This is a genomic window from Liquorilactobacillus oeni DSM 19972 (assembly GCF_001436275.1).
In the GTDB taxonomy this organism is placed as follows: Bacteria; Bacillota; Bacilli; order Lactobacillales; family Lactobacillaceae; genus Liquorilactobacillus; species Liquorilactobacillus oeni.
In genome coordinates this window covers 230,685-346,027 of sequence record NZ_AZEH01000020.1, presented here as the reverse complement: position 1 = coordinate 346,027, position 115,343 = coordinate 230,685, and the positions used below count along the sequence as shown (strand labels likewise).

General features: G+C 36.5%; 106 protein-coding genes, 2 tRNA genes and 2 pseudogenes (2 of these 110 cut by a window edge). 73 read left to right on the top strand and 37 right to left on the bottom strand.

The genetic code is table 11. The features are described 5' to 3' along the window. Positions 1-225: the end of a metal ABC transporter solute-binding protein gene (locus tag FD46_RS02575; protein WP_057895621.1), read on the top strand. The gene continues 687 nt to the left of window position 1, outside the view; the window shows 225 of its 912 coding nt (coding positions 688-912); its start codon lies beyond the left edge, outside the window; the stop codon is at positions 223-225. A 557-nt stretch (positions 226-782) separates the two neighbouring features. Here FD46_RS02575 and FD46_RS02570 read toward each other — a convergent pair. The 6 genes from FD46_RS02570 to larA all read right to left on the bottom strand — a co-directional run bounded on the left by FD46_RS02570 (position 783) and on the right by larA (position 6,754). Next, positions 783-1,784, bottom strand: coding sequence for a HoxN/HupN/NixA family nickel/cobalt transporter (locus tag FD46_RS02570; RefSeq protein ID WP_057895620.1), 1,002 nt, complete (start codon positions 1,782-1,784; stop codon positions 783-785). Between the two features lie 123 nt (positions 1,785-1,907). Next, entirely contained in the window at positions 1,908-2,627 is a 720-nt protein-coding gene (locus FD46_RS02565; RefSeq protein ID WP_057895619.1) for an MIP/aquaporin family protein, read from the bottom strand. A 6-nt stretch (positions 2,628-2,633) separates the two neighbouring features. Then, positions 2,634-3,470, bottom strand: coding sequence for an ATP-dependent sacrificial sulfur transferase LarE (larE, locus tag FD46_RS02560; protein WP_057895618.1), 837 nt, complete (start codon positions 3,468-3,470; stop codon positions 2,634-2,636). A gap of 14 nt (positions 3,471-3,484) precedes the next feature. After that, complete coding sequence (larC, locus tag FD46_RS02555) at positions 3,485-4,714, bottom strand: nickel pincer cofactor biosynthesis protein LarC (protein WP_057895617.1); 1,230 nt, start codon at positions 4,712-4,714, stop codon at positions 3,485-3,487. Continuing rightward, entirely contained in the window at positions 4,711-5,472 is a 762-nt protein-coding gene (larB, locus tag FD46_RS02550) for a nickel pincer cofactor biosynthesis protein LarB (RefSeq protein ID WP_057895616.1), read from the bottom strand. The genes larC and larB overlap by 4 nt, the downstream gene beginning before the upstream one ends. Positions 5,473-5,476: 4 nt before the next feature. Then, the gene (larA, locus tag FD46_RS02545) at positions 5,477-6,754 is read right to left on the bottom strand and encodes a nickel-dependent lactate racemase (RefSeq protein ID WP_057895615.1); all 1,278 of its coding nucleotides are present in this window, start codon (positions 6,752-6,754) and stop codon (positions 5,477-5,479) included. Positions 6,755-6,953: 199 nt separating this feature from the next. On the opposite strand from larA, the gene FD46_RS02540 reads away from it, so the two are divergent. Together FD46_RS02540 and FD46_RS02535 are read left to right on the top strand one after the other, a co-directional pair. Next, positions 6,954-7,640, top strand: a complete 687-nt coding sequence (locus FD46_RS02540) for a Crp/Fnr family transcriptional regulator (RefSeq protein WP_057895614.1) — start codon at positions 6,954-6,956, stop codon at positions 7,638-7,640. Positions 7,641-8,183: 543 nt separating this feature from the next. Continuing rightward, a complete protein-coding gene (locus tag FD46_RS02535; protein ID WP_057895613.1) occupies positions 8,184-9,575 on the top strand; it encodes an amino acid permease in 1,392 nt (463 codons plus the stop codon). 136 nt (positions 9,576-9,711) lie between these two features. On the opposite strand, the pseudogene FD46_RS02530 reads toward FD46_RS02535, so the two are convergent. After that, a pseudogene (locus FD46_RS02530) lies at positions 9,712-10,959 on the bottom strand (MFS transporter). A gap of 353 nt (positions 10,960-11,312) precedes the next feature. On the opposite strand from FD46_RS02530, the gene FD46_RS02525 reads away from it, so the two are divergent. Next, positions 11,313-12,242 carry an alpha/beta hydrolase gene (locus tag FD46_RS02525; protein ID WP_057895612.1) on the top strand — a complete coding sequence of 310 codons (930 nt, stop codon included), beginning with the start codon at positions 11,313-11,315 and terminating at the stop codon, positions 12,240-12,242. A 19-nt stretch (positions 12,243-12,261) separates the two neighbouring features. Here FD46_RS02525 and FD46_RS02520 read toward each other — a convergent pair whose 3' ends face one another. The 7 genes from FD46_RS02520 to FD46_RS02495 form a co-directional block, all read right to left on the bottom strand. Further along, positions 12,262-13,356, bottom strand: a complete 1,095-nt coding sequence (locus tag FD46_RS02520; protein WP_057895611.1) for an acyltransferase family protein — start codon at positions 13,354-13,356, stop codon at positions 12,262-12,264. A 209-nt stretch (positions 13,357-13,565) separates the two neighbouring features. After that, the gene (locus FD46_RS02515; protein WP_057895610.1) at positions 13,566-14,816 is read right to left on the bottom strand and encodes a dicarboxylate/amino acid:cation symporter; all 1,251 of its coding nucleotides are present in this window, start codon (positions 14,814-14,816) and stop codon (positions 13,566-13,568) included. Positions 14,817-15,153: 337 nt separating this feature from the next. Next, complete coding sequence (locus FD46_RS10530) at positions 15,154-15,372, bottom strand: hypothetical protein (RefSeq protein ID WP_235805532.1); 219 nt, start codon at positions 15,370-15,372, stop codon at positions 15,154-15,156. 72 nt (positions 15,373-15,444) lie between these two features. Then, positions 15,445-15,975: an LD-carboxypeptidase gene (locus FD46_RS10525; protein WP_235805531.1), complete on the bottom strand. Its 531-nt coding sequence runs from the start codon at positions 15,973-15,975 to the stop codon at positions 15,445-15,447. A gap of 77 nt (positions 15,976-16,052) precedes the next feature. Beyond that, positions 16,053-17,228: a serine hydrolase domain-containing protein gene (locus tag FD46_RS02505; protein ID WP_057895609.1), complete on the bottom strand. Its 1,176-nt coding sequence runs from the start codon at positions 17,226-17,228 to the stop codon at positions 16,053-16,055. A gap of 282 nt (positions 17,229-17,510) precedes the next feature. Beyond that, a complete protein-coding gene (locus FD46_RS02500) occupies positions 17,511-18,797 on the bottom strand; it encodes an MATE family efflux transporter (RefSeq protein WP_268872838.1) in 1,287 nt (428 codons plus the stop codon). 168 nt (positions 18,798-18,965) lie between these two features. Then, complete coding sequence (locus FD46_RS02495; RefSeq protein WP_057895607.1) at positions 18,966-20,336, bottom strand: sugar porter family MFS transporter; 1,371 nt, start codon at positions 20,334-20,336, stop codon at positions 18,966-18,968. 473 nt (positions 20,337-20,809) lie between these two features. Between FD46_RS02495 and FD46_RS02490 the strand changes: the two genes are divergently transcribed. The 3 genes from FD46_RS02490 to lrgB all read left to right on the top strand — a co-directional run bounded on the left by FD46_RS02490 (position 20,810) and on the right by lrgB (position 22,882). After that, entirely contained in the window at positions 20,810-21,547 is a 738-nt protein-coding gene (locus tag FD46_RS02490; protein WP_057895606.1) for a LytR/AlgR family response regulator transcription factor, read from the top strand. A 140-nt stretch (positions 21,548-21,687) separates the two neighbouring features. Continuing rightward, the gene (locus tag FD46_RS02485; protein WP_057895605.1) at positions 21,688-22,158 is read left to right on the top strand and encodes a CidA/LrgA family protein; all 471 of its coding nucleotides are present in this window, start codon (positions 21,688-21,690) and stop codon (positions 22,156-22,158) included. Between the two features lies 1 nt (position 22,159). Further along, the gene (gene lrgB, locus FD46_RS02480) at positions 22,160-22,882 is read left to right on the top strand and encodes an antiholin-like protein LrgB (RefSeq protein WP_057895604.1); all 723 of its coding nucleotides are present in this window, start codon (positions 22,160-22,162) and stop codon (positions 22,880-22,882) included. 213 nt (positions 22,883-23,095) lie between these two features. On the opposite strand, the gene FD46_RS02475 is transcribed toward lrgB, so the two are convergent. Continuing rightward, entirely contained in the window at positions 23,096-23,545 is a 450-nt protein-coding gene (locus FD46_RS02475) for a MarR family winged helix-turn-helix transcriptional regulator (protein WP_057895603.1), read from the bottom strand. A 410-nt stretch (positions 23,546-23,955) separates the two neighbouring features. On the opposite strand from FD46_RS02475, the gene FD46_RS02470 reads away from it, so the two are divergent. Both FD46_RS02470 and FD46_RS02465 read left to right on the top strand, forming a co-directional pair. Next, entirely contained in the window at positions 23,956-24,810 is an 855-nt protein-coding gene (locus tag FD46_RS02470; RefSeq protein WP_057895602.1) for an aldo/keto reductase, read from the top strand. Between the two features lie 191 nt (positions 24,811-25,001). Then, positions 25,002-26,903 carry a M13 family metallopeptidase gene (locus FD46_RS02465; RefSeq protein WP_057895601.1) on the top strand — a complete coding sequence of 634 codons (1,902 nt, stop codon included), beginning with the start codon at positions 25,002-25,004 and terminating at the stop codon, positions 26,901-26,903. Between the two features lie 127 nt (positions 26,904-27,030). Here the strand turns inward: FD46_RS02465 and yidC are convergent, their stop codons facing one another. The 3 genes from yidC to rpmH form a co-directional block, all read right to left on the bottom strand. Then, positions 27,031-27,864 carry a membrane protein insertase YidC gene (gene yidC / locus FD46_RS02460; protein WP_057895600.1) on the bottom strand — a complete coding sequence of 278 codons (834 nt, stop codon included), beginning with the start codon at positions 27,862-27,864 and terminating at the stop codon, positions 27,031-27,033. Positions 27,865-27,892: 28 nt separating this feature from the next. Beyond that, the gene (gene rnpA / locus FD46_RS02455) at positions 27,893-28,228 is read right to left on the bottom strand and encodes a ribonuclease P protein component (RefSeq protein WP_057895599.1); all 336 of its coding nucleotides are present in this window, start codon (positions 28,226-28,228) and stop codon (positions 27,893-27,895) included. A gap of 63 nt (positions 28,229-28,291) precedes the next feature. Continuing rightward, positions 28,292-28,426 carry a 50S ribosomal protein L34 gene (gene rpmH, locus FD46_RS02450; protein ID WP_057895598.1) on the bottom strand — a complete coding sequence of 45 codons (135 nt, stop codon included), beginning with the start codon at positions 28,424-28,426 and terminating at the stop codon, positions 28,292-28,294. A gap of 528 nt (positions 28,427-28,954) precedes the next feature. Between rpmH and dnaA the strand changes: the two genes are divergently transcribed. The 15 genes from dnaA (at position 28,955) to FD46_RS10645 (ending at position 46,767) form a co-directional block, all read left to right on the top strand. Continuing rightward, on the top strand, positions 28,955-30,310 hold the full coding sequence (gene dnaA, locus FD46_RS02445; protein ID WP_057895597.1) for a chromosomal replication initiator protein DnaA: 1,356 nt from the start codon (positions 28,955-28,957) through the stop codon (positions 30,308-30,310). 166 nt (positions 30,311-30,476) lie between these two features. Then, positions 30,477-31,616 (top strand): DNA polymerase III subunit beta, encoded by a 1,140-nt coding sequence (gene dnaN / locus FD46_RS02440; protein WP_057895596.1) that lies wholly within the window; start codon positions 30,477-30,479, stop codon positions 31,614-31,616. Positions 31,617-31,955: 339 nt separating this feature from the next. Beyond that, a complete protein-coding gene (gene yaaA, locus FD46_RS02435; protein WP_057895595.1) occupies positions 31,956-32,180 on the top strand; it encodes a S4 domain-containing protein YaaA in 225 nt (74 codons plus the stop codon). A 4-nt stretch (positions 32,181-32,184) separates the two neighbouring features. After that, complete coding sequence (gene recF / locus FD46_RS02430) at positions 32,185-33,306, top strand: DNA replication/repair protein RecF (protein WP_057895594.1); 1,122 nt, start codon at positions 32,185-32,187, stop codon at positions 33,304-33,306. 37 nt (positions 33,307-33,343) lie between these two features. Then, complete coding sequence (gene gyrB, locus FD46_RS02425) at positions 33,344-35,293, top strand: DNA topoisomerase (ATP-hydrolyzing) subunit B (RefSeq protein WP_057895593.1); 1,950 nt, start codon at positions 33,344-33,346, stop codon at positions 35,291-35,293. Between the two features lie 57 nt (positions 35,294-35,350). Then, positions 35,351-37,825, top strand: coding sequence for a DNA gyrase subunit A (gene gyrA / locus FD46_RS02420; protein WP_057895592.1), 2,475 nt, complete (start codon positions 35,351-35,353; stop codon positions 37,823-37,825). A gap of 188 nt (positions 37,826-38,013) precedes the next feature. Further along, positions 38,014-38,301, top strand: a complete 288-nt coding sequence (rpsF, locus tag FD46_RS02415; RefSeq protein WP_057895591.1) for a 30S ribosomal protein S6 — start codon at positions 38,014-38,016, stop codon at positions 38,299-38,301. 23 nt (positions 38,302-38,324) lie between these two features. Continuing rightward, complete coding sequence (gene ssb / locus FD46_RS02410; protein WP_057895590.1) at positions 38,325-38,861, top strand: single-stranded DNA-binding protein; 537 nt, start codon at positions 38,325-38,327, stop codon at positions 38,859-38,861. A 39-nt stretch (positions 38,862-38,900) separates the two neighbouring features. Then, positions 38,901-39,137, top strand: coding sequence for a 30S ribosomal protein S18 (gene rpsR, locus FD46_RS02405; RefSeq protein WP_057895589.1), 237 nt, complete (start codon positions 38,901-38,903; stop codon positions 39,135-39,137). Positions 39,138-39,372: 235 nt separating this feature from the next. Further along, positions 39,373-40,137 carry a nicotinamide riboside transporter PnuC gene (gene pnuC / locus FD46_RS02400; protein WP_057895588.1) on the top strand — a complete coding sequence of 255 codons (765 nt, stop codon included), beginning with the start codon at positions 39,373-39,375 and terminating at the stop codon, positions 40,135-40,137. 430 nt (positions 40,138-40,567) lie between these two features. Further along, positions 40,568-42,577, top strand: a complete 2,010-nt coding sequence (locus FD46_RS02395; protein WP_057895587.1) for a DHH family phosphoesterase — start codon at positions 40,568-40,570, stop codon at positions 42,575-42,577. 21 nt (positions 42,578-42,598) lie between these two features. Then, the gene (gene rplI / locus FD46_RS02390) at positions 42,599-43,048 is read left to right on the top strand and encodes a 50S ribosomal protein L9 (protein ID WP_057895586.1); all 450 of its coding nucleotides are present in this window, start codon (positions 42,599-42,601) and stop codon (positions 43,046-43,048) included. Positions 43,049-43,101: 53 nt separating this feature from the next. After that, on the top strand, positions 43,102-44,496 hold the full coding sequence (gene dnaB / locus FD46_RS02385) for a replicative DNA helicase (protein ID WP_057895585.1): 1,395 nt from the start codon (positions 43,102-43,104) through the stop codon (positions 44,494-44,496). Between the two features lie 318 nt (positions 44,497-44,814). Then, entirely contained in the window at positions 44,815-46,107 is a 1,293-nt protein-coding gene (locus FD46_RS02380; RefSeq protein ID WP_057895584.1) for an adenylosuccinate synthase, read from the top strand. 537 nt (positions 46,108-46,644) lie between these two features. Beyond that, positions 46,645-46,767, top strand: a complete 123-nt coding sequence (locus FD46_RS10645) for a hypothetical protein (RefSeq protein WP_268872837.1) — start codon at positions 46,645-46,647, stop codon at positions 46,765-46,767. 28 nt (positions 46,768-46,795) lie between these two features. On the opposite strand, the gene FD46_RS02375 is transcribed toward FD46_RS10645, so the two are convergent. Beyond that, the gene (locus FD46_RS02375; RefSeq protein ID WP_057895583.1) at positions 46,796-47,293 is read right to left on the bottom strand and encodes an acyl-CoA thioesterase; all 498 of its coding nucleotides are present in this window, start codon (positions 47,291-47,293) and stop codon (positions 46,796-46,798) included. A 196-nt stretch (positions 47,294-47,489) separates the two neighbouring features. Between FD46_RS02375 and FD46_RS02370 the strand changes: the two genes are divergently transcribed. Further along, positions 47,490-49,046 carry a bifunctional metallophosphatase/5'-nucleotidase gene (locus tag FD46_RS02370; protein WP_057895582.1) on the top strand — a complete coding sequence of 519 codons (1,557 nt, stop codon included), beginning with the start codon at positions 47,490-47,492 and terminating at the stop codon, positions 49,044-49,046. Between the two features lie 173 nt (positions 49,047-49,219). Here the strand turns inward: FD46_RS02370 and FD46_RS02365 are convergent. After that, a tRNA-Asn gene (locus FD46_RS02365) sits at positions 49,220-49,291 on the bottom strand. 152 nt (positions 49,292-49,443) lie between these two features. Beyond that, positions 49,444-50,283 (bottom strand): aldo/keto reductase, encoded by an 840-nt coding sequence (locus FD46_RS02360; RefSeq protein ID WP_057895581.1) that lies wholly within the window; start codon positions 50,281-50,283, stop codon positions 49,444-49,446. 264 nt (positions 50,284-50,547) lie between these two features. On the opposite strand from FD46_RS02360, the gene FD46_RS02355 reads away from it, so the two are divergent. Both FD46_RS02355 and FD46_RS02350 read left to right on the top strand, forming a co-directional pair. Next, positions 50,548-50,994, top strand: coding sequence for a hypothetical protein (locus tag FD46_RS02355; RefSeq protein ID WP_057895580.1), 447 nt, complete (start codon positions 50,548-50,550; stop codon positions 50,992-50,994). 68 nt (positions 50,995-51,062) lie between these two features. Beyond that, positions 51,063-51,359 carry a MazG-like family protein gene (locus tag FD46_RS02350; protein ID WP_157047072.1) on the top strand — a complete coding sequence of 99 codons (297 nt, stop codon included), beginning with the start codon at positions 51,063-51,065 and terminating at the stop codon, positions 51,357-51,359. Between the two features lie 498 nt (positions 51,360-51,857). On the opposite strand, the gene FD46_RS02345 is transcribed toward FD46_RS02350, so the two are convergent. Together FD46_RS02345 and FD46_RS02340 are read right to left on the bottom strand one after the other, a co-directional pair. Beyond that, on the bottom strand, positions 51,858-53,006 hold the full coding sequence (locus FD46_RS02345; RefSeq protein WP_057895578.1) for a site-specific integrase: 1,149 nt from the start codon (positions 53,004-53,006) through the stop codon (positions 51,858-51,860). 53 nt (positions 53,007-53,059) lie between these two features. Further along, complete coding sequence (locus FD46_RS02340; protein WP_057895577.1) at positions 53,060-53,788, bottom strand: helix-turn-helix domain-containing protein; 729 nt, start codon at positions 53,786-53,788, stop codon at positions 53,060-53,062. 183 nt (positions 53,789-53,971) lie between these two features. Here FD46_RS02340 and FD46_RS02335 point away from each other — a divergent pair, with 183 nt between their 5' ends. The 17 genes from FD46_RS02335 to FD46_RS10320 all read left to right on the top strand — a co-directional run bounded on the left by FD46_RS02335 (position 53,972) and on the right by FD46_RS10320 (position 65,383). Beyond that, positions 53,972-54,244: an excisionase family DNA-binding protein gene (locus tag FD46_RS02335; protein WP_057895576.1), complete on the top strand. Its 273-nt coding sequence runs from the start codon at positions 53,972-53,974 to the stop codon at positions 54,242-54,244. Between the two features lie 317 nt (positions 54,245-54,561). Next, on the top strand, positions 54,562-55,254 hold the full coding sequence (locus FD46_RS02330; RefSeq protein ID WP_057895575.1) for a Rha family transcriptional regulator: 693 nt from the start codon (positions 54,562-54,564) through the stop codon (positions 55,252-55,254). 2 nt (positions 55,255-55,256) lie between these two features. Then, positions 55,257-55,625 carry a hypothetical protein gene (locus FD46_RS02325; protein ID WP_057895574.1) on the top strand — a complete coding sequence of 123 codons (369 nt, stop codon included), beginning with the start codon at positions 55,257-55,259 and terminating at the stop codon, positions 55,623-55,625. 2 nt (positions 55,626-55,627) lie between these two features. Beyond that, a complete protein-coding gene (locus FD46_RS02320; RefSeq protein WP_057895573.1) occupies positions 55,628-56,323 on the top strand; it encodes a hypothetical protein in 696 nt (231 codons plus the stop codon). Positions 56,324-56,438: 115 nt separating this feature from the next. Further along, positions 56,439-56,606: a sporulation protein Cse60 gene (locus tag FD46_RS10325; RefSeq protein ID WP_157047071.1), complete on the top strand. Its 168-nt coding sequence runs from the start codon at positions 56,439-56,441 to the stop codon at positions 56,604-56,606. Between the two features lie 10 nt (positions 56,607-56,616). Continuing rightward, positions 56,617-57,006 (top strand): hypothetical protein, encoded by a 390-nt coding sequence (locus tag FD46_RS02315; protein ID WP_057895572.1) that lies wholly within the window; start codon positions 56,617-56,619, stop codon positions 57,004-57,006. After that, positions 57,007-57,342: a phage head closure protein gene (locus FD46_RS02310; protein ID WP_057895571.1), complete on the top strand. Its 336-nt coding sequence runs from the start codon at positions 57,007-57,009 to the stop codon at positions 57,340-57,342. A gap of 157 nt (positions 57,343-57,499) precedes the next feature. After that, positions 57,500-57,928, top strand: a complete 429-nt coding sequence (locus FD46_RS02305) for an HNH endonuclease signature motif containing protein (RefSeq protein ID WP_057895570.1) — start codon at positions 57,500-57,502, stop codon at positions 57,926-57,928. Positions 57,929-58,368: 440 nt separating this feature from the next. Continuing rightward, the gene (locus tag FD46_RS02300) at positions 58,369-58,839 is read left to right on the top strand and encodes a phage terminase small subunit P27 family (RefSeq protein WP_057895569.1); all 471 of its coding nucleotides are present in this window, start codon (positions 58,369-58,371) and stop codon (positions 58,837-58,839) included. After that, positions 58,836-60,530, top strand: a complete 1,695-nt coding sequence (locus FD46_RS02295) for a terminase large subunit (protein WP_057895568.1) — start codon at positions 58,836-58,838, stop codon at positions 60,528-60,530. Before FD46_RS02300 ends, FD46_RS02295 begins: the two co-directional genes overlap by 4 nt. Then, positions 60,511-60,681 carry a hypothetical protein gene (locus FD46_RS10520; protein ID WP_235805539.1) on the top strand — a complete coding sequence of 57 codons (171 nt, stop codon included), beginning with the start codon at positions 60,511-60,513 and terminating at the stop codon, positions 60,679-60,681. The genes FD46_RS02295 and FD46_RS10520 overlap by 20 nt, the downstream gene beginning before the upstream one ends. Positions 60,682-60,686: 5 nt before the next feature. Continuing rightward, positions 60,687-61,808, top strand: coding sequence for a phage portal protein (locus FD46_RS02290; protein WP_057895567.1), 1,122 nt, complete (start codon positions 60,687-60,689; stop codon positions 61,806-61,808). Beyond that, positions 61,780-63,330: a phage major capsid protein gene (locus tag FD46_RS02285; RefSeq protein ID WP_057895566.1), complete on the top strand. Its 1,551-nt coding sequence runs from the start codon at positions 61,780-61,782 to the stop codon at positions 63,328-63,330. Before FD46_RS02290 ends, FD46_RS02285 begins: the two co-directional genes overlap by 29 nt. Positions 63,331-63,461: 131 nt before the next feature. Continuing rightward, positions 63,462-63,728 (top strand): head-tail connector protein, encoded by a 267-nt coding sequence (locus FD46_RS02280; RefSeq protein WP_057895565.1) that lies wholly within the window; start codon positions 63,462-63,464, stop codon positions 63,726-63,728. A gap of 353 nt (positions 63,729-64,081) precedes the next feature. Then, positions 64,082-64,444, top strand: coding sequence for a hypothetical protein (locus tag FD46_RS02275; protein ID WP_057895564.1), 363 nt, complete (start codon positions 64,082-64,084; stop codon positions 64,442-64,444). Between the two features lie 21 nt (positions 64,445-64,465). Beyond that, positions 64,466-65,188 carry a type II toxin-antitoxin system death-on-curing family toxin gene (locus FD46_RS02270; RefSeq protein ID WP_057895563.1) on the top strand — a complete coding sequence of 241 codons (723 nt, stop codon included), beginning with the start codon at positions 64,466-64,468 and terminating at the stop codon, positions 65,186-65,188. Between the two features lie 42 nt (positions 65,189-65,230). Then, positions 65,231-65,383, top strand: coding sequence for a hypothetical protein (locus tag FD46_RS10320; protein WP_157047069.1), 153 nt, complete (start codon positions 65,231-65,233; stop codon positions 65,381-65,383). A gap of 237 nt (positions 65,384-65,620) precedes the next feature. Here FD46_RS10320 and FD46_RS02265 read toward each other — a convergent pair. The 3 genes from FD46_RS02265 to FD46_RS02255 form a co-directional block, all read right to left on the bottom strand. Further along, positions 65,621-65,693 (bottom strand) — tRNA-Lys (locus FD46_RS02265). Positions 65,694-65,803: 110 nt separating this feature from the next. Further along, positions 65,804-66,361, bottom strand: a complete 558-nt coding sequence (locus FD46_RS02260) for an ECF transporter S component (protein ID WP_057895562.1) — start codon at positions 66,359-66,361, stop codon at positions 65,804-65,806. 23 nt (positions 66,362-66,384) lie between these two features. Further along, positions 66,385-67,224, bottom strand: a complete 840-nt coding sequence (locus FD46_RS02255) for a pyridoxamine kinase (protein ID WP_057895561.1) — start codon at positions 67,222-67,224, stop codon at positions 66,385-66,387. A gap of 233 nt (positions 67,225-67,457) precedes the next feature. On the opposite strand from FD46_RS02255, the gene yycF reads away from it, so the two are divergent. From yycF to FD46_RS02205, 12 genes and pseudogenes are all read left to right on the top strand, one after another. After that, positions 67,458-68,168 carry a response regulator YycF gene (gene yycF, locus FD46_RS02250; protein WP_057895560.1) on the top strand — a complete coding sequence of 237 codons (711 nt, stop codon included), beginning with the start codon at positions 67,458-67,460 and terminating at the stop codon, positions 68,166-68,168. A gap of 35 nt (positions 68,169-68,203) precedes the next feature. Then, the gene (gene walK / locus FD46_RS02245; RefSeq protein ID WP_057895682.1) at positions 68,204-70,060 is read left to right on the top strand and encodes a cell wall metabolism sensor histidine kinase WalK; all 1,857 of its coding nucleotides are present in this window, start codon (positions 68,204-68,206) and stop codon (positions 70,058-70,060) included. Continuing rightward, positions 70,050-71,405, top strand: coding sequence for a YycH family regulatory protein (locus FD46_RS02240; RefSeq protein ID WP_057895559.1), 1,356 nt, complete (start codon positions 70,050-70,052; stop codon positions 71,403-71,405). The genes walK and FD46_RS02240 overlap by 11 nt, the downstream gene beginning before the upstream one ends. A 17-nt stretch (positions 71,406-71,422) precedes the next feature. After that, positions 71,423-72,220, top strand: coding sequence for a two-component system regulatory protein YycI (locus FD46_RS02235; RefSeq protein WP_057895558.1), 798 nt, complete (start codon positions 71,423-71,425; stop codon positions 72,218-72,220). 45 nt (positions 72,221-72,265) lie between these two features. Then, entirely contained in the window at positions 72,266-73,084 is an 819-nt protein-coding gene (locus FD46_RS02230; RefSeq protein ID WP_057895557.1) for an MBL fold metallo-hydrolase, read from the top strand. 170 nt (positions 73,085-73,254) lie between these two features. Then, a complete protein-coding gene (locus FD46_RS02225) occupies positions 73,255-74,589 on the top strand; it encodes a S1C family serine protease (protein WP_057895556.1) in 1,335 nt (444 codons plus the stop codon). A gap of 459 nt (positions 74,590-75,048) precedes the next feature. Next, positions 75,049-75,528 carry a 23S rRNA (pseudouridine(1915)-N(3))-methyltransferase RlmH gene (gene rlmH, locus FD46_RS02220; protein WP_057895555.1) on the top strand — a complete coding sequence of 160 codons (480 nt, stop codon included), beginning with the start codon at positions 75,049-75,051 and terminating at the stop codon, positions 75,526-75,528. Positions 75,529-75,575: 47 nt separating this feature from the next. After that, on the top strand, positions 75,576-75,722 hold the full coding sequence (locus FD46_RS10515) for a hypothetical protein (protein ID WP_235805530.1): 147 nt from the start codon (positions 75,576-75,578) through the stop codon (positions 75,720-75,722). Positions 75,723-75,825: 103 nt separating this feature from the next. Next, the gene (locus tag FD46_RS02215) at positions 75,826-76,677 is read left to right on the top strand and encodes a PhzF family phenazine biosynthesis protein (protein WP_057895554.1); all 852 of its coding nucleotides are present in this window, start codon (positions 75,826-75,828) and stop codon (positions 76,675-76,677) included. Positions 76,678-76,753: 76 nt separating this feature from the next. Continuing rightward, positions 76,754-76,949, top strand: a pseudogene (locus FD46_RS10510) (hypothetical protein); the annotation flags it as partial. A 1,968-nt stretch (positions 76,950-78,917) separates the two neighbouring features. Beyond that, complete coding sequence (locus FD46_RS02210; protein WP_057895553.1) at positions 78,918-79,937, top strand: ornithine cyclodeaminase family protein; 1,020 nt, start codon at positions 78,918-78,920, stop codon at positions 79,935-79,937. A 168-nt stretch (positions 79,938-80,105) separates the two neighbouring features. Continuing rightward, positions 80,106-80,927 (top strand): transporter substrate-binding domain-containing protein, encoded by an 822-nt coding sequence (locus FD46_RS02205; RefSeq protein WP_057895552.1) that lies wholly within the window; start codon positions 80,106-80,108, stop codon positions 80,925-80,927. Between the two features lie 287 nt (positions 80,928-81,214). Here the strand turns inward: FD46_RS02205 and FD46_RS02200 are convergent, their stop codons facing one another. Continuing rightward, a complete protein-coding gene (locus FD46_RS02200) occupies positions 81,215-82,546 on the bottom strand; it encodes a hypothetical protein (protein WP_057895551.1) in 1,332 nt (443 codons plus the stop codon). Between the two features lie 318 nt (positions 82,547-82,864). Between FD46_RS02200 and FD46_RS02195 the strand changes: the two genes are divergently transcribed. Both FD46_RS02195 and FD46_RS02190 read left to right on the top strand, forming a co-directional pair. Next, the gene (locus FD46_RS02195) at positions 82,865-83,581 is read left to right on the top strand and encodes an alpha/beta hydrolase (RefSeq protein ID WP_057895550.1); all 717 of its coding nucleotides are present in this window, start codon (positions 82,865-82,867) and stop codon (positions 83,579-83,581) included. Between the two features lie 298 nt (positions 83,582-83,879). Further along, the gene (locus tag FD46_RS02190; protein WP_057895549.1) at positions 83,880-84,815 is read left to right on the top strand and encodes a hypothetical protein; all 936 of its coding nucleotides are present in this window, start codon (positions 83,880-83,882) and stop codon (positions 84,813-84,815) included. Positions 84,816-84,892: 77 nt separating this feature from the next. Here the strand turns inward: FD46_RS02190 and FD46_RS02185 are convergent, their stop codons facing one another. Then, complete coding sequence (locus FD46_RS02185) at positions 84,893-86,131, bottom strand: L-lactate MFS transporter (protein ID WP_057895548.1); 1,239 nt, start codon at positions 86,129-86,131, stop codon at positions 84,893-84,895. A 426-nt stretch (positions 86,132-86,557) separates the two neighbouring features. Further along, positions 86,558-87,565 (bottom strand): NAD(P)-dependent oxidoreductase, encoded by a 1,008-nt coding sequence (locus tag FD46_RS02180; protein WP_057895547.1) that lies wholly within the window; start codon positions 87,563-87,565, stop codon positions 86,558-86,560. Between the two features lie 401 nt (positions 87,566-87,966). Here FD46_RS02180 and FD46_RS02175 point away from each other — a divergent pair, with 401 nt between their 5' ends. The 10 genes from FD46_RS02175 to FD46_RS02130 all read left to right on the top strand — a co-directional run bounded on the left by FD46_RS02175 (position 87,967) and on the right by FD46_RS02130 (position 99,180). Continuing rightward, positions 87,967-89,601, top strand: coding sequence for a M20/M25/M40 family metallo-hydrolase (locus FD46_RS02175; RefSeq protein WP_057895546.1), 1,635 nt, complete (start codon positions 87,967-87,969; stop codon positions 89,599-89,601). 11 nt (positions 89,602-89,612) lie between these two features. Then, positions 89,613-90,452, top strand: coding sequence for a dimethylarginine dimethylaminohydrolase family protein (locus FD46_RS02170; RefSeq protein ID WP_057895545.1), 840 nt, complete (start codon positions 89,613-89,615; stop codon positions 90,450-90,452). A gap of 21 nt (positions 90,453-90,473) precedes the next feature. Then, positions 90,474-91,301 (top strand): transporter substrate-binding domain-containing protein, encoded by an 828-nt coding sequence (locus FD46_RS02165; protein WP_057895544.1) that lies wholly within the window; start codon positions 90,474-90,476, stop codon positions 91,299-91,301. Between the two features lie 25 nt (positions 91,302-91,326). Next, positions 91,327-92,013, top strand: coding sequence for an amino acid ABC transporter permease (locus FD46_RS02160; protein ID WP_057895543.1), 687 nt, complete (start codon positions 91,327-91,329; stop codon positions 92,011-92,013). 15 nt (positions 92,014-92,028) lie between these two features. After that, positions 92,029-92,772 carry an amino acid ABC transporter ATP-binding protein gene (locus FD46_RS02155; protein WP_057895542.1) on the top strand — a complete coding sequence of 248 codons (744 nt, stop codon included), beginning with the start codon at positions 92,029-92,031 and terminating at the stop codon, positions 92,770-92,772. A gap of 23 nt (positions 92,773-92,795) precedes the next feature. After that, a complete protein-coding gene (locus FD46_RS02150) occupies positions 92,796-94,082 on the top strand; it encodes an aspartate aminotransferase family protein (protein ID WP_057895541.1) in 1,287 nt (428 codons plus the stop codon). Further along, positions 94,082-95,446 carry an aldehyde dehydrogenase family protein gene (locus tag FD46_RS02145; protein ID WP_057895540.1) on the top strand — a complete coding sequence of 455 codons (1,365 nt, stop codon included), beginning with the start codon at positions 94,082-94,084 and terminating at the stop codon, positions 95,444-95,446. Before FD46_RS02150 ends, FD46_RS02145 begins: the two co-directional genes overlap by 1 nt. Before the next feature lie 255 nt (positions 95,447-95,701). Beyond that, positions 95,702-96,820, top strand: a complete 1,119-nt coding sequence (hisC, locus tag FD46_RS02140) for a histidinol-phosphate transaminase (protein WP_057895539.1) — start codon at positions 95,702-95,704, stop codon at positions 96,818-96,820. Positions 96,821-96,869: 49 nt separating this feature from the next. After that, a complete protein-coding gene (locus FD46_RS02135) occupies positions 96,870-97,994 on the top strand; it encodes an aminotransferase (protein ID WP_057895681.1) in 1,125 nt (374 codons plus the stop codon). Positions 97,995-98,139: 145 nt separating this feature from the next. After that, complete coding sequence (locus FD46_RS02130) at positions 98,140-99,180, top strand: baeRF6 domain-containing protein (protein WP_057895538.1); 1,041 nt, start codon at positions 98,140-98,142, stop codon at positions 99,178-99,180. A 264-nt stretch (positions 99,181-99,444) separates the two neighbouring features. Here the strand turns inward: FD46_RS02130 and FD46_RS02125 are convergent, their stop codons facing one another. After that, on the bottom strand, positions 99,445-100,419 hold the full coding sequence (locus FD46_RS02125) for an asparaginase (RefSeq protein ID WP_057895537.1): 975 nt from the start codon (positions 100,417-100,419) through the stop codon (positions 99,445-99,447). A 309-nt stretch (positions 100,420-100,728) separates the two neighbouring features. Between FD46_RS02125 and FD46_RS02120 the strand changes: the two genes are divergently transcribed. After that, on the top strand, positions 100,729-101,127 hold the full coding sequence (locus FD46_RS02120; protein ID WP_057895536.1) for an iron-sulfur cluster biosynthesis family protein: 399 nt from the start codon (positions 100,729-100,731) through the stop codon (positions 101,125-101,127). 124 nt (positions 101,128-101,251) lie between these two features. Then, on the top strand, positions 101,252-101,392 hold the full coding sequence (locus FD46_RS10315) for a hypothetical protein (RefSeq protein WP_157047068.1): 141 nt from the start codon (positions 101,252-101,254) through the stop codon (positions 101,390-101,392). Positions 101,393-101,607: 215 nt separating this feature from the next. Here the strand turns inward: FD46_RS10315 and glpO are convergent, their stop codons facing one another. The 5 genes from glpO to FD46_RS02095 form a co-directional block, all read right to left on the bottom strand. Further along, positions 101,608-103,443: a type 1 glycerol-3-phosphate oxidase gene (gene glpO / locus FD46_RS02115; RefSeq protein ID WP_057895535.1), complete on the bottom strand. Its 1,836-nt coding sequence runs from the start codon at positions 103,441-103,443 to the stop codon at positions 101,608-101,610. 34 nt (positions 103,444-103,477) lie between these two features. After that, positions 103,478-104,974 (bottom strand): glycerol kinase GlpK, encoded by a 1,497-nt coding sequence (glpK, locus tag FD46_RS02110; RefSeq protein ID WP_057895680.1) that lies wholly within the window; start codon positions 104,972-104,974, stop codon positions 103,478-103,480. 208 nt (positions 104,975-105,182) lie between these two features. After that, on the bottom strand, positions 105,183-106,037 hold the full coding sequence (locus FD46_RS02105) for a S66 peptidase family protein (protein WP_057895534.1): 855 nt from the start codon (positions 106,035-106,037) through the stop codon (positions 105,183-105,185). Between the two features lie 59 nt (positions 106,038-106,096). Further along, positions 106,097-107,035: a glycosyltransferase gene (locus FD46_RS02100; RefSeq protein ID WP_057895533.1), complete on the bottom strand. Its 939-nt coding sequence runs from the start codon at positions 107,033-107,035 to the stop codon at positions 106,097-106,099. Between the two features lie 47 nt (positions 107,036-107,082). Then, positions 107,083-108,132: a glycosyltransferase family 2 protein gene (locus tag FD46_RS02095; protein ID WP_057895532.1), complete on the bottom strand. Its 1,050-nt coding sequence runs from the start codon at positions 108,130-108,132 to the stop codon at positions 107,083-107,085. 242 nt (positions 108,133-108,374) lie between these two features. Here FD46_RS02095 and FD46_RS02090 point away from each other — a divergent pair, with 242 nt between their 5' ends. Next, positions 108,375-109,625, top strand: coding sequence for a nucleotide sugar dehydrogenase (locus tag FD46_RS02090; protein ID WP_057895531.1), 1,251 nt, complete (start codon positions 108,375-108,377; stop codon positions 109,623-109,625). A 175-nt stretch (positions 109,626-109,800) separates the two neighbouring features. Continuing rightward, positions 109,801-110,676, top strand: coding sequence for a beta-1,6-N-acetylglucosaminyltransferase (locus FD46_RS02085; RefSeq protein ID WP_057895530.1), 876 nt, complete (start codon positions 109,801-109,803; stop codon positions 110,674-110,676). Positions 110,677-110,959: 283 nt separating this feature from the next. Here the strand turns inward: FD46_RS02085 and FD46_RS02080 are convergent, their stop codons facing one another. Both FD46_RS02080 and FD46_RS02075 read right to left on the bottom strand, forming a co-directional pair. Next, positions 110,960-112,603: a 6-pyruvoyl-tetrahydropterin synthase-related protein gene (locus FD46_RS02080; protein WP_057895529.1), complete on the bottom strand. Its 1,644-nt coding sequence runs from the start codon at positions 112,601-112,603 to the stop codon at positions 110,960-110,962. A 940-nt stretch (positions 112,604-113,543) separates the two neighbouring features. Further along, positions 113,544-114,539 carry a glycosyltransferase gene (locus FD46_RS02075; protein ID WP_057895528.1) on the bottom strand — a complete coding sequence of 332 codons (996 nt, stop codon included), beginning with the start codon at positions 114,537-114,539 and terminating at the stop codon, positions 113,544-113,546. 236 nt (positions 114,540-114,775) lie between these two features. Between FD46_RS02075 and FD46_RS02070 the strand changes: the two genes are divergently transcribed. Then, positions 114,776-115,343: the start of a YfhO family protein gene (locus FD46_RS02070; RefSeq protein WP_057895527.1), read on the top strand. Its footprint extends 2,078 nt past the window's final position; 568 of the gene's 2,646 nt are visible here — the first part of the coding sequence; its start codon is at positions 114,776-114,778; its stop codon lies off the right edge, out of view.

Genomic DNA, 115,343 nt, shown 5'->3' with positions numbered 1-115,343 from the left:
AAAACAATGCAAAATGACATTAAACACAAAAGGATCGCCTTCTTTGTCCAAAACACGCAGGCAACAGATAAAACTGTCAGCAATTTGGTCAAGATAGCTAAAAAGTACAAAGTTCCTGTTTTAAAAGTTACAGAAACTCTTCCAGAAAACAAAACTTACAAACAATGGATGCTTTCTCAATATAAGCAATTAGAAAAAATCCAGGAAAAAGAGGCAAAGAATTAATTTAACCTTGTGTTTTAACCAACCAGCAATTAATTAGATTTCTAAAAACTGGGTTAAAATTTAAATACTAAGGAGCTGACTCAAAATTTACTTTTTGAGCCAGCTCTTCTTATCCTGCCCTATCTTTATCTGTATTAACGTGCTTCAATTAACCAACTTTTTGTTTTTTCCGTATACTCTCATCAAAATTAAAATCTCCTTGATAAGAACACATAATAACTCCTTTAAAGCGAATTTTTTAGAAAAGTTAGCGGCGGCACATTGAATAAAAATTCTCTTCAACTAAAATTTATTGATACTAATCATAGGAAGAGGAGTGTGCCAATAGTCGTTAGGCTTTGGGCATTAACTGCGAATTACGAACTTGATCTGCTTAACTATGAGTAATTTCGTGATTAAGCGGAAAAAGCTGACTATTGAAACACGTCGATTCACATCTTTCAGTTTAAACAAACAGGAAGGACTAGGTCAAAAGTTAACTTTTGATCCAGTCCTTCTCTTTGTTGCCTGCAATTTTTACTTGTCAACCTAACAACCATTAGCGTTTAATAAATTTTTTAGGAAACCGAACTTTGTGTCTTATATCTATAGTGGACACTTGCCAATATCCATAGCAGCAAGAAGATGCCTACTAAAAAGTAGCCTGTTTGGCTGAAATCTAATTCTGCCAACCAGCTCCAAGTTCTACCAGCTTTTTTAGCTGCTGCTATTGCGACTTGCAATAACTCAAGACTGCCGATTGCAAAAGCAGCAATTACTGAAATTGAAGTAATAGTCAGATTATAATAAATTTTTCGTACAGGTGTTGCAAAAGCCCAGCGGTAAGCACTAGTCATCATAACAGAATCTGTCGTATCCATTAAGTTCATCCCAGCTGCAAACAGTAATGGAAAGGCTATTATCCTCCAACCAGCCGCTGTTTGTGAGTTACCAGCTGAAAGAGCAATTAAAGCAATCTCAGTAGCGGTATCAAAACCTAATCCAAACAAAAAGCCGATTGGATACATTTGCCAACTTTTATTGATCAGTTTAAGCAATGGTGCCAAAATTCGGGTTAAGAATCCACGGGCCCCCAACATTTGATCCAATTCATTCTCTTTTAGATTTGCAAAATCGACTTTTTTAGCGGTTTTATATAGGTTAATTAGAATAACAAGGTTAGCTAATGCCAGCAAAAGCAAAAAGCTGCCTGAGATAATACCGCCGACCTTGCCGCCTAGCTTCTCTAAAAAGGGAAGTTGTTTCTTTACTACGTTAACGGAGAAGCTTACCAGTAAAACCAAAAAAATAACAATAGTTGAGTGTCCCAATGAAAAATAAAAACCGACTCCTGCAGCATTTCGTTTTTGGTTGACCAGCTTACGTACTGTATTATCAATTGCCGCAATATGGTCTGCATCAAATGCGTGTCTTAATCCCAAAGTGTAGCTGAGCAGCCCCAGACCCCAAAAAGCTGAATTCTGCCGTGCCGCCATAAACAAGACTAAAAGTGCCGTGATATGCAGTAGAGCTGACAATAAGTAATACGGCATTATTGTTGAAGACCTAATCTCTTTCATTAATTATATGTCCTCCCATCAAAAAATTATTCATTTATAATGCTAAAAAGCAGCTCGTCAGTCAAAAGTAACAAACGAACTGCTTTAACGTTTTTGAAAAACTTTGAACAGTGACTGGGACTTTTAGAAAATACTTTGATAAATCACTGCAGCTACAATTGCACCAGCAGTCGGTGCCACGATCGGCACCCAGCTATAACCAAATTGCGAACTGCCCTTAAAAGGAAAGGGCCATACAGCATGCAGCAGACGCGGGCCGATATCACGAGCAGGATTTAATGCCGGTCCAGTTGGTCCTCCAAATGAAACCACTAAACACATTACCAAAAATCCGAGTCCAATAAAGTCAGCGCGAGCGTCAATTTTATCTGCAGTAATGCTAAGAGCACCTATAGCTAACAAGAACGTCCCAATAAATTCATTAATGAAACCATTCAACCAACTATCTGCAGCATCAATTGTCGAAAAGGTTCCCAAGATAGCCTCAGGATTTACCGTTTCATTATAATAAGGCCTGTACGCCAGAACAATCAACAACTGGCCAAAAATTGCTCCAAGTAATTGGGCTATAATATAGGGAACTACCTCTTTCCAAGGAAAACTGCCAGTTACTGCCAACGCAATTGTCATTGCCGGATTAATCTGTGCTCCTGATACAGTTGCAAACATCAGCGCAGGAATCATTACCCCGATTCCATAACCAAACCCAATCAAAACCCAGCCGCCATGGAAACCTTTTGTACCTTTTAATTCAACATTAGCGACTGATCCGTTTCCTAAGGCAACCATCACAGCAGTTCCGATAAATTCCGCAATACAACGAACTAATAAAGAATAATGCATCTTTTCCTACCCCACTAACACTTTCTTCTTTTCTGTAGCTGAGAGTGTTTTATTCATCCGGCCACTCTCAAAGTTTTGCAAATCAACCGTTACATATTCGTAACCTAATTTCTGTAATTCCTGTGCTATTGCGTCCTTTTGTGAAATAAGTGTAGCCAGGTCTGCTGCAGGGACTTCGATCCGCGCAATCTGATCGTGTACACGAACCCTCACAGTTGCAAAGCCGCGGCCTCTTAAGCTAGCTTCTGCTGCTAATACACGTTGTACTTTTTCACTTGTCAATTCCGTGTAGTAGGGAAAGCGTGAAGAAACTGAACATGAAGCTACTTTATTCCAATTCTTAAGGCCGAGTTTTTGTGCTAATTCCCGCACCTCTGACTTGTACATCTCAGCCAGTTGCAATACAGATACAGCACCTTCTTCATCACGAGCCCTTAGCCCTGGACGAAAATCTGCATTATCGTCCATAATCATTCCATCTAAGGCAGCAGAAGCTTTAAATTGAACAGCAACTTTGTTTAGCTCTTGGTAAAAAATCTTTTTCATGTAGTACCATGATTCCGGAGTGTTGTTTTTTACATGTTCTTCTGCTAAATAGTCAAGTTGGATTCCTTGTACCTGGGCTCCGAGCTCGTTAGCCAGCTTAATCGCTTTTTTATACTCTTCGTCTGCAAAAAGCTCCGAATTAGCAACCACTGCCAAAACATTTTGTTTGCCTAAAGCATTGAGTGCTTCTTTCAGTACAACAGTTGAATCAATTCCACCGGAAAAACCTACTACAATCCGGTCGTAATCTGCTAATGCATTTTGTAACTTATTTTCTTTTTCTGCTAATGTTTTCATTTCTGTTTCCTTCCTCAATTAACTTTTCCTTGTAATTCTGCTAAAATTTTCTTTTCTATCTTAGAAACCGGTCTTTGCCAGTGTGCTGCCAATCGTAAGAGTTCATCATGTTCTAGAGAGACCTTGGTAATTCCTTTATAAGACAGTTGTTTTAGTTGAACTTTTCCAAAAGAAGTTGCAACTGTTTTTATCTGCCGCTGCATTATTTCACGTTGTATTAGCTGGTACCTGACACCGATTGCGGGCGTTTGACTGAATAAGTATTCAAGCACTTGTTCCTTTTGCTGAGAAGCGAGCAACACACACAATTTATATGCAGGACGACCTTTTTTCATCATGATAGGTTCACTCCATGCATCTTTAGCTCCCAGCTCAATTACTGCGCTGATAGCATCACCAAGCTGTTCACCGGTAATATCATCCAAATTAGTTTCCAGCAGCTGTACATGATCCTGTGTCTGTACAACATTTTGGCTGCTCAGTTTAGAGTTGAACAAACTGGCCCGTAAAGCGTTTAGGCTGCCAGTATCACGCTTGCCGAATCCATAACCGGTCTTTTCCAGAATCCCTAGAGTATCGGTTACGTTATAACCATCCGCCAAACATTTAACAATAGCCATTCCAGTAGGCGTAACCAATTCTGTATGAACGTCAAAACGCTGCTGTACTGGGATATTCGTTCCTAGGCGCATCTGCATCACGGCTGGTACGGGCACAGGAACAATTCCATGGGCAATCTTAATTGTTCCCGTCCCTTCTGCCAAGTTGTTAACCACGATCTGATCGACTTCTAAAAGGTCAACTGCAATTGCAGCACCCACTAAATCTACAATAGAATCCAATGCACCAACTTCATGAAAATGAATTTCATTCAGCTGCTTATGATGGACATGGCTTTCAGCCACTGCAATCTCCTTGAACATCTTTAATGCCCGCTGCTTTACTGTGTCCTTCAAGACGCTTTTTTGGAGCAGATTCTGAATCATTTGAAAGTTTCTGCCATGATGATGACCATGTTCAGTGACTCCATTGTCTTTATGCTGATGATCTGCTAAAACAACATCAAAATCAACGCCTGAAATACTTGAATGCTCTGTCCGTTCAACCGTCAGCTGAAATCCCGAAACGTGCAATTTGGCTAATTCAGCTTCAAAGTCAGTCCGCGATAAACCTAAAGAAAACATTGCACCCAAAAACATGTCCCCGCTAATTCCTGAAAAAGCATCTAAGACTAATGTTTTCATTTCTGCTTTCCTCCCGCTAAATGATTAATCATACTGGCATTATACGCAGCTCCAAAACCATTATCGATATTAACCACACTGATTCCTGCTGCACAGCTATTCAGCATTGACAGCAGGGGAGTCAGTCCATTCAAGTGGCTGCCGTACCCTACACTGGTTGGAACAGCAATCACTGGTACATCAACCAGACCACCAACAACACTGGTTAATGCGCCTTCCATTCCGGCAATCACAATTACAACATTTGCTCTTCGAATTAGGTCCAGCTTTGAAAAAAGCCGTTGAATCCCTGCAACTCCGACATCATAGATTCGTGTGACTTCATTACCAAAGAGTTCAGCAGTAACTGCAGCTTCTTCAGCCACGTTGATGTCCGATGTTCCCGCTGTCACAATTGCAATTTCACCAATTCTTTCAGGCGGGGCCACTGACAATACTAAAGTATGTGCAACCTCGTCATACTTAAGCTGCGGTTCTTGTGTTAATACTGCAGCTGCCTTATCAGCTGCTACTCTGGTAGCAAGAATAGGCTGTTCATGCTGCTTCATTGCCTGCACAATACCGGTAATTTGTGCAGCAGACTTCCCAGCACCATAGATCACTTCCGGATAGCCGGTCCGTGCTGTACGTTCAGTATCAATTTTTGCGTACTCCAATTCAGTAAAACCATTATCCTGCATCTTTAACAATGCATTTTCAGGAGAAATCTTCTGTTTGGCAACTTGTTGCAAAAATTGCAAAATTTCACTTTGTTTCATTAGATTAATTCCTTACAATAACGCCCAGACCATCTGGAATTACAGTTACTTTTGCATCCTGTCCCTCGCGTTTGTATGCTTTTTGCAATGCTTCGTCGATCGTTTTGGCCAATTCCATGTGCATACTGGTAATCAGGTCAGGCTCAACTAAATCTGAAACAAAGATAACATGATGGTTAACCAGGATACGTGCAAGAATTTGCGAAGTCCACTGATCAGGAACTGTTTCTAAACGGGGAGTATTTATAGCTGCATCAAGAAATTCTTGCGGGTCTGCTACATCCGCAATGTTATGATAAAACCCTTCTCCACCGTGACCATCGCGGCAGCCGGCAACCATAATAATCGTTCCGTTTTGCTTATTGGTTGCCTCTGCAGCAGTCATTCCTTTAACTGCTTGATAAATATTCTGATCCAGGGGATAACCACCATTAGTCGAAATAGTAATTTCACTCTTAATCGCTTTAACTCCTGCTAAATCAGCAACAAAATCTGTCCCTTGTTTATGAGCTGCTTCCAAATCACCTGCAAAAGAACCGATAATTTTCTTATCCTCGTCCAACACAACATTTAAAATAAATCGTAAACCGGCCTTCTTAGCCGCATACACCATATCGTGATGAATGAGATTATGATGCAAGTTTCCTGTACGTGAATGTTTATCATCAATAAACTCGCCTGAATGATTCGCCATGATTGTCTTATAAGAAGCAACCCCTGGCAAAACAGACTTACGGCCGCCAGAAAAGCCAGCAAAAAAATGAGATTCAATAAAACCCTCTGAAATTAAAAGATCAGCTTCTGCAGCTACCTTATTGATAATCAGGTCACCGCCTGAAGGCAGTTTGCCAATTTTCACCATATCTTCATCATTTTGCGACTTGTGCATAACAATTTCTTCATTAGCCACAATTTCTTCACCATACTTGGAAACAAGTTCTTCATGAGTTGATGGACGATGGAACCCAGTTGCTACCAAAATTCTAATCCGCGCTTCAGGCGCTGCTGCACGCAAGCGGCGTAGAAGAATCGGTGTAATAATATGTGATGGTACTGGACGCGTGTGATCAGAACTGATAATCACAATATTTTTCTTTCCTTTTGCCAGGCTTTCTAATGATGGACTTCCAATCGGATTGTCCAAAGAACGCTCAACTAATTCACTTTCTGAAAATGCGGCTTTATATGTTGCCGCCTTTGAGATCAAAGTCCCAGCCAACTTTTCTTTTGGAATCTTAACAGTGACTGTTCCATGATCATATGGAAGCTTTAGTTCTACCATGTTGCATATTCATCCTCTTTCATTTTGCTAACATTGAGAAATGATATACTTTTGAAAAATCCTTTCATTGACAATCATGACTACTAAAGTTAATAATCAGATAATGATGCCAAAAAATATTATCAAATGTTAATACAAATCAATACTATCTATGGATAAAATAAAGATAGCAATAAAATAGCAGAATAGAGGAAAATCGTTGCCTAACAAAGATATTGATTATTTGGTCCATTTTTTAAAAAGTAAACAAATATTAACCATCACCAAAAAGTATCATACTTATCTGACTTTCCACGGTTTAAAGGCAGCCAGTGTTTTTATCCTCAAGGAAGGAATTATTAAAACTTCAGTCATCCTGCAGGACGGCCGCGAGTTCAATATCTCGTATATTAATCAACCAGATGTAATTTCTCTATTGCATGATGAGGCTCTGCAATATGATGAACAACCGTTTAATGTCCGAATAGAATCTGAAACAGCAGCGTTTTATCAAATCAATCGCGTTAAATTCTGGCAGTATGTCAATGCAAACCCGCAACTGCAAAACTATGTTAAACAGTATTATCGTCACCGCCTGTCAGAAAATTTTTCTCGTCTGCAACGTCTGACAATGAACGGAAAATTGGGAGCTCTTGCAAATTTTCTGCGTGATATAGCTTTAAAATTCGGTCGCAAATTGCCAAACAGTTCTAAGATTTTAATTGACTTTTATGTTACTAATGAAGATATTGCTGGCTTTTGCGGAATCGCTAACCATACAAGTGTCAGCCGCATGATGCGTAAATTAAAAGACGAAGGTATTATCGAATTTGGCAATGGTCCTAGCAATAAGCGCTGTATTATCATTACAGATGCACAAAAGCTTGATGATTATATTGCTTATTAAAGAAACTACCGTCAAAATTCAGAGCTTGCTGATCATTCATTGAAAAACAGCTAAAGAGCGGTACTGAGCCAAAACTTATGTTTTGGCTCAGTTTTTGGTACTCTTGTGCAATTTCCATATTAACGTGTTTTAATAATCAGTCTTTTCCACTTAACCATCTTTTTGGCAGTTTTGAAAAACCGCCATTAAAGTGTGCTCCGAATTAGTTAGTTATTCATCGTTATAATTTATATTTCAGTTTACTAACACCGTCTTTGAATTTTCAAAAGGTCTTTTATATGCATATAAACTCACTTCAAGTTAATTTATACGATTCAAACTTAAAGTTTAACAATAAGTTTGTTTTCATAAGTAAAGTACGCTATTTCCAAAAGTTTCAGTCAATAAAGCGCTTGCAAAAATGCAGCTTTTAAGGGTTGAAGTATAATTTTTGTGTCATTAAAAATAACTCCTGATAAAAAAAGTGGTACACTCAATGAAATTTAAATTATAAATTGATTATTATTTGCCTCGTTTCACACGTAATCCTAAGGGGGATTCTTTATGAAAACAAAAACTACGACTAACCAGGATGGTACAATGCGTGCTTTAAGCAACCGCCACGTTCAAATGATTGCTATTGGCGGCACAATTGGAACTGGGCTATTTTTAGGATCAGGGAGCACTATTTCAAAAACTGGTCCTTCTGTAATGCTGGTTTATTTAGTACTTGGCTTATTTTTCTTCTTTATGATGAGGGCAATTGGCGAGATGTTCTACTCTGATCCTTCTCAACATACTTTTGTTTCATTTATTTCCCGTTACTTAGGTCCGACTATTGGACATTTTACCGGCTGGACTTACTGGATAGGTCTGTTATTCGTTTGCATGGCCGAACTTACTGCCACTGCTACCTACGTAAAATTCTGGTTTCCTAATATTCCTTCATGGATAGTTGAATTGATCTTTCTTGGGGTACTGGCTTGTGTTAACCTAATAGCTGCACGCTTATTCGGTGAGGCTGAATTTTGGTTTGCGATGATTAAGATTGTTGCCATTGTAGCGTTGATTATTACAGGGATTTTCATGATGTTCAGTCACTCAGCAACCCCTCTAGGGCATGCTTCAATTACAAATATTTTCCATAACTATACTTTATTCCCGCATGGCACTTTCAACTTTATTTCAGCTTTCCCCATGGTATTTTTTGCTTTTCAAGGAATCGAATTTGTCAGTATCACAATTGGCGAAGCCAAAAGTCCCCACAGTGTTATCAAAAAAGCTGTTAATGAAACGTTACTTCGAATCCTCTTGTTTTATATTGGTGCATTAATCGTCATTATGGGTATCATCCCATGGACTTCAATCTCCCCAAGCAGCAGTCCTTTTGTTCAGGTATTCAAGTTAGCCGGGTTCCCAGCAGCAGCAGCACTTATTAACTTTGTAGTTTTGACCTCTGCTGCATCCTCGCTTAACAGCTGTATCTTTTCAGCTGGACGACATTTTTATCAGCTTGCTACTGAAGTTCCAGAAGACAACTGGATGTATAAGACTTTTGCTAAAATTTCTAAAAGCGGTGTTCCAGCACCTGCAATCATTCTTTCTGCAGCACTGGTTTTAATCACACCTATTATGAGTCTAACTAACGAAATTACATCGGTGTTTACCATTGTTACCGGTATTTCAAGCGATATGTATATTATTGTTTATACACTAGCAATGCTTGCCCATCGCAAGTACAGAATGTCTAACGACTTCTTGGATGATGGTTTCAAAATGCCGGCTTATAAAATTACAAGTCCCTTGACAATTGCATTTTTTGTGGTTATTTTTATAAGCCTATTCTTCATTCCAGAAGATATTATCGGTGCTGTTGGAGCAATTGCTTGGACTTTGATATTCGGTGCAGTAACGTATCTCCATCAGCGGAAAGTATTGTCAAATGAACAATTATAGTTAGCATCATTACTGCGCTGACTAATAACCATTCAGATAAAGAACCGTTTTATAAACAGAAACGGATCGAATTTAAGCCTATGCTTTTATTTCGATCCGTTTTTTCGTTTATAAAATTATTCTTGCTTTAACAAACCTACATTTGCTCTTTTGGCAGCAGCCACAGCATTAATGTTTTTCGATGAACAGTGAAGACTGCAAGCACTAAAACCAAAGCTAAGAGACCACATGATGGGAACCCCCATAACCCCGAAGCTAAGTCCATTGTTATTCCTACATATAAACTGCCAATTGGAGTAGTCCCTTGATTGAGCAGGACATAAACGCTCATAATACGCCCACGAAGTTTATTTGGAATGCCCACTTGGAATGAAGCATTAGACTGGTTCAAGAAGATCATGTTGCAAAAACCTACCATCACCATTACCGCAACTGCCAAACCGAAGCTATGGATAAACAACATTAAAGACTGCAAGATCATTGTTCCCAGCGAAACTGCTAAATAAAGTTTGCGGTTTAATCCATAGCGTGCTAAGTAGCTCATGAGAAATGCAGCTACGAGCGATCCGATTCCAGTAGCTGAAAGTAAATTTGCATAACCCTGCGCACCTTCATGCAGCACCTCCTTGGCATAAATAGGAATGATGACATTATTGTTGAAATTCAAAGTACTGATAATCACCATCATTTCTGCAACCAGTTTAATCTCAGCATGGGAAGTCACATAATGCAATCCCTCTAAAATATCCTGCACAATTTTGGCCTTTTTATGAATTTGAACTGCAGCCGGTATTTTGTCGATACGATACAGTCCTAAAATGACAGCAAAATAACTTAGTGTGTTAATGAAAAAGCATCAGCTTAAACCAAATTTCACCATTAAAATGCCAGCAAGTGACGGCCCTGCAATCTTTGCTAAATTAAAAATCGAAGAATTTAATGAAATACCGTTCAACAGATCCTTTTCTCCTACTAGTTCAACGACAAATGATTGACGCGTTGGTGTATCAAAACTTTGTAATATTCCCATTCCAATTGCAATCGCCAGAATCTGCCAATACTGAACGATTTTAAAATAGACGATAATAGTCATAGCAGCCCCTAAAATCAAAAACCCCCACTGCGTAAACAGAAGGATTGCTCGTTTAGGAAAACGGTCAATCAGTGTTCCGGCTACTAGAGTAAACGCAAGAATCGGAACAAATTGGCAAGCCGATAGAAGGCCCACCAAAAAAGCTGATTTTGTCATTTGATAAACTAGCCAAGTCTGGGCAGTTCTTTGAATCCAAGTTCCCATAACAGAGATACATTGCCCAAACCAAAAATAACGAAAATTGCGCGATTTAAGGGCCGAAAAAGTGTTTGATAAAACTCCAGTCTGCATTACTTCACATCACCAATCTTTTTAATTGAATATTTATAAACAGGGATTGTCATATAAAATATCTGCAATTTACCAAGTTAAAAATTGAAAAACGATCTTTCTATGTAAAAATAACTCGCTGTTTTACCTTTATCCTTACTTCTTATAAACAATATGGGGAAACCTTAAAGATTATTATCAGCAAAGTAAAAATTTACATAAACATAGCTGAATCATTGACTCAAATCCGTTAAGTGTAAGATACTTTATTATAAACGAAGTTTTGAGACTAAATTGTTTTCCAATAACATTCCCTGTTAACCTTAGAAACCAATTTATAAAATTGCCTTGAACAAGAGAGGAAAAATATTTAAGTGAAACCTAAAAAAGTTTTTTTCTGGCTGCTTAGCTGTATCCTAGTAATTGCTATAGGCTATGGCGCAATAACGCAATTAAATCATTATCATTATCTTAAAACACATTACGTCTCAAGTAATATACCTACAATCTTTGTTCATGGTTGGAATGGTACACTCCATTCAGAAGAACCAATGGCAAAAGCCGCCGAAAGAATGCATGTCGCTAAAAAAGCAATGATTATTCATGTACGGCCAAATGGGCAGCTGAAAACTAAAGGCCAGCTAAAAGAGAAAGTAAATAATCCTATTGTTGAGGTCGTCTTTGATAACAAACGCGCTGGCGAGTTTCAAGACGCGGAGTGGTTAAAAAACGTAACGCAGTTTTTAAAAAATAAATACCGTATAAAAAAATTTAACGCTGTAGGCCATTCAATGGGAGCTTATGCTTGGGCCTATTATAATATGCTGGTTGCTAACGATAAGAAGTATCCTCGAATCAATAGGATCGTCTTGATTGCTGGCCCTTATGATGGCATTATCAATAACCATAAACTGGACCAGCCGCTTAAAACACCTTTAAGCGGTTTATGGGAGGACCGCCCTAATGAAAACCGCCTTTTGGAAAACGGGAAGCCTCTAATCCTTCACGCAGAGTATCAAAAATTGCTTAAACTGCATAAACGTTTTCCTAAGCAGGCACAAGTCCTTAATATTTATGGTAACTTGGGTGATGGAACAAACTCAGATGGCGTGGTAACGCTCGTTTCTGCCAGATCCCTAGGATATTTATTAAGAAAACAAGTCCAAGTTTACCATGAACTTGAAGTTATTGGACCTAATGCCCAGCACAGTCGGCTTCATCAAAATAATCTTGTAGTCAATAAAGCGCTGATAAACTTTTTGTGGAATAAGAAACCAATTACTAGTTTGCCCAAAAGCGAATAGGCTAGTGTAACAAAACAAATTATTTTGCAGAGTTAAGGCTCAAATACTCACGGAAAACAGCAAGCAAAAAACGCCGGAACGGTCCCTGTATTTTCGTACCCTCATTCTCTTTTGGATATAATCGTCGCTTAAGCAATCTTAAAAAATATGCAAAAAGCAATGGCACAAAAATACCTACAAGTAAACGTAAATACCAATGATCTAAAAAGGCAATCGCAGTAGTAATGTCAAAAGCAGCTCTGTGGTAATACATTATTATTTCAGAATTTCTACCTACTGTAAGTAACAGTTTGAACGTCCCAAAGTGCCCAATTATCTCACATAGGACAAAAACACCAAAGCATAATGCTAATGGGATTAATAAAGCCTGTTTACCGGTTGTGATCTGATCGGATTTCAACCAAAGTTCAAATCCTAACTTTCCAATAGCATAGCGGTAAATAAGAACAGCATACAACAAAATAGCAGATACTAAATACAATAACTTCCATTTTAAACAAATCTTTCTGAACAACTTAAAACTATTATATCCACAAACCATCCAAAAAATAACCAAGGGAACTACCAAGGCATCCCATGGAAAATCTGAGTGGCTCCAAAAATCGGTTCCTTGCAGAATAATACCAATACCAAAAATAACACTGGAAAATAAAATCTGAAACAAAGGTGCTTTCACCAGTGAAATCAAAATAATGGCAGCAATTATTCCAAGAATATAAGTGGTCATGAACCAAAAGACACTTAAATAATTATTAAGGGTTTGTCCACCATATAAAAGCCGCATAAAATAATTCCAAGTATAGTGCCAGGACTGCTGCCGCACAAAGTGACTTAAAAGGATTAAAAATATCCCATTAAACAAGTAGCTCAACAGCAGCGGCTTAGCACGTTTTAGCAACAAATAACGCCAACCAGCCAGATTAAACCTGATTGGTTTGAGGAAAAAACCGCCTATAATAAAGAAAAGCGGCATATGCCACCAGTAAATCGAATTATAAACTACATCTAAAGCTTTCCCAGGTTCACCCCTATTAATAGCATGGCCTAAAACTACTGCAACTATCCCAAGGCATTTAGCATAGTCGGCCCATAAAATTCTCTTTCTTTTTGCCATAATCCACATACTTTCATAACTTTTTAAATATCTCTAAATTATTTTCTGAAAACTACCATAGTAAAGTTTCTATGATAAAGAAATATAGAGTTACATAACATAATATTACATTGGATCATATATTTGTTAAGAATTTAGCCTAGCAAAAAAGTCTCCCATTCAATAATAGAATTACGAGACTTTTACATTGTCAAATCAATTAACTATTTTTACTGAATTTTTTGGAAATTTTTCAACCAATCTTTTCCTTCTACAAAACGTGTGACTAACATACCAGCAGTAGTATTGCTTGAAGAATTCAATAGTGTTGCAGGGACATCAATAATTTCACTAATAATCAAGATCAACGGCAATGCTGACATTGGAAAACCAAATACTGTGATAATAACAGTTTCCGCAACGAACCCGCCTCCTGGAATTGCACTCATAACAACCCCAACAAGGAACCCGGTACAAATAATCAGCAATGCATTTTCAGGAGAAGCAATATTACGGCCAAACAGAACAAATAGAAAAGTGGCTTTCAAAATGCCTCCCACTACTGAACCGTCTTTGTGTGTGTTAGCTCCCAAAGGAATTACGGTTTCTGCAATATCAGGTGTTACACCCATCCGCTTAGTATATTCCAAGTTAACAGGGATGGTTGCAGCTGATGAACTCGTTGCAATCGCCGTAATAGCAGGCTTACCAATATTTTTCCAAAACATTTTGAAACCAGCGGCCCCGCCTGCAACAAAAGCATACCCACTCATAACAAAGAAAAAGTAGAAAAAAGCAAATCCAAGAAATACTAACCAAGTTCTTAAATAAGCAGTTACCATTTCTGAACCAAGGTTGCCAATAACTGTGGCAAAGAAACAGCCTAAACCAATTGGGGCATAGTACATAATATATTTAACGATCTTCATTGTAACAACATTCCCAGCTGCCAGAACTCGTGCAAAGGGCTTAGTTGCTTCACCAGAAGTTGAAGTAGCGATCCCCGTAAAAAGCGCCACCACAATCAAAGGCAACATGTGATCTTTAGATAAAATTTTACTGAAATCATCAACGGTAAATGTATTAATCAGCTGCTCTAAACCTGAAACCTGCTTGCCTGCACCCTTAACATTTCCCATTAAGTGCCGGACACTTGCCATATCCACATTATTAATCGGCCGAAATAAAAGAACTGCTAAATATCCTAAAATCGCAGAAATAAGTGCCGTTCCTAAAAAAACAAGCAATGTGGTTGCAAGAATTTTGCCAAGACGCTTCATCTCTGTCATCCCGGCAATTGCAGAAGAAATACTGAAAAAAACAAGTGGAATCAAGATCATGTACATCAGATTCAAAAAAAGATCCCCCAGGGGTTTCACTACATTAACCTTAGTACCCCAGACAGCACCTGCAAGCCCACCCAAAATTAATCCGCAAAATAATAAAATTGTTCCCCGATAATTCCTCCAAAACTTAACCATGATCAATCCCCGATTCTTCAAAAATATTTACTACTCTAAGTATCAAACAGTTTTAATGATACACTTATTTTGAAAAATTCTTAATAGAAATCCACTTTAACTTATAACTTAATATATACCGTGGTCATTAAACTTTGTGTATTGCATTATAAAGTTACAATATTATAAAATTCTGCTATTTCAATTTCATAAGTTATCATTTTAATGTTTCTAAAATTTCGAAAACGAAACGGCCATATCAGCTGCATTGATCTTGACTTGGTGCTCCAAGCGGTGTGGTAACCATAGGAAAATTGTATGGCAACTGTCGTACCCCGCTGTAATTGGCAACTTTGAATTATTGAAGTACTTCCTGCAAAATTTCCAATGGCTGTCGTCCGGAACCTATGTCATTAAATAAAGCGTGTTTTTCGAGAACTATTCCTTTGATATGGTTAAAGATTCCAGCATCTTTAAGCATGGCAAAATTTTTTTCGATTGTAGCAGCATCTTCAATAAATAAAATATCGTTTGCATGGATTGGGTAAAAATATGGGGATGCTAAAATTCCGTACATTGTATTTAAATTCCCACCAATTATTCTATCTTCTAAAATTGGCTGATTGACATACTTCCAAGAATTTTGAGATCACTTTTTTTCATACTCATGAGTTTCCCAGTTGGCTTTTTCATCACTCCAAAATTTCGATGCTTTAAATTTTATTATGAAATCCCCAGTTGCAGTGCATACTTTTTTAAAATAAGACCATGGTTGTTCGGTATATGGCATCCACTCGCCAAAAGACGCAACTAATGCAGGCCCATATAATACGCGACAGTTTGGTGCTTTGGCTTTGACCGCTAACAACAAAGCTGTAGTATCTGAATAGCTTACAAACGTTTCAGGATGCCGTTTCAAATATGAATAATCAATATATGGAACAACAGAATTAGTATTAGTTCCCCCGATTGTAGACATAATAATATCAATGGTATCATCATAGATTAGTTGGTTAATTTCAGCAGCACGTTGGTTAATAGAACCAGAACGATAAAAATCCCTTTTCCCAGTCAAATTACCGGCAACTAAAACTACCCTCTTAGCCTCTAAGAAATTCTTAGCGCGTTTAAATCTTTCTGGTGATAAATTAGTAATGGAAGTTAGAAGAATAAAAACCAATTTTCAATGCAGTTCATCTCACCCTTATATTATCTAAATAAATATAGTACTAAAGCCTCAAATCTCGTTTCTTTTTCTTAATGCTGACTATTTAAAAGTGCTAAGATATGGCCATTTAAAGTTCCTAAAGAAATTTTATCGTCCTTAACATTAGAAAATAAGACAATAAAGTCTTTCTTATCATGGGTAAAGCCATTGGAAATACTGAACCCCGATAAAAAACCGCGGTTAACAATCAAACCAGGATCATTGTAAAAACCCATTCCATAATGTGAGCTGCTTCCGGGAGTGAACATCGTTTGTAAATCCTTTTGTGAAATCAGCTTGCCGCTGTTCAGTGCTTGATCAAACCGATACATATCTGCAGGATCCATATACATGTCACCTACTCCATAAAGCTGAGAAAATTCTGGCAATTTTTCTGTTTGTGTATCCGTTAAATAATGCTGTTTGACATATCCTAGCGAACTATTTTGTTTTTTAAAAAAGTTTGCGTCTGCAAAACCTGTATGTTCAAGCCTACTAGGCTGAAAAATGTGTTGTTTCAAGTACTCCCTTAATGATTGGCTTGAGAGTTTTACAACCAAATCTGCCAAGACAATATAATTTGCATCCAAGTAATGCCACTGACCAGGCTGGCTCCTAATTCCATTTGCAATGATTTCTTGTAAGAGTTCTTTTGGTGTTTTCTTAGAGAATGTTTCTGCACGACCATTGATCCCAGAAGTATGAGTCAAAAGGTTGCGTAACTTAATTTTTTGTCCGTTAGGAAAATTAGGATAGTACTTAGCAATCGGGTCGTCAAGATTCAGCTTTCCCTTTTCTTTCAACTGCAAAATTGAAGTAGCAATCATTGCTTTTTCAGTTGAACCTATTAAGAAAAGCGAATTAGAGGTGTTGTTGCGCTTTTGCGTAGTATCAGCGTACCCATAGCCCCTTTCCAAAACCACTTGATTATTTTGTACAATAATGACACTGCCAATAAAGCCGTTGTGTGAAAAAAAGTTATCTAACGAATGATTTTTTACAATGGTCGGCTCATTTTTTACAGACAACGCTGCCGCATTATTTTTTTGAGGTCGTTTGATATGGTTGGAGCCTATACTCGCTTTTGTTTCATCTTTTTTATGTACTTGCACAGATGATTGGCTTCCTTCAAGTTGGCAAATACTGAAAATTATTCCCAGCACTAAGAACAAGGCTAAAAAAATTACCATCAACACGCGTTTATTTTTAAAATTGAAAAATTTCATCCTGAAGTGTCCCTTCAACATGTTTTTATATAAGAGGATTGTTATTAAAAGTAGCTATATTTATCATAACAGTTACATTTATTCGAGTAAAATCGGCTTTAATGTCGCAATCTTTAACTATGCTGTATGCTGCATTCAATATTTCTCACACAGCTGCCTGAATCTTTTACTTTTGCTGGTAAAAATCATTTATACAATTTTTTAGCTAAACTAAATCATCCGCACCTCATACTCAACTATTATAAAACCAGTTATATTTTTAGTTTTTACTGCTAGCTAATATCAACTTCCAGGTGACTCAACTTTTACTAAATGCTTAATCTGTCGAATTACAGAAGGGAACCAGAATAACATGGTGCATAATCCTCCACCCCATGCTAATGGTTCTGCCAGACAGATTCCAAAGTATCCCCAGTAGTTTACAAAAATCAAAGCCGCTATCATCCGCATAATCAGCTCGACTACTCCTGCAATCATCGGCAAGAGATTATAATTGAGACCTTGCAAGGTAAATCGCAGAATAAAAAGCACTGACAGCAGAATATACCAAGGCGTTACAACCCTAAAATATAAACTGTTGAGTTCCAGTAAACTTTTGGACGGAGCAGAGATAAACAAATACGTCAGCATATCACTGAAAGTGATAATACTAATGGCTAAAAAAGCACCTATTCCAAGAGATATCCAGCTTGTTTGTTTAATTCCAACTAAAATTCGCTTATACTGAAGGCTGCCGTAATTCTGTGCGATATAAGTTCCCAACGCAGCCCCCAGAGCCGACATCGGCAGCATCGCAACCTGATCAACCTTTGAAGCAACTGATGAAGATGCGATTGCGTTTGTGCCTAAACTGTTTAAAGCACGCTGAACCAGCAGTGCTCCTACTGCAATAATTGAAAACTGTAATCCCATAGGAATCCCAACCGCTAATTGCTTTCCTACCTCGGTTAATTTAAGCTTAATTGGTTTTTTAAAATGAAAAACAACATCATTACGCATCATATAGATACCACACGATACAGCAGCTACCAATTGGGAAATGACAGTTGCAAGTGCAGAGCCCGATGTACCTAAACCAAAAGCCAAGATAAAAATAAAGTTCAGTATTATATTAACTATTACAGCAATGGTCAAAAAGATAAGCGGTGTGCGGCTGTTTCCAATTGAGCGCAACATGTTAGCAAATAGATTGAATGCCATCGAGATTGGGATCCCTGCAAAAATTACTAAAATGTAGTTTCGTGCATTACTATAAATCGATGATGGTGTACCCAAAGCAACCAACATGTTCCCAACAAACACCATACTCAATAACGTCAAAACAAATGCTATCACTGCACATATTAAACAGCTGATACTAAATTGGCGCTGGACTGCTTTAAGATCTCTGGAACCGAACAAGCGCGCAATAATGAGACCCATCCCAGTAGTGATACCCTGTGAAAACCCCAGTACAAAGCCGACCAAACTGCCTGTACTACCAATTGCGGCTACTGCTTGTTGTCCCAGCAATTGACCGACAATCATAAGATCAGCCAAGTTATAAAATTGTTGTAAAAGGCCACTCAATAAGATAGGCCAGGCAAAGTTAAGAATAACCTTCCATGGAGTTCCCTTTGTTAAAATGTGATCACCTCATATTTTAGCTGCTTTATTAAAAAGTTTACTTTATTTTAACTTCATTTCAAGTAAAAGAATTCTCCTATATTTTCATGCCTGCTTTTTAAGCTGTTAAATTTATTTAATTGACAGATGTTTTGCCTCTTGAATTTTTTTCGGCTTTATTAAAAACAAGGTTAATAAAATGCTGAAAACATTTGTGAGCGAAAAGACCATAAATGTCACTGCTGAACCTAGCAAAGCTATCAGTGTAGGATAAATCAAACTAATTATAAAATTGGCCAACCAAATAGTTCCAGTTGCAAAAGCCATAAAGCGTGCCTTAACTGGCAGCGGGAAAATCTCAGAAATCATTAGCCAAGTTGCTGGACTGACAATCCCCTGATGACTCGCTAAAAATAGAGTCAAAAAGATTAATACAGCAATATTAAGTAAATGAGCAGGTAAAAGGTGCATTTGTAAAATTAACGACAACATTCCTAAAAAAAATGCATTTCCTATTATTCCTAATAATAGAATATTACGGTGGTTATGTGCTGCTATCAAACGCGTCCCAATTATACTTGCAACAAAAGATGCAAGACCGATCAAAATGTTCCCATAAAGAGATGATCCTCTGGATAAACCGATATCTTCCAATACCACGGTTCCGTAATACATCACAGTGTTAACCCCGGAAATTTGTTGGATCAAAGCAAGGCTCATACCAACAATAAGAATAAATACTAATGATTTATTACGAAATACCTGCAGCAATGAAATTGTTTTTTTGTTTCTTTTTAAACTATTTTGAATTGCTGTAATGCTTCTTTTTGCTACTTCTTGAGAAAATCCCAAGTTGTCAAAGTCTTCTTTTCCGTCTTCTAGTTTCCCATGAAGTATTTGCCATCTAGGGCTATCAGGTATTTTATAAGAAGCTACCCACATCAAAATTGCAGGAATAGCAGCCATTAACATCATCACACGCCAAATCGGATGCCAGTCGCCCCATATGTTACCTAAAACTGCATTTACAGTAAAAGCAATTACCTGACCCAAGACGATCGCTATCGCGTTTTTATTAACATTCTGGTCGACACGATCCGGAGTTGATATCTCCGAAAGATACATTGGAGACAATCCAGAAACAGCTCCTACAGCGAGCCCTAAAATAAAACGAAAAATTACTAAAATGAAGATGTTTGCAGCAAAGGTACATCCTAATGCAGCAATCACAAACAAGATTGCCATCCAGCGTAATAATTTTCTTCGGCCAATCTTATCAGCAACTCTCCCCCCGCTAAGAGCTCCAAAAATGCCTCCAAATACTAAAGCACTAGAAACAATTCCTTGAGTCCCTGCATTAAGTGCCAATTGGTCCTTAAGACTCATAAATGCTAAAGAACCGTTAATAACCCCAGTGTCATATCCAAATAAAAAACCGCCTAGAGCAATTACATATGCAGAAAGTTGGGCTGATAAGCGCTGGTTATGCTTTCTTTTTTCCATATCTGCTAATCTAACTTCCTTTTGTTAAATTCTAAGTAACGACTTCCTTGTTCTGCCTTTTCAACTTAAAAAATCGATTTACTAAACCAGACCACTCCTATATCTCCAGTTGTTTATCAACTCTCAAATATATTTTATATAAAGAAAGTTTTTAATTAACCATATATAAACTATAACTTTCTAATATTAAAGTGTACGTTTTTATGTTACTACCACGATAATAATTAAACCAATAATAAGGCTTTAGCATCAATTCTTTAAGTACTGTGTTTCCTGCACGCACAATTTATTTCAATGAGTCTCAGTTAATCCAAGCTCTAAAGTTAAAAATAAATTCCTGTAATTTATTAAAATGAGCTTATGCTGTAATCACCTTTTTCATAGTCAACTGAATTTTAAAACAATGTTCAATTATACTATAATATGTAATAGGTATTCTGTCTTTGACTTGACTAAAACTGGAGGAAATTGGAATGAACGTCCTACTTGTTGATGATGAACCTTTGGCACGGGATGAACTCGCCTATTTGTTAAAACAAAATATTACTGTCGAAACTGTTTTTAAAGCGGAGGGAATTAAAGAAGCTCTTTCTTTTCTTTTTAAACATCAGATAGATTTAGTGTTTTTGGACATTTCTTTAAATGAAGAAAACGGATTTACTTTAGCAAAAGAATTGGATCAGCTTGTGAATCCCCCTCTTATTATCTTTGCTACAGCATATGATAAATATGCTGTGCAAGCATTTAATATCGATGCAATTGACTATATTTTAAAACCTTTTGACCAAGAACGGATAAATCAGGCATTAAAAAAAGCGAGTGCTGCACTTTCTGCTAGATTAACTAAAAAAAAGCCAGATACAGTAAAGGAGACTTCAGATACCCAGTTCATAACCCTCACAAGTGATGAACGGACAGTTGTTATCAAAACACAAGATATTATTGCAGGAACAGTTGAAAACGGTGAATTGACAATTTATATCAAAAACGGCAGCCAGTATGTTTCACATGAAACGCTGGTTTGGTTAAAATCACGCTTGAATTCAGAGTTTTTTCTTCAAGTTCATCGCAGTTCCATTGTTAACGTTGACAGTATTCGGGAAATTCAGCCTTGGTTTAATCATACTTATATTCTGATAATGAATAATAATAAAAGAATCCCTGTAGGTCGTTCTTATCTCAAGGAGTTAAAAGCTCGTCTCAATATGTAGAAAAGCGTGGCTCTTTAATCAGTATTTTTCTACATTCACCCTTCGTTTTTTGCAGTTAACTGCAAAAAACGTTTTTTTTTAATTTATTGTATTATTCTTACACCATAAAGAACAATTAGTTAAGAAAGAAGGATGAGACAATGAATGAGAATAAACAAAACAAAAAGAGTGCTGCAAAAAAAGCCCCTCTTCTTGTCCAAATGGGTATCTATGCTTCGCTTCTTTTTATTTCAAATTTAGCTTCCGGTCTGTTTCCTAAATCTTTTCCTGTCCCTGCTCCAGTAATTGGGATGGTTTTGTTATACGCTTTATTGTCATTACACATTATCAAAATTGAATGGGTTGATTCACTAGGAGCATTTTTTATCAGTATCATCGGTTTTCTCTTTGTTCCTTCGGGAATTTCTTTGGCAGCCAACCTTGAAGTCATGCGTTCAGCAGGTTTACAGCTCATCTTGGTTATTATTCTTTCAACAATCATTTTGCTAGTTGTAACTGCTTACACAACCCGCTTGTTTATCTGGATGAAGAAAATCCACGTTGAAAAACACAAGTTAACGCAACGCCCGCTTATATTAAAAAGTCAGATTCACGTGAAAGGAGAAGATTAACATGGCTTTACTTACAAGTCCCTTCTTTGGAATTTTTCTATCTTTAGCTGTTTACCTTTGCGGTCAATGGCTTTTTAAAAAATCTCATGGCCTTTTCCTATTTCAGCCCTTATTTGTTGCTATGGTTTTGGGAATTTTAATTTTGGTCTTACTTGCAAATCTGTTGCATCAAGATGTTGCAAAATTCTATACGCAAGCCTATAAACCCGGCGGCGATTTGATTTTTTGGTTCTTAAATCCTGCAACAATCGCATTTGCTATTCCTTTGTATAAACGTAACGATGTTATCAAGAAATATTGGAAAGAAATTATGGCAGGACTTTTGGTTGGAACAACACTTTCATTATTCGCAATTGTCTTTATCTCAAAATTAATGGGGCTAAATCAAAGTGGAATTGCATCCATGCTTCCGCAAGCTGCTACCACTGCTATTGCTCTGCCTATTTCTAATGCTATCGGAGGCAATTCTGCAATAACTGCGATGGCATGCATTTTAAATGCCGTTATTATCTATGCTTTAGGTGATTGGCTTGTTCGTTTCTTCCATTTAAACTCAGATCCTATCGGAACTGGTTTGGGGTTAGGAACATCCGGGCATACGATTGGTTCTGCCTACGCTTTAAAGTTAGGTTCGGTACAAGGATCGATGGCTGCAATTGCAGTAGTTGTAATCGGTGTTGTAGTTGACATCGTTGTTCCAGTGGTCTCAAAGTTCTTGTTTTGAAAAGAACACTGTATATTAAAACCGCACTGAAAGAAGCTCATCTTTAAGTTAAGAGGCTGGGGCAAAAGTTAACTTTTGCCCCAGCCTCTTTGTCTTAATCTGAAATATGCGAATTAACGTGTTTTAATGGTCAGCATAGATTATCTTCTCGGATACTCAAGTATGTATTTTCGCCTTTAGAGTACATAGCTTAAATTGCCAGTCGCCACATTGTCAACCGCCTTCTAGTCCAATTCTCTTGCCGATTTCCTTAACCAGTTTAACATCCCTTTGATACTCTTCAGTAGTCATATCAACTGCTGCAAAACAGGAAGTTAATTTGTTCTTGATTTCATACTTTTTATTACGAGCTTTATGTGTAAGACAGATATAAACACGCCGTGCATCTTCTTCACCATGTTTTCTTTCAATCCAACCATCTTTTTCCATTCGTTTCAATAATGGTGTTAAAGTTCCATTGTCTAAATTCAACTTTGCACCGATTTGTTTAATCATCATCGGCTCTTCATTTTCCCAAAGTGTTAGTAAGGTAATATATTGGGGATAAGTAAGTTTATATTCTTTAAGCGCTGTTGTATAAAACTTGTTATATATTTTTTGTGAAGTATAGATTGCAAAACAAAGCTCATCCTCTAATTTATTAGGCCTATGTTCTAATCCCATCGTTCGTTCCTACTTTCTAAAGTTTCTTAATAATCCTTTGCATTAACTATGATATATTATATTAACTAATATAATACTTTCTACAAACAGAATCTTATACTTTTATCATGTAATCTAGCTTAAACTATTTTTTAATCTCTTACCAATCATCTCAAACAATATTTTCTGCGAATTATCCAGCTGTTTAACTTCAACATTACTTATACCTAAGACTGTTTAGCCTTGTTTTTAAGCAAGATAAACTCCGCACTTTTGACTCAAAATATTATTTTTATTATACCATTTTATCTTCGAGGCACGTTAATGTTCACTGCTTTATAACTTCATTCATAAACTACTAAGTTAACAATTTTTAGTTTAGTGTAGTAAAATGTTTGTGGAGCATAAACTACTTGAAACGAGGTTTTTTGATGAATAGTTTAATTGATACTTATACCTTAAGCAATGGTGTTAAAATCCCAATAGTTGGCTTTGGAACTTGGCAGACGCCAGCCGGTGCCGTTGCAAAGGTTGCTGTCAAGTCAGCACTTTCGTCCGGTTACCGTCACATTGATACGGCTGAAATGTACGGGAATGAAAAAAGCATCGGGGAGGCAATTAAAGAAAGCGGAATTGCCCGGCAAACACTTTTTGTTACCAGCAAACTCAATAATAATGCACATGGCTATGAAGCAGCTGCCGATGCAATCGATCAGACTCTTAAGGACCTCCAATTATCAGCTCTTGATCTTTTTTTGATTCACTGGCCTAATCCTCAACGTTATCGTAATGAGCATTGGAAAAAAGTACTTCAGGACACTTGGCATGCTCTAGAAGATGCATATAATGTAGGAAAAATCAGAGCAATTGGTGTTTCTAACTTTCGTCAAAAACATTTTGAAGTTCTGAAAGAAACCCAAACAATAACTCCAATGGTTAATCAAATTCGTATTTGTCCTGGAGACCTAGATAGAGAAACTATCTCATATTGCAAAGAAAATAATATTTTACTTGAAGCTTACAGTCCGCTTGGAACTGGTAAATTATTTTCAGATACCACGTTGAAAACTATCGCTGAAAGCAACAAGCATACTGTCGCTCAAGTCTGCCTTCGCTGGTCTTTGCAGCACAACTTTCTTCCCTTGCCTAAATCGATTCATGAAGAGCGTATTGAAGAAAATACAAAAATCTTTGATTTTAAACTTTCACAAAAAGACATGGAAACAATTGATCGCCTTGATGGAATAGTTGGCTATGCTGTTGATCCTGATACTGCTGACTTTTAAAGTACATCCTAACAGTTTATAAAATAAAGGCCATGCTAAAAAATTTATTTTTGGCATGGCCCTTATTCATATATAATTATAATTACTTTGACATTATTTGAATTTATTTACCCTTTATAGTACCATCCTCTCCCACTTTGAATTACAATGTTATCTATACTATGAATTCAAGAAGGAGAGGACTTTATATAATGACCATTAATAAAGAGCTCATTAAAGATGATTTATACCAAGCAGTAAATGGTGCTTGGCTCAAAACAGCTAAAATTCCAGCAGACAAACCATCTACGGGTGGCTTCGCAGATTTAGCTGAAAATATTGAAAAAACTTTAATGGCTGACTTCGCTTCTTTAGCAAAAGATCCAGAAAAAGCAAGTGATCCTTATTTACGCGAGTTTATTAACTTCTACAAACTTGCAGCTAACTTTTCTAAAAGAAATTCTGCCGGGTTTGCTCCTGCACGAAAATACCTTAAAACCATTGAAAGTTTAAAAAACTTGAATGATTGGCAAAAAAATCTGAAAAACTTAACTTTAACAGGTTACCCCAGTCCCATTCCAGTATACGTTGAACCTGATATGAAAAATACATCTCGCTATGCTTTAACAGCAGATGTACCCAGCCTAATATTACCGGATAAAACCTATTATGAAGGTGACAACCCTTCTGCTCAAGCTCTATTGCAGATTTATACAAAAATGATGGAAAAACTTTTCAGGCTTGCTGGTTATTCTGAAAAAATTACCCAAGAGATTATCGAACAGACACTTGCATTTGATAAATCTCTGGTACCGCATGTTAAAGATAGTACCGAATTAGCTGACTATGTAAAATCATATAATAAATACAGTTTTACCGATTTTGTAAAATTCAGTAATCAGTTTAATATCAAGAACTTTATCACTGGATTACTTTCCGCTGAGCCTGACCAAATAATCGTCTCACAGCCAAAATACTATGAAGCTTTGAATGAACTTGTAACTCCTGAAACCTTTGTTAATATGCGCAGCTGGATGCTTTCAAAATCCTTGCTGGCTGTCAGTCCTTTTCTTTCAGATGAGGCTCGAATTGTCTCAGGTGAATATTCTCGTGCAATCTCCGGCAGCAAGGAACCCATGAATCCCCAAAAGAGCGCATATTATCTTTCAATCGGACAATTTGATCAAGTTGTCGGACTTTATTATGCACACAAATATTTTGGCGAAAAGGCAAAGAATGACGTTAGGCAGATGGTCCAGAAAATGGTCACTGTCTATAAAAAAAGGCTTGAAAATAATAACTGGTTAAGCAAAAAAACTCGTGAGAAAGCAATTGTTAAGCTTGAAAAGCTTGGGATCCAAGTCGGTTATCCTGATGAATTGGAAGAAGTTTATAAAAAATTCAAAGTCGAAGAAGATTCGTTATTTGATAATAGCCTAAAATTTGATCAGATTTACTTAAAAGATCACTATAGCCGTTGGAATAAAGAAGTAGATAGAAAACGTTGGGAAATGAGCGCTAATACCGTGAACGCTTATTACAACCCCTCTTACAACGTCATTGTGTTTCCTGCTGCTATTTTGCAAAAACCCTTCTACAGTTTAAAACAATCTTCTAGTGAAAACTATGGTGGTATTGGAGCTGTTATTGCTCATGAAATTTCACATGCTTTTGACAATAACGGCGCACATTTCGATGAATTCGGCAATCTTAACAATTGGTGGTCAAAGAGTGATCTTGATCATTTTGAAAAGCTTTCTCAAAAAATGATTAAAGAGTTCGATGGTCTAGAGACCAAAGCTGGTAAAGTAAATGGTAAATTAGTAGTTTCTGAAAACATCGCTGATGCAGGCGGCCTTAGTTGTGCTTTAGAAGCTGCCAAAAATGAAGATGACGCTGACCTAGAAGAGTTCTTTATTAATTGGGCTCGGGTCTGGTGCCTAAAATCCTCTCTTGAAAGGCAAAAACTACTATTAAATATTGATGTGCATGCACCTCATGAATTACGTGCAAACATTCAGCCGCAAAACCTCGCCGATTTTTATACTACCTTTAAAATAAAAAAAGGCGATCCTATGTATCTTCAACCTGAAAAAAGAGTTAATATTTGGTAACTAAAAAGAGACATATTTCCCAGGAAATATGTCTCTTTTTTCACACTTATTTATTTTTTAAGAAAACAAAAAAGTTGACATAAAAGATCCCTGTCAACTTAAGAGATTATAATACTAAAGATACTGTTTATTTACGTTTACCCTTGTAAGCCTTGCGCTTTGCCTTTTCAATTGCCCTTTTACGAGCGCGTTTTGCCTGTTCCTTTTCTTCCCGCTCCTTATTTATCTTAAAAGGATTGTTAAGTAAAAGTGTCTGCAAAACTGAAAATGCATTTCCAATTACCCAGTATAATGATAATGCTGATGGCAAAGAAATAGCTGTAAATAGAATGAAGATCGGCATCCCATAAGTCATTGCTGCGGTCATTCCGTTTTGCTCTGGTTGTGACATAACACTCAATTTAGAAGTAGCAAAAGTAAAAATCGCTGCTAAAACCGGTAATATAAAGTACGGATCCCGTTCACCTAAATGCATCCATAAAAAAGATCCAGTTTTTAAAGCCTGAGAACGCAAAATTGCCTGATACAATGCAATTAATATCGGCATCTGTACAACCACTGGCAAACAACCAGCAACTGGATTTACACCAGCCTCAGCATAAAGCTTCTGCTGTTCTTCTTTCAGTTTAGCCTGAGTTGCAGCATCCTTTGCAGAATACTTTTTCTGTAGGATCTTCAGCTCAGGTTGCAGTTCGGTTGTTTTACGCATACTTTTGGTTTGATAAAACATTAATGGCAGCAAAATTACACGTATGATAATTGTAAAAATAATTATGCCCCAGCCGTAGCTGTTACCAAACACCTTGCTTAGAAACTGAATCGCTTGGATAAAGTTCCAGATAATATAATGGTCCCAAATTCCAGAACTGCTTTCTGTTACAGTTGATGTGCTGCAACCCGTTAAAGTAAACATTAACCCCACAGTACTAAGCAGCATCAGGGTTCGTTTCACTTTTTTCACTGCATTTCCCTCACTTTGAAAAACCTATTTATAACACATGTGCCAAGCGTAAAGCATGCATTAAATTTTTTTTAGTTTCAGCCATAGACACTCCTGCAATTGGAGGACGTGCAATTACGATGAAATCAATTTCTTGCCTTATTTTTGGCTTGAGTTCTGTCAGTGTTTGCCGAATACGTCGTTTAACCCAATTTCGCGCTACAGCATTCCCAATTTTTTTCCCTACTGATATTCCCACTCGAAAATGAAGCTGACCAGGTTTTTCTAACACATATACGACAAATTGACGATTTGCACAAGATTTGCCCTGCGTGAAAACTTTCTGGAATTCGGCTTCTTTTTTGACACGGTATGATTTTCGCATAATACATCTCCAGTGTCTTACAAAAAACTATATTAAAAGAAAAGACCACTGACGGTCAGTGGTCTAAGCAGACAATACTTTTCTACCCTTTTGACGTCTACGTGCTAAAACAGCACGACCGTTGCTTGTACTCATACGTTTGCGGAAGCCATGCACTCTTTGGCGATGACGTTTCTTTGGTTGATATGTTCTCTTCATTGTTTCTTACACCCCCTTGATCGAGTATCCTTGCTCGACAATCATAACTAATATTCTATTAAATTAACAATATTTTGTCAAGCTTAACTTTACCAAGCCATTTTATCATAAAAAAACTGTTATTAACAGACAATTTGAAAGAGGACACTTATGTCTTTTAAAAAGTTATCCACAGTTGTAATTAGAAATCGTTTTTTTCTGTGGATTTATTACTTCTAAAAAACCCTAATGCACACAATAAGATACAGGCTTTTACACAAAAAAACAGGCTGTTAACGACTTATTAACAGCCTGATTATTTTTTGTGCATAAGTGCAATATGTGCTGCTACTGCAAAGCTTAGCAGACACAGCCTCCCTGTGGAAAAGCTATGCAGAATTGGACAGCTTAAAGTTATGTACACCCTGTGATAAAGATTATTACCTGCTTGTGTATAGTGTTTTTATATTTTGCACATACCTGTGGAAAACTTTTTTTAAAAATGCTAAACTGTGTAAAGTAACATTTTTATAGAAAGGAGGTTTTTTTGTGCCTGATTTAGAAACTTTATGGCAGTATATTTGTGATGAATTTAAAAATAAACTCTCAACGATCAGTTACAATACTTGGTTAAAAGCAGTCAAACCGTTATCTTTCTCTGGAAGAAATTTAGTAATTGAAGTTCCAACAGCGTTACATAAAGATTATTGGAAAGCCAATTTAAGTAATCAAGCCGCTGAAATGATCGAAAAATCTATTGGGCAAAAAATTACGATTATTGCTAAGCTGCCTGAGGAACCTGATCCATTACAAAATACCGGTTATTCCAGTCCAGCAGGAGCTCAGCAAAACGCCGTTGATACTCGTCCAACTTTTATGCGTGAAACAAAACTAAACGATAAGTATACTTTCGATACTTTTGTTATCGGAAAGGGTAATCAAATGGCACATGCTGCTGCATTAGTAGTAGCAGAAGAACCAGGTGCACTCTATAACCCGCTTTTCTTCTTTGGCGGGGTCGGCTTGGGAAAAACCCATCTCATGCATGCTATTGGACATCAGATGCTTGCTAATAGACCGCAAGCAAAGGTTAAGTATGTAACCAGTGAAGCTTTTGCTAATGATTTTATCAATTCAATTCAAACTAAACGGCAAGAAGAATTTCGAAAAGAATATCGCAGTGTTGATCTTTTATTGGTAGATGATATTCAGTTTTTTGCAGATAAAGAAGGTACGCAAGAAGAGTTTTTCCACACTTTTAACGCTCTTTACGATGATAAAAAACAAATTGTTCTTTCATCTGATCGTCTGCCAAACGAAATTCCTAAACTCCAAAAACGTTTAGTTTCTCGTTTTAAATGGGGCCTTTCAGTTGATATTACGCCCCCTGACTTAGAAACTAGAATTGCTATTTTACGCAATAAAGCAAATGCAGATCATTCTGCAATTCCGGACGACACTTTGAGTTATATTGCAGGTCAGATTGATTCCAATATTCGTGAACTGGAAGGTGCACTAGTTCGAGTCCAAGCTTATTCTTCAATGACTCATCTACCTATTACAACCAGCTTAGCAGCAGATGCTTTGAAAAATCTAAAGTTAAATGGAAAGTCAAATGAAATTTCAATCTCTGTAATTCAAGACAAGGTTGCAAAATACTACCATATTTCAATTAGCGATTTAAAAGGTAAAAAAAGAGTTAAAAGTATCGTTTTACCTCGGCAAGTAGCTATGTACCTTGCTCGTGAATTGACTGATGCTTCATTACCGAAAATTGGTCATGAATTTGGAGGAAAAGATCACACTACTGTTATCCATGCTCACGAAAAAATTTCGGCTGCGCTTAATAATGACAATGAACTTAAAAGAGAAGTAGATGACCTTAAGGGAAAGCTGAAAAAGTAATCACCTGTGGAAACTTGTGCGTAAAAAGCGTAGTTATACACAAGATATCCACATGTGGATATCTTTTAATTCTCATACATCTTCCCATTTTTCCACAGTATCAACAGGCCCTACTACTATTACTTTACTTATTTATCCTTAATTAATATATCTCAGGAGGTTACTTATGAAATTCACGGTAAATCGAGCAGCATTCATTAAAAGTTTAACTGATGTTCAAAGAGCTATCTCAACAAAAACTACAATTCCTATCCTGACAGGAGTTAAACTTAAGCTTGAAGCTAAAGGATTAACACTGACCGGTAGTGACGCAGATGTTTCAATTGAAACTTTTATAGCAGCTGATGATAATAACGCAGAATTACAAATTGAAGAACCAGGGCAAATTGTTTTAACTGCACGTATATTTAGTGAAATAGTAAAGAAACTACCTGAAAAGACCTTAACTTTTAAAGTAACTGAAAATTATCAAACAGAAATCACTTCAGGTTCAGCCTCATTTACTATTAGAGGATTAGATGCCAATAACTATCCCCGCCTTCCAGAGATAGATGCTAAAGAACGGCTAACGCTTAAGGGAGATCTTTTAAAACAATTAATTGGACAAACAGTAATTGCTGTTTCAACTCAAGAAAGTCGTCCAATTCTGACAGGAGTTCATTTAGTAATCAAAAACGGCGAGTTACTGGCTGTTGCTACTGATAGTCATCGACTAAGTCAAAGAAAAATAACTTTACCGGAAGCCAAAGAGGCAAATTACGATATTATTATTCCGGGAAGATCTTTAAGCGAATTGGCGAAAATGATTCCTGAGGATACGGAAACAGTCAGTTTACGGATATCAGAAAACCAGGTTTTATTTGACCTTGGAAACACAACTTTTTATTCTCGGCTACTAGAAGGAAATTATCCTGATACTGAACGTTTAATTCCCAAAACAGCTGAAACAACGATAGAATTTAATGCAACAGATTTTTTGTCAGCTATAGAGCGGGCTTCACTGCTGTCTCATGAGGGGCAAAATAATGTAGTTAAATTAGTCTTAGATACTCCGGGAAAAAAGGCAACTATATATAGCAATTCACCAGAAGTAGGAAATGTAGAAGAAGAATTAAAATTTCAAAATCTTACAGGTAATAATATTGAAATATCCTTTAATCCGGATTATATGAAGGATGCGCTGCGTTCTTTTGGGCAGACAACTGTTACTGTAGCATTTACATTACCGCTGCGGCCTTTTACATTAGTGCCTAGTGAAGACCATGAGCATTTTGTACAATTAATTACACCGGTAAGAACCTTTTGATAAAATTCTATTGAAATTATAAATACAGTTAATACTAATAATTAAGAGAAACTAGGACAAAATTTAAATTTTGCTGCAGTTTCTCTTATTTTTTTTACTTATGGTTCTGACCAGCAAGTTTATTGGTAAATCTTTGTGTACTTATTTTTTTGTTATTAAAAAGCTCATTTGTGTTTTAAAACGTGTACAATTCAAAATTAGCGTTTTTAAGGGGTGCATAGTCGAGCTCTATTAAAAGATATTAAAAACGCTTATATGAGCTCTGAGAGCCGTCTGAGATTGTTATTTAATTGTAAAAAGGTTATAATAAAATATAAATATGAAAGTGGGCGGTGTCTGTTGAGTAAAGAAATTTTGCTAAAAAAATCGTATGTAACTCTTGGACAGCTGTTAAAAATAACAGCAGCTATTGACTCTGGTGGACAAGCAAAATGGTTTTTACAGGAAAATACAGTTTTGGTGAATGACAAGCCTGATAACCGACGTGGGCGTAAATTGTATGCTGACGATAAGATTGAAATTCCTGAAGTTGGGACCTTTTTAATGCGTGCGAAAAAAGGCTGAGTCGATGTATTTAGAAAAACTAGAGTTAAAACAATTTCGTAATTATGTGGAAACAAAGCTGATTTTTTCGCCAAAGATAAATATTTTAATCGGTGAAAATGCACAAGGTAAAACTAATCTGCTGGAAGCAATTTATGTATTAGCGACTGCTCGTAGTCATCGAACAGCCAATGATCGTGAATTGATTGAGTTTAAACAGGAAAGTGCTGCTTTGCGAGGAACACTTGTGAGACAGACTGGAAAAACAAAAATGGAGTTGATTCTTAGCCGTAAAGGTAAAAAAGCTAAGCTTAATTTTTTGGAGCAAGCCAAACTCTCGCAGTATATCGGACAAATGAATGTAATTTTATTTGCGCCCGAAGATCTTGCACTTGTTAAAGGAGCTCCCGCAGTCAGGAGAAGGTTTATTGATATGGAGTTTGGTCAGATAGATGCGCATTATCTTTATAATCTGACTCAGTATCGTACAATTTTAAAACAGCGTAATCATTATTTAAAACAGTTGCAGCTTAAGCAAACAGCGGATTATATGTTACTGGATGTATTATCTGATCAATTAGCAGCTTTTGGGGCAGAAATTATCGCAAAAAGAATTGTTTTTTTAACAGGGCTTGAAAAATATGCACAAAAACTGCAAGAACAGATTACTCACACAAAAGAAAAGCTTCAATTTCGATACGAAACTAGTGTTGCAGCTGCAGCACAAAAAAGTGTTGAAGACTTATACAGTGCTTTGAAACTGTTATATAAAACCAACAGAAAGAAAGAAATTATACAAGGAACTACGCTTTATGGTCCACATCGCGATGACGTTTTATTTTTGATTAATCAAAAAAATGTCCATGTTTATGGATCGCAAGGTCAGCAAAGAACCACAGCACTTGCTCTTAAACTTGCTGAAATTGATTTGATGAAAGAAGAAACAGGCGAATATCCTATTTTGCTACTAGATGATGTTTTGTCAGAATTAGATGGCAGCAGGCAGACTCAGCTTCTTAGAACTATCCAAGATAAAGTACAGACATTTTTAACTACACCCAGTATTAGTGAGATAACCCGGAAATTGATCAAGGATCCGGAAGTATTCAGAATCAAACATGGAGAGGTTTCTGTTCAAAACGAGTAGTGACTGGCATGAATTAGATAATCAGGAGGGAATCAGTTTGACAGATAAGGAATTACAGGAAAGTAAAGAAGAACGTGCTAAGAAATATGATGCTAGCCAGATTCAAGTACTTGAGGGCCTTGAAGCTGTTAGAAAAAGGCCGGGAATGTATATCGGATCCACAAGTTCTCAGGGATTACACCATCTTGTCTGGGAAATAATTGATAATGGGATCGATGAAGCCCTAGCAGGTTTTGCTGATGAAATTAATGTTACAGTCGAAAAAGATAACAGTATTACTGTTAAAGATAACGGACGCGGTATTCCAGTCGGCATTCAGCATAAAACAGGAAGACCTGCGCTTGAAACAGTATTCACGATTTTACATGCCGGCGGAAAGTTCGGCGGTGGCGGTTATAAAGTTTCAGGAGGACTTCATGGTGTCGGAGCGTCAGTTGTTAACGCTCTTTCAACAAGCTTGAGTGTACAGGTTAAACATAGCGGTAAAATTTATGCAATGGATTTCAGTTATGGTAAAGTTGCTCACGAAATGCATGTGATCGGGGAATGTGGCGAACATGAACATGGGACATTAGTCCATTTTTCTCCTGATCCCGATATTTTTACTGAAACAACAGTGTTTGATATCAAGGTGTTAACAACAAGAATTCGTGAACTAGCTTTTTTGAATAAAGGTTTGCGAATTACGATAAGAGATGAACGACCTGAAAAACCAACTACTAAGGAATTTCACTATATCGGAGGAATCAGACATTATGTGGAATTTTTAAATAAGGGCAAGGAGGTTCTTTTTGAGGAACCGATATACCTCGAAGGGGAACAAAAAGGAATTATAGTTGAGGTTGCACTTCAATATACGAACGATTTTCATTCAAATTTATTGACTTTTACTAATAACATTCATACGTATGAAGGCGGAACTCATGAAGCAGGGTTTAAAACTGCTTTAACCCGAGTTATCAATGACTATGCACGTAAAAGCAATATAATGAAGGATAGTGAAGACAATCTTTCAGGTGAAGATGTGCGCGAAGGATTAACTGCTGTTGTAAGTATCAAGCATCCTGATCCGCAATTTGAGGGACAGACTAAAACAAAGTTGGGTAACTCAGATGCAAGGACCGTAACTGATCGGTTATTTGCTGAGCATTTTAATAAATTCATGTTTGAAAATCCAACGACTGCACGAAAAATTGTTGAAAAGGGAATGTTGGCTTCTAAAGCTCGCGTAGCTGCTAAACGTGCTCGCGAGGTAACACGCAAGAAAAATGGCTTAGAAATCAGCAATCTTCCTGGAAAACTTGCTGATAATACTAGTAAAGATCCTTCAATTTCAGAGCTATTTATAGTCGAAGGAGACTCTGCCGGAGGTTCAGCTAAACAGGGACGAGCACGTTTGACTCAAGCAATTTTGCCAATTCGCGGTAAGATTTTAAATGTTGAGAAGGCTTCGCTTGACCGTGTTTTGGCAAACGAAGAGATCCGTTCGCTGTTTACTGCTCTGGGAACTGGGTTTGGCAGCGAATTCGATGTCAGCAAGGCAAATTATCATAAACTTATTATTATGACCGATGCCGATGTCGATGGTGCCCATATCAGAACACTGCTGTTAACATTATTTTACAGGTTTATGCATCCAATGATTGATAAGGGGTATGTTTATATCGCACAACCTCCTTTGTATCAAGTCCGTCAAGGAAAAATGATCAAGTACATTGATACAGAAAGCGAACTCGAAGAAATTCTGGGCCAGCTTCCCCCAAGCCCCAAGCCCGTTGTTCAACGTTATAAAGGTCTGGGAGAAATGGATGCTGAACAATTATGGGAAACAACGATGAATCCAGAAAATCGTCGGTTGCTGCAAGTCAAACTTTCTGATGCTGAAGAAGCAAATAGAGTTTTTGAGATGTTGATGGGAGACAAAGTTGAACCGCGACGTGAATTTATTGAAAAGAACGCAACTTATGTTGAAAACTTGGATGTTTAGATTATTTCCTAGGAAATAAGTGTAGGCTGATAGTTAGCAAAGTGGGAGGTAAAGACATTGGTAGAGCTACCAAATCGTGTTAAACAAACTGATTTGTCAGGAGTAATGCGAACATCTTTTATGGAATATGCAATGAGTGTAATTGTAGCACGCGCACTTCCTGATGTCCGTGACGGGCTTAAACCTGTTCATCGCCGTATTTTATATGGTATGAATGAATTGGGGGTGTCTCCAGATAAACCCTATAAGAAATCGGCGAGAATTGTCGGTGATGTTATGGGAAAGTACCATCCACATGGAGATTCAGCAATTTATGAATCAATGGTCCGAATGGCACAGAATTTCAGCTACCGTTACATGCTCGTTGATGGACATGGTAATTTTGGCTCAGTTGACGGTGATGGAGCAGCGGCAATGCGGTACACTGAAGCACGTATGAGTAAAATTGCTACTGAAATGCTGCGGGACATCAATAAAAACACTATTGATTTTAAGGAAAATTATGATGGTTCAGAAAGAGAACCTGTAGTTTTGCCAGCACGTTTCCCTAATTTGCTTGTCAACGGAGCAACCGGGATAGCAGTTGGTATGACCACTAATATTCCACCTCATAATTTATCTGAAGTTATTTCTGGGCTGCATATTTTGATGGATAATCCTGATGCAACTACGGCTGATTTAATGGAGGCAATTAAAGGGCCCGACTTTCCTACTGGTGGAATTGTTCTTGGCAAATCCGGAATTCGTAAAGCTTATGAAACGGGTAAGGGAACAGTTACTATCAGAGCCAAAGTTGAAATTGAGCAGCAAAAGAATGGTAAGGAACAGATTATCATCGACGAGCTTCCCTATATGGTTAATAAGGCTAAATTAATAGAACGTATTGCGGAGCTTGCACGTGAGAAAAAAATTGAAGGAATCACTGACATTCGTGATGAGTCTGACCGTGAAGGCATGCGAGTTTCAATCGACGTTAGAAAAGATATGAGCGCCTCTGTAATCTTGAATAATTTGTATAAATTAACCTTAATGCAGACTACTTTCGGCTTCAATATGCTTGCGATAGTTAATGGGACGCCTAAAATATTGAGCCTTAAAGAAATCTTAAGCTATTATCTTGAACATCAAGAAAGTGTAATTAGAAGAAGAACTGAATTTGAATTAAAAAAGGCACAAGCACGCGCTCATATTTTAGAAGGATTACGCATTGCACTCGATCATATTGATGCAATTATTAACATCATCCGCAGTTCCAAGAGCGGCGAGATTGCAAAAAAACGGTTAATTGATGGATACCAACTTTCAGACAGGCAGGCACAAGCTATTTTGGACATGCGCCTTGTTCGTTTGACAGGACTAGAGCGTGAAAAAATTGAAGAAGAGTATAAAAAATTAATTGAAGCAATTGCAGATTATCGTGATATTTTGGCTCATAATGAACGAATTGACAAAATAATTTACGAAGAATTATTAGAAATTCAAGAAAAATATGGGGATAAACGCAGGACTGAGTTAATGGTTGGCGAAGTTCTGAGTATCGAAGATGAAGATCTGATTGAAGAAGAAGAAGTTGTAGTGACACTCACACATAATGGCTATATCAAGCGGTTGCCGACTAGCGATTTTAAAACACAAAAAAGAGGCGGACGCGGAATCCAAGGGATGGGTGTGCACGCGGATGATTTTATTGAAAATTTGATTACCACTTCAACGCATGATGAACTTTTGTTCTTTACTAATATGGGCAAAGTCTATCGTATGAAAGGCTATGAGATACCTGAATATGGTAGAACAGCAAAGGGAATTCCTGTAATTAACTTGTTAGGAATCGATTCGGGAGAAAAGATTCAAGCTGTTATTAATCTTTCACATGAAATGAAAACAAAGGAATACTACCTGTTCTTTATAACTAAGAAGGGAATTACAAAACGGACAGCTGTAGCAGAATTTACTAACATCCGCAGCAATGGTTTAAAAGCTGTTTCTCTTAAAGACAGTGATGAGCTGATTAATGTGCTCATTACTGATGGAAAACAAAATATTATCATTGGAACACATCAAGGATATGCGGTTAGTTTCAAGGAAACAGACGTGCGCTCAATGGGAAGAGCGGCTACAGGAGTCCGCGGAATCAGACTTCGTGCTGACGATTATGTTATTGGGGCGGCAATTCTTTATGAAGACAGCCATGTGTTTGTTATCAGTGAAAATGGGTATGGTAAGCAAACACCCGCAAAGGATTATCCGATCAAAGGCCGTGGCGGAAAGGGTATTAAAACTTCAAATGTTACTGTTAAAAATGGGCCGTTAACCGGGCTTACTACTGTCACTGGAAATGAAGATATTATGTTGATTACTAATAAGGGCGTAATGATTCGATTTAATATTGAAACAGTTTCTGTCACAGGACGTGCTACTTTAGGTGTGCATTTAATAAGAGTTGATGGTGACGCTGTTGTTTCTACTATGGCCAAAGTTGTGCCAGACGAAACAACAGATGAACAACTGGACCAAGAAACAACAGAAGAATAATTTTCCAAAGTAATTTATTCAATGTTGCGTATTTAAAAGTATAAGGCTATTCGGGATCGCCTTGCATTACAGTGATATGAATGATATAATTCTTGTTCGTTAGTATCTAACTCGAAACAGATTTAGATTACTTTCCTTGCTCTTAACAAAGTTAAGAGCCAATAGTCCATAAGGAGGTGTAAACAGTCATGACTTACGAAGTTACTTACATTATCAGCCCAGCAGTTGACGAAGCCGCAAAGAGTTCTTTAGTTGAACGCTTTGATGGTATTTTGAAAGACAACGGTGCTGAAGTCGTAGATTCAAAAGACTGGTCTAAACGTCGTTTTGCTTACGAAATCGGTGGTTTTACAGAAGGTATTTACCATATTGTAAATGTTAAAGCTGATGATTCAAAGGCAATCGATGAATTTGACCGTCTGGCTAAAATCAATGACGGTATTTTACGTCATATGATCGTTAAACGCGAAGCTTAATTATAAAAAGGAGGAACTGAACATTGATCAATAGAGCTATCCTTGTAGGTCGATTAACACGTGATCCCGATTTGCGTTATACTTCCAGCGGTGTTGCAGTTGCAACTTTTACTGTTGCAGTCAACCGCCAGTTTACTAATCAGCAAGGTGAACGTGAAGCTGATTTTATTAATTGTGTAATTTGGCGTAAATCTGCGGAAAATTTTGCAAATTTTACTCATAAAGGTTCATTAATTGGGGTTGATGGCAGAATTCAAACACGTTCTTATGAAAATCAGCAGGGTAATAGGGTCTATGTGACAGAAGTTATTGTTGATAACTTTTCGTTGCTTGAGTCGCGTTCACAATCTGAGCGTTACCAACAACAGCATGGCAATAATGATACACAAGGTTCAGATTCTCCTCAAAATACAACAACGAACAATAATTCAGATAATAATCCGTTTGGTAAGGCAGTAGGCAATAAAAATACTGAAAATAGTAAATCTAGTGATGATAATGATCCATTCGCGGATAATGGACAGCAAATTGACATTTCTGATGATGATTTACCATTCTAGTATTTTAAAAATAATTAGTTGAAAAGGAGGGACATGTACATGGCACAACAACGTAGGGGTGGCCGTCGTCGTCGTAAAGTTGATTTTATCGCGGCTAATCATATTGACTATATCGACTATAAAGATACAGATTTGTTGAAACGCTTTGTTTCCGAACGAGGAAAAGTTTTACCTCGTCGAGTAACTGGTACAAGTGCTAAGAACCAGCGTCGTTTAACTATCGCAGTTAAACGTGCTCGGATCATGGGACTTCTACCATTTGTTACAGAAGATTAAGCTAATTGAAAAGGTCTATTTCAGGCCTTTTTTTTGTGCCTTAGAAAATTAAATATAGTGTGATTCATACTATATGTAGTGCTTCTTTGAAATTTTAATACAACATATATTGATATAAGTCAAGTCTGTAATTTAAAATTTGAAGAGTATATAATTTGAAAAGAGGCTGTTGCCTGTTGGCTGCAGCGGATAAGGTTTTCTTAACTGAAGACCTATTATTTAAGGGGATGTCTAAATGTTTGATAGGTATGTTGACGTTTTGTCAAATTTACCAAAATATTCAAAAAATGTTTTTAGAAAGGACTATTTTAGTTGGTTAATCAACCAATGTCGCGGATGGGGAAAATTCAGTTATGGGCTTTTGCTTTTTAACTTTGTACTTCAAGTATTCTCGTTACGACAATCTTTCAGTGATTCTCCTATCTCGTCATTGATTTTCTTTATTGGTGCCAATCTTTCGGTAGCATGTGTAATCGGCATCTCAAATCGTTCTGGTATTCAGGGCTGGGCTGGGGCTCTCAGTGCCGTTTGTATTGCTTCAGTGAGCTTTATGGCTGGTAACTTTGCGACAGCTTGGGAACAGATTGGTTACTTAATTTTCTTGGATTTTTTCTGCATTCTGGATCCTAAGTGGAACGACAATATTAAAGCAGAGAAATTTGAGAAGATGAGTGAGTGGATTTATTATATAGCTTTCTTCGTAGTTGCATGGGGAATTATTTATTATATTTTTAGTTTAACAAGTGATCCGCGTGTTTTCTTAGATAGTTTAAACTTGGCAATGGCAATTACAGGATCGCTGCTAGAGCTTAACCGTAAACGTGAGCAGTACTTCGTATGGACAATCAGTTCCATTTTTACAATTGCTCTTTGGACACAGACCATGCTGCAAGGTGACGGCAATTTCGCACTTATTTTTAGTTACAGCGTCTTCTTTTTGAATGATATGTACGCTTTCTTCAGTACACGCGGCTGGTTTAGAATAAATAGTCAAGTTTAACTTTTGACTGCAGATTTAAGACTATACGTTTCATCTGAATATTTTTTGATACAAACATAATAAAAAAGCTGCGATAGAGTCTAATTCTACTGCAGCTTTTTTATTTTTTACAATTGCCGGGAGTTATTTGCAAGGATAGCGAATCTTTTGTTTTTATAATTTTTCCAGCAAAAAAAGCTTTTTTATTTAATAAGTTAAAAAATAAGTATTAATAGCACCTAGCCATTTTGCAATAGCAGTCTAAAAATCTAGTATGCTATTTGGTTAGATGTGTTTCAAATAGTTGTTTGTGTTAAAATAGTATGCAAGTAGGTCGTCTTTACGGTACATATAGTACGTATAAAAATTGATTTTGGACGGATTAAGTATCTGATTCCAAGCAGAATACACTTTCTAGTGTGATTCTTTGCAAGAATGTGAGGAAAAGACAGTGAAACAGTTATTTTCGAAAGATTCATGGCACTTACCGGCTTTTTTGAAAAACAGTAAAATCAGGTTGATAACTTTTCTTTTATTAGCAATATCTTTAGTGTGTGTTGTTATGGCTTTTTTAGTTAACCTAATCCTTGGTCTTATTATTTTGGTGGCGGTAATATTAACGGTTGTCATGTCTTCTTTTACGCTAAAGGCGATTACTGAAGATACGAATGAGTACATTTCAGATTTATCTTATCGTATTAAACGAGGAGAACAAGAAGCACTGATTAAGATGCCCATTGGAATTTTGTTTCTAAGCAAGCACAACGATGTGGAATGGATAAACCCATACCTGCAGAAATATTTTGGAAATAAGGAAATATTAGGTAAACCTCTTGCTGAGATTGATGCTGAATTAGCGGAACTTGTTGAAAAAAATCAAGACAGCAAAAAGCCTGTTGAAGTTTCTTGGGGAAAATACAAGTTACAATTATTAATTCAAAAAAATATACATGCAGTCTATTTAATGGACATTACACATTATGCTACGATCCAGCAGCATGATTTAGATACAAATGTTGTAATCGGACAAATTTTTTTGGATAATTATGATGAGATTACACAGTCAATGAATGACAAAGCTGTATCTAATTTAAGCAACTATGTTACAAATGAACTTTCTAATTGGGCAAAAAAATATCAGATGTATCTTAAACGAATCGATGATGACCATTTCCTGGTCCTCACGTATTCAAAGGTTTTAAAGAAACTTGAAGATGATAAGTTTAAAATTCTTGATCGAATTCGTGAAAGAACTTCTAAACAAAATCTGCCTTTAACGCTCAGTATGGGTATTTCTTACGGCAATGATGATCTTGCTTTATTGGCTAAAGCTGTACAAAGTAACCTTGACCTTGCCTTAGGACGTGGTGGAGATCAGGTAGTTGTCAAAACTCAAGATGGTGAAGCACGTTTTTATGGCGGGAAAACCAATCCGATGGAAAAAAGGACCCGCGTCAGGGCTCGTATGATTTCACAAGCACTGCAAGAACTCATGAATCAGACTGATCAAGTCTTTGTAATGGGACATAAACAGCCAGATATGGATTCAGTAGGCGCTTGTCTTGGCATTCGCAGAATTGCAGCGATGAATCAAAAAAAATGCTGGGTTGTTTTAAACCAAGAAAATCTGCATTCCGATGTTTCACGTTTAATGGATGAATTGGGCCAGTATCCTGATATTAAAGGAACTGTTTTAACTCCTGAAGAAGCGCAGGAAAAAGCAACTGAGCAAAGTCTTTTAATAATGGTTGATCATTCTAAGCCGTCTATTTCCGTCAGCAAGGAGCTTTATCAACAGCTTTCAAATCGAGTGATGGTAATTGATCATCATAGGCGTGGTGAAGAATTTCCAGAAAATCCAATTTTAGTATATATTGAACCATATGCTTCTTCGACATGTGAATTGATCACTGAAATGTTTGAATATCAGTCACGTGAAAGTGAACCGATTAATAAAATTGAAGCTACAGCAATGCTAACCGGAATTATTATTGATACTAAGTCATTTACTTTACGGACTGGGACAAGAACTTTTGATGCGGCAAGTTATCTGCGTTCTGTTGGTGCGGATTCTGTTTTGGTTCAGCATTTTATGAAAGAAAACGTAAATGATTTCTTACAGCGCAACCACCTTATTGATCGTGTCGAATTTATTGGGGATCGGATCGCACTTTGTGTTGGTGAAAAAGACAAGGTTTATGATCCGGTTATTGCTGCTCAAGCTGCAGATTCATTGTTAAATGTAAGCGGGGTAAATGCTTCTTTTGTGATTACTGAAAGAACTGATGGAAAGATCGGAATCTCGGCTAGGAGCAATGGCGAAGCTAACGTACAGGTTGTAATGGAACAACTTGGCGGAGGCGGACATTTGTCGAATGCAGCAACCCAGTTAACTGGGGTAACAATTGAGGAAGCAAGAGCTCAATTAATGGACGTTTTAAAACAAAAACATGATGAATAGAAATACTGAGGAGGTAACAAAATGAAAGTAATTTTTTTACAAGATGTAAGAGGCAAGGGAAAGCGTGGCGAAGTTAAAGAGATCGCGGACGGTTATGCCAATTTTTTAGTTAAGGCAAAAAAAGTCAAGGTAGCGACAGCCCAAGCTGTTAGCCAGTTAAAAGGACAACAGGTTGCTGAAAAGAAAAAAGATGCTGAAGAATTAACTGCTGCAAAGAAGTTAAAAGAGGAGCTTGAATCTGGCAAAATGGTTGTTGAAATAAAAGCTAAAGCAGGAGTTGATAGCAGGCTTTTTGGTTCTATTACCAGCAAACAGGTTGCTCAAGCAATGCAACGCCAGTATGGGTTAAAGATTGATAAAAGGAAGATGGACCTTGAAGTACCAATCAAGGCTCTCGGCTACACTAATATTCCGGTTAAGTTGCATAATCAGGTTACTGCAAAAATCAGGGTTCATGTTGCTGAAAAGTAAAGTGATAGTATTTGCAGTAACAGGGCTGAAGTTAGCTGAAAGGTGAAGAACATATGAGTAATGATGCTTTAATCGACCGCTTACCACCGCAGAATGTTGAAGCTGAACAAGCTGTTCTTGGAGCTATCTTTTTGCGTTCAGATGCTTTGGTGGAGGCAATGGTTTATTTACAGCCAGACGATTTTTATCGGCGTGCGCATCAGATTATTTTTCAAACAATGATCGACTTAAATAATCAAGATGAGATTATTGATGTTGTGACTGTGAATAATTATTTAAAAGCTAATCAGCAAGATGATGACGTTGGTGGCGTTGGTTATATTGCTGAATTAGCAGCTGCGGTTCCTACCGCAGCTAATGTAGTATACTATGCTAGAATTGTTGAAGAAAAAGCCTTGATGAGGCGTTTAATTGCAACGGCTACGAATATTGTTACGCAAACATATACGCAAGAAGACGATGTACCGACATTGCTGGATAACGCTGAACGGCAGATTATGGACGTATCAGAACGACGTAATCGCAGCGGTTTTAAGCCAATTAAAGATGTTCTCAATAATGCCATTGAAGATATTGATAAATTGTATCAGCAAAATGAAGATATTACTGGACTTGCAACCGGATATAATGAGCTGGATAAGATGACCGCGGGTTTGCAGCCTGATAATTTGATAATTCTGGCTGCTCGTCCTGCAGTCGGTAAAACAGCCTTTGCTTTAAATATTGCACAGAATGTGGGGACTAAGTCTGCTCAAACTGTGGCAATTTTTTCGCTTGAAATGAGTGCAGAATCTTTAGTTAACAGAATGCTTTGTGCTGAGGGCAGTATTAATGCTAATCATTTGAGAACAGGACAGTTAAATGATGAAGAATGGAAAAATTTAATTGTTGCAATGGGTTCGCTTTCGCAAGCATCTATTTTTATTGATGACACACCAGGTATCAAAATGGCAGAAATTAGAGCAAAATGCCGACGCTTGGCTAAGGAACAAGGAAACCTGGGCCTTGTAGTAGTTGATTATCTGCAGCTGATTGAAGGAACGAATAAGGAAAGTCGGCAACAAGAGGTTTCAGAAATTTCACGACAATTAAAAAAACTTGCTAAGGAGCTGTCAGTTCCAATCATTGCTCTTTCGCAGCTTTCTCGTGGAGTTGAACAAAGGCAAGATAAACGTCCTGTATTATCTGATATTCGTGAATCAGGCTCAATAGAACAAGATGCGGACATTGTAGCATTCTTATATCGTGACGATTATTATGAACGCTCTGAAAGCGACCAGGACAGCAGCGGTGGAAAACAGGATGACGATTCTCAGGATGTAGGTGAAGTAGAAGTAATTATCGAAAAAAACCGTTCAGGTCCTCGTGGAACTGTTAAACTGTTATTTGTCAAATCCTATAACAAATTTTCATCAGTCGCTTATGTACCGGAAAATCAAAAAGGCTGATCATATAATTTTTATGTAAAATAACAAGCGTTAAATTAAAATTAAGTGTCTTACAAAGCTTAGATAATAAAAGTTTTGTAGGACACTTTTTTAGGTATCTGCAGATTTATTGCTATAAAGATAAATTAATATTACAAGGATTAGTTTAAGTGGATAGGACGAATTTTAAAGAAATAAAGTTCGGTAATTTGCCGATAAAATATTTACTTCATTATAAATATTCGGAATTTACTTGAAAGATAAGCGTACGCCTGATACAATAATCGAGGTTGATGGAGTTATAAATTTTATCCAAATCATTTTATGAGGTGAATGTCAATGTCATCAGTAGTAGTAGTTGGTAGTCAATGGGGCGATGAAGGTAAAGGAAAGATAACAGATTTCCTTAGCCGCAATGCTGAGGTAATTGCTCGTTATCAAGGGGGCGACAATGCCGGGCATACAATTGTATTTAATGGTGAAACATTTAAGCTGCGATTGATACCTTCAGGGATTTTTTATCACGACAAGATCAGTGTAATCGGCAATGGAGTTGTTTTAAATCCTAAATCTCTTATTGAAGAACTGAAATACTTGAAAGACCGTGGAATTGCTACTGATAATTTGCGGGTTTCAGACCGAGCACATGTAATTTTACCGTATCATATACTTTTGGATGGCTTACAAGAAAAAGCTAAAAAAGATCAAAAGATTGGAACAACGAATAAGGGAATCGGTCCTGCTTATATGGATAAAGCAGCACGCATTGGAATTAGAGTTGCAGATCTGCTTGATAAAGAAATTTTTGAAGAAAAGCTGCGTCGCAATCTCGAAGAAAAAAATCGTGAATTTACTCGTTTCTATGATCGCGAGCCACTTAAATTTGAAGATATTTTCGAGCCTTATTATGAATATGGACAGCAATTCAAAGACTATGTGACTGATACGTCAGTTGTCCTCAATGATGCTTTAGACAGCGGTAAACGTGTTTTATTTGAAGGAGCACAAGGAGTAATGCTGGATATTGACCAAGGAACATATCCATTTGTAACCTCTTCTAATCCAGTCGCAGGGGGCGTGACAATCGGTAGTGGGGTAGGTCCGTCAAAAATAGATAAGGTAGTAGGAGTTTGCAAAGCATATACATCTCGTGTTGGTGATGGTCCCTTTCCGACTGAATTAAATAATGAGACAGGTTCTTTTATCCGTGAAGCAGGTCATGAATACGGAACTGTGACTAAACGGCCACGAAGAATTGGCTGGTTTGACAGTGTAGTAATGCGACATGCAAAACGTGTCTCAGGATTAACAAATTTAAGCTTGAATTGTGTTGATGTACTAACTGGTTTAGATGAAGTTAAGATCTGTACAGCTTATAAACTTGATGGTGAGTTGATTTACCACTATCCGGCAAGCTTGAAACAGCTTAGTAAATGTAAACCAGTGTATGAAACTTTGCCTGGTTGGAAGGAAGATATTACACATTGCAAGCGACTTGAGGATTTACCGCTTAATGTAAGAAATTATATTCACCGTATTCAAGAATTAGTAGGAGTCAAGATTTCTACCTTTTCTGTTGGTCCAGATCGTGAACAAACTAACGTTTTAGATAATATTTGGGCACGAATTTAATAATTAAAGATATTTTTAAAAAATGAGGGGCTGGGTCAAAAATTAACTTTTGACCCAGCTCTTCTATTTACTCCAGATAAACGTGTTCCATAAATCAAAATTTTCCGCCTAACCTCGAATTACTCGTAGCAAATTACTCGCTATGTTCGTAATTTCTTGTTAGTACTCAAATTTTACCGACTTATGTCACACTCCCTTCAGCGTTATCTTGAAATAATGATTTCTTGTAACATTCATGTTATGCTGCCCGCAGCCGGCTATTTTTGTCTAACCGTAAACTATTTAAAGGTCTGCAACCTGCCGTATTACTGTTTTTAATATGAGTAATGATTAAAAACCAGCGTTCGAAGTTTTATTGAACCTTGATTTAAAAAAACTTTTTCTAAGAAAACTTTAAACGGCAAGGTTCAACTTAGGTGTATAAAAAAATCGAGGGATTTAATCCTCGTTTTTTTTATAAGAACGGTATAAAATAAAAATGGTACTTATTGTTAAAGTTTGTATAACCTTTATAAATAGCAGATATGGGGAAGTGTAATGATGGCCTATTCAAATGATACCGAAGTAGCAGTTAAAGCAGTGATGAAACAAAGATCGTGTTCGTATGAGGAGGCAATCGCCTTTTTGATCGACATTGTAAAAAAACAGGAAACTCGTTAGGGAACCACTGAAGCCTGCTTGGGTTTATTTATTTTTCCGCCCAACGGGGCAATGTAGAAATTTTCTGATCAAAGGCTTTTTCCTTCAATTGCTGTTTTCTAAAAATTTGTCGTTTTGAATAACCTTGGCAGATCATTATTTCTTCCGGTGTATTAGGAACGATTTCCGGTAATTTAACATCATGTTTCAACACTACAAAAGTTAAAAATGCAGTGGCACCTAAAAAGCGCTTCCCAGTTGTCAAGTGCTCACCGACTATTTTAGCGAAAACCTCGAGGGAACGCTTTCCTACGCCACTTACATAAGACTCAATACAGAAAGAATCATTAAGTTGAAAAGGGGCAATAAAGTTAAACTGGTCTACGGCAGCTGTTGCGGTCTGTGTTCTGCAAAGTCGTGAAGCTGAAATTGAAGCAGAACCATCTAACATTTCAAGTAATTTTCCCCCGTAAACTGTTTCGTGTTCATTAAGGTCACTGGACATTACACGATGGCTGGTGATCGCAAGTGTTTGTTTACATTTCATAAGTTACAGGGATAGGTATTAAATCCCTGATTAGGCCTCCTTTATGTTCTAAGTATATAGTAATCTGTTTAGCAGATTTTGGCGACAGTTCATTGAAAAAACATTCTGTTTCACGTGAAACAGAATGTTTTTAAACTTTAAAAAAACTGCTTCACAATAGCAAATAAAATAAAATTTTTTGATTGAGAGAGAAAACATGCACATAAAAATATTGGTAACGAGTGATATTCATGCACATATTTTCCCGACAAGGTACCGTTCAAGGGATGACCAAGCTGGACTAGGCCTTGCTAAGGCTGCAACATTGATTAAGCGAATACAACATAAAGCAAAAGAAGATACTATAGTGCTAACGATTGACAATGGCGATCTAATTCAAGGCTCGTCTTTAGCAGCATATTTAAAAGAGAACTATACAGAAGGAATCATGCCATTATTTGAGGTAACAAATTTACTACAGTATGATGCCGGTGTAATTGGAAACCATGAATTTGATTATGGTCGTAAATTCTTAAATAAGGCTTTATGCGCATGTCACTACCCAATTTTATGTGCTAATATTTTAGATGAAAAAAATCATTCGTATGGGAAGCCATATATTGTTATTGAAAAAAAGGGGATGAAGATTGCAGTTTTGGGGCTTACAACCCAAAATATTCCTTATTGGGAACCGGAAGAAAACATAAAAGGGCTGCACTTTGTGTCGGCATTGGAAATGGCTCAAAAATACGTTCCTTTCCTAAAACATATTGCTGACATCGTGGTTATTGCATACCATGGCGGTTACGGGGAAAAGCGTATTAAAGGTAGTATCCAAGAGCAGAAGTCAAGAACTAAGGAAAACGAGGGTGCTGCGCTGAGTAAAATTAAAGGTGTCGATGCACTTATAACAGGACATCAGCATCGCCGTATCGCTACATCAATCAATGGAATTCCAACTATTCAGCCGGGACATAATGGTGAATGCGTCGGAGAAATAGACTTGGAAACAACTCATAAGATTGTTAAAAGCGGTTACAGCAAACTTTTAGCAGTAGCACAGGAAGTACCTGACACAGAAGTAAGCAGATTTCTAGGCGCTTTTGAAAAGAAAACTCAAAAGTGGCTTGATAAACCGATTGCTAAGCTTGGCGACGGCTTTCAGATGACAGATCCCAATATGGCTAGACGTAAAGGGCATCCTTTTATAAACCTGCTGAATCAAGTGCAATTACAAGCTACTGGAGCAGAAATTTCGGCTGTATCGCTGTTTAATAATGAAGTAACAGGTTTTTCTACTGAAGTTACAATCAGAGATATTAAAATCAATTATCCATTTGAAAACAAGCTGGTTGTTTTGCAGGTTACCGGAGCCCAGTTGCGTGCTGCTTTAGAGCAGAATGCAACTTACTGGAAGCTGTATAATGATCATGCTATTGTTAATCAATGTACTTTTGGTCCTGCGATACCTTACTATAATTATGATATCTACGCGGGAGTTGATTACACCTTAGATATTTCATACCCAGTAGGCAGAAGGGTACGCTCTTTAAGTTATCATGGCCGTCCTGTAGAAAACAAACAGGTATTTCGGCTTGCAGTCAGCCAGTACCGAGCATTAGGAGGGGGCAGTTTTAAGATGTATTCTCCAAAACAAATTATCGCGGAGCATTCAACAACAATACCTAAGCTGGTCATAGAATATCTACGCGCAAATGAAGATTTGACCCCTGATAAACTAAAGCACAACAATTATCGAATTTTACCAGAATAATTTAAAGGTTTGGGAAAGCTGGAGAACGTTTCACGTGAAATAGTGTCAGTTAATCTGGAAACTTGGTTTAAAAAATAGTTACGCATAAAGTACAATACAAGATTATTTTACTCATTGCAGTTTAATCATAATAGCAAAAAGGCATCCTATTATTTAATAGAATGCCTTTGTTACTGCTCAGGTAGGATTCGAACCTACGACCTCTTGATTAACAGTCAATTATTCTACCACTGAACTACTGAGCAATGTTTTTCAAGACAAATATATTTATACCATATATTTTCAGAAGTGTAAATACTTTTTTGAAAAATACCCTTTGTTCAGTGGAAAATTAATGAACTAAAAATAATTAACTTGTATTAGGAAGGCCCAAAAAATTAGTTTTAAGCTGCTTTTTCTAATCAAACTCTTCATATTCGTTTGGATCTTGGTCATCTATTTTGCCATCTGTTCGAGACAAGGAGTTAATTTTCTTGATTTCCTCAGCAGTTAATGAAAAGTCAAAAACAGCTAAATTTTCTCTTTGATGGTCTAACTTGCTTGACTTAGGAAGCGGAATTATTCCACGTTGAATATGCCAACGTAAAATGATTTGTCCAACACCTTTACCATATTTTTTAGCTAATTCTTTTATAAGCGGTTCTTGTAAAGCAGAACTTCCCCGACCAAGAGGACTCCAAGCTTCTGTTACAATTCCACGTTTAGTATCCTCAGCAAGCATCCTTTCTTGAACCCAGTAAGGATGAATTTCGATTTGGTTAACTGCTGGTGTAACATGAGTTTCAGAAATCAATTTATCAAGGTGTTCGGGTTCAAAGTTGGAAACGCCAATCGAGCGGCATAAACCGAGCTTTTTAGCAGTAATAAGCGCCTTCCAAGCTTCAACATAAAGGCCGCGCTTGGGCAGGGGCCAATGGATTAAGTAAAGATCAAAATATGACAATCCCATACGGCACAAGGACTCTTGGATCATCATTAGTGCATCATCATAGTGATGGTACTTTCCTGGAAGCTTGGAAGTGACAAAAAACTCAGAACGCGGGATGCCAGATCTTCTGATTGCTTCACCAACAATTCCTTCACTATCATAATTTGTTGAGGTATCCAAAAGCCGATAACCATCTTGGATTGCAGAAAGAACTTGATCAATGCCAGCTCCTCCTCGAATTTGGAAAGTCCCCAGACCAATTTTTGGAATAAAGTGTCCATCATTCAAAGTTTTAACAGGGATATTCATAAACCAATTCCTCCTCTAAATATTTCTGTACACTAATAACATATTACTTTGAATTATAAATGTGAAATTAATTGCTTAATAATTTATTGTGTTCAAAGCTAATGCTTATAGCGTTATAAAAACTTAGAAAGTGCTAAAGCCAGCGTAGTGTGTAAATTAGCCCCCCAGTTTTGAGCTTGGGTTATAATCGCATTAAACAAGCATGGAATTGTAGTTAACAGAACATGATACAATTTTCTGGATTATTTTGAAGGTGGGGGTATTATGGAGAATTACGTTGATAAAGAAGCTTTAAATATTTTTAAAAAAATTAAGATGGAATATGCCATTCAAGATGTTTCCTCAGATGAAAAAAGCGCCCTTATAGGCCCAAACTTAAAAAGTGCTCTTTTTTTGGAAAAGGGAACTCAGAAATATATATTACGTTTCTCTGCAGAAACGAACTGGCTGTATCAAAACAAAAAACTTGTGCCTTGCAATCAGAAACAAAGAAAACGGTTTTTTGATGTGACTTTTAGGGAAATTACACCCCTAGTGTTGGTAGAGGAAACAAAGATGCCGCTCAAAGTAATCTTTGATTCTAGAATCTTAAGCAGCGGACTGGTATTAATTGCTTTACAAAATGGAAGAGAAGGAATTGCTATTTCACCGAGCAATCTGCTGCTTTTTTTAAAATATATTAAGCGTCCCGTAATTTTGACAGAAATTTAACCAATTATAAAATCGCTGTTTGAATATGCTGGCAATTTGATAATTAAGAGAGTTAGGAGTTGGGTATCATGGAACAAATGATTGATAAAATCAGAAGGACAGCTGAAACAGAGCCGAAGAGCCCAGAAGAGCAATTTATGAAGTTGATTGAAGAACTTGGTGAAGCATCTCAAGCGTATCTATCTAGTAAAGGTGCTTCAGGAAATAAGTATAAGAAGCTGGATCAAACCAACGTAAAGGAAGAGTTAGTCGATGTTTTACTGGTTACGTACGCGTTAATTGTGAAGCTTGGGGCATCTAACGAGGAGATAGAAGAACTGGTTAATCGCAAGGTCGATAAATGGATTCATAATCAGAATAACTAGTTAAACAAGAAATAAAGATGGAGTATTGAATGAGCTTGCTGGTGAGGATAATTTAATTAACAAATAGCTGGAATAAGTATTTATTGTATTAAGTATGTATTAGTTACATTAGTAAAATTATTTTTATTTAGTTCATAGTTATCATACCTACTAGATTTATAAACTACTTCTACATTATTTTAGTAATTATGAGATCTCGAAGTAACTATTTTTTTGATCAACAACCACTGCCCCACGCAAGTTATTTTTTGGCTTACCTTTTGGCTAACTTTTTTTGATTATTAATGACACTATGTGCAATACAAATTTAATTTAAAGTACAAAAAAACCAGTAACCAAGGCATTTCTGATGCCTAATGATTACTGGTTAGTAAACCTCTGATGGGTGGCGGTGGCCAGGGGAAACGTAACTGTTTCACATGGAACCTTGTTATACCAGAGTTTATAGCGTTTATAACGACTTATAAAATTGTTATAGTTCTCTTTTTGGTTCTCCTTTTAGTTTTCAAGGTAGTTTTCCAACTTCTCAGCTGCATTTCTACTTTGTTTGGCGGTAATGTGACTGTATACTGATAAAGTAACTTCTGGGCTGGCGTGACCAACTCGTAACTGAACGGCTGTAACAGGAACACCAGCAGATAATAGGGCAGATATATGTGAATGCCTAAAGCCATGAATGGTAATAGGTGGCTTCAAGTTATTATCACGTATAATCTTTTTGAGACGTTTTGCTGGTGTATTAAGTGAATGATAACCGTTTTTAGTGTTAGCAAATACTAATTGATGTGGCTGGTTAGTGTTAAAACCTAAAATTAAATATAAGCGTCTTTGTTCCATTTTCCAACGTCTAAGCCAGTAATTAGTCTTACTATCTATCGGTACCGTTCTGCGGCTATTACGTGTTTTAGGAGCTTGTACAATCTGTTTACCACCTTCGCCTTGAGTTAGAGTTTTATTGATCCGTATTGTCTGTTTAGTTAGGTCAATATCATTCCATTCTAGGGTTAAAAGCTCACCTCTTCGACAGCCAACATAGGCAAGCACACGAAACATAGTAAATATATCCAGATTCTTATTAGGATCAATGCAGCTAAAGAAATTATTTAACTGTTCTTTAGACCAGAAGTTAGGTAACTTATCACCAGCGACATCGTGTCTTTTTGGTAGAATGATGTTTTTAGCTGGGTTCCTAGATACATATTCTTGCTTGATAGCATAATCGAAAACAGAAACAGTATAGTTATACCAACGTTTATAATTAGCTGTCACATGTGCATACCAGTCATTCACTGCGGCTTGTATTTCATGTGTAGTAATAGTTGCTATTCGCTTTTCTCCAAAATAGGGGAGAATATGATTTTTAAACATTCCAGCGGTACGGTTCCAGGTACTCTCGCGAACTGTATTCTTATAGTTCAAATACCATTCTTGGTATACCTCTGAAAATAGAATATCCTTTTGTTTCTTGATACCGCCATTACTGGTTTGCACTTCAAATTTTGCGCAAGCTAGAGTGGCGCTTTTTTTGTTCTCAAAACCTCGTTTGACAACGTATTTCTTTTTTCCTGTCTGATCATCAACTCCAACATATAAACGATATAACCACTTAGTACCCTTTTTAGTTGAATACTTTTGAATTGAAGCCATTGTAATTCCTCCATAACGCACAGCTGGCGGCAAGTGTGTTATGTATTAGAAAGTTAAAATGGTAAATCTTCAGATTGAAGTCTAATCCTAGGAGTTGAAAAGTCTTTGTTTAAAAAAGCATCTTCAAAAGTAAATGTAAACTGAAGTTTTCTAAATTTGAATTCGAAAAATGTATCTAGTTGCTTTTTTACATATTTGCTAAAAGTATCATGGCATTGTTCCATAATCTCTTTTTTCACAAATTGTTGAAATCCTGGGGTAAGCTGTTTATTCCAAAAGTCATAAAATTCATCTTTCTGCTTTTCATAACTTTTTTTGTCATCTGCATGGCCAAGCAGAACCTCAAATTTTATTATGTTTGGATGTTTACTACTTAACTCAACTTCATGATCTAGTCGAACTACTAAATCAAAGGTTTTCTTTATGGAGCCAGAAGATTCATTTATACGTTTCTTAAATAAATATAAGTCAAAGTCGAATGGATAAATTTTAGCTGAAACTGAATATGCGTTTTTGTTGTAGTCTTTAAGCCCGTCAAAGACAGTTTCGTGATCTGTTGATACTACTGCCTCAACGTCAAATGGTAAGTATTCAAAAAAATCATTTGGTTCAATATTTAAATATTGGCATAGGGTATTTATTGTTTCTAATTGCAGCATTTTGCCTTCATTTTGTGATGTCGTAGTTATTGTGTTTCTCGATAAATTAGGTATATCTGCTGCTACTCTTGAAATTCGCAAATTTCTTTCAGCTAGTAATTCCTTCAATCTATTTCTAATCATAGTTATTTTACCTCCGCACACTTAATTTAACCCTAATATTAATTATTAACAAGTATTTTTGTCAAAATAGCATTTTAAGCTTGCATTTAATGATATTTAGCAGTATTCTTTACTTGTGTTAATTGACAAGTATTTTTGTCAAATTAACATATAATTCAGTAAAAATAGAAAGAAGGTAAAGTAATGCAAATGAATGTAGAGTTACCAAAAGAATTTGAACAACAGCTTCAACAATCAGTAATTAAAGTTGTTACTGAAACACTGGGTACTTTAAATTCAGATTCAAAGTTTAATGAATATATGGATAAACAGCAATGTGCAACTTATCTAAATATTTCAGTAAGTACATTTAATTCTTGGTTAAAGAATGAAAGTATTCCATTTGCTTTAATTGGTGGTTCATACAGATTCAAAAAAAGCGAGATTGATAAATTTATGCTATCAAAACAAAAATAAAATAGCACAGCTGGCGGCAGTGTAAGCATGAAATTATCAGATAGGAGCATGTGATTATGATTAGGAAGTTTAACCAATATTTTGAAGTTTCAGGGTTCCAAGCATTTTGGTGGGATTTGTTCTTTATATATATGGCTACCATATTAACAATTAATATCGTTTTATTGTTTTTTTAGAAAGGATTGAACTATATGAGGAAGATACAAAAAAAGACCTCACTTACCTACCAAAGTAAAAGTGAGATCCAAGTTGCGAGTATAGCAATACGTATCTTCCTTTAGTTTATCACATTCGGTGAAAAATTGGGGGAAATTAAAATGAATAATCAACTTGTATTTGTTAGAAATTTGTCGGTGAACGCAGAGCCATTTACAACAGACAAAGTAGTTTCTAAATATTCTGGAAACACACTTAAAGAAGTAAAACAAATGATTAAAAAACATCAAAAAGAAATTGAAAGATTTGGAGTTATTACTTTTGAAATGGCTAAACCTCCTAAGGGATCTAAAGGAGGCCGTCCAGTAAAGATTTATCACTTAAATAGGGAACAAGCCACTTTTTTAGTGACTTTACTTGATAACACGAACCAAGTAGTAAATTTCAAATTTAATTTAGTGAAACAGTTTTTTGACAAAGACAAGGAGCTGCAAGAACGAAATGTTAAACGTGAAGCCGGCAAGCTAACCACTAGTTCGTTAAACGATGCTATAAAATCACGTGAGGACTTAGACAGCCACGCTTACGTAAACTTTGAACAACTTGCTTACAGAGCTTCACTTGGTAAGAATGCAACTCAGATTAAACATGAGAGGAGCGTACCAAAAAGTACACCCGCAACTGAATACCTTTCGGCTGCTGAGTTAAACAAAGTTAGTCTTATGAAACAAAAGATTGCTGTTTTACTTGAATTAGGAATGGAATATCAAGCTGTTAAAGCGTTAGTTAGTGGCACAGGCATAAAGACATTGATGATTAATAAAACGCTACGTAGAGCAAGAGAAGAGGCATAAAAATGAAGAAAAGGACACTTTCGAAAAAAGTTGTAAGTTCAAGTGATTTTTTAAATCTGTCAGTTGAAGCACAGGCACTTTATTTTCATTTAAGTGTAACAGCAGATGATGATGGATTTTTAAACACAACCTTATCTACAGCTAGATATTGTGGGATACCAATTAAAACTGTTGATGAATTAGTTAAGAACGGCTATTTAATTAGATTTGATAGGTTCGTTTTTTGTCTTACTCATTGGAGGGTAAATAATAACAAAATTAATCCTGATAGATATAAGTCTACAAAATATAAATATTTTCATTCACTGTTGATAGATAGACAGGGGCAACCATACCAGCTAAAAAAAGAGTTTTCTGACAAGGGGGCTTAAATATGGCACAGCGTAGAATGCTAAGTAAGGTATTTACCGAAGCGGATAGCTTTCTTGATTTGTCTCTTGAAGCGCAAGCTGTATATTTACACCTCAATGTAAACGCAGATGATGATGGCTTTGTAGCTAATCCAAAATCTATCTTAAGATTAATGGGAGCAAAAAAGGAATATTTGAATGAATTAATTGAAGCTGGCTTTGTTATAAGTTTTGATAAAGTAATTGTATTAGTAGATTGGCATGTTCAAAATAATGTTCCAGCAAAAAAATATCATAAAACCCAATATCAAGCCGAATTTAAGCAACTAGTAATTGATGAAAACTGTAGGTATCACCAAAAAAATGAAGCTGGAAGACAACAGGACGACAAAATGGCACCAAAAAGAATCCCAGAACTAGGTCTAGGTTCAGAACTAGGTCTAGATTCAGAATTAGGGTTAGGATCAGAGTTAGAACAAGGACTAGGAAAGGATAGTCTGAAAGGGAAACCTACTAAAAACAAAGAACCAGGAGGCAGCGATGACAGACTGTTAAAAGCGAGTGATAAAGAATTAAAAGATTTGATAAAGAGATACGGACCGACTACAAACTTATTTTTTGGTTGGTTAGTAAGAGATATGGGTATAAAAATATCAGATGAGTTAGCAAATAGAGTTAGGACGCTATGTAAAAATATGGATCCGCAAGGAGTGAATTAAGTTCAAACCCACCCCGCAAGCGGGTCCCCCTCAGCAAAGCTGAGTTATATATTTAGAACATGGGTCTTTAGCTCCTCTGAACAACCGGTGTTAAACAAGAATAGGAGAAAATATTATGATTAAAACAAAAACAATTTCAGCAGGATCAGCAAGTAACTTAGATACACAGATTGCATATTTCCTTAACCATCAAGTATCCGGCAGCAGAGTTATTGATATTAAGTTTTCAATGACTGGTGATGAAACAACTGGAGAATATTGTGCAATGATTATTTACAAATGAGGTGGAATAAATGGCAGTAACACAAAAGCTAGATGAAGAACTAGCCAGACATTTTTGTCGAACACTTAATATGCTTAGCATTGATCAGAAACGCTGGCAACAATTTCAAGAGCATATAGATGAATTAGATGAAAGTTCTAGTCAAATATTGGCTAAAAGTAAAACTAAGCTAAAAAAAGCACTACCGATTCAAGATATCTTTGTCTATCGAAAGTGTCAAAAAAAGTATGATGAAACAGTCCGTGAATATAACTTCTATTGCGAAATAGCGAATGGCGTTAGACAGGACATTATCAATAACTACAAAACTATGGTTGAAGATCTTAATAAGGTAGCCCCTAGCGAATTGAAGTTGATAAATGGCTATAAAAGAATGATTAATGAAATGGAAGCGGGATAAATGAAGAATTATGATGTATCAAGGTTAAAAAGGCGTGTTGCATTTGGTACTATTAAAACAGTTGAAAATGATAATACAGGCGATTATGATACCGAATTTGTACCAGAGTTTACTGTCTGGTGTGGTGATTACACACAGACCATGACGCAGCAGTACACACTCTTAGGTGAGGATATAAAGGCAGTAAAGAGTATTGCTATCAGACACAACGACAAAGTAAACGACAGCATACAGGCGCAGCTAGACGGTGTGGTTTATGATGTGGCAGCAGTCAATAGTGATTCAGATGTTAATGCGTTTGACGTGGTAACATTGCAAAAGAATAGTAAGGTGTGATAGGCATGGCACTACTAGGATTCATAGTGATAGCAGGTTTCTTTATATGGCTAGGTTGGAGGTTCTTAGGAATAGTAATCAAGTATCTAGCAATATTCGCTGGCTTTGTTGTGATAGCTGCTGGTGCTGTCTGTGTTGGAGCATATAAGCTCGTTAGATGGATAGCGAGGTCAAGACAGTGAAACCAATGAAGCAATGCAATCATGCTGGCTGTAGAACGTTAGTACCATTTAATGAACACTACTGTGCTAAGCATAAGCAGGCACTTAACAAGTACAGATACCATAAGCGAATGTATGATTCAGACGAGAGTAAGTATCAACAGTTTTATAAGTCGAGTGCTTGGCGTAAGCTGTCACGCAGATTCCTAGAGAACAATCCAGTGTGCAGGTTGTGCTATGAGCAAGGTGTTATCCGTAAAGCTAATGTAGTGGATCACATCAATGAAGTAAAGGACGATTGGTCAAGACGATTAGACGAGAGCAATTTACAGCCGTTATGCTACGCTTGTCATAATAAAAAGACTAGAATTGCTAAAAAGAAACGAGAACGTAAGGGAATTACTGGAGGTATCTCTAATAAATAAGTATAAGTGCTTAATAATGCTTATAAATAAGTAATTAAAATACTAGCGAGTTGACTGAATAAAAAGTTAGCTCGTTTTTATTTTTAGGGTGTTAAAAAATTTATAACCGTTACAAACGTTGATATATCAATGATGGGGGCTATAAAATTTTGCCAAGGGAGCGACACAGGTACTTTCGTTTTTATGAATATCCCTTTATTTAGTCAAAAAGTTAGTTATTCTAACAGATAGTAAATAATTACTACTACTTATAAATTATAATTAATAATACTTGTATTAAGTAGTTACCTATCGCTAAAGCGAACACTTGTTTGCATTTTTTGCTTAAAAGTGTTAAAATAAGAGTATAATAAGGATTCTGGATATATGTGTAACCGCCTTGCTGTGAAAGCATAGCGGTTTTTTAATGCACAAATTTAAAACGAAAGGAGTAATGACCATTGGGGCGTAAAATAAAACTGCTTGATAACATGGATAAACATTTAACCAACGAGGAAAAAGCACAGCGCAAAGATTTACAGCAAGCGTTGTTTGAATATCCACAGTTAAATGCTAAAGCGCCTGATTGGTTGGCTGGTCGTGCTTTAACAGAGTGGAATAGAATTGTACCGCTGCTAAGAAAAGAAACACCTATCAGTGAATTAGACAGGTCATTGCTGGCTAGTTACTGCAAGCTTTATCAAACTATTCAAACCTGCAGTGATGATATTAAAAAACATGGCCTAGTAGTTACAACTGATAATGGCACTAGAAAAAAGAACCCGTATGTGGATATTATGTCGCAGGCAATAAAAGACATGAAATCTATTGCGGTTGAATTGGGTATGACCATTCAGTCAAGAGCAAAAATGGAGCTTAACAAGTCAAAGGATAAGCAGCCGCAAGACAAGTTTGAGGCGATGCTGCAATGATAAGATATGTTGATGATGTTTTGGCTGGTAAGGTTCCAGCTTGCAATAAAATAAAACAGGCTTGCGAACGATTTAAACGTGATTTAGAACGCTCTAAGTCAAATGACTTTAAGTTTTATTATGATGAAGATGAAGCAAAAAGAGCATGTAAATTCATTGAGTCATTGCCTAAAACAGATGGCAGTAAACTAACCATGCAGCCGTTTCAAGAATGGATCATATCAGAGTTATATGGCTGGCGGGAAAAAGATACAGGATTCCGCAGATATGACCGTGCTTTTATCAGTATGAGCCGTAAGAATGGCAAAACTTATTTAGCGTCTGGTATGGCTGCTAATGGACTTCTAAGAGAAAAGAACCCAGCAATGAATAGACAAGTATTGTTTGTGTCTAATGCGCTGAAACAAGCCAAATTAGGCTATAACATGCTGGCTAGTGGGTTAAGGCAAGTCCGTAAGCAATCTAAGTACATGCGCCAACGGATTAAAGTACAGAAACAAGAAATTGCTGATCTAGAAACTGGCAGTAAGGCTTTAGCATTGGCAAGTGATACCAGTACACTTGATGGTTTTGCTGGTACGACCGTTATTTTAGATGAATGGCATGAAGCTAAAGATAGAAAAGTCTATAACGTATTAAAGTCTGGTCAAGCTAACGAAGATAATTCTTTATTAGCTGTTATTTCAACGTCTGGCCTTAATTTGAATGTTCCTATGCACGCTGAATATGAAATGCTGTCAGATGTACTTAAAGGTAAAGCTAAAGCTGACCGCTATTTTATTGCTATCTGGGAGCTGGACGATAAAGAAGAAGTTTACGACCAAAAGAATTGGATCAAGGCAAACCCATTATTCAGTGAACCACATGTTAAAAAGAAAATGACTGAAAAGCTGCAAGCTGATTTAGATATTGCGATTAAGCAAAACAATACAATTCCTTTTCTGGTAAAGAATATGAATATGTGGCTGCAAGCCAGTGAAGATAGTTATATTTCTGCTGACGATTGGAACGCTGGCAAAGGTGTTCAAAGTGATCTGAATAATCGTGATGTTTACATTGGTGTTGATTTATCAAAAAGCAATGACTTGACTGCTGTTAGTTGGATAGTGCCGACTGGCAACGGTCATTTTTATTGTGACAGTCATTCTTGGGTAGGTACTAAGTACGGACTTGATAGCAAGATTAAACGTGACGGCATTGACTACCGCAGTTTGGAACGTGCTGGTGAGTGTTCTATTACACGTTTAGACAGCGGCATTATTGATTATGATGAAGTTTACCATTATATCCAAGAAATGATTGGCCAACATAATTGGACAGTCAAGGCGATTGCATATGATCCGTATAATTTTGATGCTCTGCTGACTAAATTTGAAAAAGACAGTTATCCATTGTTTGAAGTACGACAAGGTACTAAGACTTTGAATATACCAACAAGAGATTTTAGAGAACAGTTGTATGCTGGCAACATCAAACATAATGGCAATAAGATTCTAGCTTATGCGGTCAATAATGCAATTCTAAAAGTTGATAACAACGGTTGGCAAATTGATAAAGCTAGAAATAGTAACCGAATTGATCCGGTAGCGGCTTTAATGAATGCTTATGTTGCCGCAATGGATTGCTACCAAGAAGAGGAGGCGAACCAACACGCAAACGAATATTATGCGAGTGAAGAATTTTCTTTCTAATTACATTCAAACAATTTTATTAGTCCTGGGTATGCTGTTACTGATTATTGGAGTAGGCGGCTGCTTGGGATTTTTTATTGCGTTGATGTTGGCCGGTGTTGGACTAATTCTACTTGCCTTCTTGATTAATTATGAAAAGAAAGAGAGGTGAGATAGATGAGTTTTTTTGTAAAGAGTAACGCTGCAAGCGGGACAGATGATCCATTTACTGAAGCACTGGTTTCAATGTCTAGTGATGATCCATATACTTTCGTGAGTGCCTCTGTGTTAAGAAATAGTGATATTTTCGCAGCAGTTAATATTATTGCGAGCGATATTGCTTCAAACCCAATTTTATGTGATACGCCTATTTTTAATACGATGGTAAACGATACACCAAACAGCATTATGGACGGCTATCATTTTAAATATGCACTGGCAGTTAATATGCTGCTGAATGGAAATAGCTTTGCTGAAATTCGAGGGCATGATTTATTTTTCATTCCAAATAATCAAATGACGGTTGAACAAGATGATGTGAGTGGTCGCTTAACCTATACTTATTCGCCTGATGGACGAACGAAGCGCCAGATTGCGCCTGACAGCATACTGCATTTCAAGTATTTTACGAAAGATGGGGTATCTGGTATCAGCCCACTGTATGCGTTAAAAGATGAACGGCAAATTCAGTCCGCTGGTAATAAATTATTGACTGGTTTCTTTAGTCAAGGTATTCACGGCACAACTTTAGTTAAAGTCCACAAGACAGAGCTGGGGAAAGATGCTAAGGAAAATATTCGTAAGGCACTTGATGAAGCTACTACAGGTGATAATGCTTTGCATTCAATGGTGCTTGATGACAGTATGGATATTTCTAATTTGTCACTGAATACTGATGTATTGAAGCTGGTTAATTCTAACGACTGGACTACAAGGCAGATTGCCAAAGCCTTTGGATTGCCACCGGAACGTTTAGGGGTTGAGAATGCACACTCTAACAGTGAACAAAGTAATATTCAATACTTGCAAGGTACTTTGCAGCATTACTTTGATTCATTTACCAGTGAGCTGTCTTTTAAGTTAGGACATAGTTTTTCCTTTAATACGGATAAACTGTTAAGCCTTGATCCAAAAGACCAGCAAGCGTTAGCAGTTGGGAGCTTTACTGGCGGTATTGCTATGAGAAATGAAGCACGAGCCAAAATCGGATTACCCCCTACTGATGATGGCAATGTATTTTTGAATTTAGATAAGAATGGAGCTGAAAACAGTGAAACAGGACAGACGATTAACAATTAATGCTGAATTGAGAGCAGACCAGCCACAAGCTGAAACACCTGAAACTCAACCAGCACAAACGGAGGCACCCGACAATTCGGCCACTCCACAGGATCCACAAAATCAAGACCAGCCTAAGACTTTATCTGGTTATGCAATCGTATGGAATTCACCGTCAAAGGACTTAGGCGGATTTACCGAGGTTGTAACACAACAAGCGTTAGATAATGTAGATTTATCAGACGTGTTAATGCTGAATAACCACGACTACAGTCAAGTTTTAGCTAGTGTTAAAGCTGGTACTTTGAAACTAGAGCCAGATGAAAAAGGATTACACTTTGAGGCCACCTTGCCAAATACAAGTTACGCCAACGATGTGTATGAACAGGTTACTGCTGGCAATATTGATTCATGCAGTTTTGGTTTTGAAGTGAATGATGGTTCTGATACCTGGACTAAAGATGATGATGGCAATGTTACACGAACGATTAACGCAGTTAAGAGCTTGTTTGATGTGTCCGTTGTCGCTGTACCAGCATATGACGATACCAATGTTCAAGTAGATACACGTAGCTATGAGAAATTTATCAATAAAAAAAAGGAAGATGATAACATGACAAAACAAACTATTATTGATCCAGAAAAGCAGACAGGAACAAAGACAGAAACACGTTCATTTGAAGATTATATTCGTTCACATGGTGAATTACGTGATGGTATTACAACAGATGGAGCAGCTGCAGTTATTCCAAAGGAAATTATTACACCAGTATTCCAGTTAAAACAGTCAAAGTACAATCTAGCACAATATGCGACTGTTAAGCAGGTTTCATCTGGTACAGGTACTTATCCTATTTCAACAGTTGAACAAACTGCTGTTTTAGCTACTAAAGAAGAGCTGGCAGACATTGCAGACGTGAATGGCAATATGTTCATAGATGTACCGTTTGACGCTAAGACACGTGCTGGCAAAATTGCGCTTTCTAATGAAGTTGTAGAGGATTCAGAAGTCGACATTGTCAGTGAAGTCAAAGCACAATTACAACAGCTCGTTGATAACACTGATAACGGCCAGATCATGAGTTTACTGACTGGTAAAACTGGCAGCAATGACAACTTTACACATACGACTGCTACAGGTATTGATGATTTGAAGAAAGTCTTTAACGTCACACTTGATCCAGCATTAGGCAAGATGTGGTTTGTAAACCAGTCAGCATTTAACTACCTTGACACCTTAAAAGACAGCGAGGGACGTTACTTATTACAACCAAACCCAACAGCACCAAGCGGCTTCACTTTGTTAGGTGCTCCAGTTGTCTTGATTAGCAACAAAGTATTGCCAGACAATGCAGACGGTACATTCCCAGTTATCGTTGGTGACTTATCACAAGCTATTGCAGTATTCCGCCGCAATCAAGTAACTGCACAGTGGGATAAATTCGACCAATTCAGCCAAGGCTTGTCTGTCATTGTTAGAAACGACTATGAAATCATTTCTAAAGACGCAGCTGTAATCATTGCACTTGGTACAGCAGCCTAAGTTAAAAAATAAACACCTAAGATCAATCAACAGAGAGTGGCCGGTTAGCCACTCCCATACATATAGAGGTTAGTTTGATAACCTTACTTTTGAATTGGAATAAAAATTTTAATATTTAAGGAAGTGATTATATGGCAGTAACACCAGAAGATATAAAAAATAGTCTTAGAATAGACGTGACAGCCGATGATGTTATGATTCAACAGTATATTGATAACGCAAAGGCTTATGTACAGGAGGCAGTAGATTCAGACACAGACTTAACGCAGTATACGCAATATGACTTTGCAGTGTCTTTATTGACGCAATTCTGGTATCAAAACAGAGTTATAGATATGCAGCAAACACCATATCAAGTTGTGTCAATGATTCAACAGTTGAGGGGCTTAATTAGTTGATATATAAGCCTTTCTACGCTTGTATCGAACACTTGTTCGCGTTATAATATAGGTGTAGAGATTGAAACTCTACCTTAACAAAATAAAAGACTGTAATGTCCAATGGACGTCAAAAAATTACTAAGTTTGAGCCGGTTCAAGGTGTAATCAGCGTACGAGGTTATGACTTTGATTAATGTGATTGTAGGCTGTAATTTAGGTTTTAAGGCAAACGTTAATATTATTATCTTTTACTCGATTAGATCAAAGGTTTAAAACAGCTAAATTAAATTGTGCTTATTCATTAATTTTTTGGCGGGCTGAAATGCCCGCCCTCCTTACATATATCTGGGGTCACATGAAAGGTGATTCCTATGAAACAAGAAATAAAACATATCAAAAGTATATTAAAACGATACGCACAGTTAAAACGTGATATTAAAGCATTTAGCCAGGTATCCAGCCCAGTATTAAGCGGTATGCCTGGTCATTCATACGGTAATGGCACCGAAAAGAGTATGGTCAATCATGTTGACCTAGCTTGCCAGATTAAACAGGTTGAGGACGCTCTAAAGGCTGTTGAGGATCCACGTTACAACTTTATCCTTAGCGAATATATTATTAATAAGCGCTATTCAGTAAATGAATGTTGCCAGTTATGGCAATGTTCTAGGAGCAAATTTAACTATATGAAAAATAATGCATTAGAAGAATTCGATAATGGGTATTTATGGTAAAGTTTATCATAGGTGATGATTATGGAAAGAATGGAATACGATGATGTTAAGTATGATGGTGTTCTGGTTTGTTCGCTAGACAAAGACTTAAAATATGCCAAGCCACAATTAGATCAGTTTTTAAAAATTTTACTTAGAACTTTATCTAAGATAGGTGTAGTGACTCATTCTAAAGGAGACGTTGTAACTTTTAGAATATCAAGAGGGCAAGGAAACCACGTAGAAGCAACTTTAAAAATAGAAAACGAGACATTAAGATTTTTATTTTATAATATCAAATATTTTTTCCCCACCGTTGAATTGATTTGCAGATGGAACGAAGAAGCTCAGAAAATGTTCGAAGAAGAAGGAATATATGGTTTACCAGGACTAAAAGATAGAGGAATAATTGAAAACCTTTTAGTTAATATTGAGGATTCAGTTGTTTACGAAGTCGACCAATATCCTACAATTACGAAGAAGGCTTCACATATTTGGCAAAAAATAGCAAGATATCAAGCTTTTAATAATGGTAATAAAAGAACAGCATTAAAAACCATGAGTATGTTTTTGAATTCTAATTTTTACGAGTTATCCTTTAAAAAAGGAGAGGTTGGAAAAGATGAACTATATAAATTCTCAAAAAAGATTGCAGCTGGAGAGGTAAATGAGGATGATATAGAGCAATATATTCAGGATCACATTTACTTAAATTTTGGGCTCATGAAGGAATTTTTCCTAGAGTTTATAGTTGACAAAAGATAAATTAAAGTTATATTGTGTTTATAAAGAAGGAGGTCTATGAGAATGGTTGAAATGGGTGTAGATTTTAAGTTAGATAACAGTACTGTGACCGCTAATACTTCAAAAATGACAGATTTTGTCATAAGAAAAGCTGAGGACAATTTAAATAAAGATAGTATATTTATAGGAGTCATGCATAGACTTGCTAATGAATAGCTTTAAGTTATAGTAATCTTTAAAATAACCAACTCTATATGAGCTGGTTATTTTTTTGCACTAAAAAACTGCTAGTCATTTTTGACTAACAGTCACTTGCCGCCAGAAGAAAATTTGTAGTTCTCCTTTTGATTCTCTTTTTTTATTAATTGTTATTTTTATTTACAAATATCTGAAATAAAAAACCAGTAACAACGCTGTTTTAACAGTCATTATTACTGGTTAGTAAACCTCTGATGGGTGGCCAGGGGATCGAACCCTGGACCCACGGATTAAGAGTCCGTTGCTCTGCCAGCTGAGCTAGCCACCCAAATAACTCATCAACAAGAAATATATTACCATGCGCGGAATTATTATGCAATAGTAAATTTGAAAGATTTTCCCGAAGAATAGTAATCTAGCGCTCAGTTGGTGTTTATTTTAACGCGGGGTGCGAATAGTAGCTAAAATAAATGGCCTGAAAGTAAAGTATAATAATGGGACACAAATTGCTGTAGAAATAGAATTAATAACAGTTGCCGGCAAACTTAAGAAAGAGGCTACAATTGCAGTTTTAAAAGAGGTTCCCACCATCAAGGCCTCGATAATTGAGGTGCAGTAAGATGTTAAAATTTTAGTTGTTCCTGCTGTAATTCCGATTAGAATAATATTTTTTTTGGTATCATTATATTTAAGCACTTTAAAAACAGTATTAATCACAAAACCAACTATAATGACTTCTAGAATTGTGAGCCAGGACGTTAACGCATAACCATTGAGAATATCAAATCCTCCTAAACCAATTGCTCCTGCTAAAACTCCGTTACGAAGTCCAAGGAAAAGAACAGCCAAGGCTGCAAGAGTATTGCCAAAGTGTATAAAGGGTCTTCCAACGATTGCTGGCAACGGAATCCGCAAGATGAAGATCCCCATATATATAATCGCAGCGAAAAGTCCTGTTAAGATGATCATTTTAAGTGAATTTTGATTTCTGTGCATAGTATCTCCCCCTACCTAAAAGTTTAATTTAACTGTTTCAATAATAATGGCAGCTGCTGAGAATAATCAGGACCAAAATGCGGATCGTATTGTTCATCTGCTAGTGAATGCTCAATACAGGCACTAACGAATCCCATTGCCAGTTTTGTAGCACTTTGTAAGTTTCTCTTTTTAAGAAGCGCTCCTAAAAGGACACTTGCAAACAAATCCCCTGTCCCAAAGTAGTGGCCGGAAAGCTTTTTACTTTGAACATGCCATATTTCCCGGGAAATATCATCATATCCCCAAACACCGATACTGCCAGCCTCAAATTGGACACCAGTTAGGAGAACTCTAGGAACTGAAAAAGTTTTTTTTAAGGATATGAGTAGATCTTCAACCTCAGAGCGTGAGATAAATACTGAAGTACAGTTTTTACCTAACAAAAGCTGTGCTTCTGTTACATTAGGGGTAATCAATGAAGCGTGTGTTATTAAACGACGCATTTTGGCGACATACTTCAAATTAAAACCGCGGTAAAGTTTGCCGTGGTCGCCCATAACAGGATCGATGAGACAAAAAGCATTATCCGCTAATGCCGGTAGATGCTTAAACAAGACATCAAGCGGTTTTGCACCTAAGTAGCCAAGATAAATTGCAGAAAAAGAAAGCGGTAATGTTTTCCAATGTTCAATGATTTTTTCCATCTCAGAGCTAAGATCATAATAGGTGTTTTCTCCAAAACCACCCGTGTGGGTTGAAAGTAATGCTGTGGGAAGTACGGTAGGGCTGAGACCTAGAGCACCGAGTATTGGGAGTGCTACTGTCATTGAAACTTGACCTGCACATGAAAGGTCTTGTGAAATTAAGATAGAAACTGTCATACTCAGAAACTCCTTTTATATAATGTGAACATATTATAGCATGGATTGACACCAAAAGAAGTGAGGGTTGATGAGCAGTTTGGCAACAAGATTACGATAGGTTATAATAGAAGAGGTTTACTGTATTCACTTTTAGAAGAGAATAATAAATTTTAAAAATCTAAAAACAATACTAATTCTAGAGTTTGCTGCTCTTTTGTTAAGAATGACGACTTTAGGAAAGGAGTTTTAAATTGAAAAAAATTTTAGTAGTTGATGATGAAAAACCAATTTCAGATATTGTTAAGTTTAATTTGACCAAAGAAGGTTATGACGTTTACACAGCATATGATGGCCAAGAAGCTTTGGATCAAGTTGAAGAAGTTGTTCCTGATCTAATTCTATTAGATATTATGCTGCCAAAGATTGATGGGTTAGAAGTAGCACGTGAAGTACGGAAAAAATATGAAATGCCGATTATCATGGTTACTGCTAAAGATGCAGAAATTGACAAAGTACTCGGGCTTGAACTCGGAGCGGATGATTATGTAACAAAGCCTTTTTCAAATCGTGAATTAGTTGCACGGGTCAAGGCAAACTTGCGAAGACAATCAAGTGCTGCAGCGGCAGTTCAGTCAGAAGAAGAAAAAAATAGTGAAATTACGATTGGTGATTTAACAATTCATCCTGAAGCATATATGGTTTCTAAACGTGATGAAAAGATTGAACTGACACATCGTGAGTTTGAGCTGCTTTATTACTTGGCAAAACATATTGGTCAAGTAATGACTCGTGAACATCTGTTACAGACAGTCTGGGGATATGATTATTTTGGTGACGTAAGAACGGTCGATGTTACTGTGCGTCGCCTGCGTGAAAAAATAGAGGATAACCCAAGTAGACCAATATGGCTAATTACAAGACGCGGTGTCGGCTATTACTTGCGTAACCCTGAAACAGAATAGGAATTAGGAGATCTTTAGTTGTTTTTGGAGTAATGATGAATAAAAAATTACATTTTTTCCAGTCTATCCATTTTAAAATTGCTCTTGTATTCGCCTTGCTGCTATTAATAACATTCCAAATAGTAGGGGCTTATTTTGTGCAACAATTGAAGAAAGACAACTTGAAGACTTTTAAACAGCAAGTAGAACTTTCAAGTTATATTGATAATTCTTTAATTAATAACCTTTCAAGAAGCGATACCCAAAAAGCAAATGCAAATATTCGCAACATTCTTGAAGATATTGACAGTTCCAATGTTACGGAGGCTCAGGTTGTTGACACAAAGGGTACTATTCGAGGTGATAGTGATGTTAATGACCAGGCTTCAGTCGGACAAAAAACCACTGATAGTGACATTAAACAGGTATTGTACAATGAAAGAGCCTATACTAAGTCTACTTATGATAGTACAGACAATAAACGATACTATATTTCAATAACACCGCTTTTTAGTGCAAGCGGAAATACTAATACCCTTCTGGGGGCAGTCTATCTGCGTGCAAGTCTTGAACCGGTTTATGATTCAACTAATAAGGTAACCGTAATTTTTGTGACTGCTGCACTGATTGCAACGTGTTTAGGATTGGCATTAGCTATTTTAATTTCCCGGGCAATTACAAGGCCGATCGATGATATGAAGAAGCAGACAACGCGGATTGCACGCGGAGATTACTCCGGACAAGTTAAAGTATATGGAACAGATGAACTTGGCCAGTTGGCACAAGCAGTAAATAACCTTTCCGTGCGGGTAGAAGAGGCACAAGAGTCTTCAGAGGCTGAACGAAGACGTCTTGATAGTGTTCTTTCACATATGTCAGATGGTGTGATAGCAACTGATCGACGCGGTAATGTGATTATTATGAACGAAACGGCTTCTGAAAATTTAAACATTGACCCAAGTGTGGCTGACGGTCAATCTGTACTTGATGTCTTGAATATCCGGGGGCGGTATACGTTGCGGGATTTGCTTGAAAATCAAGATGAGATTGTGATAGATCTTTCGGATGAAGACCATGAACAAATATTAAATGCTTATTTTTCGTTGATTCAAAGGGAATCCGGGTTTATAAGCGGGCTTGTATGTGTGCTGCATGATGTTACAGAACAGCAGCGTATAGATCGTGAGCGTCGAGAATTTGTTTCTAACGTTTCACATGAATTACGAACCCCGTTAACAAGTATGCGCAGTTATATTGAGGCTTTAAGTGATGGAGCGTGGAAGGATTCTAAGGTCGCACCGCATTTTATAAAAGTAACGCAAGATGAAACCGAGCGTATGATTAGGATGATTAACGATCTTTTGAGCCTGTCACGAATGGATTCTGGAACTTCTAAATTGGAACTTGAATTAGTTAACCTGAACGAACTTTACAACTATATTCTTGATCGTTTTGATATGATGCTTAAAACGGATGATGGAAAAAATTCTAAGCATTACACCATCAAACGCGACTTTACCCGGCGTGAGCTTTGGGTAGAGATCGATACAGATAAATTCATGCAAGTTGTTGACAACATTATGAACAACGCTATTAAATATTCGCCAGACGGCGGAGTGATTACTTGTCGACTTCTCGAGACTCACAGCCATGTTATTTTAAGTATTTCCGATCAAGGCCTGGGTGTTCCGAAAAAAGATGTTGCTCATATTTTTGACCGTTTCTTCCGGGTAGATAAAGCACGTTCCCGTGCGCAAGGAGGCACAGGTTTAGGACTTGCGATCTCTAAGGAAGTTATTGAGATGCATGGCGGAAAAATTTGGGTTGATAGTATTGAAGGTAAAGGTTCAACCTTCTATATTTCATTACCTTATGAAGAATACAGTGAGGAGGATCTGTGGGATGAAAGCTAGTAGAGTATTTTTACATTTTGGCTTAGTAATAACGATCCTGATCAGTATTTTTCTTTCGATATTGATTTGGATTAATCCTGCAACTTTTCAGCATGATTCAAAAGCAACCACTAATACTGGAGAAAACTCTGAAAATGTTAATAAAAAGAAAATGAGTGATGTTTTTTTACCATTGCAGGCGACTTTAAATCAAAATGATCAAGAATATTTTCTATTCAGCCACAAGTTTGACGTTACAAGTAAAGTGTCTCAGCAGTTGAGAAAGATAAAGGTAAAAGATGGCTCTTTAAAAACCTATAAAACTGATTCAGAATACCAGAACTTCTTGCGTCAAAACAACGCTTTATTGTTAAACTATAACAACCCAATAACAACTAAACTATTTAATCAAGTATTTTCGCAAAAGCTCAAAGGATTACAAGATTACAAATTTAACCGTATCCTGATTCCGCTGCAAAATGAAAAAAACATATTTTTGGTAAGTGACCAAACAAAGCAAGCTTATGAGGTAACTACTAAAAAGAATCCTTATTCTAAGATCAAAGGTGTGCTGGCATCTGCTAATATTAAAAAATTGGGAATTGCTTATTATCCGCTAAGCAATGAAGAACTAACCGTTTTTTATACTAATTCTTTTAGTTTGCCACGGTACAGTTACCTAATTAATAAATCAAATATTAGTCCGTTTTTAAACCAATTGCTGAACTCAAAAGGGCAATCGTCAATTTCAACCAAATTGCAAAAAGAAAAAACAATTTATTCAGATAGTACGAATAATCGAATAGAAGTCAATGATAGAAACGGACAAGTTACCTATGAAAATTATTCGAATCTTGAATATTATGATGAAAACCAAAGAATCCAGACTCAAAAGCAGAGTCTTTATGATCACCTGAAAGAAAGTTTTACGCAGTTAAAGTCCTTAGGAGTACAGTTAGATGATGTCCGGTACGCAGAATATAACGAAAGTGACAATAGTGTCACTTATCGTAGTTATATTGCGGGTTTTCCAATTATTAACGAAGATAGTTATGGCACGTATAAAATTCAACTGATGAATTCTGGCGGTAAAAAGTATGTATTTTCACTGAATAATCTCCAGGTGCCTGTTCCTTCGGGCGGGGCAAGAGAAGAACTGCCTTCGACTTACACAGTCTATCAAAAACTCCAAAGTGCCGGATACCCCAGCAGCGAAATCAAAAATATTAAGGTTGCTTACAAATGGGAACAAAGTACATCTTCAAAACTAGTCGTTGATCTGGTTCCAACTTATTTTATTTACTATTCTGGCCATTGGCAGAGTTATCAGGACTTATTGGCACACAAAGTCATTAGTGGAAATTAGGAAAGAGCGGTGTGAATATGAACTTTAAAAGGATTGAATTAATTTTCTTTATTGCATTTATTGTGCTCGACATCTTTTTATTTGCTTCATATGTTCAAAACGACGATATACTTGTTTCTACGACAAGTCCGGCTAATGAGGATACCACCACTTCAATTATGAAGAGTATTCGCGATGATCAAATCTCTTATGGTGACCTCTCAAATAAGAAGAACGAAGGCTTTTACATTGCAAGTTCCCAAAAAGATACTCTTAAAGAAAAGGCCCCTGTTTTACAAGGCCTATCCTGGTCTTACTACGACCACAAAGTGACGGTTGCTTTTGAAAATAGTGTAAAAATAAAAGACGAAAAGCAGCCGCAAGAGACCTTGAATGCCGTGATGAAAGATTCTTCTAAGGTTATTGAGGGGAGACAATATACTTATAATAAGAGCCTTTCAAACAAAAGTGTGGTTGTCTTCACGCAGATGATAAAGGGTTATCCGGTTTATACGGCTAATGGCCAGGTTCGTTTCACCATTAGGAACGGGTATGCAACAGGATATACTCAGGGAATGCTGGAAAATGTTGAATTTTTACACGAAAAACGACCTGTAATTAGTCAAAAAAGAGCAGTAATCTGGTTGTATCAATATAACAAATTGTTAAGTAACAGTTCTGTCCAATGGGTTCGTTTGGGATACACTAAACTGCTTTCAGTGAATGACAGTCTGGTATATATTCCTACATGGACGGTTGCTGTTAAAAGTAATTCAACTGGCAATGTGCAATATCGGCGAATAAATGGTTTTACAGGTGCTACTATGGATGATTAGATATGTTAATTTGAAAGAGTATATTTTGTTAAGAAGGATGAGTAGATGGATAGTTTAAAAAAGCCGGCAGATACGATGAAAGTCAGTGTTCTTGCGAGCAGCAGCAGTGGGAACGTTACATATATTGAAACTCCACATAAACGATTGCTGGTTGATGCAGGATTGAGCGGGAAAAAAGTGGCTGCATTGATGGGCTCGATTAACCGTGATCTCAATGATGTAGATGGAATTTTAGTTACACATGAACATAGTGATCACTGTAAGGGTGTAGGTGTACTAGCGCGTAAATACCATCTTGATGTCTACGCGAATGAAGGTACATGGAATGCTATGGCACACAAAATCGGGAAAGTACCGCTTGAACAAAAGCATATTTTTGGGATGGGAGAAATTAAAACATTTGGAGATCTTGATGTTGAAAGTTTCGGAGTTTCGCATGATGCTGCGGAACCGCAATTTTATGAATTGCATCACGGTGGCCGTTCTTTTGTAATTTTGACAGATACAGGCTATGTTTCTGAACATCTGGAAGGTCTTATAAAAGATGCTGATGGGTACTTGATTGAGTGCAACCATGATACGGAGATGCTGCGGATGGGTGTTTATCCTTGGTCTTTAAAACAACGGATTCTTAGCGATCAGGGACATCTTTCAAATGATGATGGTGCAGCAGCAATAATAGATGTTTTAGGCAATCATACAAAAAAAATCTATTTAGGACACCTTAGCCAAGACAATAATATGAAAGAACTTGCACATGTAACGATGTCTTCGACACTAAAACAGCATGATCTGGCGGTAGGACATGATTTTTCGATTTTGGATACTGATCCTGAAAAAGCCACTCCGCTAACCATTATCTAAGGATGTTAATATACAGAAGAAACGAGGAACTACACGCCTTTTAAATAAATTTAGGATTTAATTCATGTTTTTTTCAAACATTAAAGTTAGAATGTAAATATAAAAAGACTGTAAAAAATATCCTTGAAAAGGAGGTGTGCGTTATTTAGTTCAAAAATAACGCGTGACTGATGGATAATAACGATAATAACAACGAAAGTAAAAAAAATTTTGAAGGAGAATTTAAAGAATCAGGTTCTCAAAAAAAGAGGGGCAATAATAATAATCAGCCTAAAATGGGTAGACTGTTTATAACAGCACTTATTGGCGGTTTATTAGGTGGTGGACTTGCCTTTGGCGGTTATAGTGTATATCAGAATTATCAGAATAGTTCGATAACTACTGAAAATTCAAAAGGAACAACAAGTATCAGTAATCTTAAGGTTAATGTCAGTACACAAGCTACAAAGGCGTTTAATAAGATTCAAAACGCAGTTGTTTCTGTTGAAGCCTATTCTTCTGGTAGTTCTTCAAGCTCTCTTGATGATTTGTTCGGCTCAAATCCAAGTTCTGGAGAATCTACCTCTGAAAGCGAAGGATCTGGTGTGATTTATAAAAAAGATGGAAATACTGCTTTTGTCGTAACTAATAATCATGTTATTTCTGGAGCAAACAAAGTAGAAGTATTGCTTAATAGCGGTAAAAAGCTGGCTGCAAAAGTTGTCGGACATGACTCAGTAACTGATTTAGCCGTTTTGAAGATTAATGCTGCGGATGTCAGCCAGGTGGCAGCTTTTGGAAACTCTGATAACATTCAAGTTGGGCAGACCGCGCTTGCAATCGGTTCACCATTAGGTTCAACCTATGCAACTTCACTTACACAAGGGATTATTTCTGCAAAAAAACGTACAATTGAAACCACAGATAGTTCTGGTACAGGTACAGGCCAGACAACAGTTATTCAGACTGATGCCGCAATTAATCCTGGAAATTCGGGCGGTCCGTTGATTAACCTTGATGGACAGGTTGTAGGGATCAATTCGATGAAATTAGCTTCGACTGGCTCAAGCTCAGCCAGTTCTTCTTCGACAAGTGTTGAAGGAATGGGTTTTGCAATTCCAAGTAATGAGGTTGTGGAAATTATCAACCAGCTTGTCAAAAATGGTAAGATTAGGCGACCGGCTCTTGGTATCTCTTTGGTAGACCTCAGCTATGTTTCTAATAGTGATCAGAAGTCGGTATTAAAACTCCCTACAAGCGTTACTAGCGGAGTTGTTGTCCTTAAGACAACGGACAACTCCCCTGCAAAGAATGCGGGGTTGGAAAAATATGATGTGATTACTTCTTTGGGGGGCAAAACTGTTAAAGGCTTGTCCACATTACGTGAAGCGCTATATGCGCATAAGGTCGGTGATACGGTTGAAATCAAGTATTATCATAATGGCGAACTTAAGACTGCAAACATTAAGTTAACTTTAGAAGCAAGTGATTCCAATACGACTACATCATCGGATTCTGGAAACTAGAATTTTAATCATAATTTACAATTTTGCGTAAGAGGTATTTGTCCGTATTTTGCGGTTGTCAAATACCTCTTTTTATGTACACAATAATTATAAAGCATATTTTTGAAGGCAACTGTGGATAAAACAGTGAACATCTTTATTCTGTTTTGTTGAAAAAGCAAAAGGCTGTTGATAAATGGCTATTTTATTTTTTTCTTAGTTATCCACAGTTATAATATTTGCTTGTGTGTAACTTTATTTTTGCTATGCTTTAAAGCTTTAAAAGGTTGATGCAGTAGTAATTTTAGACTAGTATCAAAGTGTATAAAAGCTGTGCAAAACTGTGGATAACTAATTAACTATTGACAAATATAGAATTAATAAATATTGTGACGAAAATATGTTCGCGACAACATATAGGTATTGCATCTGTGGATAAGTGGATAACTTTGGGGATAACTTGTGAAAAGGCGGGTAGTTATGAACAGTAAGGTTGTTGTTGTTGGTAAATTGAAGGAGAAGTACTTAAAACAGGGAATTGCAGAATATGCAAAACGCTTAAACAAGTTTTGCAAATTTAAGATTATAGAAGTACCAGACGAGAGGGCTCCAGAAAACTTAAGTCCTGCACAAATGGAGCAAGTTAAACAAGTCGAAGGTGATCGCATACTTGCAAAAATTAAGGAAAAAGAATATGTTTTTGCGCTTGCAATTAAGGGTAAGGAGCTTAGTTCAGAGGAATTTGCAGCAGAGTTTGAAAAATTGACAACTTACGGGCACAGCGATCTCACATTTGTGATTGGCGGTTCTTTGGGTCTAAGCTCTGCGGTTTTAAAAAGAGCAGACGCACAGCTTTCATTTGGACGTTTTACTATGCCACATCAGCTGATGCGTTTGGTATTAACGGAGCAAATTTACCGTGCATTTATGATCAATGCGGGCAGTCCTTATCATAAGTGATATTCTGAATATTTTTTTCACGATGTTGATTATTAATTCTACCGATATTGCGCCACACACTTGAGCTGACCTTTGCTTATCGTGGTTTAGACTTGCCGATAAAAGTTAATAACCGTGATAGTGAAACTGGTTTAAATAAGGTTGAAAAACAGCTCTTTCAAGCAAAAGGGCAATTACATGAAACTATTTATTAGCAAACAAGTCTTTGCTGTTTAAAAAGACTCAATACCTATTGTAATTATCTAAGTTCATCTGTATAATCACTGAAATAGTATAATCAAATGGAGAAAAATAAAAATGGTTGAGATTTATGTTGCTAGCGCGTTTAGCAAAGATAACGCAGGTGGAAACAAAGCGGGATTGGTATTTAATAGGCCTGATTTGAATTCAATTCAAAAAATGGAAATTGCCAAACAGTTGGGGTATGCTGAAACAGCTTTTATAACAAAATCCAGCATAGCTGACTTTCGGTTAGAGTATTTTACACCCACTGAGGAAGTTCCACTTTGTGGACATGCTACAATAGGTACATTTACCACTTTGAAATTGTTAAAACAGTTATCTAAAAGTGAATATATGATAGAAACAAAATCAGGTGTGCTGTCTATAAAAATCAAATCAGATGGCATGGTATTCATGGAACAAAATACGCCTACTTTTTTTAATGAGTTGGCATTGGAATCATTTAACAAGTGTTTAGACGTTGATTCAATTGATGATAAATTACCTATTCAGATTGTTTCTACAGGTTTAAGAGATATTCTTTTGCCAATAAAATCAACTAAAGACTTGCGACAGTTAGATCCTAATTTTAAGGTTATGACAGAACTAAGTAAAAATCAGAACGTTATCGGAGTCCATGCTTTTGCGCTAGAAAAGGAAAAAAATAGTGTTATTGCAATTTGTAGAAACTTTGCACCTCTCTACGATATTAATGAAGAATCAGCAACAGGAACCTCTAACTGTGCATTGGCTTGTTATCTCTTTAAATATGTTGAAAAGAAATCACAATATATTTTTGAACAAGGTTATAATTTAAATAATCTGTCCAGAATCGTTGTTAATTTAACAATCCATGACGATATAATTGATTCTGTATTTGTAGGGGGATATGGCTATCTAGTTGAAAAAAAATCAATATCAGTTTAATTTTTGGTTAAATTAAAATCAAATGTAATTAATATTCACATTAACAATCGATGTTAGAAGATCACGCGGCTAACATTTACAGATTAAAATAAAACAAGCACAATCTCACACATAACGAGATGTGTTTTTTTTTAAATAAAGAATTGGTATCTAAGGTTCAATAGTTGGTTTCAAAGCCGATTGAACTAAACTTTGCTTATCGGGATTTAGATTTGCTGATAAAAGTCAATGACTGTGATAATGGGACAGGTTTAAATAAGATTGAGGAGTAATTGGATGGTGCTAGTATGATTTAGTGAACACATTTTTGGATAGTAATATAACACTTTTTGAAAGGGTGTTCAGAGATAGCAAAGAAATACTGTCAAGAAAAAAGGATATGGAGAAAAAAGATCCTAAATAAAAAGTTTTGAATTTAAAAGGGAAAGATATTTCTAGAATAATTAACCCGCAGTTACTTATGTTACGTAAGAACTTACAACAAATAATTTTGAATACTACCTTTCAACTACCTTGTTTTTAATGACAATTTTTGTGTTAATAAAAGACAAGATAAGCGTATTTATATATTTTATCAGAATATATATTTAAAATATTTATTTAAACGGATCATGTAATTAACGCTTTTTTCTTTTTAGAATTATTATCCAAATTGTTATAGGAATTGAAATAGTCACTCCAATTAACACACCATCTTGGTAAAGTCAATGATTGGAAATAGAGGGAGAGAGGTTGTGGTACAGAATTTCTATAAGCTCAGCGGCGATGGCGATAGAGGCTGCTGCTTCAGTAATTGCACCTAAACTACTTAGAATTTTCACGGCTACAGTTTTTGTCTGTTAGATTGCAACCGCTTGTGCAATCGAATGTCGTTGTTAGACAAAGTAACTAGGCTGATAATGGATTTATTTTGTCATAGGAATTAGTATTTGCTAATATCGAAAAACTATAGCTTTCATTCAAGTTTATATTTAACTATTATTTCTAGAATATAATGGGAAATTAATTCAGAAACGACCTTTACGTTAACAAATTCAAACTAACTTTGCTTTCATAGAAAATTACCTAAGTGCAATGTTCAGTTTTCTTCAAAGGCAGCTGAATTTTATTTAGACGCTAGTTAAAAATAAATATTATATTGAGAGTCAGCTAGGTTAACAATATTAATGTCATTATTTGAGTTTTCAAGTTCCAAATATGAAATTATTGTGAATGAAGAATCTCTGAATACATGCTACAAATAATGAAAAAATAAGAGATGGGGTATTGACCAATATATTTTCAGGACAAGCAAAGTATATCTGGCCAATATAAGGAATAACTATTAGAAATTTTTTTAATGTGAGGAGGTGTAAGGCTTGGGGTAAAAACCAAGCCTTTTTTATCCAAAATAAAGCGAACGAACAACTAATAATATGTACTTAGTACTAAAAAAGAAGGGCAGCCACTGTTTTTAAAGTGGATATTGAAATGATTATAGAGCGTGACACTATAAGGTTTGATTAGTCGCAGTTTAAGGATAAAATTTTATAGATCCAAAAACTATGTTAGGAAACATTCCGTGTAAAAGATGACTTTAACCAATCAGACGTGTGAAAATAGCTTGAGATAATAAACATCAAAAAGTAACGATGAATATTATTTAAACAATAAAGAATATTTATTAATATGTAAACAATAACATTTTTATTTTATGCATTACTGTAAACGTCAAAGGCTCATGAACTTTTGAAAGCAATTATTTTTTGTATATATACAATGTTATGTTCATTGACATGGCATTCTAAAATGAATTAATGTCTTATTAAGATTTAATTTATTTTTAATTGAGCGAGGGGGAACTTTAGCCCTCTACATTTTTAAAACTATACACTAAATATCAATGATTGGGGCGACTAGATGTCAGAGTTAAATTTGCGCAGAATTGATGTCACACGGCGTAATTATTCGTGAGTGCGATGTATAGGAGCTATCCGCATCATGTTCGGATCACAGTTGGTAAAGAAACTGAGAATGCACGATTAATAACAGAGCTCAAGAAGTTATTGCGGGTTAAGATTAAGGAATAGGATTTTTAAGTTATAGATAATAGTACTTCTAAAGTAGTTTTGGCTTTGCTAAATAACAAGTTCAAAAACGGAACTGCTACAATATAAAGAACTAAAGCGAAGCAGCCAGTTAAAAGGATAATAAATTTTTATCAGATAAGGTAACTTAATATTAAAGGAGTTTAGTAAACTATGAAAAAAGGTTCAATTTTATTTATAAACGAAAGGGAAGCTAAAACATTAATAACAGGAAAAGAAGCTATTAAATTATCGGAACAAGCATTTGCAGATTTTTCAGACAAAAAAGTGATTAATCCAGTTAAACTACACACACCTCTTTATCCTTATCATGATGGCTACACTAACTGTATGCCTGCATTTTCAGCTACTCAAGATATCGCTGGCGTAAAAATAATTAGTGTATATAAAAATAATATTAAAAAGCATGGTTTACCAGCAACTATAGGAACAATGGTTTTGAATGATCCTGATTCTGGATGCCCACTTGCGATTCTGGATGGTACTTATGTAACCTCAGCGAGAACAGGCGCAACGATGGCTATTTTTTCAAAATATTTGGCTAAGGAAACATCTAAAGTTGTGACGGTCATTGGGACCGGCGCACAGGGGTTTTCTAGTGTCATAATGATTTTGAAAGTTCTTCCTGAGATTAAGGAAGTAAGGGCAGTTGATATCAATCCTGCTGCGAGAAAACGTTTTATTGATGAAGCATCTAAAATATATCCACATGTTCATTTTGTAGAATTTGATGATTTACAAAGTGCTTGTACCAATTCTGATATTGTAGTTAATGCGGCAAATTCTAGTGTGTTACTATTACCTAAAATCAAGTTTGATAAAGGGACAACAGTTTTAGTTCTTGAAGAAGATTTAAAACCTAGTTATGTAAAAAGGACATTTGACGCTTTTGTTGTTGATTTTATTGATTGTTTTGTGGATAGGAGCAACATCTCCCTTAAACACCGGCATGAAGCTTATGGTGAAGAAATTGAATTAGTTACAGCTGAATCCATTTCGGGAGAAATTGGAGATGCTATTACCGGGAAAAAGAAATTCAGGAGGTCTGAAGATGATATTATCGTTGCTTCTTCCATTGGAATGGGTATTCAAGACGTCATGACAGCTGATTATATTTATAAAAAAGCACTCAAAGAAAATATCGGCAAAGAATTGGAATTTTTAGATCTTTAAGAAGTAAAAAATCTAATAATAAACTAGCACACCCACAATTTGCAAATTTCAGAAGTGTTAGCCAAACAAAAAAGGCATAATTTCGAAAGAAATTTGGAATTAAGATAGCCTTCAGTGCAAAAATTAATTTGTAAGTATGGCTTCAAGCTTGAAGGAGAGATTAGAAAAATGAAATTGAAAAAAATTTTGGGAATACTTGGGGCAGTGATGGGATTGGGACTTATCCTTGCAGGTTGTGGCAATAAGAATACAGATAACAGTGTCAAAAGTATTCAGAATAAAAAGACGTTGGTTGTTGGCACCTCGGCTGATTATGCGCCTTTTGAGTTCCCAGTTATGCAAAATGGAAACAAAAAAATTGTTGGGTACGATATGATGGTTGCACAGAAGATTGCTGACAATTTAGGAGTTAAATTAAAAATTGAAAATATAGAGTTTCCATCTTTAATTTCGGAATTGAAAAATAATAAAGTAGACATGGTTCTGGCAGGAATGGCTGCAACTAACCAACGAAAAAAAGTTGTCGCTTTTTCAAATTCTTACTATACTGTTGGAAATGTTCTTTTAGTTCAAAAAAAAGATGCTGATAGCTTTAATAAAGCTTCAGATATTAAAGGAAAATCAATCGGGGTTCAACAGTCTTCTACGCAAGCAGCGATTGCTAAATCGCAATTAAAGGGGAGCAATATTGTTACTGAAGGAGTTTTAACAGGGCTGACCACTGAATTGTCACAAGGAAAGTTAAGCGGAGTTGTTGTTGAAAAAGAGGTTGCAGATAATTATATTAAGCAATATCCAGAAAGATATGCAATTGCAAAAGTTAAATTATCAACTCCTAAGCAAGCGCGTTTTTTCAATATTGCTATTAGAAAATCTGATAAAGCTTTATTAAAGAGAGTGAATAAAGAAATTACTAAGTTACAAAAAAGTGGAGAATTAACCCAAATGTTTAAAAAGGCACAGGACTTACAAGTTAAGAACAATAAATAAAATATAAGAAAATTATAAGTAATTCTAAACTTAATACAATGTATCGAAAATATTGGTGGTAAATATGATTAATTTAGGTACGTATAATTGAAAGCCGTGCGAATTTGTTGTTAAAAATATTTGGTTAGCCATGTGTGGCACATCCCTTTGGATGATTTATGTACTGTGTTTGTGTATTCAAGGATTTAGAAGTAGCACATCAGGAAATAGGAGTTCCTGATGCGCTACTTCTTTTTTATAATCTCATCTACTTATATTATGCAAGCCTATATCATAAACAATCGTTGTTAAAATGCAGAATGAGGTGTTTGAAAAATATTTTTACCACCATTAGTATATTTAATATGATTTTCGTTCAAGATATCTATGAATGTTTTTACGTAAATTTCACTAGGGAAACTTTGAATCAAATCAATAAAAAGTTTTTGGTTAGCTGTGAGCATTTGTACTGATAGACCATTAGTCCCACTCATATAAGTGTGGATTTCATTTATATATTTTTCAAGCGTTCCCAATTTTAATTGGCCACTATAACTAAGAATAAAAGTATCGACTAAGTTAGTGTCAAAAAAAGCCATCATTTTTTGTTTCTCTAGCAAACTTGTGCAATTATCTAACTTGTTAAACAGTTTTAACATACTATTAATAGTTTCACGAATACTTTCGGGTCTTTTTTGCAATTTAATCTGTTCTCTAAACGCAGTCGCAACTCTAGTAAACTCACTATTGGATGTTATTGCAGCATTGATAGGAAATGCGATGCTGTTAACACAGTTTCTGAATGTTTTTTGATAGGTAATACCTGAACGAAGATCGTTGGCTAGATTGACAACAACTGGGTCTGTAGACTCTGAGTGAGCACGGCGAATAGCTTGTGCTAACATAATTCCAATAGCAATTGCCGGGGTCGCATTATGCGCTTTTGCAAAAGGCATAAAGCTAATTTGATCAATCGCTAACTCATATCTATAGCTTGCTGCTTGAGGATCAAAAGCCGTGGCTTCACTTAAATGATACGGTTTTTGTTTTTTCTTTTTTAGAACATCAGCAGTTAGCTTTAACATAGGTAGATTAGTGAAAGGTTCCTTCATTTCATCAGGTGTTAGTAAGTCATTTGCTAAATTGATTTGTGGAACACTTAAGAGTTGACCGTTTTTAAAAGATAGGTAGTAATAGAGCAATGTTTTCATGAAAGGGAGAATTCCTCTGCCATCAACTAAAGCATGGTGGTAGGAGATAAATAAACGTTTGTGTTTAAAAGTAATGTCAATTAGGTGATAATTGACTTCTTTGGTACCTAAAGAACGAAAAACAGTATGTTGTGCTATAACAATCGGAAGGGTGTTGTGTACTAAGTAATAAGTACCATTTTTTTCTATCAACTTACCGGTCAAATAGAGATAACGTTTTAAAGAACGCTCGACTGCCACTTGAAGCAGTTGACGATCAATTTCTGCCGTTAATCGGATATCAAGAATCATACTACGTGCACCTTGTTGACGATAAAGGAAAGATTGACCAGAAATAATTTTAGCAACTGTTGGAAGTTCAGTAAGGTATGTTTTGCCATTTTTAGTTTTAAATAGATCTTGATAGGTTCTATCTTTAGTTGTTGTCATATTTGATAACCCCTTTAATTTTTACAATAAGTTGTTTGTTGCTATTGTTAATAATAAAGCGGGGGTATTAAACAATCGTTTACAATTTGTTTTTAAAACGTTAATAGTAGCTGAAAGTTAAGGTTTAGATCGAGAAGGTAAGAATTCAAAAAAGTAAGGATTATAAGGGAAACTACGAAAACTATTGTTAATTAATAAAAAGTAAAAAATGGAGGATTACTGTCGGATTAGTTTTATAATTAACTTGTTGAAAGTTGTTTACTGCAAAATAATGAATTCCTATCAGGCTTTGTCTAATTTTAAAGGGAGATAATTATAGTGAAAGTTGAAAAAGTAATTTTGAATAAGAAACTTGGAACTTCTTTAGATCTGTACTTAAGTGTTAGTAATGCGCCGCTGCCGGGAATTGTCATTATACCTGGAGGAGGATATAGTACGATTAATGATAAGGATTCAGAAAGAGTTGCTTTAAAATTTGCAACAAATGCTTTTCAAGCTTTTGTAGTTCATTATCCGATAAAAGATAAAAAAAGTTATGCCGCAGCGTTTGAAACAGTATCACAAGTATTTGAGTTCATTCAAAAAAGGGCACAAAGTTTAAACCTGGATCTTGAAAAGTTAGGGACTATCGGTTTTTCTGCCGGTGGGCAATTAGCTGCGGATTATGCTAATCAAAAGGAAAGTAAAGTTAAATTTACTTTACTGGGATACCCGGTAATAACGGCTGCTTTAGATGAAAACTTGGGGATCAAAAGCAGAGATGTGACACGTTCCGTTAATTCGCAAACACCGCCAACATTCATTTTTGGCTCTATCAAAGACAAAATAGCGCCTTATAATGAGCATATTGGGCCTTATACAGCTGCTTTAGCTGCTAACAAGGTCAGTTTTGAGCTTCATGAGTTTAGTACAGGGAATCATGGAGTCAGCTTAGCTAATAAATATGTGCAGGCAGTTGATAAAAGCAGCTATGATCCACATATGGCACAATGGTTTCCGCTTGCATTAGAATGGCTTAAAACACAAAAAGGTTAATATCAATTGGATATTATTTATGTAGTTTTGAAATAGATCTGCTAATACACAAAAAGTGACAATGTTGCATCACTTTTTGTGTAATAAAGCACTGAAAAAACAGGGAAATATTAATTTCTTCGCTATATCTTTGTTTCACGTGAAACATAAGACATGAAAAAGATTGATTTTTTAATGAACACGATGTAATAGTTTTTTGAACATTTTCGTTAATGATGATGATGGCAACTATTTTATGCTAAGATGAATATATTGCTTGAAAATTAAGCAAGAATTAACGAAAATGGGGTTGTACATTGTGAAAAAAAGCTTGAAGGAATCTATCAAGGATTATCTAAATGAATTAAAGCCGCAAGTGAAAAATAACTGGTTAACTGTTGGATCAATATATGTTGTTATGACAATTGTTTTTTCTGTTTTGTTTCTGATTGATGCATTAATTTTTAAATTTGGTCTGTCTTCGCTGGTATCAATGGTAATGTTATTGATGTATGGCAGTTCAAACTATTGGTCAGTTTTACTTGGAATGTCAGCAGTTATCATTAGTCTGGTATTATTGATTATTTTAGAAGTTTTTGCTTTTTATATAGTAGTTGCACTCCAGTTTGGTTTACAAGATGTTGATCAAGGAGCGCAGCTTAAAGTCAGTTTTCAGGATACATGGCGGCGAATCAAGCAGATGAATAAGAACCAGTTATTGCGCCTATATGCTTATAACAGTTTGTTTATCTTTTTGTGGTTATTGCCAGTAATGATTCTGCAGTCTTTGTTTGGCAGCAATCAAATAGTAGTTCATTGTCTACAAGCAGCTGGCTTTTTAATTTTGGTGCGGAAGAGCTTGGATTACTCACAAGCGATTTTTCTATACAGAGAATACCAGCCACATTTTTTAGGCCAATCGCAACGCTACGCTTTAAAAGCCAGTCAGAGATTTATGAAGGGGAACAAAGGTAATTTGTTGGGACAATTAGTGTTGGCAGTGATTCCCTTAGCACTCTGGGGTGCCATTTGGGGGGCAGTAACGTACTTTGGCTTTTACATTTGGGAACCGATTATGATTTATGGCGGCCCGGTTATTGGAGTCTTGGGAGTCTGTTTCTATCTGCCGCTTTTTCAATTGGTTTTGGTAAAGTTCTATGCGCAACATAAAAATCAGAAGCTATTAGAAACGGCTTTTCGTAAAACTTTCAAACCAGTTGCTCAATTAACTGGTGAAGCCTACAAAAAAAGATAAAAAATTAAGTTTTTGGATAACGTTAAAACCCCCAACGAAATTGAAATATCTTTCGTTGGGGGTTTTTATTTGCTAACTTATAACTTATTATTAGCTAACTTTGTAACTGGAGCAAAGTTACGGCGAATCAGAAATGAAATTAATAAAGCTAGCAGATCGACTAAAATAAACACAGCCAAGGTTAGAGTGTAATTATGAAATAACTGATGTGTTAAAGAAAGAAGCAACGGGCCAACAATTCCCGCTGCAGCCCATGCAGTGAGTACATAACCATGAACAGCTCCCAGCTCTTTGGTTCCGAAGATATCTCCAAGGTAAGCTGGGATAACAGAAAAGCCGGCACCATAGCAAGTCATCAACAAACATAAAGCTAGTACAAAAGTTATTTGTGATTGAAAAGATAGAATTAATGACAGCATAGCAACATCCAGAATGAAGATAGCACTAAAAGTAGCAGGTCGGCCGATGTAATCAGAAAGGGTTGCCCATATTAAACGGCCAAATCCATTGAAGAGCCCGATAACTCCAACCATAATAGCTGCTGCTTGAGCTGACATACCTGTCATATCTTGAGCCATAGGGGAAGCTGCTGATACAAGCCCAATTCCGCATGTTATGTTAATGAAAAACATTATCCAAAGAAATACGAACGATTTTGTTTTGAGAGCTTGATTAGCGGTTAACTCAGGACCGGTAGTTAAACGGGTACCTTGATTAGGAGTTTTATCTGTTTGTTGTGTTAAAGTTTTATCAGCGGGGCGAATAATAAATTGGGATGCACAAAGCATGATTAAGAAATAAAATGTTCCTAATAAATAAAAAGTCTGTTCTAAGCCGACGCTTGCCATCAATTGTTGGGCAATCGGTCCAGTTAACATTGCTGCAAAACCGAATCCCATAATAGCCAATCCTGTTGATAACCCACGCCTATCGGGAAACCACTTAATAATTGTAGATACCGGAGTCACATAGCCTGAACCAAGACCTAAACCACCGATGACGCCATACGAAATGTATAACATCCAGATTGAGTCTTGATGGATGGCCAAACCTGTTAGAATGGTCCCGGAACCATAAAGAACACTGGCAATTATGCCTGTTAATCTGGGACCGAATTTTTCAACGACCCTTCCCATAAAAGCGGCGGACATTCCCAGGAAGAAAATAGCAATACTAAAAGCAAATGCAACTGAGGATTCTGACCAGCCGGTTTGTTTTGCAATAGGATTAGTAAAAACACTCCACGCGTAAACTGAGCCGATCATTAGATGTAATACGACGCCTGCAGTTGCGACCATATATCGATTTATTTTCAAGTTTGATTCCTCCATATAAGTTAACCAGTAGGTTTAAAAGAAAGTATATTTTTATATACGAACAATTATAACTTAGATAGCCATTATTGTTAGTATATTTAAAATGATATCATATTAAAAAACATTTTTAAACAATAAAAATGTTTTAAAGCGAACATTTTACAAAAATGTTTTACAGTGCGGTTGATATTTTTTTCTTTCTGGATAAGTTTAGCGGTTTAAAAAGAAGGTGCCAACAGTCATTAGGTTTACTACGAATTGTGAATATAGTTTTAATTACTTGGTATGAATAATGAATAATTCGCAGTTAAGTAGGAAACATTGACTATTGAAACACGTTAATTCGTATACTACAGATTAAAATAAAGGGCTACGGCAAAATATAATTTTTGCCCCAGCCCTTTTTTCTTGGTAAGATATCAAAACCTATTTCGTTACTTCTTGTCTCTCATCTATAAAATTGGTGATACACTCAAATTTTTTTTCAAAAAAATTGATAACATTTTGACACGAAATACGCTGCAACTCAGCTATTGAGTTGATCGAATAAAAGGCAGTGTGCGGTGTCAAAATAACATTTGGAAATTTTAATAATGGTTGATTCTCTAAGTCAGGGTTTTCGGATGAAAGAACATCCAGACCGGCTCCTTTGATTAAACTTTTATCTAACGCCTGAAGTAAAGCATTTTCATCAACACTTTCACCACGCGCAACATTGATAAAAAACGGGCGCTGTCCTTGTCCCATCTGGTTGAACGCATCTTTATTGAAAAAGTAACGATTATTTGCTGTTAAACGCATATGATTAGTAACTATATCAGCTTCTTTATAGATTTGTGTTGCAGATGCTGGTGTAACCCCAAGGTTCGCTGCTATTTCAGGAGGAAGATAGGGATCATAAGCGAGTATTTTCATCCCAAATCCTTTTGCCATTCGTGCAACCTTTTGACCAATCTTACCAAGGCCGAAAATACCCAATGTTTGTTTGGAAAGCCTTTTTTGTGCAGGCAGTGCACTATATTTCCACAGATGATCGCTACTGAGAATCTTGCTATAAGCCTTTAGTTGCTTTGTCAGACTAAGCATCAAAGAAAGAGTAAACTCAGCTACATCTTCACTGCAATAATCGGAGACTGCGCATACGCGGACACCATGTTCTGCTGCAGACTTTAGATCTACTTTATCAAACCCCATTGCATTGATTGAAACTAGCTTTAGCTTAGGAGCTTTATCGAATAACTGGGAATTTACAGGAATAAATGCTGTAATCAGTGCATCCGCATCGAACAATTCAGTATTAAATTTAGTTAAATTTTCAGGATCATAAGTAATGCTTTTAATGGTCCAGTCGGGATGATCCTGTTTTAAAATTTTAAATTCGTAGTCGTGATCTTCCATCATTGATACCGCATAGTCTGAGATAATAACCTTCATTTAATCTACTCCTTTTAAAGAATCGTGTACTAGTGAAAAGACCAACACTGCTTTTGGACAGCAGTCTTGCCAGACTAATAATAGTGACACATAATTTTTGTATGTTAGGGAATATAACATAAGAAAGTGATTTTAACTAGCGGGTTAAACTTGAAAGACTTGAAATAATAAACATCAAAAATTTATCTTGATTACCATAACCATAATTAGGAATATATATTAACATGTAAACCGTAACAATGCGATTTTATACATAATAATAATTGGTCTATATGTTAAAACTTTTGAAATCAACAATTTTTGCTGTTTTTACAACGTTATATTTATTGACATGACATCGAAATGAAATTATAATCTCATTAAGTTTTAATTATATCCTTTATAATTTGGAAGTGGTAGGTATGTATCAAGATCTTAAGCTATTGTCAGAATCGCAAAAAGTTGAAGCTATCACACGTGCGCTTGTTGGTGTGAAAAGCGTTAATGGAACTGTTGGAGAAGTTGCTGTTGCAGAAACAGTTGAAAGTATCTTACGTAGTTTACCATTTTTTCAACAGCATCCTGATTGCGTATGGACCCAGAAACTTCCAGGAGATTCATTAGGAAGAAAAAACATTTTTGCTTTTATAAAAAAGAAGGGAGCGAAAAAGACGGTCATCTATCATTCACATATAGATACTGTAGGAATAGATGATTTTGAAGCTTTGAAAGAAGCAGCTCTTAATCCGGATAAATTAGCCGAATATTTTAAAAATTACAATGAGGATTCGGACATCCAAAATGATGCTCTTTCAGGCGATTGGCTATTTGGCCGCGGGGCATTGGATATGAAGAGCGGAGATGCTGTTAACCTGACTAACTTATTATATTACAGTGAGCATATTGACGAATTGAAAGGAAATCTGCTTTTTATGGGCAATTGTGTTGAAGAAAACGATCATAATGGCGCAATTGCAGCTTTAACTGAATTAGAAAGATTAAAGAAAGAACAGCACTTAAGTTATGAGGTTGCCGTTAACACAGACTTTATCAGTCCAAAATATGAAGGCGATAAACAGAAGTATATCTACTATGGAGCCGCTGGTAAGGCGTTAACCTGTTTTTACATTAAAGGAATCGAGACTCATGTAGGCAATACCTATTCTGGAATTGACTCTACACTGGTTGCTAGCCGGATCAATAGTTTAATCAACAATAATCCTGAGTTTGTTGAAGATATTCCAGATGAAGAAATACTACCATCTTCATGTTTGCTGTTACGTGACCAAAAAGATTTTTACAATGTCCAAACAGCAAAGGTTACACATCTGTATTTCAATACATTTACGTATAAACGTCCGGTTTTTGAAATCTTGCAGCAGTTAAAAGAGGCTGTTCAAAGTGACTGTTCGGCTTTAGTCAAAGAATTGATAGCAAGGAAGGCAGCATATTTGCATAAGTTATCCTTCCCAGCAGTTCAAGATGATCGCCAAATCAAAGTCTTTACTTTTGCTGAATACTTGCATTATCTTCAACAAGCAGGAATCCATGTTGATAAACTGATCCAAGGGTTTTGGTTGAAGAACCAAGAACTTGATAAGCGTGAAGTTGGTTTTGCTTTGATTGATTATTTGGACAAACAAGTTAACGATGGGATAGCAAAAGTAGTGTTGTTTTTAGCTCCTCCGTTTTGTCCGCATAATAGTATTAAACGAAATTCACATGTTTATCAGAAGCTCAAAGCAGCATTAGCTGATTACGAGCAGGAAGAAAATTTTAAAATGAAACAATTTTTCCCATATTTGTCAGACAGCAGTTATTTAGCGATAGACGAAAATGAAGATGAAATAAAAAAATTGACTGAAAATTTCCCGCTTGCTGGAAAAATTTATCCTCTGCCGTATGATAAAATGCGAGCACTGAATATTCCGGCGGTTGATATTGGTGTCTTCGGCAAGGGAGCACACACGTGGAAAGAACGAGTTTACAAACCATATTCATTTGAATTTTTGCCAAAACTGATTCGTGATTTTACAACAAAAATTTGGGAAAAGTAAGGAGCAGATTTATGTTTGTACGTAACGGGACTTCAGAATTAAAGCGAGTTTTAACCTGTCCGCCAACTTATCTTAAAGAGGCGGCTCCAATCAATGAAATCTCCAAAAAATATGCTGATCAACCGTTAGACCGAGAGAAATTGGCAGATGAATTCAATCAGCTTATTGCCGCATATCATGAGGCCGGCGTTGAAGTTGAACAGCAGACAGCTGCACCTGAAATGACAAACGCAGTTTTTGCACGAGACTTTGGTGGTTGTGTTAAGGAAGGATATATTTTAGGAAGATTCAAAAAAGAACTACGGTTTCCAGAAAGAAAAGCGTACGAAGACAAGATGAAGGAGCTTGGAATTCCTAAAATAGCAGAAGTAAAAGAAGGCTACTTTGAAGGCGGTGATTTTGCCTTTTTGACAGAAAAGGATATTGCTGTCGGAATCATTGACCGTACAAATCAAAAAGGATTTGAAGAACTCAAAGAACAATTATCAAGATTAGGATATAACGTTTATCCAGTTCCTGCAGATCCACGTTATTTGCACCTTGATATGTGTTTTAATCTTGTAGACGACCACTTAGCTGTTGCATATAAGGAAGGGCTGCCAGCTTCTTTCCTAAAGTTGTTAGAGAAGCTTGAAGTTGAAATAATTCCGGTACCAGAAGAGGCGATCTTCAAACATGGCTGCAACCTTGAAAGCTTGGGGGCACATCGTGTTTTGTCGTTAAAACAAAATAAAGTAGTCAATAAGGCACTTCGTGAACACGGAATGAAGGTAATTGAGTTAGATATAACTGAAACGTTAAAAGCCGGTGGTGGGCCGCATTGTATGACTTTTCCATTACAACGTGGTTAACCAGAAATTGGAGGAGCAATTATGGGAAAAACAATGAAAAAAACTTTGGGGATTTTGGGAGCAGTTATGGCATTAGGGCTGGTTCTTGCGGGATGCGGCAGTAAAAGTACAGATAACAGTGTTAAGAAGATCCAGGATAATAAGACATTAGTTGTTGGGACATCAGCTGATTATGCTCCGTTTGAATTTCCAATTATGCAAAATGGTAAAAAGAAAATTGTTGGTTATGATATGATGATTGCACAAAAAATTGCTGATGATCTTGGAGTCAAGCTTAAGATTGAAAATACTGAATTTCCATCATTAATTTCTGAATTAAAAAATAACAAAATTGACTTAATTATGGCCGGGATGGTTTCAACTAATCAACGTAAAAAAGTTGTTGCTTTCTCTAAATCCTATTACACAGTTCAAAATGTATTGTTAGTTCAGAAAAAGGATGCAGATAAGTTCAACAATGTTGCTGATGTTAAAGGTAAACAAATTGGAGCCCAACAAACAACCACCCAAGAGTCAATTGCTAAATCTCAATTAAAAGGAAGCAATGTCGTTACTGAAGGAGTGCTGACCAGTTTGACCACTGAATTGTCGCAAGGAAAGTTGAGCGGTGTGGTTGTTGAAAATGAAATTGCAAATAACTATATTAAGCAATATCCTGATAAATACGCAATTGCAAAAGTTAAGCTGACAACACCTAAAGATCAGCGTTCAGTAAATATCGCTGTACGAAAATCAGATAAAGCATTATTAAAACGGGTAAACAAACAGATTACTAAACTGGAAAAGAATGGTCAATTAGATAAGATGTTTAATGAGGCTCAAGATCTTCAAGTTAAAAGTGGAAAATAAGACAATCAAGTAAAGGGTGAAGTAAATGTTCGATTTTTTAAAACAGTACTATCCCGTTTTTGTTGAAGGAACTGCACAAACTATCATTATTTCTATAATTGGTATCCTTATAGGCATCTTGCTTGGATTGATCTTTGTTATGATGCGTCTTTCTAAGGTAAGGGTTTTTTCATACATTGCACGCGTTTATATAGCAATCGTAAGAGGGACACCTGCAATGATTCAAGTAATGTTGATTTACTACACACTTTCTAAAGTTTTAGAAGTGCCGCAAATTCAGTTCCTTGGCTCTGGCTTAGATCGTGTAATTCCAGGTTCAATCGCACTAGGTATTAATTCTGGTGCGTATACTGCTGAGATTTTCCGTTCTGGAATTATTTCAATTCCTAATGGGCAGACAGAAGCTGGTCTTTCATTAGGTTTGAGTGATAGGACAACAATGTTTTCGATCATCTTGCCTCAAGCTGTACGCAATATTTTGCCGGCATTAGGGAACGAATTCATTTCCTTAGTTAAGGAGTCATCAGTCTTGTTTTATATTGGGGTACAAGAAGTAACTGCTCAAGCATTAGGGGTTGGCGGAACTTTATATGATTTCGTACCGCCGTTGATCGTTGCTGCACTGATTTATTTTGTCTTAACCTTTATTTTGTCACAGTTGATGCAGCTTCTGGAAAAGAAGATGGGGCGCAAATACCTGCAGAGTAATTAGGAGGGAGATGAAAAAATGAGCGCGGAACAAAATATTATTGAAGTTGATGATCTTAAAAAGGCTTTTGGTGAAAATGTTGTTTTAAAAGATATTTCGTTTAGTGTTAAAAAATCCGAAAAAGTAGTTTTGATCGGGCCTTCTGGCAGTGGTAAAAGTACTTTGCTGCGTTGTTTAAACCGTTTAGAAGACGATTATGAAGGAAAAGTTTTGTTTGAAGGTGAAAATGTCAACGGAGCAAGCAAAGAAAAATTATGTTTGCTGCGGCAGAAGATGGGAATGGTTTTTCAACAGTTTAATCTTTTTCCACATAAAACGGTTTTGGAAAATATCACCTTCTCTCCAATTAAATTGAAAGTTGCATCGTCTGCAGAAGCAACTGAACATGCTCACGAACTGCTCGAACAAGTTGGACTATCAGAGAAAGCTGAAGCATATCCCCAGTCTTTGTCAGGCGGACAGCAGCAGCGTGTTGCGATTGCACGTGCTCTGGCAATGAACCCAGAAGTAATGCTCTTTGATGAACCGACCTCAGCTCTTGATCCGGAAATGGTTGGCGATGTTTTAGATGTTATGGAGCGATTAGCCAAAAACGGTATGACAATGATTATTGTGACGCATGAGATGTCATTTGCACAAAATATTGCTGATAAGGTCTTATTTATGAACGATGGAATGATTGCTGACAGCGGAACTGCCAAACATATTTTTAAAGAAACAGATAATGCAAGGACACGCTCATTTTTATCTAAAGTAATGTAATTGCCCACAAGGAGTGAAGCAAATTGAAGTCATTATATGAACGCTCGTTGGCAGTTTTACCGCCAGTAGCCCAGCGTGCAACAAAGTTAGGAATTGTAAAAGGAAACGGAGCCTATTTGACTGACGAAAACGGTGAAAAGTATCTTGATTTTGCTGCTGGAGTTGGGGTCGTTAATTGCGGCCATAATAACCCGGTTGTTGTCAAGGCTGTTGAAAAGCAGTTGCATGAATTGGTACACGGCGGACACAATGTTGTCTACTACCCTTCTTATATTGAGTTGGCAGAAAAATTGGTCGCACGTGTTGGAAGGGATTATAAAGTTTATTTTTCCAATAGTGGAGCTGAAGCTAATGAAGGGGCAGTCAAGTTGGCTTTAAGCGTAACTAAACGAAGTGGAATTATTGCTTTTACGCGCTCTTTTCATGGACGAACACTGTTAACTGCTGCAATGACCGCTTCAAATGCACAGTATCGTAAAAACTATGAAGGTGTTTTACCGCCGGTTTACCACGTTGATTTTCCCGATATCTATAATACCAGCTTAACAAAAGAAAAAGAGGTTGCTCGCTGTTTAGGACAACTGGAACAGCTCTTTCATAATGTATTGGCACCATCACAAGCAGCATGTATTGTGGTTGAGCCGGTACAAGGTGAAGGCGGGTATCTTCCAGCACCAAAGGAATTTTTGGTTAAGTTACGCGAGATCTGTGATCGTTATGGAATTTTTTTGATTTTTGATGAAGTTCAGAGCGGCTACGGACGAACAGGGAACCTTTTTGCTAAGGATCATTATGGCATCCAGCCGGATGTTTTGACATCTGCGAAAGGAATTGCAAACGGGATTCCGCTGAGTGCGGTAATCGGCAAGAAAAAGTATATGGATCAATGGGAGCCTGGAGCTCACGGCGGTACATTCGGCGGAAATCCATTAGCTTGTGCTGCTGGTTCCGCTGTCTTGGATATTATGGATGATGATTTTTTGCAGCATGTTAGAAAAACTGGTGCTTACTTTACTGCCGAACTGCAAAAACTACAGCAAAAATATTCCATTATCAGCAGTGTACGTGGTCTAGGCTTGATGATTGGGATCGAATTCCGGCAGGCTGATGGCAAACCGGCAACTGAACTGGTTGCAGCAATTCGTGAAGAAGCTTTGAATGAACATTTGATATTACTAAATTGTGGTGTATTTCATAATGTAATTAGATTTATTCCGCCACTGATTATTGAAAGATCCGAAGTTGATAAAGCCATTGCAATTCTTGACAAGAGTATCGGCTTAAGTCTGAAAAAAGCAGGTGAAAATTAATGGGGTATACTGTGACCAACCCTTATACTGGAGAAACGCTTAAAACTTTTTCAGTACAAAGCGATGCTGAAATTGAAGCTGCTTTAAAAAAAGCTGAAGATTTCTATCAAAAGCAAAAAAAAGTTGCAGTTGCAGCCAGAGCGGCAAAGTTGAAGCGTTTTGGAGAAGTTTTGCTTGCACATAAAGAAGAGTTGGCACATGAGGCGGCTCTTAACATGGGGAAGCGTCTCAGTGAAGGACGCGGAGAAGTTGAATTATGCGTCAAACTTGCTGAATACTATGCGAGTAACGTTGAATTGCTGCAGTCCAAGCCATATTCGTATGCGGGCGGTAAAAAAGCACTTCTGGAGTATCACTCCCTAGGAATTATTGCCAGCATTGAACCGTGGAACTTTCCTTACTCACAAGTCGTGCGCGTACTGGCTCCTAATTATCTAATTGGAAATCCAGTTGTCTTGAAACATGCTGGCATTGTCGCTGGGTGCGCAAGTCTATTGGAAAAAATGGTACAAGAAGCTGGCTGGGAAGAAGGAGCATTTAAAAATCTTTTTGTTTCGCATAAGCAGGTTTCACAAATTATTGCTGATGAGCGTGTTCAAGGAGTAGCGCTGACTGGTTCAGAGGCAGTCGGCAGAACGATTGCCGGTGCAGCAGGGAAAAGTCTAGTCAAATCAACGATGGAGCTTGGCGGAAGTGATGTTTTTGCAATTTTAGATGATGCGGATCTGAGACTTGCAGTCGCTGATGCAACTTCGGCTAGATTGCGTAATTGCGGCCAAGTTTGTACCTCAGCTAAGCGTTTTATCGTTGAAAAAAAGGTTGCCGCAGAATTTATTGCAGGAATCAAAAAAACATTTACAACCCAGCAGATGGGTGATCCGCTTGATGAGACAACTGAATTGGCACCACTTTCCTCACATAATGCGGCTGTAGAATTGCAGAAACAAGTTGATACTGCAATTGCACGCGGGGCAAAAGTTTTGGTAGAAGGCGGGATCGTTGAAGGAAAAGGTAATTTTTTCAAACCAGTTGTCTTAACTGATGTGACAACTGATAATCCAGCTTATCGTCAAGAATTCTTTGGCCCGGTGGCACAAGTTTTTATTGCAGAAAACGATGATGAAGTTGTCGCTTTAGCAAATGATTCAGATTATGGATTAGCTGGGGCTGTCTACGGAAAAGATGAAACACGTGCTCATCGTGTAGCTTCCCAGATTGAAACAGGACAGGTTTTTATTAACCGACCTTCTGGAGCATATCCAGAATTGCCATTTGGAGGAGTTAAGCACTCTGGCTATGGCCGGGAAATGAGTGATTTAGGGCTTTATGAATTTACTAATCAAAAAATTATTGTTTTTAAATAAGTAGTTTTTAAAAAGTTATTGTGTGCTGCTGCTTAAGGGTTATTTTCATAGTGAAATTCTAACAAAAAAGAATTTAACATATTCAAATAAGCGAATATATTAAATCCTTTTTTGTGTTTGAGAAAAGAGTATGACAGTGTTAGCAATTTTTGAGTACTGGAAGATGTTAGTTTGCATACTACAGGTTAAAACAAAGAGACCGGGTCAAAATATAGCTTTCGACCAAGTCTCATTCTAAAGATGGGGTGAATAAATATGGCAGAGTTGAATTTGCGTAGACAGGTTGATGATTGTCAGCCATATATTGCAGGCGAAACTGAAGCAGCTGTTCTTAAAAAATACAATTTGAAGTCTGTGGTCAAACTGGGGTCAAACGAAAATCCTTATGGCCCATATACGAACGCACGTGCCGCGATGAAAGAAAGCTTGAAATATGTAAATCGCTATCCCGAAGATGATTACGTTAATTTAATTGCAGCTATTGCTACTCAAAATGGTCTTACAAGTAAAAATGTAGCGCTTGGTGGCGGTGCAGGAAACGTGATTGAAACGACTTCTCGGCTATTCTTGGATGAAGGGGACGAAGTCCTAATTGCTAAACCAACTTATCGTCTTTATCGTGAAGTTTCGCTTTTGATGGGAGCAAAAGTCAAAGCCGTGCCTGTTAAAGCTGATTTTACCTATGATTTTGCTGCTTTTAAAGCTGCAATTACTCCCAAAACGAAAATGATCTGGCTGTGCAATCCTAATAATCCAACTGGAGCGATCAACGCACCCCAAGAAATCGAACGCTTTATTGATGAAGTGGGTGATAAAGTGTGGGTAGTTGTGGATGAGGCTTATGCAGACTTTATTCAAGCAGGCCAAAGGGCACACTTGACAGAAAAACTAGACCAGAAAAAATTAGTGATCATTCGGACATTTTCTAAATATTATGGGCTTGCTGGAGCACGTGTTGGCTATATCCTAGCTCGCTCAAAAGTTATTTCAGCATACGATACAATTACTGAACCGTTTTGTGTTAATCGTGTTGGCCTTTTTGCAGCACGTGCATCTTTGTTGCTGGATCAAGAAGAAGCTGGTGAGATCAAGCAAAAACTGTTGAAAGAAAAAAAGCAGCTTTCAGATAAGCTGATCCAGCTAGGGTTTGAAGTGACTTCATCCCAGTCAAACTTCATTTTTGCAAAATTGCCAAACAATTTGTCTTCTAGTGAAACTTGCGCAGAATTGATGTCACACGGCGTAATTATTCGTGAGTGCGATGCATGGGGTTATCCGCATCACGTTCGGATCACAGTTGGTAAAGAAACTGAGAATGCACGATTAATAACAGAACTCAAGAAGTTATTGCGGGTTAAGGTTGAGGAACAATAACTTTGGTACCCCCAAAACAGGTGAAGACTTTAAAGATGGGGTGATAATTATTGAAATAGCAAAGTTCGGTGTTGAAGAATGGCTTAACACTTGGGAAAAAAAGGCTCGTTATGACATCTCACAAAGTTCGATTGCTGCTTTGACGCTGAAAGAATTGGCTGTTTTAACGGATACAAACATAACAGTCTTTTTGGAAAAGCACGCTCACAAAGCTTTAGACTACGGCTGGATTGAAGGTTCCCCAAATTTTAAAAGCCTTGTTGCTAAATTGTATCAAAAAATTTCTGCTGACAATGTTTTGCAAACCAATGGCGCAACTGGAGCTAATTTTCTAGCGATGTATGCTTTGTTGAACCCTGGGGACCATGTTGTTACGATGTTTCCCACTTATCAGCAGCTTTACGACATTCCGCGTTCTTTTGGGGTACAAGTGGACTTTGTTTATTTGGAAGAAAATTCTGATTGGCAGCTTGAGGTAGATAAACTGGCGGCAGCTGTTACCCCAGCCACTAAGATGATCTGTTTAAACAATGCCAATAATCCTACAGGGACACTGCTCAGTCAAGAAAAGCTCACGCGTATTGCTGCGATTGCGCGTAAGGTTGGTGCTTATGTTCTTGTTGACGAAGTTTATGCCCCATTACTGGCTGGTGAAGAGTTTGTTTCGATTGCAGATGTCTATGAAAATGGGATTGCTACCAACTCCCTATCAAAAACTTATTCACTTCCTGGTCTTAGAATTGGTTGGATTGCTTCACGTAACAGTGAAGTTATTGAGTTAATGCGCAAATACAGAGATTATACTCTGATCAGCAGCGGAGTATTAGATAATGAATTAGCTGAGCTGGCGTTGACAAACAAAGAAAAAATCATTCAGCGCAACCAAAAAATTGTGTCCGAAAACCTGGAAACCGTCAAAAAATGGGTAGTAAAAGAGCCACGGGTTGACTTGGTTTTACCCCACTATGTTTCAACATCATTTATTAAATTAATCATTCCTGAAGATGATTATTCATTTTGTGTTTCTCTACTAAAGAATACCGGAGTACTGTTAGTTCCGGGAACTGTTTTTGGAATACCGCAACACGCTCGTTTGGGTTATTGCTGTGATAAGGAGATCTTGAAGAAGGGGCTGGCGTTGTTATCGCAATATCTTAGAAAATTTGATGTATAAGAAATGGGAAAAGAATTGTGTTGTTTTTAATAGGATATTGTCTTGTTAACTTTACAAGGCACTTTCTTGTCATTTAGCCAGCTTAGTTTGCTATACTGTAAATGGAAGCTACGTTTGAGTGTTCAGATTAAAAGGAGTGTTTACAATGGCAATTAAAACAACTATTTCCGAGTTAGTAAAATTACCTGATGTAACTAAGCCAATGATTACTTTGAACTTGAACTTAAGCAAGCTGTCTTATGATGAGGCTGAACAACTACGAGTTAAAAACATTCTCAGAGAAATCAAAAGCAGTTTGGGATCAAAAGTCGAGCCTTTTATTACTGAGGTGAATGATTTGATTCGGCAGCAACTGCCATATGCGGGCGTGACAATGATCACGGATCATGATGCTGCAAAAATCTACTATGTCACGCGTACTAGTATTGATAAAACTGATTATCGAATAGGGAATGGGGTTGACTTCTTATTATTGTTAAGCGAATCGCCTAACCATGATTATACTTTAATTGAACTGAATCGCGACAGCAGCAAGTTATTTCGTCTACAGAATAAAAGGGTAAGCGCGTTGCAGATTAAGGATTATCCGGTTGCCTTGCAAGACGCGCTTGGAAGTGAGATTAGCAAAGGTGAGTTGAATTTTAAAGCGAGAGGCGGCGAGACGCTTTATCATGGACATGGTGAAGTCAGTCAGGAAAAACAAATTGATCAGGAAAGGTATTATCGCTACCTTATCGATTTTTTAGCTAACAAAACTTCTTTAAATGAAAACTTTTTTATTTTGATGGGGCTGCCACAAAATATTAATCTCTTTCAAAGGCTTAACGAACGCTTATCCATTTCTGCTGTTAAAATCAGCCAATCAGCACAAAAGTTATCGCTCGCAGAAATTTCTAATTTAGTAAATAAAAAACTTGAAGTTTACAATAAAGAATATTCTGCTGCGGCAGTAACTAAAAATTACAAAGATAATTTATTCACTGACTTTACCAATATTCAAAACATGCTGAATTCACGTGATATTCGTTACTTATTTGTTGCATCACGTTCTGAGATTGATAAAAAAGAACCTGAGTTATATCCAAAGATCAACCATTTGATTAAACAGGCATTGCTTCAAAAAACAGCTGTTTCTATTGTGAGTGAACAGCCTCAGATGCCGCTGATAAGTGCAGTAGCACATTGAGTATAGTTTTTGAGTCTGCAACAAATAAACTAAAAGGGTAAAAATAGTGTATCTTATACTACGATACACTATTAGATGGGTTCTTCCGAGATAAAAAACATTTTGAGGAAGAGTGTGCCAATAGTAGTTAGGTTTTAAGCAGAAAAAGCTGATTATTGAAACACGTTAATATGGAAACTGCAAGAGAGCACAAAAAAGCTGAGCCAAAACATAACTTTTGGCCCAGTCATTTTGTGTTGCGGATAAAAAATGTATAACATTGAATTATGAGATAGCATTACTGACAAACTCGTGTAACTGTGCTCCTTTTTTACCATTACTAAGCGCTACAAGCAGCTTGATACGTGCTTTTTGTCCGTTTAATCCCTGACACAAAATCAATCCCATTTTTTCAAGTTGAATCCCGCCTCCAACGTAATCGTAAATTTTTTGAGCAACACCATTGTAGCAGCGTGATACTAGGACTATCGGAATGTGGCGGTCTAATAACTTTTGAATAGCAGGAAGCGCCTGAGGCGGAACATTGCCAGCACCAAGCCCTTCAATAACAAGACCACGTGTTTTTTCGTTATCTAAAGCAGAAAAAAGGTCACCGTTCACACCAGCATAGGCCTTTAAGAGGTATACTCCTTCAATTACATGATCAATATCGCACACTTCAGTTTGAATCAATTCTTGGAAATACTTTGCTTTGTGCTGAGTAACTATCCCGATTGGGCCAAAGGTCGGAGTCCTAAAGGTATCTACATTAGTAGTGTGCGTTTTGGTAACAAAACGGGCCGTATGGATTTCATCATTCATTGCTACTAGAACTCCCTTTCCATAAGATTCAGGAGTAGCTGCAATTGAAATTGCATTTTGAAAGTTATAAAGTCCGTCTGAACCGACTTCATTTGAGGAACGCATGGCACCGGTTAAAACGACTGGGACTGTATTAGGCAGCGTGAGATCAAGAAAATACGCAGTTTCCTCCAGCGTATCTGTTCCGTGTGTGATGACGACACCGTCAATCCCGTGTGTAATTGCTTTTAAGATACGTTGCTTAAGTTTAAGCATTATTTGCGGAGTAATATGGGGAGAAGGCAGGTTAAAGAGATTATCTGTAATCAAGTTGATTTGTCCCTTTAGAATTACCTGTTCTTTAGCAATTGGATTTTCGCTGTTAGGAACGACTTCACCGTTTTCATTTTGAGACATCGAAATTGTTCCACCAGTGTGGATTGCTAGAATTGTTTTCATTTTTTAACCCCCTTTAAAATAAAATTGCACTATCCTTTATAATAAACTGCGGTTGCTGTTTTGAAAAGAACTGTTAGAGATTTTTTTATCGTCAGCAGTAAGGGAACTAGAAATTTAATGCTGAAAGCGACCTTAAGGGGTGCTCTGAAACATTAGAGTCGCTGTCTGCTTGGTAAGCAGCACTAAAACTTGGCAGATTAAGCAGATAATTTTGTTCAAAGTAATAATTATGGTAAGTTCAGTATAGACAATTAGTTAGTGAATTACTAAAGCTAACTTAACGGATCTTTTTAGAAAGGAAGATACAACATGAAGATTGTGATTAAAGATGCTGCAAAAGAGAAACTTGCAGAAAGCGTAAAAAATAATAATATTTTATTGATTAATGCTGATGATGGGTCTAACAAGTATTCTCATGTTGGAGGTTCCTGCTCAATCGGTGATAAGTTTCAAATTATTGCATTAAAACAAAAAGATGCTGATTACCAGATTCCCCTTGAAAGTGATACTGATTATTCTTTCTTTATTTCCAAGATAGAAGAACCATTCTTGGGTGATGGTTTAACCTTGGATTTTGACCATAACAATTTTGTATTGAAAGATAATGGCGGTGTTATTGACGGTGTGGTTTCGGTTTATGCAGGAACGGATGAAGAAAATCAAGCTGATAAGAAAGAACGGCAAACACAAGGCAGCCATGATTGCTAGCTTTTAGGTTTAGGTACTTTGATTATATTCTGACTATCTGTTTATATTCTTTAATGTTATAAATGTAAAGCCACTCTTCATTACCAATTAGATGAAGGTGGCTCTTTTTGTAGTCAAAATAAAGTTGGTTAATTTTAAGCAACAAAAGACAGTTTCACATGAAACGATAAAAAATGGAATTCTGATAAAACTGGGTTATGTAAATGGAATGCTGCTGGGAAAGAGCGGTCCATTGAAACACGTTGGTCAAGGTAATACAAGATAAAAAGGGGCTGAGTCAAAAGTTAACTTTTGACCCAGCCTCCTTGTTTTAAGCTGCAATATGTGTATTAAAGTGTTTCGATAGCCAGTCTTTTCCGCTTAACTGCGAACTACGAACATAGTTCGAATCTAACTATGAATAATTCGCAGTTAATGCCCAAGCCCTAACGACTAGTGGCACACTTTCTTACAGTCTAACTAGTAATAAGTCTGTTAAAACTATTTATTATTGTTTTTTAAAGCAGTTAAATCGGATTCTGCAACTGTCTTTGCTAATTTCTCTGTTTCAGCTTGTTTTGTGGCTGAATCCCAGTTGAAGTAGCGTGCCATTTCATTAATAACCCCATCCTTAATGTCATCTAGTGTGTCACGCATGAACAAGATATGGTTTGTCCGCCGTAACAAGTAGTCAACAGGTGTTAAGGTCATTTCTTCATCTAGAGAATAGCGCAGACTAATGGATTCTGCTAAGTTAAGACCGGGAGCAGCTTCAACTTTGCCAATCAAGCTAAAGACTCGAGCTGCATTTGAACCGTAAAGATGTGCTATCTGCAGTGCATCTTTCTTGCTGAGACCATTATCGGTGCCTTGTTTAGCATAAAAATCAATTGTAGCTTCAACATTATTAGGATCAATGTCGCCTCCAGACACAGGCAGCTTTTTGGAATCAACAGGTATATGATTCTGATCGAATTTATCATGCAGAAATTTGTTGATTAGAGCTAAGGCCCCAGCAGCCATCTTTCGGTAGTCGGTAAGCTTGCCACCAGCTAGTGTTAACAAACCGTCTGGAGCAATTGTTAGTGAACTTCCGCGAGAAACTGAAGAAGGATTAAGTTTGCCTTCTGAAAGGGAGCTTTCAACATCTTTCAACACCGCTTCAACATCTTCACGGCTGACCTTTTGATTTTCATATTGGTCGACGATGTCGATTACTTTCTTAAAACTCTTGTCGGTAATTTTGCCGGAGTTTCCGCCGTTATAATCAGAACTGCCATTGCTGGCAATAAGAGGACGTAAACCAGCCCAGCTTGATTCAACATCGTCCAAAGTAATGCGTGCACTTGGAAAACGGTTGTTGATAATACCTAACAGGTAGTCAACATCTTCTTGAGTGACAGTTGGATGTTGAAAATCGCCATGGTAATCAGTGTCAGTAGTACCAAAGTAAGTTTTATTTTCGCGTGGAACTACAAAAATCATCCGTCCGTCTTGGTCTCCAGAGTCAAAGTAAGTCGGCTGCGGAACTGTCAGTTTCTTAGCATCTACAACTAAATGTATACCCTTAGTCGGACGCATCTGCGGTTTGAATTCTGATTCTCCATTAAGTTTGCGAATCTGATCTGACCAAGGACCAGTAGTATTTATTACGATGTGTGCACGGATTGAAAATGTTTTTCCAGTTTTCATATCCTTTGCTTTGACACCGATAACCTGATTATTGTCATCATGTATTAAACCAATGGCCTTAACATGGCTAGCTAAAACACCACCATTTTCGTGGGCTTTTTTAATATTTTCAATTACCAGCCGAGCATCATTGTTGCGAAAGTCCAGATATACACCGCCGCCTTTAAGGTTTTCAGATCTTAATTGCGGTTCACGCTGGAGGACTTCTTTTTTAGAGAGAGTATAATTCGTGAATTTCGGATCAGTTACATTAGCCAGCTTATCATAAAGGTCCATTGCCACTTTGACTGAAAACATGTCGAAAGTAGCTCCGGGCTCATCATAAATCGGCAACAGCATCGGATCCGGAGTAGGGATGTGCGGAGCGATATGTTGAACAACCGCACGTTCTTTAACGGTATCGGATACCACCTCTACGTCGAAAGTTTTTAAGTACCGAATACCGCCATGAACCAGTTTGGTAGAACGCGAAGAAGTTCCTTCGGCAAAATCTTGCATTTCGATCAAACCGGTTTTAATGCCCATAGCACTTGCTTGAATAGCAACTCCTGCGCCAGTAATACCGCCACCGATGATCAACAAATCCAAAGTTTCATTTTGTAATCTTTCAATGTTTTGTTGTCGTGTTGTTGCAGAAAAAGTCATAATATTTCCTCCTTCATTTCAATTTAAGCTTGTTTTATTTACTTTGGTAAGGAACATGTTTGAAGATTTGAGTTGCTTTTACAGCAGAAGTCCAACCGCCATAAAGATTGTTGCGTTCATCAGTGTTCATATGAGGTTTAAAACTCTCGCCAACAGTGTATGAAGCCTTAAGTTCATCCAGATCTTTCCAATAACCCACTGCCAGCCCCGCCAGAAATGCAGCACCGAGCGCTGTAGTTTCCAAATCAGCAGCGCGCATAATCTCAATATCTAAAATATCTGCCTGAAACTGCATTAACCAGCTGTTCAAAGCCGCGCCACCATCAACTTTTAATACTGGAATGTCAATTTTAGTATCTTTTTTCATTGTTTCTACGACATCCCGGGTCTGATAGGCAAGAGATTGGAGAGTGGCTTTCACGAAATCTTCACGCGTTGTCCCACGAGATAGCCCGAAAACAGAACCTTGGGCCTCAGAATCCCAGTAAGGTGCCCCTAAACCGGTAAAGGCAGGAACTACATAAACTTCATTCCCGTCTTTTGAGTCAGTTGCCATCTTTTCTGATTCGGGAGCGCTTTCAATTAAGCGCATACCATCACGCAGCCATTGAATAGCGGAACCCGCCACGAAAATAGAGCCTTCTAGAGCATAAGAAACCTTGCCATTAACGCCGTAACTGATAGTGGTCAGCAGATTATTATGAGATAACTGTGGTTTTTCTCCTGTATTCATTACAATGAATGCACCGGTTCCATAAGTATTTTTAACGGTTCCTGGCTCAAAGGCCATTTGTCCGAACAATGCTGCTTGCTGGTCTCCTGCCATCCCGCTGATGGGAACCTCAGACCCATAGAAATGATAATCCTTTGTCTTGCCGTAAATTTCAGAGTTCGAGCGGACTTCCGGCAGAATCGCCTTAGGAATATTTAAAATGTTGAGAATTTCATCATCCCATTTGAGATCGTGGATATTAAATAACATGGTACGGCTAGCATTGGTATAGTCCGTGACATGTACATCACCGCCAGTTAGTTTCCAGACAATCCAAGTATCGATTGTACCGAATAACAATTCACCCTTTTCGGCTCTTTCCTGAGCACCCTTGACATGATCAAGAATCCAACGAATTTTAGTCGCTGAAAAATATGCATCGGTTACAAGTCCTGTATGGTCATGAATCAGGTCTGTATAACCATCTTTAATTAATTGCTCAGCAATCGGTGCTGTTTGGCGAGATTGCCAAACAATTGCATTGTAGATTGGAAGACCTGTCTTTTTATCCCAAACGATAGTAGTTTCTCGTTGGTTAGTAATCCCAATACCGCTTATTTGGGAAGGTTTGATACCTGATCCGATAAAAGCGTTGGCAATAGTTGAAAGGATCGCATTCCAAATTTCATTGGCATTATGCTCCACCCAACCCGGTTGTGGGAAATATTGCGGGAATTCTCGTTGCGCATCTGCAACTTTTTTTCCAGCATGGTCAAAAATAATAGCACGAGTACTAGTAGTTCCTTCATCTATGGCCATTACGTAGTTCTTGGTCAACGTTAATCACTTCCTTGCTTAAGTTACTGAACTATTTGCATGATTTTGTAAACGGTATCATTTGTTTACAAGTAAATCATATCACGAATAGAAGTCTTTGTTAATTAGTTTAAATTAATTAAATTTTGTAAAACCTAAAATTGCCTATAACTTGCCTTTATATTTTAAGCACTATTGCTTCTTGCACTATTTAAAAGCTGTACCTTTTTCCTAAAAGGAGTGCGCGGGATGTTTTAGAGTGTCCGATTTTATCAGTTTGAATAATTGGAAAATGACAGCTGGCAGGTAAAGAAGCTGCAAGAAGTTCAGCAGGGGGAAACGATGGCTTGGATTGTTCATATTTTGTAAAAGTTCCTAGCATTATTGCCGCTAGCTTAGAAAAATGCGGCAGTTGAGTAAGTTGGCTAAATTGTGAGAATAATAAGGGGAGTTGACCGCTATAACTTTCTAAAAAAAGAATTTTACCGCTGAGATCAGGGAAAAATTTCGTGCCGGCAAGTTTCAAAAAACAGCGGATATTACCACCGATTATTTTTCCAGCAGCGTTATTGCCGCGAATGAATGAATAATCGAAATGATAGAGTTCGGTACTTTTTTTAAAAAAAGTATCATAGAAAAGCCGGGCTTGTTTTCCCGAATTATCTTGAACAAGTGTTTTTATTTGAAACAGGCAGGCTGGAACTTGTACTTGAGCATAGAGGGCGTTTAAAACAGAAGTCAGATCACTGTAACCGCAAAAAAGTTTTGGTGTTTTGTGAAGTGCGGTGAAATTGAGAAAGGGCAAAATAGTATTAGCCATATTACCGCCTGACAGATCGAAAATAACTTTAACATTTTGGTCCGCAAAAGCTTGATTCATAATGCGGGCTTTTACTGGAGCAAGGTCAAGACCAGAAGAGTATAGTATAGGACTAAGTTTAACTTTAAGCTTCCAGTTTTCTAAGAGCTTTACCAACTCTGACACAAGCGTTTTTTCTGAGAGAAGGAGAGGGTCAGAATTTGCAACCAGAGCGATTGTATCACCGGCACTTAGATTTTTATCCATAAAAACACCTCTTCACATAGTAAGAACAATAGGATTCAAAAGATAAGCAGAATTTACCGCTAACGTCTTTTTAAAAACAACAAGTACCAGTCACCAAGATATTGCCGTAGCCGTTGGTAGCAATTAATATAACTTAATAAGTGCAAGCCTGTAAAAAAGTTTCTATTTTTGAAAAACTTTGTACGAAGAAAAAGCCACTTTTTATTTCTATGTAAAATATGCAGTTTACGGACACTTTTGGTAGCTACATCTTCTTGCAGGTATGTCAGCATATCATTGTTGAACTGTGCGGTCATGATAATCCAGTCCGCTTTTTTTGCAATTGTTTTAAGGCTGCTGCTTTCCTTAGCATAGGCGCTGTCTGGATGTTTGCGCCAGTTTATCAGGTTATCTGTGTAAACATACAAACCATCACCAAGCAATGATAAGCGCCATAACAGATCATCATGCGCATAACCAGGACGCCAGTATTTTTTGCTAAGTGTGATTAAGGATCTTCTGATACAGTAGGTACATCCAGGGCAGGTAACTTTCAAGTAATTGTTTGTCACAGGAATTTTAATAAGCTGTTTGGTATTTTTTAAAGGACCGATACTTTTTCTGGGATTGTCTCCAGGAACAGAAAGAAACTTTCGGTAATTTGAGGCTAACAATTTGATATTATTGTTTTGCTGCATAAGTTTTTCCATAATTTGCAGTTTGTCACTACGCCAAATATCATCTTGATCACAGGTAAAGACAATCTCTCCAGAGGAGGCCCAAAGTCCTTCCATAAAGGTTCTCCGCCAACCCTTGTTTGTATGGTTAACAATAACGTTCCAGCCAGTAAGTCCATGTTTTGCAATATATGACCGTACTTCAGCAGCTGTACTGTCGGTTGAATGATCATCATAAATTAAAACCTCGTCTGGTTTACGTTTTTGGGTCCGCAAAGAAGTTAATTGCTTGGTTATATAGTTTTCACCATTATAGGTTGCTATGACTACCGATATTTTCATGTTGTTTCCCTCTTTGCTAAAACAATTTTGCTGAACAATAAAAAATATTAATTTTTAGACTTGTTTCTGATATAAACAAGTATTTTCAGAGCAAAGTATAATTTGTGTTTTAAGCAAAAAACAAAAACCTTTTCTTGATTATTCAACAAATGATAATCTATTTTGCTTAATGCCTCTTGATATCTTTTTGTATTTAAAAGAACATTAAGCTGCTTTCGGATATCTGAATAACTGCTGGAATTTGAGGGATGGAAGTAATATTGCCCAAGAAATGAATTAAAGCTTGTCAGTTCTTTCATATAAAGAGCACTATACATGATTGCTTCCTTATGAAAGGTGTCTAGGAACTTAAACGTTTCATCAAAGTACCGTTCAAAGTTTTCAACGATTTTTGCTGAATATTTAAATGAAGCTGAGCCCTCTTCTTTTCTGTAGTAATATAATTTTTTAGGGAGATAATGAATTTTAGCGGCACATTCTATAGCATACAAACAAAAAATATTATCTTGCATTCGTCTCATTCCAGGAATAAAGGTGAGTTTATTTTTTTCAATGAAACTTTTCTTGAACAACTTTGCCCAAGGAACACCGGCTGCAATTTCAGGTGGGTAGTATTCACAGATCTTTTTTCCTACTAATTGATATAAAAGAAGATTTTTTTTATCGCCAGTTAAATCACTTTCGGCTATATCAAGAAAACGGTTATTTTTATCGTGATGATTGTAGCTAACGATGCAATCAGAAATAACAAAATCAGCGTTCGAAGTTTGTAATGCTCGTAAGAGATCAGCAACATATGTTTCAGCAACCCAATCATCAGGATCTATGAAGCCGATGTAACTGCCATGTGATTTCTTGAGGCCATTATTACGAGCTACAGAAACCCCAGCATTTTTCTGGCTGATTACTTTGACTCTGGCATCTTTGTCTGCATAATGCTGACAAAGTTCGTAAGCATTATTCGTTGAACCGTCATCTACTAAAATAATTTCGATATTATTATAGGTTTGGTTTTCAAGAGAAGTAATGCAGTTTTCTAAAGATTCTTCCTTAATATTAAATACAGGGAGAATCAGACTAACAAGTTCATTTTCCATTCAATTTACTCCTAAAATTGTGACGATTCATCGTGAAAAACACTTGAGATATTATATCTTATTTAGACTATAATAAAATACTGAACTGGTCAAGATGTAAAATGTTCTTGTGCTACTATGCTATAATAACTACGTATTTATTTATTAAGCTCAAAATAAATGATAAACCAAAGCTCTTCTTTGGTAAAAATCAGTTAAAATTCTACAATTATTTTGTTGTACAAAGAAAGAGGTATTTTGTAATGACTAAACAATATCACATCGCAGTCGCTGGAACGGGATATGTGGGGCTGTCACTTGCAACGTTGCTTTCACAGCACCATATTGTTACTGCAGTTGACATCATCAACGAAAAAGTGCAAATGATTAACAATAGAAAGTCACCGATTCAAGATGATTATATTGAAAAATATTTGGCAGAAAAGGACCTTAATTTAAAGGCTACTCTTGATGCAGAGGCTGCATATAGCAATGCAGATTTCGTAATCATTGCTGCACCAACAAATTATGATAGCAAGACACATCATTTCGATACATCAGCAGTTGAGACTGTTATTAGCTTAGTTATGAAGTACAACCCTGACGCAATCATGGTTATCAAATCAACGATCCCAGTCGGATACACTAAGAGTATCCGCGAAAAAACTGGCAGCGACAATATTATTTTTAGCCCTGAATTTTTACGTGAATCTAAGGCTTTGTATGACAACCTATATCCCAGTCGAATTATTGTTGGAACTGATTTGAAAGATGAACGCTTGGTGAAAGCTGCACATACATTTGCTGCTTTACTTCAAGAAGGTGCCCTCAAAGAAAACATTGATACCTTGTTCATGGGCTTGACGGAAGCAGAAGCAGTTAAGCTTTTTGCCAATACTTATCTAGCGTTACGGGTTTCCTATTTTAATGAATTAGATACTTATGCAGAAGTCAAGGATTTAAATACGAAGCAGATCATTAACGGAGTTTGCTTAGATCCAAGAATCGGATCTCATTACAATAACCCTTCCTTTGGATATGGCGGATATTGCTTGCCAAAAGATACCAAACAACTATTGGCAAATTATCAAGATGTTCCGGAAAGTCTTATTGAAGCTATAGTTCAATCTAACAGTACACGTAAAGACTTTATTGCGGATCAGGTCCTCAAGAAGGCGGGCTACTATGATTACAGTGGTGAAGACGCTTATGATCAAAAGAAGGAAAAGCATATAATTGTCGGTGTTTATCGCCTTACAATGAAAAGCAATTCGGATAATTTCCGTCAAAGTTCTATTCAAGGTGTTATGAAACGTATCAAGGCTAAGGGTGCTGCGGTTATTATTTACGAGCCCACCTTAAAAGATGGAGCTACTTTTTTCGGCAGCAAAGTTGTTAATAACTTGGAGGAATTTAAAAAGCTTTCAAACGCTATCGTTGCAAATCGTTACAATGAGTGTTTGGATGATGTTCATGATAAAGTATATACGCGCGATATTTTTGAAAGAGATTAAGCTATCCTCAGTACACTGAAGTAAAACAGGTAACTTAGTTAAGAGGGCGACTTTTAAAGTGTTTATGAAAGATAAATTTAAAAAATAATGCGTTTTAGGTTTAGGATATTCCTAGGCCTTTTTATAGTTTTAGCAGTACTTTTTAATTAGATTTTTAAAAAAGGGTGAATCAGCGATGCAAGCCGTCTTAATATTGGCACATAAAAATGTCGATCAAGTTATTTCCTTATCAAATTTATTAAAAAAGAGGTTCCTTGTCCTTGTACATTTTGATACAAGGTTGTCTTTAACAGATCAAGATAAAGAAAAACTGCAAAAAAATGATATTGATTATATCTCCGAGGTTGAAGTGCACTGGGGGAGTTGGAGTATAGCACAAGCTGCAATTTCTTTAATGAAGAAGGCATTAGAAAATTCGAAGGTTAAATATCTTCATGTTATTTCAGGCCAGGATTGGCCTGTGGCAGATCTAAGTAAAGTATATAATTTTTATGAAAATAACGACAAAATTTACATGGAATATAATAGGTCAAAAGATGTAAAAAAATCTGGTGAATCTGTTATTTTATGGCAGAAATATTATTTTAACTATGATCGTATAAATCGCAGAAGTGGATTTGGAAAATTTTACCATAGGTTTTTGTTAGCAGCTCAAACAATTCTTAGAATTAATAAGTTTAAAAAATATAATATTGAACTAGAAATATATAACGGTCCAAATTGGGTAGATATGCCTAGAGATGCAGTTGAGTACTGTTTAGGCTACTTAGAGGCCCATCCTGAACTCTTGAAAGTGTTTCAGACGGGGTGTTTCTCAGATGAATTTTGGATGCAGACGATTTTAGTAAATTCTCCGAAATATAAGGAAAGAATTGTTAAAGACAATCATCGTTATATTAATTGGAAAAAGCAAAATGGAAGCTATCCGGCTGTTTTAGATGAGCGTAATTTTGAAAGCATCACTAAAAGCGGTTGCCATTTTGGAAGAAAGTTTGATTGGAAGTATTCTGAAAAGTTGATTGATAGGTTAAATGAAAAGTATGCAGAATAGAGCAAAAACAGGGATTTATTTATCTAAGTACTAAGCAAAAAGGATAAAAACATGCTCTAGTTTGGTTATGAAACAGGGCTGGATCAAAAGTTAACTTTTGATCCAGCCCTGTTGTTTTAATAAACCAATAATGTGTTGCAATAGTTAGTTGTTTCCACTTAACCACGAATTACTTAGTCAAATTTAGATCATGTTCTTAATTTGTTATTAACACTCAAAGCCTAACAACTATTGGCACATTTCCATTCCGTGTATACTATTCACATAAATTCAAAAACTAACTTTAAGGTTTTTTATTAATTTTTCTTGCGCTAGTAAAAATATTTTTTTTGATAAAATTTAAAGTAAGAATAAGGTTCAATAATATAAAAGTTGACGCTGATAAAATCATAGAAGCTATGCCAAGTTTAGTGTACCAACTGGTGATTATTATATGTGATTTTTTTAATGGGGCTTCGAATGAAATTGTACCCCGTTTAGAAACACTAACTGGGATTTGTTGACCGCCATTTTGGACGTGTAAACCTAAATATTTTAAAAATGGAGTATCTATATAATACGGTTTTTTATAATTTGGCGTAGAGATATCTATTGAATTCTTTTTAACGATATACTTAATACTTTTCTGTTTTCCATTAACGAAGAATATTTTGTTATTTAATGAATTAAAACTTGCATCGTTAGATGCTGTAACGGGATAATAATCTTTAAAAGTAGCACTTTTGGCGATAGAGTTAAAATTATCATTTCCAATCAAAACTCTAGTGCGTTGCAATATGCTATTTGTATTAGAAATGTTGATTAAAACCATTAATAAAATTAAGCTGCTTAAAGTTTTGTAAGAAATATTTCTTAAGAACCATGCCCCATAAAAGCAGGTTAAAGCGGAAACAACTTGTAGAATTCTCCAAGGATATTGAATAATATTTAGCGGTGTATTTTGTAAAATACTCCAAGGGAAAAGTTTGCTAGAGAAAAATAATAGGAACAATGTTAACAACAAAATATTGTTATAAAGTCTAGGATTACTTTTGAAATTTAAAAATCCTATTATTAAAATGAATAACAAAACAACGCCTATTATTGTGTTCCCTACATCGTTGTTTAATGAATCAATAAAAAATTTACTTGGACTTAATGCAGATGATTCTAGATTTAAGATTTGCGGAGAAACTGTTTTAACATAGTATGACTGTTGAAGCATTGGGGCCCAAAAAAAAGAAGACAAAAGAAACGTGGAACTTCCACTTTTTAAAAGTGCTATAAATGTAGCTTTTTTTCTATTTATATATGGCCAGCTCAATAGTAAAATTAATATGAGTACAAAAAATGTAAAAACAGTAGAAAGAACATGAGAGTAAATAATCAGCGAAAAAGCAATGGTGAAGGGGATCCATGGTTTATTCTTATTAAAAAGAACATTATAGAAGCTTACTAAAACGGCTGGCAAAATTGCAATAGAAATAATTTCTCCAATGTCTGCACGCTGAAAAACATTAACAGCTCTATAGCCAGAAAAAAGATAAAGGTTTCCAAAAATAAAAGCTGATTTTGTATCTTTAAAGAAGTTTCTTCCACAGTAAAATGCCACTATAAAAGTTAAAACTGTAATTAAAAATATAAAAGAAATGACACCATACGTCATACTGTTAAATATTTTTGACAGAAAAAATGCAGGATAATAAGTTAACCAAGGATAGAAATAGTTAACGCCCGAACCATTTCCGTTAAAGGATTCAAAACTAATTGGATGAGAAAAGGCGTTTTTTAACCCATAAAGCCTAGAAATATGAAAGTAGTTATCGTTTCCTAGAAATGGACCACTTTTTAATTTTAAATCAAAATAAAAGAAAACAAGATATACAAACGAAATAAATAAAGCGTAAATATATATATAAATATTTTTTAAAAAATTTGTTTTAGTCATTTAAATCTCCTAGTAAAAAATTATAAGTTGAACGTCTGCTTTTTGCATGGCTTTATACTTGTGTTTTGACTGTCAAACAGTGATTCTCTATACGTACTCTTTAGTGAATACAGCAATAACATTAACTGGGTAAGTCTATTCACAGACTACCTTTTAATGATCAAAGTAAACAAGTTTTTTATTTCGTATTCCTGTTTCCATTTTAACCCTGTAAGTAATAGCGATAGGGTTATTTAAAATTTTTTGTATTAATAGAATAATCTATTGACATACTAAAAAATAGCAGATTTCACTGCCTCTTTATCTTTAATTACCTTTTGTCCTGTTTTTCACATATTTAATTATATTCGGCTGAGAAGCTTCTATAAATTTGGTCAATTCAGTTTTGGCTTGTATGTTTGTATATTCTTAAATTGACTGTAGTTTGTTTTCTATCCATAAAACCACCTTATAAGTTAATGTTATCACTTAAAACAAACGCATTTCTACTTACGCTGTTGGCAACAATAGTTAACCACTAAAATTAGATAAAAGATGGGATACAATGAGAGAAAAAGGAACTCATGAAACAATAAACGAACCGGTTACAAAAATAGCTAATGACCAAAAAACAAGAAAAAATCACGCAATATCTAAAACGTTGACCTGGATTTACAAGGTTTTGAGTGTTTGTTAGTTTAATAAAAAGGCGTGAGTTTTTTCAGCAGTTAAATTTTTGTATATGCCAATTTTCATGTCTAGCTGAAATTTTTCTTCGAATAAGGTAAGGTCAGTAAACAAGTATAATGACTCGATCTATTTAACCCAAATAGTAATTAAGTATCATTAAAGCTAGTAGTGCCATTAAAAATGAATAGCTTCCCAAGAAAGTCGTAACCTTTCTGAGAAAGCTATTTTTGACCACTTATGAAAGCAAGGTGTGTCTATTTTTAAGACTAACCTATGATAACTTCTTAAGTGCCTGTTTTAGGTAATATCCCTTGCGCATCTTCTTTCCAATTGCAATAGCATTTTGACGCATCTTTTTGTAATCTTCAGTTGAGATACTATCTAATACGTGATCCAGATCTTCTAAATTACTTAAGGCTATGCCTGCACCTTGGCTGACAACAAAATCAGCTAAGGCTGCTTTATCCCAAATAATAACAGGAATACCTGAACTGAGATAAAGTGAAGTTTTATGAGGATTGTTAAATTTCATGTATTCTCCAAAAATACCATCGCAAGAAGTAAGGACTGAGCCATCCCACACTAACCCAAAATTTTGCGTTAAATATTTTGGTAATTCCTCTGGTGTATGCAAACCCTTATAAACAATTCCATGTGAATAGTTATCTGCAGGATTAAGTCCATAAATTGCAATCTCGTTTTTAGAAGACATTTTTTCAAGAAATTTTGATTTTTTCAAATTTCCCGCGAAGCAGACACTCTTTTCGTAAGTATTGTTTGTTTGTATTTTTTGTGGATTGTCGTAATCAAAGATTTGCAAAGATACCATTTTAGTTGTGATCCCATTTTTCTTCAGCCAATCAATCATCTTTTCATTATGTACAATGAGGCCATCCGCCAAATTTAATCGTTCAAGTTCTTCTTTTTTTTCCTGAGCATGTTCGCTACCGCTATGGAATCTTAATGCTTCAACATCATGAATAAGCATAATCAGTTTTGCAGTAGGATTTTTTTTACAACTTTTTATTATTTTTTCCATAATAAAGGGTGTACCGGAGGGAAATTGGACTAAAATGATATTAGCTTTAATTATACGTAAAATCAGCGGAAGTATAAGGGTCACATATAACACCTTAGCTATTCTGCCATAGGGGGTATTTATCACTTTATAATTTAACTCTTTTACAAATTTTTCTGCATCGCTTTTAGCTTTGACTCCGCCAGTGTTTTTTGCGCTGTCATGCCAAGATAAAGTGTAGTTTTTCATGTTCTTATTAAATTCCTCCAGATATTTTGTGTATTAAACTGATAATTCAATATACAAATTTACATACAATCAGTATATAGTATACTACTAGCTTTATTTGTTAGCAATTTAGGAGCTAAATATAAGCCGATTTTGGTGGAAAGCATTTTTTTCATGAGATCGCTATTCTTTATGAAAAGTACAGAGAAATTAATTTAAGCAAAGTATTAATAATATTAAAGAGGTGTTTAGTAAAGATGATAAGGGACTTTTTTAAAGGTAAAGCTGTTTATTTTCTATCTTCACTTACTCCCGTAGCTGTTTTTCTATTTTTGCATTATCTAGTTGGAATTCAACCCTTTGGCAACTATACGATGTCAAATGGTGATATGACAAATCAATACTTAGCGTTAATTTCTTACTTTCGTGAAAACTTTAATCACTTGTCTTCACTATTATATTCTTATCAACTTTCATTAGGGGGAAGCTTTTTTCCGGTATGGACATACTATCTGTTTAGCCCGATTAACCTGTTTGCAAAGTTATTTCCGAGTGAACAGATGCCCTTTTTTTATGAAATCAACGCCTTATTCAATGTTGGTTTATCGGGATTGACAATGGCCCTTTTGTTATATAATTCAACGTATTTAAATGCAAGGGTACGCTATTCTGATAGAACTAGGAAGATATACATTGCAGTTTTCAGCACTGCTTTTTCCTTAATGAATTTTTTCTTCATGTATTACCGGTGCATTTTTTGGTTTAATTCGATTGCTTTAATGCCATTAATTATATTGGGCTTTGAGCGCATGCTCGACAATAAAG

Excerpts from the sequence above, each read along its gene's own strand:
- FD46_RS02570 (WP_057895620.1), bottom strand. The coding sequence starts at position 1,784 with ATGAAAGAGATTAGGTCTTCAACAATAATGCCGTATTACTTATTGTCA.
- FD46_RS02565 (WP_057895619.1), bottom strand. The coding sequence starts at position 2,627 with ATGCATTATTCTTTATTAGTTCGTTGTATTGCGGAATTTATCGGAACT.
- larE (WP_057895618.1), bottom strand. The coding sequence starts at position 3,470 with ATGAAAACATTAGCAGAAAAAGAAAATAAGTTACAAAATGCATTAGCA.
- larC (WP_057895617.1), bottom strand. The coding sequence starts at position 4,714 with ATGAAAACATTAGTCTTAGATGCTTTTTCAGGAATTAGCGGGGACATG.
- larB (WP_057895616.1), bottom strand. The coding sequence starts at position 5,472 with ATGAAACAAAGTGAAATTTTGCAATTTTTGCAACAAGTTGCCAAACAG.
- larA (WP_057895615.1), bottom strand. The coding sequence starts at position 6,754 with ATGGTAGAACTAAAGCTTCCATATGATCATGGAACAGTCACTGTTAAG.
- FD46_RS02535 (WP_057895613.1), top strand. The coding sequence starts at position 8,184 with ATGAAAACAAAAACTACGACTAACCAGGATGGTACAATGCGTGCTTTA.
- FD46_RS02520 (WP_057895611.1), bottom strand. The coding sequence starts at position 13,356 with ATGGCAAAAAGAAAGAGAATTTTATGGGCCGACTATGCTAAATGCCTT.
- FD46_RS02515 (WP_057895610.1), bottom strand. The coding sequence starts at position 14,816 with ATGGTTAAGTTTTGGAGGAATTATCGGGGAACAATTTTATTATTTTGC.
- FD46_RS10530 (WP_235805532.1), bottom strand. The coding sequence starts at position 15,372 with ATGTACGGAATTTTAGCATCCCCATATTTTTACCCAATCCATGCAAAC.
- FD46_RS02505 (WP_057895609.1), bottom strand. The coding sequence starts at position 17,228 with ATGAAATTTTTCAATTTTAAAAATAAACGCGTGTTGATGGTAATTTTT.
- FD46_RS02495 (WP_057895607.1), bottom strand. The coding sequence starts at position 20,336 with ATGGAAAAAAGAAAGCATAACCAGCGCTTATCAGCCCAACTTTCTGCA.
- FD46_RS02490 (WP_057895606.1), top strand. The coding sequence starts at position 20,810 with ATGAACGTCCTACTTGTTGATGATGAACCTTTGGCACGGGATGAACTC.
- FD46_RS02485 (WP_057895605.1), top strand. The coding sequence starts at position 21,688 with ATGAATGAGAATAAACAAAACAAAAAGAGTGCTGCAAAAAAAGCCCCT.
- lrgB (WP_057895604.1), top strand. The coding sequence starts at position 22,160 with ATGGCTTTACTTACAAGTCCCTTCTTTGGAATTTTTCTATCTTTAGCT.
- FD46_RS02475 (WP_057895603.1), bottom strand. The coding sequence starts at position 23,545 with ATGGGATTAGAACATAGGCCTAATAAATTAGAGGATGAGCTTTGTTTT.
- FD46_RS02470 (WP_057895602.1), top strand. The coding sequence starts at position 23,956 with ATGAATAGTTTAATTGATACTTATACCTTAAGCAATGGTGTTAAAATC.
- FD46_RS02465 (WP_057895601.1), top strand. The coding sequence starts at position 25,002 with ATGACCATTAATAAAGAGCTCATTAAAGATGATTTATACCAAGCAGTA.
- rnpA (WP_057895599.1), bottom strand. The coding sequence starts at position 28,228 with ATGCGAAAATCATACCGTGTCAAAAAAGAAGCCGAATTCCAGAAAGTT.
- rpmH (WP_057895598.1), bottom strand. The coding sequence starts at position 28,426 with ATGAAGAGAACATATCAACCAAAGAAACGTCATCGCCAAAGAGTGCAT.
- dnaN (WP_057895596.1), top strand. The coding sequence starts at position 30,477 with ATGAAATTCACGGTAAATCGAGCAGCATTCATTAAAAGTTTAACTGAT.
- recF (WP_057895594.1), top strand. The coding sequence starts at position 32,185 with ATGTATTTAGAAAAACTAGAGTTAAAACAATTTCGTAATTATGTGGAA.
- rpsF (WP_057895591.1), top strand. The coding sequence starts at position 38,014 with ATGACTTACGAAGTTACTTACATTATCAGCCCAGCAGTTGACGAAGCC.
- rpsR (WP_057895589.1), top strand. The coding sequence starts at position 38,901 with ATGGCACAACAACGTAGGGGTGGCCGTCGTCGTCGTAAAGTTGATTTT.
- pnuC (WP_057895588.1), top strand. The coding sequence starts at position 39,373 with ATGTTTGATAGGTATGTTGACGTTTTGTCAAATTTACCAAAATATTCA.
- rplI (WP_057895586.1), top strand. The coding sequence starts at position 42,599 with ATGAAAGTAATTTTTTTACAAGATGTAAGAGGCAAGGGAAAGCGTGGC.
- dnaB (WP_057895585.1), top strand. The coding sequence starts at position 43,102 with ATGAGTAATGATGCTTTAATCGACCGCTTACCACCGCAGAATGTTGAA.
- FD46_RS02380 (WP_057895584.1), top strand. The coding sequence starts at position 44,815 with ATGTCATCAGTAGTAGTAGTTGGTAGTCAATGGGGCGATGAAGGTAAA.
- FD46_RS10645 (WP_268872837.1), top strand. The coding sequence starts at position 46,645 with ATGATGGCCTATTCAAATGATACCGAAGTAGCAGTTAAAGCAGTGATG.
- FD46_RS02375 (WP_057895583.1), bottom strand. The coding sequence starts at position 47,293 with ATGAAATGTAAACAAACACTTGCGATCACCAGCCATCGTGTAATGTCC.
- FD46_RS02370 (WP_057895582.1), top strand. The coding sequence starts at position 47,490 with ATGCACATAAAAATATTGGTAACGAGTGATATTCATGCACATATTTTC.
- FD46_RS02360 (WP_057895581.1), bottom strand. The coding sequence starts at position 50,283 with ATGAATATCCCTGTTAAAACTTTGAATGATGGACACTTTATTCCAAAA.
- FD46_RS02355 (WP_057895580.1), top strand. The coding sequence starts at position 50,548 with ATGGAGAATTACGTTGATAAAGAAGCTTTAAATATTTTTAAAAAAATT.
- FD46_RS02350 (WP_157047072.1), top strand. The coding sequence starts at position 51,063 with ATGGAACAAATGATTGATAAAATCAGAAGGACAGCTGAAACAGAGCCG.
- FD46_RS02345 (WP_057895578.1), bottom strand. The coding sequence starts at position 53,006 with ATGGCTTCAATTCAAAAGTATTCAACTAAAAAGGGTACTAAGTGGTTA.
- FD46_RS02340 (WP_057895577.1), bottom strand. The coding sequence starts at position 53,788 with ATGATTAGAAATAGATTGAAGGAATTACTAGCTGAAAGAAATTTGCGA.
- FD46_RS02335 (WP_057895576.1), top strand. The coding sequence starts at position 53,972 with ATGCAAATGAATGTAGAGTTACCAAAAGAATTTGAACAACAGCTTCAA.
- FD46_RS02330 (WP_057895575.1), top strand. The coding sequence starts at position 54,562 with ATGAATAATCAACTTGTATTTGTTAGAAATTTGTCGGTGAACGCAGAG.
- FD46_RS02325 (WP_057895574.1), top strand. The coding sequence starts at position 55,257 with ATGAAGAAAAGGACACTTTCGAAAAAAGTTGTAAGTTCAAGTGATTTT.
- FD46_RS02320 (WP_057895573.1), top strand. The coding sequence starts at position 55,628 with ATGGCACAGCGTAGAATGCTAAGTAAGGTATTTACCGAAGCGGATAGC.
- FD46_RS10325 (WP_157047071.1), top strand. The coding sequence starts at position 56,439 with ATGATTAAAACAAAAACAATTTCAGCAGGATCAGCAAGTAACTTAGAT.
- FD46_RS02315 (WP_057895572.1), top strand. The coding sequence starts at position 56,617 with ATGGCAGTAACACAAAAGCTAGATGAAGAACTAGCCAGACATTTTTGT.
- FD46_RS02310 (WP_057895571.1), top strand. The coding sequence starts at position 57,007 with ATGAAGAATTATGATGTATCAAGGTTAAAAAGGCGTGTTGCATTTGGT.
- FD46_RS02305 (WP_057895570.1), top strand. The coding sequence starts at position 57,500 with ATGGATAGCGAGGTCAAGACAGTGAAACCAATGAAGCAATGCAATCAT.
- FD46_RS02295 (WP_057895568.1), top strand. The coding sequence starts at position 58,836 with ATGATAAGATATGTTGATGATGTTTTGGCTGGTAAGGTTCCAGCTTGC.
- FD46_RS02290 (WP_057895567.1), top strand. The coding sequence starts at position 60,687 with ATGAGTTTTTTTGTAAAGAGTAACGCTGCAAGCGGGACAGATGATCCA.
- FD46_RS02280 (WP_057895565.1), top strand. The coding sequence starts at position 63,462 with ATGGCAGTAACACCAGAAGATATAAAAAATAGTCTTAGAATAGACGTG.
- FD46_RS02275 (WP_057895564.1), top strand. The coding sequence starts at position 64,082 with ATGAAACAAGAAATAAAACATATCAAAAGTATATTAAAACGATACGCA.
- FD46_RS02270 (WP_057895563.1), top strand. The coding sequence starts at position 64,466 with ATGGAAAGAATGGAATACGATGATGTTAAGTATGATGGTGTTCTGGTT.
- FD46_RS10320 (WP_157047069.1), top strand. The coding sequence starts at position 65,231 with ATGGTTGAAATGGGTGTAGATTTTAAGTTAGATAACAGTACTGTGACC.
- FD46_RS02260 (WP_057895562.1), bottom strand. The coding sequence starts at position 66,361 with ATGCACAGAAATCAAAATTCACTTAAAATGATCATCTTAACAGGACTT.
- FD46_RS02255 (WP_057895561.1), bottom strand. The coding sequence starts at position 67,224 with ATGACAGTTTCTATCTTAATTTCACAAGACCTTTCATGTGCAGGTCAA.
- walK (WP_057895682.1), top strand. The coding sequence starts at position 68,204 with ATGAATAAAAAATTACATTTTTTCCAGTCTATCCATTTTAAAATTGCT.
- FD46_RS02240 (WP_057895559.1), top strand. The coding sequence starts at position 70,050 with ATGAAAGCTAGTAGAGTATTTTTACATTTTGGCTTAGTAATAACGATC.
- FD46_RS02235 (WP_057895558.1), top strand. The coding sequence starts at position 71,423 with ATGAACTTTAAAAGGATTGAATTAATTTTCTTTATTGCATTTATTGTG.
- FD46_RS02230 (WP_057895557.1), top strand. The coding sequence starts at position 72,266 with ATGGATAGTTTAAAAAAGCCGGCAGATACGATGAAAGTCAGTGTTCTT.
- FD46_RS02225 (WP_057895556.1), top strand. The coding sequence starts at position 73,255 with ATGGATAATAACGATAATAACAACGAAAGTAAAAAAAATTTTGAAGGA.
- rlmH (WP_057895555.1), top strand. The coding sequence starts at position 75,049 with ATGAACAGTAAGGTTGTTGTTGTTGGTAAATTGAAGGAGAAGTACTTA.
- FD46_RS02215 (WP_057895554.1), top strand. The coding sequence starts at position 75,826 with ATGGTTGAGATTTATGTTGCTAGCGCGTTTAGCAAAGATAACGCAGGT.
- FD46_RS02210 (WP_057895553.1), top strand. The coding sequence starts at position 78,918 with ATGAAAAAAGGTTCAATTTTATTTATAAACGAAAGGGAAGCTAAAACA.
- FD46_RS02205 (WP_057895552.1), top strand. The coding sequence starts at position 80,106 with ATGAAATTGAAAAAAATTTTGGGAATACTTGGGGCAGTGATGGGATTG.
- FD46_RS02200 (WP_057895551.1), bottom strand. The coding sequence starts at position 82,546 with ATGACAACAACTAAAGATAGAACCTATCAAGATCTATTTAAAACTAAA.
- FD46_RS02180 (WP_057895547.1), bottom strand. The coding sequence starts at position 87,565 with ATGAAGGTTATTATCTCAGACTATGCGGTATCAATGATGGAAGATCAC.
- FD46_RS02175 (WP_057895546.1), top strand. The coding sequence starts at position 87,967 with ATGTATCAAGATCTTAAGCTATTGTCAGAATCGCAAAAAGTTGAAGCT.
- FD46_RS02170 (WP_057895545.1), top strand. The coding sequence starts at position 89,613 with ATGTTTGTACGTAACGGGACTTCAGAATTAAAGCGAGTTTTAACCTGT.
- FD46_RS02165 (WP_057895544.1), top strand. The coding sequence starts at position 90,474 with ATGGGAAAAACAATGAAAAAAACTTTGGGGATTTTGGGAGCAGTTATG.
- FD46_RS02160 (WP_057895543.1), top strand. The coding sequence starts at position 91,327 with ATGTTCGATTTTTTAAAACAGTACTATCCCGTTTTTGTTGAAGGAACT.
- FD46_RS02155 (WP_057895542.1), top strand. The coding sequence starts at position 92,029 with ATGAGCGCGGAACAAAATATTATTGAAGTTGATGATCTTAAAAAGGCT.
- FD46_RS02145 (WP_057895540.1), top strand. The coding sequence starts at position 94,082 with ATGGGGTATACTGTGACCAACCCTTATACTGGAGAAACGCTTAAAACT.
- hisC (WP_057895539.1), top strand. The coding sequence starts at position 95,702 with ATGGCAGAGTTGAATTTGCGTAGACAGGTTGATGATTGTCAGCCATAT.
- FD46_RS02130 (WP_057895538.1), top strand. The coding sequence starts at position 98,140 with ATGGCAATTAAAACAACTATTTCCGAGTTAGTAAAATTACCTGATGTA.
- FD46_RS02125 (WP_057895537.1), bottom strand. The coding sequence starts at position 100,419 with ATGAAAACAATTCTAGCAATCCACACTGGTGGAACAATTTCGATGTCT.
- FD46_RS02120 (WP_057895536.1), top strand. The coding sequence starts at position 100,729 with ATGAAGATTGTGATTAAAGATGCTGCAAAAGAGAAACTTGCAGAAAGC.
- glpO (WP_057895535.1), bottom strand. The coding sequence starts at position 103,443 with ATGACTTTTTCTGCAACAACACGACAACAAAACATTGAAAGATTACAA.
- glpK (WP_057895680.1), bottom strand. The coding sequence starts at position 104,974 with ATGGCCATAGATGAAGGAACTACTAGTACTCGTGCTATTATTTTTGAC.
- FD46_RS02105 (WP_057895534.1), bottom strand. The coding sequence starts at position 106,037 with ATGGATAAAAATCTAAGTGCCGGTGATACAATCGCTCTGGTTGCAAAT.
- FD46_RS02100 (WP_057895533.1), bottom strand. The coding sequence starts at position 107,035 with ATGAAAATATCGGTAGTCATAGCAACCTATAATGGTGAAAACTATATA.
- FD46_RS02095 (WP_057895532.1), bottom strand. The coding sequence starts at position 108,132 with ATGGAAAATGAACTTGTTAGTCTGATTCTCCCTGTATTTAATATTAAG.
- FD46_RS02090 (WP_057895531.1), top strand. The coding sequence starts at position 108,375 with ATGACTAAACAATATCACATCGCAGTCGCTGGAACGGGATATGTGGGG.
- FD46_RS02085 (WP_057895530.1), top strand. The coding sequence starts at position 109,801 with ATGCAAGCCGTCTTAATATTGGCACATAAAAATGTCGATCAAGTTATT.
- FD46_RS02080 (WP_057895529.1), bottom strand. The coding sequence starts at position 112,603 with ATGACTAAAACAAATTTTTTAAAAAATATTTATATATATATTTACGCT.
- FD46_RS02075 (WP_057895528.1), bottom strand. The coding sequence starts at position 114,539 with ATGAAAAACTACACTTTATCTTGGCATGACAGCGCAAAAAACACTGGC.